General features: G+C 72.2%; 102 protein-coding genes, 2 tRNA genes, 1 pseudogene and 1 riboswitch (1 of these 106 running past the window's edge). Of the genes and pseudogenes, 42 read left to right on the forward strand and 63 right to left on the reverse strand.

Annotation, left to right across the window (positions count from 1 at the left end; genetic code table 11):
• Positions 1-55: 55 nt before the first annotated feature.
• The 5 genes and pseudogenes from fxsA to ACIPPM_RS14215 all read right to left on the reverse strand — a co-directional run.
• On the reverse strand, positions 56-241 hold the full coding sequence (gene fxsA, locus ACIPPM_RS14195) for an FxSxx-COOH cyclophane-containing RiPP peptide (RefSeq protein ID WP_393596178.1): 186 nt from the start codon (positions 239-241) through the stop codon (positions 56-58).
• A gap of 66 nt (positions 242-307) precedes the next feature.
• Positions 308-3,622, reverse strand: coding sequence for an SAV_2336 N-terminal domain-related protein (locus ACIPPM_RS14200; protein ID WP_401447130.1), 3,315 nt, complete (start codon positions 3,620-3,622; stop codon positions 308-310).
• Between the two features lie 7 nt (positions 3,623-3,629).
• Complete coding sequence (locus tag ACIPPM_RS14205) at positions 3,630-4,670, reverse strand: AAA family ATPase (protein WP_401447132.1); 1,041 nt, start codon at positions 4,668-4,670, stop codon at positions 3,630-3,632.
• Between the two features lie 108 nt (positions 4,671-4,778).
• Positions 4,779-6,893, reverse strand: coding sequence for a trypsin-like peptidase domain-containing protein (locus ACIPPM_RS14210; protein WP_401447135.1), 2,115 nt, complete (start codon positions 6,891-6,893; stop codon positions 4,779-4,781).
• 467 nt (positions 6,894-7,360) lie between these two features.
• Positions 7,361-7,789: pseudogene (locus ACIPPM_RS14215) on the reverse strand (CU044_2847 family protein); the annotation flags it as partial.
• A gap of 205 nt (positions 7,790-7,994) precedes the next feature.
• On the opposite strand from ACIPPM_RS14215, the gene ACIPPM_RS14220 reads away from it, so the two are divergent.
• From ACIPPM_RS14220 to ACIPPM_RS14230, 3 genes are all read left to right on the forward strand, one after another.
• A complete protein-coding gene (locus ACIPPM_RS14220; RefSeq protein ID WP_046418474.1) occupies positions 7,995-8,174 on the forward strand; it encodes a DUF6104 family protein in 180 nt (59 codons plus the stop codon).
• A 241-nt stretch (positions 8,175-8,415) separates the two neighbouring features.
• A complete protein-coding gene (locus ACIPPM_RS14225; RefSeq protein WP_401447137.1) occupies positions 8,416-9,306 on the forward strand; it encodes a DUF4097 family beta strand repeat-containing protein in 891 nt (296 codons plus the stop codon).
• 1 nt (position 9,307) lies between these two features.
• Entirely contained in the window at positions 9,308-10,351 is a 1,044-nt protein-coding gene (locus ACIPPM_RS14230; protein ID WP_401447140.1) for a helix-turn-helix transcriptional regulator, read from the forward strand.
• 23 nt (positions 10,352-10,374) lie between these two features.
• On the opposite strand, the gene ACIPPM_RS14235 is transcribed toward ACIPPM_RS14230, so the two are convergent.
• The 4 genes from ACIPPM_RS14235 to ACIPPM_RS14250 form a co-directional block, all read right to left on the reverse strand.
• Positions 10,375-10,938, reverse strand: coding sequence for a Clp protease N-terminal domain-containing protein (locus ACIPPM_RS14235; protein ID WP_401447142.1), 564 nt, complete (start codon positions 10,936-10,938; stop codon positions 10,375-10,377).
• The gene (locus ACIPPM_RS14240; RefSeq protein ID WP_030807538.1) at positions 10,938-11,147 is read right to left on the reverse strand and encodes a helix-turn-helix domain-containing protein; all 210 of its coding nucleotides are present in this window, start codon (positions 11,145-11,147) and stop codon (positions 10,938-10,940) included. Before ACIPPM_RS14240 ends, ACIPPM_RS14235 begins: the two co-directional genes overlap by 1 nt.
• 117 nt (positions 11,148-11,264) lie before the next feature.
• Positions 11,265-12,230, reverse strand: a complete 966-nt coding sequence (locus ACIPPM_RS14245; protein WP_401447145.1) for a zinc-binding dehydrogenase — start codon at positions 12,228-12,230, stop codon at positions 11,265-11,267.
• A gap of 451 nt (positions 12,231-12,681) precedes the next feature.
• A complete protein-coding gene (locus ACIPPM_RS14250; protein ID WP_401447147.1) occupies positions 12,682-13,905 on the reverse strand; it encodes an NADP-dependent malic enzyme in 1,224 nt (407 codons plus the stop codon).
• Positions 13,906-14,502: 597 nt separating this feature from the next.
• Between ACIPPM_RS14250 and ACIPPM_RS14255 the strand changes: the two genes are divergently transcribed.
• From ACIPPM_RS14255 to ACIPPM_RS14265, 3 genes are read left to right on the forward strand one after another with little or no spacing between them, the layout of a single operon-like run.
• Complete coding sequence (locus tag ACIPPM_RS14255; RefSeq protein ID WP_401447149.1) at positions 14,503-15,453, forward strand: ABC transporter substrate-binding protein; 951 nt, start codon at positions 14,503-14,505, stop codon at positions 15,451-15,453.
• A gap of 37 nt (positions 15,454-15,490) precedes the next feature.
• Positions 15,491-16,426, forward strand: coding sequence for an amino acid ABC transporter permease (locus tag ACIPPM_RS14260; RefSeq protein WP_393912623.1), 936 nt, complete (start codon positions 15,491-15,493; stop codon positions 16,424-16,426).
• Positions 16,427-16,473: 47 nt separating this feature from the next.
• Complete coding sequence (locus ACIPPM_RS14265) at positions 16,474-17,226, forward strand: amino acid ABC transporter ATP-binding protein (protein WP_388997328.1); 753 nt, start codon at positions 16,474-16,476, stop codon at positions 17,224-17,226.
• A 58-nt stretch (positions 17,227-17,284) separates the two neighbouring features.
• Here the strand turns inward: ACIPPM_RS14265 and ACIPPM_RS14270 are convergent, their stop codons facing one another.
• On the reverse strand, positions 17,285-18,046 hold the full coding sequence (locus ACIPPM_RS14270; protein ID WP_401447152.1) for a class I SAM-dependent methyltransferase: 762 nt from the start codon (positions 18,044-18,046) through the stop codon (positions 17,285-17,287).
• Positions 18,047-18,147: 101 nt separating this feature from the next.
• Between ACIPPM_RS14270 and ACIPPM_RS14275 the strand changes: the two genes are divergently transcribed.
• Positions 18,148-18,795, forward strand: coding sequence for a CGNR zinc finger domain-containing protein (locus tag ACIPPM_RS14275; RefSeq protein WP_401447155.1), 648 nt, complete (start codon positions 18,148-18,150; stop codon positions 18,793-18,795).
• On the opposite strand, the gene sodX is transcribed toward ACIPPM_RS14275, so the two are convergent.
• A complete protein-coding gene (gene sodX, locus ACIPPM_RS14280; RefSeq protein WP_401447158.1) occupies positions 18,681-19,112 on the reverse strand; it encodes a nickel-type superoxide dismutase maturation protease in 432 nt (143 codons plus the stop codon). The genes ACIPPM_RS14275 and sodX overlap by 115 nt on opposite strands.
• 144 nt (positions 19,113-19,256) lie before the next feature.
• Between sodX and sodN the strand changes: the two genes are divergently transcribed.
• Positions 19,257-19,652, forward strand: coding sequence for a superoxide dismutase, Ni (sodN, locus tag ACIPPM_RS14285; RefSeq protein WP_030807512.1), 396 nt, complete (start codon positions 19,257-19,259; stop codon positions 19,650-19,652).
• Positions 19,653-19,739: 87 nt separating this feature from the next.
• On the forward strand, positions 19,740-20,741 hold the full coding sequence (locus tag ACIPPM_RS14290; protein ID WP_401447161.1) for a HEAT repeat domain-containing protein: 1,002 nt from the start codon (positions 19,740-19,742) through the stop codon (positions 20,739-20,741).
• On the opposite strand, the gene ACIPPM_RS14295 is transcribed toward ACIPPM_RS14290, so the two are convergent.
• Positions 20,736-21,728: a hypothetical protein gene (locus ACIPPM_RS14295; RefSeq protein ID WP_401447164.1), complete on the reverse strand. Its 993-nt coding sequence runs from the start codon at positions 21,726-21,728 to the stop codon at positions 20,736-20,738. The genes ACIPPM_RS14290 and ACIPPM_RS14295 overlap by 6 nt on opposite strands.
• Positions 21,729-21,909: 181 nt before the next feature.
• Here ACIPPM_RS14295 and ACIPPM_RS14300 point away from each other — a divergent pair, with 181 nt between their 5' ends.
• Positions 21,910-22,953: a YihY/virulence factor BrkB family protein gene (locus ACIPPM_RS14300; RefSeq protein WP_401447167.1), complete on the forward strand. Its 1,044-nt coding sequence runs from the start codon at positions 21,910-21,912 to the stop codon at positions 22,951-22,953.
• Positions 22,954-22,963: 10 nt separating this feature from the next.
• Here the strand turns inward: ACIPPM_RS14300 and ACIPPM_RS14305 are convergent, their stop codons facing one another.
• The 3 genes from ACIPPM_RS14305 to ACIPPM_RS14315 all read right to left on the reverse strand — a co-directional run bounded on the left by ACIPPM_RS14305 (position 22,964) and on the right by ACIPPM_RS14315 (position 26,121).
• Complete coding sequence (locus tag ACIPPM_RS14305) at positions 22,964-23,308, reverse strand: DUF952 domain-containing protein (protein ID WP_401447170.1); 345 nt, start codon at positions 23,306-23,308, stop codon at positions 22,964-22,966.
• A gap of 202 nt (positions 23,309-23,510) precedes the next feature.
• A complete protein-coding gene (locus tag ACIPPM_RS14310; RefSeq protein WP_401447173.1) occupies positions 23,511-24,632 on the reverse strand; it encodes a family 2 encapsulin nanocompartment cargo protein polyprenyl transferase in 1,122 nt (373 codons plus the stop codon).
• Between the two features lie 82 nt (positions 24,633-24,714).
• Positions 24,715-26,121, reverse strand: coding sequence for a family 2B encapsulin nanocompartment shell protein (locus ACIPPM_RS14315; RefSeq protein ID WP_401447176.1), 1,407 nt, complete (start codon positions 26,119-26,121; stop codon positions 24,715-24,717).
• Between the two features lie 327 nt (positions 26,122-26,448).
• On the opposite strand from ACIPPM_RS14315, the gene ACIPPM_RS14320 reads away from it, so the two are divergent.
• Entirely contained in the window at positions 26,449-27,042 is a 594-nt protein-coding gene (locus ACIPPM_RS14320) for an N-acetylmuramoyl-L-alanine amidase (RefSeq protein WP_401447179.1), read from the forward strand.
• A gap of 222 nt (positions 27,043-27,264) precedes the next feature.
• On the forward strand, positions 27,265-28,179 hold the full coding sequence (locus tag ACIPPM_RS14325) for a 1-aminocyclopropane-1-carboxylate deaminase/D-cysteine desulfhydrase (RefSeq protein ID WP_401447182.1): 915 nt from the start codon (positions 27,265-27,267) through the stop codon (positions 28,177-28,179).
• Here ACIPPM_RS14325 and ACIPPM_RS14330 read toward each other — a convergent pair.
• Positions 28,176-29,771 (reverse strand): Na+/H+ antiporter, encoded by a 1,596-nt coding sequence (locus ACIPPM_RS14330; RefSeq protein ID WP_401448467.1) that lies wholly within the window; start codon positions 29,769-29,771, stop codon positions 28,176-28,178. The two genes, ACIPPM_RS14325 and ACIPPM_RS14330, sit on opposite strands and share 4 nt — an antisense overlap.
• Positions 29,772-29,831: 60 nt before the next feature.
• Here ACIPPM_RS14330 and ACIPPM_RS14335 point away from each other — a divergent pair, with 60 nt between their 5' ends.
• The 3 genes from ACIPPM_RS14335 to ACIPPM_RS14345 all read left to right on the forward strand — a co-directional run bounded on the left by ACIPPM_RS14335 (position 29,832) and on the right by ACIPPM_RS14345 (position 31,911).
• On the forward strand, positions 29,832-30,092 hold the full coding sequence (locus ACIPPM_RS14335; protein WP_388995616.1) for a UBP-type zinc finger domain-containing protein: 261 nt from the start codon (positions 29,832-29,834) through the stop codon (positions 30,090-30,092).
• A gap of 278 nt (positions 30,093-30,370) precedes the next feature.
• The gene (locus tag ACIPPM_RS14340) at positions 30,371-30,787 is read left to right on the forward strand and encodes an anti-sigma regulatory factor (protein WP_018544439.1); all 417 of its coding nucleotides are present in this window, start codon (positions 30,371-30,373) and stop codon (positions 30,785-30,787) included.
• Positions 30,788-30,804: 17 nt separating this feature from the next.
• Positions 30,805-31,911, forward strand: a complete 1,107-nt coding sequence (locus tag ACIPPM_RS14345; RefSeq protein WP_401447187.1) for an RNA polymerase sigma factor SigF — start codon at positions 30,805-30,807, stop codon at positions 31,909-31,911.
• A gap of 18 nt (positions 31,912-31,929) precedes the next feature.
• Here the strand turns inward: ACIPPM_RS14345 and ACIPPM_RS14350 are convergent, their stop codons facing one another.
• Positions 31,930-32,394: a hypothetical protein gene (locus ACIPPM_RS14350; protein ID WP_401447189.1), complete on the reverse strand. Its 465-nt coding sequence runs from the start codon at positions 32,392-32,394 to the stop codon at positions 31,930-31,932.
• A gap of 139 nt (positions 32,395-32,533) precedes the next feature.
• On the opposite strand from ACIPPM_RS14350, the gene ACIPPM_RS14355 reads away from it, so the two are divergent.
• Entirely contained in the window at positions 32,534-33,502 is a 969-nt protein-coding gene (locus tag ACIPPM_RS14355) for a diacylglycerol/lipid kinase family protein (RefSeq protein ID WP_401447190.1), read from the forward strand.
• Positions 33,503-33,821: 319 nt separating this feature from the next.
• Positions 33,822-34,079 (forward strand): WhiB family transcriptional regulator, encoded by a 258-nt coding sequence (locus tag ACIPPM_RS14360; protein WP_016639615.1) that lies wholly within the window; start codon positions 33,822-33,824, stop codon positions 34,077-34,079.
• Between the two features lie 261 nt (positions 34,080-34,340).
• Here ACIPPM_RS14360 and ACIPPM_RS14365 read toward each other — a convergent pair whose 3' ends face one another.
• On the reverse strand, positions 34,341-35,816 hold the full coding sequence (locus tag ACIPPM_RS14365) for a sensor histidine kinase (RefSeq protein ID WP_401447192.1): 1,476 nt from the start codon (positions 35,814-35,816) through the stop codon (positions 34,341-34,343).
• Positions 35,817-36,303: 487 nt separating this feature from the next.
• Between ACIPPM_RS14365 and nagB the strand changes: the two genes are divergently transcribed.
• Positions 36,304-37,089: a glucosamine-6-phosphate deaminase gene (nagB, locus tag ACIPPM_RS14370; RefSeq protein ID WP_401447193.1), complete on the forward strand. Its 786-nt coding sequence runs from the start codon at positions 36,304-36,306 to the stop codon at positions 37,087-37,089.
• Positions 37,090-37,130: 41 nt separating this feature from the next.
• Positions 37,131-37,472 carry a ferrous iron transport protein A gene (locus ACIPPM_RS14375; protein ID WP_401447196.1) on the forward strand — a complete coding sequence of 114 codons (342 nt, stop codon included), beginning with the start codon at positions 37,131-37,133 and terminating at the stop codon, positions 37,470-37,472.
• A 68-nt stretch (positions 37,473-37,540) separates the two neighbouring features.
• Here ACIPPM_RS14375 and ACIPPM_RS14380 read toward each other — a convergent pair whose 3' ends face one another.
• From ACIPPM_RS14380 to ACIPPM_RS14395, 4 genes are all read right to left on the reverse strand, one after another.
• A complete protein-coding gene (locus ACIPPM_RS14380; protein ID WP_401447198.1) occupies positions 37,541-39,022 on the reverse strand; it encodes a glycoside hydrolase family 3 protein in 1,482 nt (493 codons plus the stop codon).
• A 9-nt stretch (positions 39,023-39,031) separates the two neighbouring features.
• Positions 39,032-39,874: a carbohydrate ABC transporter permease gene (locus ACIPPM_RS14385; protein WP_388995635.1), complete on the reverse strand. Its 843-nt coding sequence runs from the start codon at positions 39,872-39,874 to the stop codon at positions 39,032-39,034.
• Complete coding sequence (locus ACIPPM_RS14390) at positions 39,871-40,860, reverse strand: carbohydrate ABC transporter permease (RefSeq protein WP_401447202.1); 990 nt, start codon at positions 40,858-40,860, stop codon at positions 39,871-39,873. Before ACIPPM_RS14390 ends, ACIPPM_RS14385 begins: the two co-directional genes overlap by 4 nt.
• Positions 40,861-40,950: 90 nt before the next feature.
• Positions 40,951-42,219: an extracellular solute-binding protein gene (locus ACIPPM_RS14395; protein WP_401447204.1), complete on the reverse strand. Its 1,269-nt coding sequence runs from the start codon at positions 42,217-42,219 to the stop codon at positions 40,951-40,953.
• Between the two features lie 407 nt (positions 42,220-42,626).
• Between ACIPPM_RS14395 and ACIPPM_RS14400 the strand changes: the two genes are divergently transcribed.
• From ACIPPM_RS14400 to ACIPPM_RS14435, 8 genes are all read left to right on the forward strand, one after another.
• Positions 42,627-43,391, forward strand: a complete 765-nt coding sequence (locus ACIPPM_RS14400) for a GntR family transcriptional regulator (protein ID WP_401447206.1) — start codon at positions 42,627-42,629, stop codon at positions 43,389-43,391.
• Between the two features lie 134 nt (positions 43,392-43,525).
• On the forward strand, positions 43,526-43,789 hold the full coding sequence (locus tag ACIPPM_RS14405) for a DUF3311 domain-containing protein (RefSeq protein WP_393596209.1): 264 nt from the start codon (positions 43,526-43,528) through the stop codon (positions 43,787-43,789).
• Positions 43,786-45,396, forward strand: coding sequence for a monocarboxylate uptake permease MctP (gene mctP, locus ACIPPM_RS14410; protein WP_401447209.1), 1,611 nt, complete (start codon positions 43,786-43,788; stop codon positions 45,394-45,396). Before ACIPPM_RS14405 ends, mctP begins: the two co-directional genes overlap by 4 nt.
• A gap of 77 nt (positions 45,397-45,473) precedes the next feature.
• A complete protein-coding gene (locus tag ACIPPM_RS14415; protein ID WP_401447211.1) occupies positions 45,474-45,980 on the forward strand; it encodes a GNAT family N-acetyltransferase in 507 nt (168 codons plus the stop codon).
• Between the two features lie 40 nt (positions 45,981-46,020).
• Positions 46,021-46,170: riboswitch (cobalamin riboswitch) on the forward strand.
• Positions 46,171-46,296: 126 nt separating this feature from the next.
• Positions 46,297-48,681, forward strand: coding sequence for a ribonucleoside-diphosphate reductase subunit alpha (locus ACIPPM_RS14420; protein ID WP_401447213.1), 2,385 nt, complete (start codon positions 46,297-46,299; stop codon positions 48,679-48,681).
• Positions 48,681-49,688 (forward strand): ribonucleotide-diphosphate reductase subunit beta, encoded by a 1,008-nt coding sequence (locus ACIPPM_RS14425; protein ID WP_401447215.1) that lies wholly within the window; start codon positions 48,681-48,683, stop codon positions 49,686-49,688. Before ACIPPM_RS14420 ends, ACIPPM_RS14425 begins: the two co-directional genes overlap by 1 nt.
• A gap of 20 nt (positions 49,689-49,708) precedes the next feature.
• Positions 49,709-49,948 (forward strand): hypothetical protein, encoded by a 240-nt coding sequence (locus ACIPPM_RS14430; RefSeq protein WP_401447217.1) that lies wholly within the window; start codon positions 49,709-49,711, stop codon positions 49,946-49,948.
• Complete coding sequence (locus ACIPPM_RS14435) at positions 49,942-50,904, forward strand: GlxA family transcriptional regulator (protein WP_401447219.1); 963 nt, start codon at positions 49,942-49,944, stop codon at positions 50,902-50,904. The genes ACIPPM_RS14430 and ACIPPM_RS14435 overlap by 7 nt, the downstream gene beginning before the upstream one ends.
• Before the next feature lie 28 nt (positions 50,905-50,932).
• Here the strand turns inward: ACIPPM_RS14435 and ACIPPM_RS14440 are convergent, their stop codons facing one another.
• The 10 genes from ACIPPM_RS14440 to ACIPPM_RS14485 form a co-directional block, all read right to left on the reverse strand.
• A complete protein-coding gene (locus ACIPPM_RS14440; RefSeq protein WP_401447221.1) occupies positions 50,933-52,303 on the reverse strand; it encodes a cytochrome P450 in 1,371 nt (456 codons plus the stop codon).
• A complete protein-coding gene (gene cyc1 / locus ACIPPM_RS14445; RefSeq protein ID WP_401447223.1) occupies positions 52,300-53,382 on the reverse strand; it encodes an epi-isozizaene synthase in 1,083 nt (360 codons plus the stop codon). The genes ACIPPM_RS14440 and cyc1 overlap by 4 nt, the downstream gene beginning before the upstream one ends.
• A 255-nt stretch (positions 53,383-53,637) precedes the next feature.
• Positions 53,638-54,288 carry a peptide deformylase gene (gene def, locus ACIPPM_RS14450; protein WP_401447226.1) on the reverse strand — a complete coding sequence of 217 codons (651 nt, stop codon included), beginning with the start codon at positions 54,286-54,288 and terminating at the stop codon, positions 53,638-53,640.
• Positions 54,289-54,415: 127 nt separating this feature from the next.
• On the reverse strand, positions 54,416-55,396 hold the full coding sequence (locus ACIPPM_RS14455; RefSeq protein WP_401447229.1) for a tetratricopeptide repeat protein: 981 nt from the start codon (positions 55,394-55,396) through the stop codon (positions 54,416-54,418).
• 110 nt (positions 55,397-55,506) lie between these two features.
• Positions 55,507-56,748 (reverse strand): metal-dependent phosphohydrolase, encoded by a 1,242-nt coding sequence (locus ACIPPM_RS14460; protein ID WP_401447231.1) that lies wholly within the window; start codon positions 56,746-56,748, stop codon positions 55,507-55,509.
• Positions 56,745-58,067 carry an HD-GYP domain-containing protein gene (locus ACIPPM_RS14465; protein ID WP_401447234.1) on the reverse strand — a complete coding sequence of 441 codons (1,323 nt, stop codon included), beginning with the start codon at positions 58,065-58,067 and terminating at the stop codon, positions 56,745-56,747. The genes ACIPPM_RS14460 and ACIPPM_RS14465 overlap by 4 nt, the downstream gene beginning before the upstream one ends.
• A 107-nt stretch (positions 58,068-58,174) precedes the next feature.
• Complete coding sequence (gene rsrA, locus ACIPPM_RS14470; protein ID WP_161149708.1) at positions 58,175-58,477, reverse strand: mycothiol system anti-sigma-R factor; 303 nt, start codon at positions 58,475-58,477, stop codon at positions 58,175-58,177.
• Entirely contained in the window at positions 58,474-59,169 is a 696-nt protein-coding gene (locus tag ACIPPM_RS14475; protein ID WP_401447237.1) for a sigma-70 family RNA polymerase sigma factor, read from the reverse strand. Before ACIPPM_RS14475 ends, rsrA begins: the two co-directional genes overlap by 4 nt.
• Positions 59,170-59,427: 258 nt before the next feature.
• A complete protein-coding gene (locus ACIPPM_RS14480) occupies positions 59,428-60,075 on the reverse strand; it encodes an alpha/beta family hydrolase (RefSeq protein WP_401447239.1) in 648 nt (215 codons plus the stop codon).
• Position 60,076: 1 nt separating this feature from the next.
• Entirely contained in the window at positions 60,077-60,931 is an 855-nt protein-coding gene (locus ACIPPM_RS14485; RefSeq protein ID WP_401447242.1) for an SOS response-associated peptidase, read from the reverse strand.
• A 50-nt stretch (positions 60,932-60,981) separates the two neighbouring features.
• Between ACIPPM_RS14485 and ACIPPM_RS14490 the strand changes: the two genes are divergently transcribed.
• From ACIPPM_RS14490 to ACIPPM_RS14505, 4 genes are all read left to right on the forward strand, one after another.
• Positions 60,982-61,704, forward strand: coding sequence for a M50 family metallopeptidase (locus ACIPPM_RS14490; protein ID WP_401447244.1), 723 nt, complete (start codon positions 60,982-60,984; stop codon positions 61,702-61,704).
• Between the two features lie 61 nt (positions 61,705-61,765).
• Entirely contained in the window at positions 61,766-63,082 is a 1,317-nt protein-coding gene (aroA, locus tag ACIPPM_RS14495; RefSeq protein ID WP_401447246.1) for a 3-phosphoshikimate 1-carboxyvinyltransferase, read from the forward strand.
• A gap of 17 nt (positions 63,083-63,099) precedes the next feature.
• Complete coding sequence (gene rsgA, locus ACIPPM_RS14500; RefSeq protein ID WP_401447248.1) at positions 63,100-64,110, forward strand: ribosome small subunit-dependent GTPase A; 1,011 nt, start codon at positions 63,100-63,102, stop codon at positions 64,108-64,110.
• Between the two features lie 112 nt (positions 64,111-64,222).
• A complete protein-coding gene (locus ACIPPM_RS14505; RefSeq protein WP_401447251.1) occupies positions 64,223-64,546 on the forward strand; it encodes a DMT family transporter in 324 nt (107 codons plus the stop codon).
• A gap of 21 nt (positions 64,547-64,567) precedes the next feature.
• On the opposite strand, the gene ACIPPM_RS14510 is transcribed toward ACIPPM_RS14505, so the two are convergent.
• Positions 64,568-65,176 carry a TetR/AcrR family transcriptional regulator gene (locus ACIPPM_RS14510; protein WP_401447253.1) on the reverse strand — a complete coding sequence of 203 codons (609 nt, stop codon included), beginning with the start codon at positions 65,174-65,176 and terminating at the stop codon, positions 64,568-64,570.
• A gap of 164 nt (positions 65,177-65,340) precedes the next feature.
• Here ACIPPM_RS14510 and hisN point away from each other — a divergent pair, with 164 nt between their 5' ends.
• The 3 genes from hisN to ACIPPM_RS14525 all read left to right on the forward strand — a co-directional run bounded on the left by hisN (position 65,341) and on the right by ACIPPM_RS14525 (position 67,225).
• Positions 65,341-66,135: a histidinol-phosphatase gene (hisN, locus tag ACIPPM_RS14515; RefSeq protein WP_401447255.1), complete on the forward strand. Its 795-nt coding sequence runs from the start codon at positions 65,341-65,343 to the stop codon at positions 66,133-66,135.
• Positions 66,136-66,285: 150 nt separating this feature from the next.
• Positions 66,286-66,711, forward strand: a complete 426-nt coding sequence (locus tag ACIPPM_RS14520) for a cyclic nucleotide-binding/CBS domain-containing protein (protein ID WP_401447257.1) — start codon at positions 66,286-66,288, stop codon at positions 66,709-66,711.
• A gap of 97 nt (positions 66,712-66,808) precedes the next feature.
• Complete coding sequence (locus tag ACIPPM_RS14525) at positions 66,809-67,225, forward strand: Fur family transcriptional regulator (protein ID WP_393596227.1); 417 nt, start codon at positions 66,809-66,811, stop codon at positions 67,223-67,225.
• A gap of 110 nt (positions 67,226-67,335) precedes the next feature.
• Here the strand turns inward: ACIPPM_RS14525 and ACIPPM_RS14530 are convergent.
• From ACIPPM_RS14530 to ACIPPM_RS14545, 4 genes are all read right to left on the reverse strand, one after another.
• A tRNA-Met gene (locus tag ACIPPM_RS14530) sits at positions 67,336-67,409 on the reverse strand.
• A gap of 72 nt (positions 67,410-67,481) precedes the next feature.
• Positions 67,482-69,314 carry a tetratricopeptide repeat protein gene (locus ACIPPM_RS14535; RefSeq protein ID WP_401447260.1) on the reverse strand — a complete coding sequence of 611 codons (1,833 nt, stop codon included), beginning with the start codon at positions 69,312-69,314 and terminating at the stop codon, positions 67,482-67,484.
• A gap of 205 nt (positions 69,315-69,519) precedes the next feature.
• A tRNA-Met gene (locus ACIPPM_RS14540) sits at positions 69,520-69,593 on the reverse strand.
• 43 nt (positions 69,594-69,636) lie between these two features.
• Positions 69,637-72,513: a UPF0182 family protein gene (locus ACIPPM_RS14545; RefSeq protein ID WP_401448470.1), complete on the reverse strand. Its 2,877-nt coding sequence runs from the start codon at positions 72,511-72,513 to the stop codon at positions 69,637-69,639.
• A 157-nt stretch (positions 72,514-72,670) separates the two neighbouring features.
• On the opposite strand from ACIPPM_RS14545, the gene ACIPPM_RS14550 reads away from it, so the two are divergent.
• Positions 72,671-73,219, forward strand: coding sequence for a PPA1309 family protein (locus ACIPPM_RS14550; protein ID WP_393596229.1), 549 nt, complete (start codon positions 72,671-72,673; stop codon positions 73,217-73,219).
• Between the two features lie 61 nt (positions 73,220-73,280).
• Here the strand turns inward: ACIPPM_RS14550 and ACIPPM_RS14555 are convergent, their stop codons facing one another.
• The 4 genes from ACIPPM_RS14555 to ACIPPM_RS14570 all read right to left on the reverse strand — a co-directional run bounded on the left by ACIPPM_RS14555 (position 73,281) and on the right by ACIPPM_RS14570 (position 76,425).
• Positions 73,281-74,387 (reverse strand): PDZ domain-containing protein, encoded by a 1,107-nt coding sequence (locus tag ACIPPM_RS14555; RefSeq protein WP_401447263.1) that lies wholly within the window; start codon positions 74,385-74,387, stop codon positions 73,281-73,283.
• Positions 74,388-74,437: 50 nt separating this feature from the next.
• Complete coding sequence (locus ACIPPM_RS14560; protein WP_384359706.1) at positions 74,438-74,611, reverse strand: hypothetical protein; 174 nt, start codon at positions 74,609-74,611, stop codon at positions 74,438-74,440.
• A gap of 148 nt (positions 74,612-74,759) precedes the next feature.
• Complete coding sequence (locus tag ACIPPM_RS14565; RefSeq protein ID WP_388995734.1) at positions 74,760-75,221, reverse strand: molybdenum cofactor biosynthesis protein MoaE; 462 nt, start codon at positions 75,219-75,221, stop codon at positions 74,760-74,762.
• 76 nt (positions 75,222-75,297) lie between these two features.
• Positions 75,298-76,425, reverse strand: coding sequence for an SDR family oxidoreductase (locus ACIPPM_RS14570; RefSeq protein WP_393596231.1), 1,128 nt, complete (start codon positions 76,423-76,425; stop codon positions 75,298-75,300).
• Between the two features lie 191 nt (positions 76,426-76,616).
• Between ACIPPM_RS14570 and ACIPPM_RS14575 the strand changes: the two genes are divergently transcribed.
• Positions 76,617-78,089: a zinc-dependent metalloprotease gene (locus ACIPPM_RS14575; protein ID WP_401447267.1), complete on the forward strand. Its 1,473-nt coding sequence runs from the start codon at positions 76,617-76,619 to the stop codon at positions 78,087-78,089.
• The gene (locus ACIPPM_RS14580) at positions 78,086-78,607 is read left to right on the forward strand and encodes an NUDIX hydrolase (RefSeq protein WP_401447269.1); all 522 of its coding nucleotides are present in this window, start codon (positions 78,086-78,088) and stop codon (positions 78,605-78,607) included. The genes ACIPPM_RS14575 and ACIPPM_RS14580 overlap by 4 nt, the downstream gene beginning before the upstream one ends.
• A gap of 99 nt (positions 78,608-78,706) precedes the next feature.
• Here the strand turns inward: ACIPPM_RS14580 and ACIPPM_RS14585 are convergent, their stop codons facing one another.
• The 4 genes from ACIPPM_RS14585 to ACIPPM_RS14600 all read right to left on the reverse strand — a co-directional run bounded on the left by ACIPPM_RS14585 (position 78,707) and on the right by ACIPPM_RS14600 (position 82,552).
• On the reverse strand, positions 78,707-79,462 hold the full coding sequence (locus tag ACIPPM_RS14585) for an AIM24 family protein (protein ID WP_401447271.1): 756 nt from the start codon (positions 79,460-79,462) through the stop codon (positions 78,707-78,709).
• 13 nt (positions 79,463-79,475) lie between these two features.
• Entirely contained in the window at positions 79,476-80,156 is a 681-nt protein-coding gene (locus ACIPPM_RS14590; RefSeq protein ID WP_401447273.1) for an AIM24 family protein, read from the reverse strand.
• An 11-nt stretch (positions 80,157-80,167) separates the two neighbouring features.
• Positions 80,168-81,808, reverse strand: coding sequence for a TerD family protein (locus ACIPPM_RS14595; RefSeq protein WP_401447276.1), 1,641 nt, complete (start codon positions 81,806-81,808; stop codon positions 80,168-80,170).
• Positions 81,809-81,919: 111 nt separating this feature from the next.
• Positions 81,920-82,552: a M48 family metallopeptidase gene (locus ACIPPM_RS14600; RefSeq protein ID WP_401447279.1), complete on the reverse strand. Its 633-nt coding sequence runs from the start codon at positions 82,550-82,552 to the stop codon at positions 81,920-81,922.
• A 249-nt stretch (positions 82,553-82,801) separates the two neighbouring features.
• On the opposite strand from ACIPPM_RS14600, the gene ACIPPM_RS14605 reads away from it, so the two are divergent.
• Both ACIPPM_RS14605 and ACIPPM_RS14610 read left to right on the forward strand, forming a co-directional pair.
• A complete protein-coding gene (locus tag ACIPPM_RS14605; RefSeq protein ID WP_401447282.1) occupies positions 82,802-84,067 on the forward strand; it encodes a TOMM precursor leader peptide-binding protein in 1,266 nt (421 codons plus the stop codon).
• Complete coding sequence (locus tag ACIPPM_RS14610; protein ID WP_401447284.1) at positions 84,060-85,478, forward strand: ABC1 kinase family protein; 1,419 nt, start codon at positions 84,060-84,062, stop codon at positions 85,476-85,478. The genes ACIPPM_RS14605 and ACIPPM_RS14610 overlap by 8 nt, the downstream gene beginning before the upstream one ends.
• Before the next feature lie 239 nt (positions 85,479-85,717).
• Here ACIPPM_RS14610 and ACIPPM_RS14615 read toward each other — a convergent pair whose 3' ends face one another.
• The 4 genes from ACIPPM_RS14615 to ACIPPM_RS14630 all read right to left on the reverse strand — a co-directional run bounded on the left by ACIPPM_RS14615 (position 85,718) and on the right by ACIPPM_RS14630 (position 89,377).
• On the reverse strand, positions 85,718-86,044 hold the full coding sequence (locus ACIPPM_RS14615) for a hypothetical protein (RefSeq protein ID WP_401448472.1): 327 nt from the start codon (positions 86,042-86,044) through the stop codon (positions 85,718-85,720).
• A gap of 11 nt (positions 86,045-86,055) precedes the next feature.
• Entirely contained in the window at positions 86,056-86,424 is a 369-nt protein-coding gene (locus tag ACIPPM_RS14620) for a WhiB family transcriptional regulator (RefSeq protein WP_030807350.1), read from the reverse strand.
• A gap of 176 nt (positions 86,425-86,600) precedes the next feature.
• Positions 86,601-86,924: a hypothetical protein gene (locus ACIPPM_RS14625; protein WP_401447286.1), complete on the reverse strand. Its 324-nt coding sequence runs from the start codon at positions 86,922-86,924 to the stop codon at positions 86,601-86,603.
• A gap of 140 nt (positions 86,925-87,064) precedes the next feature.
• A complete protein-coding gene (locus ACIPPM_RS14630; RefSeq protein ID WP_401448474.1) occupies positions 87,065-89,377 on the reverse strand; it encodes an ATP-dependent DNA helicase UvrD2 in 2,313 nt (770 codons plus the stop codon).
• 172 nt (positions 89,378-89,549) lie between these two features.
• Here ACIPPM_RS14630 and ACIPPM_RS14635 point away from each other — a divergent pair, with 172 nt between their 5' ends.
• Complete coding sequence (locus tag ACIPPM_RS14635) at positions 89,550-89,807, forward strand: mycoredoxin (protein WP_161147073.1); 258 nt, start codon at positions 89,550-89,552, stop codon at positions 89,805-89,807.
• Positions 89,808-89,879: 72 nt separating this feature from the next.
• On the opposite strand, the gene nudC is transcribed toward ACIPPM_RS14635, so the two are convergent.
• The 5 genes from nudC to ACIPPM_RS14660 form a co-directional block, all read right to left on the reverse strand.
• Positions 89,880-90,824, reverse strand: coding sequence for an NAD(+) diphosphatase (gene nudC / locus ACIPPM_RS14640; RefSeq protein WP_388995773.1), 945 nt, complete (start codon positions 90,822-90,824; stop codon positions 89,880-89,882).
• 153 nt (positions 90,825-90,977) lie between these two features.
• Positions 90,978-92,381 carry a dipeptidase gene (locus tag ACIPPM_RS14645; RefSeq protein ID WP_401447289.1) on the reverse strand — a complete coding sequence of 468 codons (1,404 nt, stop codon included), beginning with the start codon at positions 92,379-92,381 and terminating at the stop codon, positions 90,978-90,980.
• Between the two features lie 10 nt (positions 92,382-92,391).
• Complete coding sequence (locus tag ACIPPM_RS14650; protein ID WP_401447291.1) at positions 92,392-95,832, reverse strand: UvrD-helicase domain-containing protein; 3,441 nt, start codon at positions 95,830-95,832, stop codon at positions 92,392-92,394.
• 119 nt (positions 95,833-95,951) lie between these two features.
• Positions 95,952-99,383: an ATP-dependent helicase gene (locus ACIPPM_RS14655; RefSeq protein ID WP_401447293.1), complete on the reverse strand. Its 3,432-nt coding sequence runs from the start codon at positions 99,381-99,383 to the stop codon at positions 95,952-95,954.
• A gap of 159 nt (positions 99,384-99,542) precedes the next feature.
• On the reverse strand, positions 99,543-99,914 hold the full coding sequence (locus tag ACIPPM_RS14660) for an MGMT family protein (protein ID WP_401447296.1): 372 nt from the start codon (positions 99,912-99,914) through the stop codon (positions 99,543-99,545).
• A 183-nt stretch (positions 99,915-100,097) separates the two neighbouring features.
• On the opposite strand from ACIPPM_RS14660, the gene ACIPPM_RS14665 reads away from it, so the two are divergent.
• The gene (locus tag ACIPPM_RS14665; protein ID WP_401447298.1) at positions 100,098-102,869 is read left to right on the forward strand and encodes a YbhN family protein; all 2,772 of its coding nucleotides are present in this window, start codon (positions 100,098-100,100) and stop codon (positions 102,867-102,869) included.
• A 24-nt stretch (positions 102,870-102,893) separates the two neighbouring features.
• Here ACIPPM_RS14665 and ACIPPM_RS14670 read toward each other — a convergent pair whose 3' ends face one another.
• Both ACIPPM_RS14670 and ACIPPM_RS14675 read right to left on the reverse strand, forming a co-directional pair.
• Positions 102,894-104,156 carry an MFS transporter gene (locus tag ACIPPM_RS14670; RefSeq protein ID WP_401448476.1) on the reverse strand — a complete coding sequence of 421 codons (1,263 nt, stop codon included), beginning with the start codon at positions 104,154-104,156 and terminating at the stop codon, positions 102,894-102,896.
• Positions 104,157-104,173: 17 nt separating this feature from the next.
• On the reverse strand, positions 104,174-104,713 hold the full coding sequence (locus ACIPPM_RS14675) for an ArsR/SmtB family transcription factor (RefSeq protein ID WP_401447299.1): 540 nt from the start codon (positions 104,711-104,713) through the stop codon (positions 104,174-104,176).
• Positions 104,714-104,850: 137 nt separating this feature from the next.
• Between ACIPPM_RS14675 and ACIPPM_RS14680 the strand changes: the two genes are divergently transcribed.
• Complete coding sequence (locus ACIPPM_RS14680; RefSeq protein ID WP_401447301.1) at positions 104,851-106,392, forward strand: alpha/beta hydrolase; 1,542 nt, start codon at positions 104,851-104,853, stop codon at positions 106,390-106,392.
• Between the two features lie 6 nt (positions 106,393-106,398).
• Here the strand turns inward: ACIPPM_RS14680 and ACIPPM_RS14685 are convergent, their stop codons facing one another.
• The 7 genes from ACIPPM_RS14685 to ACIPPM_RS14715 form a co-directional block, all read right to left on the reverse strand.
• Positions 106,399-106,908, reverse strand: coding sequence for a hypothetical protein (locus ACIPPM_RS14685; RefSeq protein ID WP_401447303.1), 510 nt, complete (start codon positions 106,906-106,908; stop codon positions 106,399-106,401).
• Positions 106,909-106,979: 71 nt separating this feature from the next.
• Entirely contained in the window at positions 106,980-107,267 is a 288-nt protein-coding gene (locus ACIPPM_RS14690) for an SUKH-3 domain-containing protein (RefSeq protein ID WP_401447305.1), read from the reverse strand.
• Positions 107,264-107,752, reverse strand: a complete 489-nt coding sequence (locus tag ACIPPM_RS14695; RefSeq protein WP_401447307.1) for a hypothetical protein — start codon at positions 107,750-107,752, stop codon at positions 107,264-107,266. Before ACIPPM_RS14695 ends, ACIPPM_RS14690 begins: the two co-directional genes overlap by 4 nt.
• A 19-nt stretch (positions 107,753-107,771) precedes the next feature.
• Positions 107,772-108,800 carry a MerR family transcriptional regulator gene (locus ACIPPM_RS14700; protein WP_401448479.1) on the reverse strand — a complete coding sequence of 343 codons (1,029 nt, stop codon included), beginning with the start codon at positions 108,798-108,800 and terminating at the stop codon, positions 107,772-107,774.
• Positions 108,801-108,939: 139 nt separating this feature from the next.
• Positions 108,940-110,118, reverse strand: a complete 1,179-nt coding sequence (moeZ, locus tag ACIPPM_RS14705; RefSeq protein WP_401447309.1) for an adenylyltransferase/sulfurtransferase MoeZ — start codon at positions 110,116-110,118, stop codon at positions 108,940-108,942.
• Positions 110,119-110,182: 64 nt separating this feature from the next.
• Positions 110,183-110,923: a spherulation-specific family 4 protein gene (locus tag ACIPPM_RS14710; RefSeq protein WP_401447312.1), complete on the reverse strand. Its 741-nt coding sequence runs from the start codon at positions 110,921-110,923 to the stop codon at positions 110,183-110,185.
• Positions 110,911-111,670, reverse strand: the 3' portion of a protein-coding gene (locus ACIPPM_RS14715) for an NAD-dependent epimerase/dehydratase family protein (protein WP_388995810.1). The gene runs 200 nt beyond the window's last position; only the last 760 of its 960 coding nucleotides appear in the window; the start codon falls outside the window, past its right edge; the stop codon is at positions 110,911-110,913. Before ACIPPM_RS14715 ends, ACIPPM_RS14710 begins: the two co-directional genes overlap by 13 nt.

Consider the following 111,670-nt stretch of genomic DNA (forward strand, 5'->3'; position numbering starts at 1 on the left):
CGCAAGGCGGCGGAACTTGCCGGTTTCCGCCGTCGGGTGACCAGTAGCGGTCGGCTCAGAGGCAGTTGTTGAAGCCCCAGAGCATCTCGGTGGGGCGGGTCGCGCGTTCGGTGAGGGTGTCCAGGACCTCGCGCAGGACGGGGTGGTCCATGGTGCGCAGTTCCTCCAGGTCCAGGGTGAGCAGGTCCGGCAGCGGCTCGCCGTGCTCCGGTACGGCCGTCTCGTCGCCCGCGCTCGTCATCGCTGCCTCCCGTGGTGGTCCTTGGTGTGGTGGGCCTTGGTTCTGTGTCGCCGTTCTCGGTGTCGGTCAGCCGAGGCCGGCCAGCCGGTCGGCGGTGTCCTCGGCCGTCGGGGCGCCGGTGCCGAGGCTGTCCTCGGGCAGGCGCGCCCACTCGGCGCGGGCCGCGCGGTACGCCTCGCGGGCCGCGCGCGGCCGGGACGCCGCCTCATAGGACATACCCCGCCAGTGGTGCGCCTGCGCGCCCAGTTCCACGGCGATCCGGCGGTCGCGGTCGGACTCGGCCGCCGCCTCGGCCTCCCGCGCCGACTCGGCTGCCGCCCGGAAGGCGTCCACGGCGTCGTCCAGCCGGGTCGGCCGGGCCAGGCTCCGGTACGCCTCGTACTGCGCCTGCCCCAGCTCCAGGTAGCAGCGCGCGGCGAGCAGGGGGTCGTCCGCCTCGGCCGCCGCGAGCCCGAAAAGATGCTCCGCCTCGCGCAGGTCCACCCGGTCGCCGCGCAGCCGGTAGCGCCGGATCAGGGCGCGGCCCAGCATCAGCAGGCGGTGCGCGGTGTGCGGGCTGCCGGTGTGGGTCTCGCGGCGGCAGTCCCGCAGGACCCGGATCGCGTGTGCGAGGGCCTCCCAGGCCCGCTCCCCGCTCTCGGCGTCCGCCCGGCGCAGCAGCGCCTCGCCCCACTCGGCGAGCACACCGGGGTACTCGGCGGCCTCCCTGGAGGTGTCGGCGGCGGCACGGGCGAACGCGTCGGCGGCGTACCGGAGTTCGCGCAGGTCACCGGTCTCGGCGTACCGGGCGACGCCGATCCGGCCCGCTCTGACGTGGAGCCGGGCGCGCAGGGCTCGCCCGGTGGTGACTGCGAGCGCGGCGTCGACGCGTTCTTGGGCCTCGGCGAGGTCGCCGCCGGAGCGGAGCAGGGCGTCGACCAGGTCCAGTCGGACGAGGACGAGCTCGCGTCCCCCGTCCTCCCCGGCCGCCAGCGCGTCGCGCAGCGAGCCGGCCGCCTGGGCCGCGTAACCCCGCGCCTGTACCGGGTCGTTGGTGGCGTCGGCCAGGCGGAGCAGGAGTCTGCCGTGGGCGAGGGGCAGTTCGGGCGGGCGATGGCCGCGGTCGGGCCAGATGTCGGCGAACGCCTCCAGCATGCCGACCGCGCCCTGGAGCAGCGCGCTGTCCCCGCCGAGCCGCCACTGCGCCTCCAGCGCGCCGACCCGTTCCAACGTCAGCCGCAGCGCCTGCGCGGGCTCCAGGTCGGGGGCGGCGCAGGCCACGGCGTACTCCCGGTCGGCGCGGCGCAGCAGGTCCAGCGCGGCGGGGCGGTCGCCGCGCCGTCTGCGGTCGGTGGCGGCCGCGCGCAGCACCCGGGCCAGCGCGGCCCGTTCCCGCTGGGCGTGCGGGTGGGACACGGCCCGCTCGGCGGCGGCCTGCGCCTCGGCCAGCAGCGCCGGGTCGCCCTGCACCTCCCACAGCCGCAGCACGGCGTACGCGTACTCGGCCCACAGCGCGGGGTCGTCCCCGGCGGGCCGCTCGTTCTCGGTGGCGCCGCGCAGCAGTTGTACGGCGTCGATCACGTCCTGCACCATGCCGTCGGCGTCGAACCGGGCGAGCAGGGTGCGGGCACGGACCACCGCCGGATGCGCGGGCCGGGGTCCGGCGGCGGTACCGGGGCGGGTGCCGTAGAGCCGGAACTGCTCCGGCAGCGGCATGAAGCGCTCCAGCACCCGCGCGGCGACCTCGGCGAAGGGCTGGGGGACGAGGGTGGCGTCGCCGCCGTCCCCGGGGTACGCGCCGAACAGGCGGGCCTCGACCGGGCTTTCCTCCCCGCGCCCCGGCAGGCCGGTGCCGCCGAGCTGGGCGAGGGCGAGGGCCGGGAAGTTGGCGCCGCCCTTGCCGAAGCGCTGCTCGACGTACTCGGAGCAGTGCTTGAGGACGAGCAGGGCCTCGTCCCGGCCGAGGGTGGACAGCAGCGCCTCCCGTACCTCCGGCTCCATCTCGTACCACTGCCCCGCGTCCGGCCCGTGGTCCTCCCCGGCGCGCCGGACGAGGCCGCCGAGCAGCACCTCGGCGAGTTCGGCGGGGCCGGAGCCGGGCAGCATGGTGCGCTGCACCAGCCGCATCACCGGCAGACAGAGCGGGGCGGCGGCCAGGTAGACGGCGAGGCGGCCGGCGGCCGGTGACGCGGTGGAGCGGAACCGGCTGACCCGCTCCACCGGGGTCGGCCCACGCCCGGCAAGGGCCCGCGGCGCGGGCGGCTGGTCGGCGCGCACCCAGCCCACCGCGCCGGGCACCGGCCCGGCACCGGCCCCGGCGAGCAGCCGCGCCCACGCCCCGAGCGCCACTGGTTCGGGCGGCAGCACCGGCACGGGCAGCACGCCCGGCGGCGGTACGAGGGGCGCGCCGTCCGGGGTGCGTACGCGCAGCGCGGTGCCGCCGGGGGTGTCGCCCCGGGTCAGTTCGCCGTAGGTGACCGGCAGCCGGGTGCGGCTCCACAGGCGCTGCGGGAGCGGCTGGAGCACGGCGACCGGGGCGAGCCGGGCCAGCCGGTGCAGCAGCCGGTGTGCGCGGCCGGAACGCCACAGCGGGCCCGCGCAGTCGCTGACCAGGAGGGTGATCCGGCGTCCGGTGGGGTCGCTGAGCCGGTCGACGGTGTGCTGGGGCGCCCCGCGCGGATCGGCGCTGGCGCTGACCGTGGCCTCGCCGTCCGGCCCGGTGTGCAGATGGGCGATCTGGATGTCCCCGAAGGCACCCAACCGGGCGAACACGTCCTGGAGTTCGGCGAAGAGCCGGTCCCACACCCGCATCGAGGGCGCCGCGTCCAGCACGAGCTGGAGCCGGGTGTCCCCGCGCCGCACCTCGCGGTAGACGGGGAGGATCAAACCGCCCGCCTGTGCGCTGAGTTCGGCGGTCGCCGTCTCGTCCAGCGCGCGGCGCAGCGGGGGCGCGGCACTGCGGTACGCCTGCAACGGCCTGAGGGCTCGCTGGAGTTCGAGCGCGGAGGGCAGCGCGGGGGCGGCGGGGACGCCGACCGGGAGTGCGGTGAGCCGGGCGGTGGTCCGGGCGCGGGGGTGGTCGTCGTGGGGTGCCGGGTAGAGGGGGACGTTCCGGTCGGGGCCGGTGGGGAGGGCCTCGGGTTCCCTTTTGGCGGGCGGAAGTTGAGGCTCGGGTGGTGGGGCAGGCGGGGGCGGAGGAGTCTCACGGGTCGTCTCGCGGGTCGTCTCACGGGCCTGCTCGACCGCCCCCGTGGGCTCCTGTTCGCCCGTCCAGCGGGCCAGCCAGAGGGCGTCACTCAGTCCCTCCGCGTCCGGTTCGAGACCGGCTCCGCGCAGGTGGAGCACGAGTTCGGCGAGCGGGTCGGGGGTGTCGGGGCCGTGTCGTGCCGGTGCGTCGGGCATCGGCTCCTCACCTCGGGCGGTCTAGTCGCTGGATGAGCAGGTCGGCCAGGCGCTCCCGGCTCGGCGGGGCGGCCGCGTCGGTGAGGTAGATCGCGTTCAACAGCTGGTCGGTGGCGAGGAGTTCGCTGCCCGAGCGCTCCAGGAAGCGGGCGATCAGATCGTCACCGGCCCGCGCGGCCTCGTCCCCGAGGTGGGCGCGGACGAAGGTGGCGAGCCGGTTGTGGTCGGGGCGGCCCAGTTCCAGGTGGATGCAGCGGCGCATCAGCGGGGCCGGGAAGTCCCGTTCGCCGTTGCTGGTGAGGACCACGAACGGGAAGGAGGTGCAGCGCACCCGGCCGTCGCGCACCCGCACCTTGGTGCCGTCGGCGGTGAGCACCTCGGCCTCGCCGTCGGGCAGCCGGTCGGCGAGGCGGCGCAGCTCGGGTATCTCGAACTCGCCCTCCTCCAGTACGTTCAGCAGGTCGTTGGGCAGGTCGATGTCGCTCTTGTCGAGTTCGTCGATGAGCAATACGCGCGGGGTGTCCGAGGGCAGCAGGGCGGTGCCGAGCGGGCCGAGCCGGATGTACCCGCCGATCGCCTCGACCGAACCGGGGCTTCCGGCCGCGCTGCCGTACCCGCCCCGCTCCGCGATCTGCACGTCCTGGAGCCGGGCGATGGCGTCGTAGTGGTAGAGCCCGTCCTGCAGGGCCGAGCGGCTGACGATCGACCAGCGCAGCACCTCGCCGAGCCCCAGCTCGTACGCCACCGAGTGGGCGAGCGTGCTCTTGCCCGCGCCGGGGCTGCCGGTGACGAGGAGGGGGCGGCGCAGATAGAGCGCCGCGTTGATCATCTCCAGCTCCTCGGCGCCGGGCCGGTGCAGCTCGGCCAGGTGCCGGTGCGCGCCGAGCCTGCGATCGCGGGAGCCGTCGCCGTCCTCGGCCGGGTCGTCGGCGGTGTCCGCGCCGCGCCCGGAGAAGTCCCGCCAGGGCGGCGGCGGGGGCAGCCGGCTCATCCCGTCGTGGGGTTCCCCGGCGCCTCGGTAGATGAGCCACTCACTGGATTCGGTCATGTCCGGTCCTCGTCGTCGCTCGTCGCCGGGGGCAGCCGTGGGGCGTCCTCACGGTATCGATCCGCCGGACGGCTGGTAAGGGGATCAGGGAGGAAGCGGGGCCCCGGATCACGGGGCCTCCAGCAGGTCTCCGGTGCCGGGCAGGGGGCGGTGCGGATCGTCGTACAGCAGCGCCGTCCCGTGCGCCCAGTAGGACTCGGTGTCCCCGGCGCCGAGCCGTCGGCGCAGCGCGTGCACCGCGTCGGGCAGGAACAGGGCGCCGTCGCCGTCGTCCACGGTGGTCTTCACGCCCCGGTGGAACTCCCCGCACACCGCGCCCGGCCGCCGTCGCCACAGCACCACCCCGAACCCGGCCCGCAGCACCCGGCCCAGCGCGGCGGGGTCGTCCGCGAGGCGCGGGTCACCGGGGCGGCACAGCACCGGCACGGTGTGCGGCGCGAGCCCGCGCAGCACCGCCGCGTCCGGTACGGGTCTGCGCACCCCGTCGTCGCAGTCCAGCACCTCGGCGTGCGCCGGACGCCGGTGCAGTCCGCGCCAGCGGCCCCGGCGCTCGGCGTCCGGGTCCTCGTCGTCGTACGTCTCCCAGGGCGCGGAGCGGATGTGCCGCTCCTCCTCGGGCAGTTGGTCGCGGTCCGAGCAGCGGACCAGGACCGGCCGTTCGGCGCCGAGGGGGACGCCGTCGGGGCCGAGCCGCCAGTCGTCGACGGGCAGGCCCAGGTGCAGATGGGGCAGGGCCGCGTACAGGGTGGCGGGGCGGCCGGGTTCGTCGGAGTGCCGGAACGCCTCGGCCAGGGGTGCGGCCACCTGGTCCGCGAGGCCGTCCAGCGGGGCGCGTTCGCCCTCGTACAGCCGGGTCGGCTCCTGGTCGGGGCCGCCGCCCACGGAGACCGACCAGTCGCAGTGGTCCGGCTCCCAGCCCCGGCGCAGCACCACCAGCAGCACGGCGGGGGCGAGGGGGGCGGGAAGCTTGTGCCGGGGCGTGTCGGCGGGGGCGGGCAGTTCTTGACCGGGCACGGAAGGGTGCGTGCCGTCCGCGTCGGCAGGGGTGGGGAGTTCGTGACCGGGCGCGGAAGGGTACGGGGAGCCCGCGTCGAACGCGGCCTGGCGGTGGGCCACTTGGGCGCGGGCGAGCAGCTCGGCGCGCCGCCGGGCGAGGGTGTGCCGGTAGCCGCTGTCCAGCCCGGCCGCCGCGTGGCGCACCCACTCCCACAGGGCGCGTTCGGCGTCGAGCGCGCTGGGGGCGGGCGGGCGGTCGGCGGACAGCACGCCCATCGCGTACTCGAGCACCAGCTTCAGGGCGCCGTCCTGGCGGGCGTGTTCGTAGAGCAGTCCGAGCCCGTCCCGCCAGCCGCGCGGGGCGGGCACGAGGGACGGCACGCGGAAGTCGGGCAGCGAGCGGAGTACGTCGAGCAGTCCGCGGGTGCTGACGGGCGGGGGCAGATCGGCGAGCAGTCCGAGCAGTTCGCCCCGCTGCTGCGGGCTGAGGGTGCGGCCGGGGCGGGCGCCCAGCTCTGCCTGGATGTCGGTCCAGGTGGGGTCGGGCGAGTCGGCGTCCCGCTGGCGGTCGCGGTGGTAGCGGTCGTGGGCGTGGACGACGGACTGGTAGACGTCGTCGCCGTCGACGGGGAGCCGCAGCGTGCGCAGCCGCTCGACGCCGATCGAGGTGCCGCCGCCTCCGTGGTCCGCGCGGGACTTGAGCACGCCGACGACCTCACCGCGTACGGGGTCGACCACCGGGCCACCGGAGACGCCGGAGGGCAGGTCGTTCTGGCCGAGCCGGACCTGCTCCTCGGGCGACCATGCGCTGATGGTGCCCTGCACGGTGAGCAGGCCGTCCAGGATCTGCAGCCTGCCGCGGGGCGCGGTCCAGCCCGCGTAGAACACCCGGGTGCCGCCGAAGTGCGGGTTGGGCCGCTCGGACAGGTACACACAGGTGTGGCCGACGGGCTCGCGCAGCCGGACCAGGGCCAGGTCGGGCGCGGGCCAACTGCCCGGCACGGGACGCCCGGTCTGCTCCGGGAGCATCGCGGCCACCCGTCCGGACACGGGGCGCGGGTCGTCGTAGGGGCTGGTGCGGTACACCACGGTGACCTCGCCCCCCTCCCCGGCGTGAACCACGTGTGCGCAGGTCAGAACCCAGTTCGGCGCGACGAAGAAGCCGCTGCCGAGGAAGCCGTCGGGCTCGTCGAGGGCATACCCGGCCCCCGCGCGATGAATGCGCACGGTCGCCGCCAGAACGAGGTCACGCAGCGCAAGCCCCGCAGCACCGTCCCCCTCCGGTGCGCCCCCGCCGTACCCCACGCTCATCCCGGATGCCCCCACACGCCGAGCAACGCTTCGGGTCGGGGGGTTGGAGCGGGGAGGGGGCGGGGCAGGGGGTGCCGTCCGGCGGGCGGGAGGGGAGGTTGTCCGGCGGGCGATTGAGGGGTGGGGCTCGGCGGGCCTGGTACGGGGGTCGGGTTCGGCGCGGCCGGTCGAGGGTTCGGGTGTGCCGGGCCCGGTCGGGGGTTCGCGTGCGGCGCGCCCGGTACGGGGGCCGGGCTCAGCACGCCCCGTACGGGGGTCCGGTCCGGTGCGCCCGGTACGGGGGTCGGGTCCGCCGTGCCCGGTCGGGGGTCCGGGTCCGCCCTGAGAGCGGGGGCTGCCGGGCCCGGCAGCGGCGTGCCCGGCTCAGGGCCGACCGGCCGAGGACCACCCGGCCCAGGCCCGCCCGGCGAGGGCCCCGCTCCCGGCCCGCCCGTGTCCGGCGCCGCCCCCGGCGCCGAACCCGCCCCCGGCACGGGACCCGGCTCAGGTGGCCCGCCGTTCCAGGTCAGGGTGACCGTGAGCGCCGCCTTGGCCTCGCCGTCCGCGAGGAGGCCGACCACCTTGCCGGCCTTCGCGGTCAGCTCGATGCCGAACTCCACGCTGACCTCGTCCGGCCGCACCGCGCTCAGCGGGCCGGACAACGACCGCGCGACCCCGGTGATCAGCGAGTGCAGGCTCTCTACGCTCGCCTCCACCCGGTCGTGGAAGCCGGTGTCGGTGTACGACAGCTCCTCCGCCCCCGAGATCCGGGCCCACACCGGCGTACCATCCGGCAGCTCGATCCGCGCTACCCGCGTCGATTCCCCGTTCATCCCGTTCATCGGACTCCCCCGTCCTCTCCCCCGCTCGTCCCCCGACGCGTGCCGCACCCGGCGGCTGCCTATGCTTTTCCTGTCCTCTCCCGGCTCCCCAGCCGGAACAGGCGGCGCCCTCTCCCCTCGCGGTCACGTCCGCGAATGAGGGTTCTTCCCGCCCGGGACCGGCCCTACCCCTGCACCGACCGACGGAGCGTCATCCATGTACTTCACCGACCGAGGCATCGAAGAACTGGAGAAGCGGCGCGGCGAGCAAGAGGTCACCTTCGAGTGGCTCGCCGAGCAGCTGCGTACGTTCGTCGACCTGAACCCCGACTTCGAGGTCCCGGTGGAACGCCTGGCCACCTGGCTGGCCCGGCTGGACGACGAGGACGACGAGTAACCCGCCTGCCCGGTTGACCCGCGGGCCCGCCTCCTTTGGGCAGGGTCCGCACAGCCATGCCCGCACATCGCCCGGCAGACCGCGACCGTCGTCCCCCGAAAGGGTGTCTTGACTTCCGACAGGCGCGATATATCGTGATTACCAGGAGACGCGATATGGCGTGACGGGTCGGCATGCTTGCCCACCGCGCACCGTCCCGCTCGCTCCGCCCTCTTGTCCGCGTCACGCCCGAGGAGGACCCGTGTCCGAGTGGACCGTCGCCGAACCCCAGAAGCTGAGCTTCGAAGCCCCCGTGACCGAGCTGAACGTCCGCGTCGTCAACGGCACGGTGAACGTCGTGGGCACCGAGGAGAGCTCCGCCCGCCTGGAGGTCTCGGACATCGAGGGCCCACCCCTGATCGTCACGCACCGGGACGGAGTCCTGACCGTGGCGTACGAGGACCTGCCGTGGAAGGGCTTCCTGAAGTGGCTGGACCGCGAGGGCTGGCGGCGCAGCGCCGTGGTCTCGCTCGCCGTCCCCGCGGGTACCCGGGTGGAGGTGGGGGTGGTCGGCGCCGCCGCGGTCGTCTCCGGGGTGCGCGGCCCCTCCGTGGTCAAGGGCGTCACCGGCGACACCACGCTCGTCGGCGTCTCCGGCCCGGTCCGCGCGGACACCGTCTCGGGCAATGTGGAGGCCCAGGCGGTCAGTGGCGACCTGCGGTTCAAGTCGGTGTCCGGCGATCTGACGGTGGTGGAGGGCGCGGGCCCCTCCGTCCGCGCCGACTCGGTCAGCGGCTCCATGATCATCGACCTGGACCCGGAAGGCCCCACCGACGTACGCCTGACCAGCGTCTCCGGCGAGATCGCCATACGGCTCCCGCACCCGGCCGACACCGACGTGGAGGCGAACACCGCGAGCGGCTCGATCTCCAACGCCTTCGACGGCCTGCGCGTGCAGGGCCAGTGGGGCGCCCACAAGATCACCGGCCGCCTCGGCTCGGGCAGCGGCAAGCTCCGGGCCACCACGGTCTCGGGCTCCATCGCCCTGCTGCGCCGCCCGGCCGAGGAGGACGACGACACCGCCTGGGAGACCGCCCCCGGCACCGCCCCCGCCTCCCCCGCGGACGGCACGACCGACAAGAAGGTGCTCTGACATGCCCCCCGTCTTCGCCCACGGCCGCCTCCGCCTGTACCTCCTCAAGCTGCTCGACGAGGCCCCGCGCCATGGCTACGAGGTGATCAGGCTCCTCGAAGAACGCTTCCAGGGGCTCTACGCCCCCTCGGCGGGCACCGTCTACCCGCGCCTGGCCAAGCTGGAGGCCGAGGGTCTGGTCACCCATACCAGCGAGGGCGGCCGCAAGGTCTACTCGATCACCGACGCGGGCCGCGCCGAGCTGGCGGGCCGCAGCGGTGAACTGGCCGACCTGGAGCTGGAGATCCGCGAGTCGGTCGCGGAACTCGCCGCCGAGATCAAGGCCGATGTGCGGGGCGCGGCGGGCGACCTGCGGCGCGAGATGCGCGCGGCGGCGTCCCGGACCCGCGCCGGCGGGGCGGGCGCCGACCGTCCGGGCGCCTCCGACGAGTCGGCCGGACCGGGTGACTCCGAGGCGTGGCGGACCGCCAAGGAGGAGATGCGCCGCGCCAAGCAGGAGTGGAAGGAGCAGGCCCGGCGCGCCAAGGACGAGAGCCGCCGCGCCCGCGAGGAGGCCCAGCAGGCCCGGCGCCAGGCCCAGGAGGCGCAGTCGCAGGCCAACGCCCGCGCCCAGGAGGAGATGCGCCGCCTCGCGGGCCGGGTCCAAGAGCGGGTGCAGGACCACTTCACCCGCGGCGACTGGCCGACCGGCGTCCGCGAGGGCCTGGCCGAACTGGCGCGGGAGTTCGGCGACTTCGGCAAGGACCACGCCAGGCGGACCGGCACGGCGGACAGCGGCAGCGGCAGCACCAAGGCCGCGCCCGGCCCCGTGTACTCCGACACCCCGCCGGACTTCCCGATGGAGTACGAGCCCGCCTGGACCCACGAGCCCCCCACCGGCGACCCGGCCCGCGACCTGGACCGGCTGCTGGACCGTTTCCGGGACGACGTCCGGGACGCGGCCCGCGACCACGGCGTCACCGAGGACCAGCTGCGCGACGTCCGCCACCGGCTGTCGACGGCGGCGGCCCACATCGGCGCGATACTCAACGGCCCCAAGGTCTGAGCCGCCTCGGAGGGGGCTCGGCGTCAGCCCGCCTGCGCGGCCCCCTCGCCGTACAGGACCCGCCGCAGCGACTCGTCGGTCACCCCGTGGTCGGCGAGCACCTCGGCGGGCACCCCGGGCCGCACCGTCAGGGCGAGCAGGAGGTGTTCGTCGCCGATGCGCCGGTCGCGGTGGCCGACGGCGGCGCGCAGCGCCCCCTCCAGTACGCCCTTGGCGTCCTGGTCGAAGGTCCGGCGGCCGGACCAGCCGCCCGGGTCACGGCGGTCGCCGGACAGCGCCCCGGCGCCGTGCGCCTCCTCGACCCTGGAGACGATCTCCGTGACGTCGATGCCGAGTCCGGCGAGGGCGTCCGTGTCCGCGCGGGTCAGGCCCGCCCGGCGCCGCGCCTCGGCCAGCGCCGCACGCAGGGAGTCCTTGCGTTCGGCGAGGCCGAGCGCGGCGAAGGCGAAGGAGGCCCGGCTGCCCTCGCGGTCGAGGAGGGCGAGCAGCAGCTGCTCGGCGCCGATGGACCGTAGGCCCGCGCGTTCCGCGTGCGCGACCGCACCCAGGACGACTTCACGGGCGTCCTTGGTGAAGCGTTCGAACATCACTGCCTCCCGTATTTCTTGTGCACGGCCTGCCTGCTGACCCCCAGCTCGGCGGCGATCTCCTGCCACGACCAGCCCTGATTGCGCGCGCCGCGCACCTGCACCGCCTCCAGCTGCTCCAGCAGCCTGCGCAGCGCGGCCACGGCCCGCAGTCCGACCCGCGGATCGCGGTCACCGGCCCGCTGGGCGAGATCCGTTGCATCCGTCATGATGTCAACCTAGGTTGACATGAAGTACTTGTCAACCCAAGTTGACATGCGAGCCGCGAAGAAGGCGGGCCCGGCATCCCGGACCCGCCTCCGTATCGGCCCTCTCCCGAAAGGAGTTCAGGAGTTGCTGAGCACGATCTTCCCGAAGTGCTCGCCGGACTCGAGGCGTTCGAAGCCCTCGCGGGCGCGGTCCAGCGGGAGGATCTCGTCGATGACGGGACGTACGCCGGTCGTGGCGCAGAAGGCGAGCAGGTCCTCCAGCTCGTCCTTGGTGCCCATGGTCGAGCCCACGACCTTGAGTTCCAGGAAGAAGATCCGGGTCAGCTCGGCGTGCGAGGGCCGGTCGCCGCTGGTGGCGCCGGAGATCACGACGGTGCCGCCGGGCCGCAGCGACTTGATGGAGTGCGACCAGGTCGCGGCGCCCACGGTCTCGATGACGGCGTCCACCCGCTGCGGCAGCCGCGCCCCCGGCTCCACGGCCTCGACGGCGCCCAGCTCCAGCGCCCGCTTCCGCTTGGCCTCGTCCCGGCTGGTGGCGAAGACCCGCAGCCCCGCCGCCCGGCCGAGCACGATGGCGGCCGTGGCAACACCCCCGCCCGCGCCCTGCACCAGGACCGAGTCACCGGGCCGCACCCCGGCGTTGGTGAACAGCATCCGGTACGCGGTCAGCCAGGCGGTGGGCAGACAGGCGGCCTCGGCGAAGGACAGTTCCCTCGGCTTGGGCAGCACGTTCCAGGTGGGCACGGCGACCTGCTCGGCGAAGGTGCCCTGGTAGCGCTCGGTGAGGATGGAGCGGGGTTCACGGGGTCCGACACCGTGGCCGCTCTGGCCGATGACGGAGTGCAGGACGACCTCGTTGCCGTCCTCGTCGATCCCGGCGGCGTCGCAGCCGAGGATCATCGGCAGCCGCTCCTCGGGAAGCCCGACGCCCCGCAGGGACCAGAGGTCGTGGTGGTTGAGGGAGGCGGCGCGGACGTCGATGGTGCTCCAGCCCGGCCGGGCCTCGGGGGCCGGGCGCTCCCCCAACTCAAGGCCGGAGAGCGGCTGGTCGCGGTCGATCCGGGCGGCATAGGCGGCGAACATGGCCTCGACGATAGATTCCGCCCCGCCCTCGGCGGAACCGGCCGACGGTGTGACACACGCCCTCTTGCGCGAACGCCCTCCGGGCCCGGCGCGCGCCCGTAGGACCGGAACAGCCCCCCGACCGCCCCGTGACAGCGACCAGCACACCGGGCGGACCTGGCGGCACACGACCGAGCCACCGGCCCCGCCCCCGCCCCTCCACGTTGCCGACGCGACGACCCGCGTCGCGAGTCCCCGCCCCGCACCGGCGGCACACCGGAGCGGCGCGCCAGCCCGCCTCGCCACCGCCACACACCCCGCTGAACCAGCGACCCGACCCCACCCCCTGGGGACCGACCCGCGGAACGCGCGCCAAGCCCCCCAGCCCCCGCCAACTCGCCCCCGCCAAACACGAACGGCCCCGCCCCGAAAGGGGCGAGGCCGTTCCCGTAAAACGCTGCGCGCAGCCGCCTCAGCGCCGCGCGACGCCCTCCGCACGAGCCGCGGCCGCGACGGCGGCCGTGACCGCCGGGGCGACCCGCTCGTCGAAGGGCGACGGGATCACGTAGTCGGCGGAGAGGTCGTCACCGACGACGGCGGCGAGCGCCTCGGCCGCGGCGATCTTCATGCCCTCGGTGATCCGGGAGGCCCGCACCTGGAGCGCACCGGCGAAGATGCCGGGGAAGGCGAGCACGTTGTTGATCTGGTTCGGGAAGTCCGAGCGCCCGGTGGCGACGACGGCCGCGTACTTGTGCGCGACCTCCGGGTGCACCTCGGGGTTCGGGTTGGCCATGGCGAAGACGAAGGCGCCCTTCGCCATGGAGGCGACCGCCTCCTCCGCGACCGTGCCACCGGAGACACCGACGAACACGTCGGCGCCGGCCAGCGCGTCCTCCAGCGTGCCGGTGAGCCCGGCCTTGTTGGTGAAGGAGGCCAACTCCCGCTTGACGTCGGTCAGATCGGTCCGGTCGGCGGAGACGACGCCCTTGCGGTCGGCGACCGCCACGTCCCCGATACCGGCCTCGATCAGCATCCGGGCGATGGCGACACCGGCCGCCCCGGCCCCGGAGATGACGACGCGCAGCTGCCCGATCTCACGCCCGCTGAGCCGGGCCGCGTTGCGCAGCGCCGCCAGCGTGACGACGGCGGTGCCGTGCTGGTCGTCGTGGAAGACCGGGATGTCCAGCCGTTCCTGCAGGCGCCGCTCGATCTCGAAGCAGCGCGGCGCCGAGATGTCCTCCAGGTTCACCCCGCCGAAGGACGGGGCGAGCCGGACGACGGTCTCCACGATCTCGTCGACTCCGGTGCAGGCGAGGGCGATCGGCACCGCGTCGACGCCGCCGAACTGCTTGAACAGGATCGCCTTGCCCTCCATCACGGGGAGGGACGCCTCGGGACCGATGTCCCCGAGACCGAGCACGGCCGTACCGTCGGTGACGACGGCGACGACCGAGGACTTCCAGGTGTAGTCGTTGACCAGGTCCGGCTGTTCCGCGATCGCGGTGCACACGCGCGCGACGCCGGGGGTGTACGCGAGGGAAAGGTCTTCCGTGTCCCGGATCGGCACGGTGGCCCGCACGGCCATCTTGCCGCCGCGGTGCAGCGCGAACGCGGGATCGAAGGAGTCCAGGGGCTCGGCCCCGCCCTCCGGTCCGGCACCGCTGTCGCTGCGAGGATTGACGATCTCCGCTGCCACTTTGTCTTACCCCTTAGGTATGCATGGTTGAGGGTCGACCACTCCGGGTGAGGAGTGGGCGGGCACCGCGCAAGGCTCGGTTGACGGATACGTACGAGCACCTGCGCGACGGGCGCGCCGCACACGCGCCCTGAGCCCCGGATGAGGGGTGTAAAGAACCTTCATACCGGACGGACGGGCGGACCACGAGTCCATTAGGCGCAAGGTCACATGTCGCCCCGGAATGCCGCCCGGCCCTCCCGGCCCGCGCCGCTCCCCTCGCGCGGAGGGCCCGTGGGCGCACCTCAGAGGAACCTCAAGCGCCCCGCGAATCCCCCGAAACCCCGCACAACGCCCGTCCGCATCGTGAGACCTGCTGCAGATCTTCCGGTGTGAAAAGTCTATTTCCGCAGATCATCCCGTGTGAATGGAGCGCGGATGTACCGACCTGATGCGGTTCTCGATCACCCGTTATCCGATTTTGACATTGTGACGGGCCTGAATGGCGTAGTCCGAATGGCAAGATGCCGTAAACCCACGAGGTCGCGACACCCGAAGGTGTGTGTTCTCGTCGACCCATCGGTACGTCTTCTCTTCCCATCCGCCGGAGGAACCACGATGACCGCAAGCTCCACCCGTCGTACGACCGCACGGTCCCGCTTCGCAGCGGTCGGTGCGATCGCGGTCGCGGGCTCCCTGCTCCTCACCGGCTGCGGTGACCAGACCAAGAGCAAGGACTCCGGCAGCACCTCCGACAGCAGCGCCCCGCTCGCCGACCTGCTCCCCTCCGGAATCCGGGACAAGGGCGAGATCCACGTCGGCTCCGACATCCACTACGCCCCGGTCGAGTTCAAGGACTCCTCCGGCAAGGTCGTCGGCATCGATCCCGACCTCGCCACCGCCCTCGGCGACCAGCTCGGCGTCAAGTTCACCTTCGACGAAGGCACGTTCGACGGCCTGCTCACCGGTCTGCGCTCCGGCCGCTTCCAGATGGCCATGTCCGCGATGACGGACAACAAGAACCGCCAGGAGGGCGTCGACCCCGACACCGGCAAGAAGGCCGGCGAGGGCGTCGACTTCGTCGACTACCTGACGGCGGGCGTCTCCATCTACACGCGCAAGGGCGACACCAACGGCATCACCGGCTGGTCGGACCTGTGCGGCAAGAAGCTCGCCGTCCAGCGCGGCACGGTCTCGGAGGACCTGGCCAAGCAGGAGACCAAGAAGTGTCCGGGCGGCAAGAAGATCAGCATCGAGCCGTTCGACGACGACCAGCAGTCCCAGACCCGGCTGCGCTCCGGTGGCGTGGACGCGGCCTCCTCCGACTTCCCGGTCGCCGCCTACGCGGTGAAGACCTCCGGCGGCGGCAAGGACTTCGAGGTCGTGGGCGACCAGGTCGAGGCGGCCCCGTACGGCATCGCCGTCGCCAAGAAGGACACGCAGCTGCGTGACGCCCTGAAGGCCGCGCTCGACGCGATCATCAAGAACGGCGAGTACGCCAAGATCCTCAAGAAGTGGGGCGTGCAGGACGGCGCCGTCAAGGAAGCCGTGATCAACGGCGGCAAGTGATCCGCGGACCCTCAGCGGCCACCGAGAGGCAAGACCTGTGACTGAGATCGAGAAGACGGCCGGGGGCAAGGACACACCCCCGGCCGCGCCGGAGGCCATCAGGGCCATCCCGGTCAAGCACTACGGACGCTACGTGTCCGCCGTCGTCGCCATCGCCCTGCTCGCGGCGATCGTGTACGCGTTCAGCCAGGGCAAGATCAACTGGCAAGCCATCCCCGAGTTCTTCTTCGACGACCGCATCCTCACCGGCGTCGGCAAGACCCTGCTGCTCACCGTCCTGTCCATGGTGATCGGCATCGTGGGCGGCATCGTCCTCGCGGTGATGCGGCTCTCGAAGAACCCGGTGACGTCGTCGATCGCCTGGTTCTACATCTGGTTCTTCCGCGGCACCCCGGTGCTGGTGCAGCTGTTCCTGTGGTTCAACCTGGGACTCGTCTTCGAGTACATCAACCTGGGCCCGATCTACAAGAACTACTGGTCGGACTTCATGACGCCGCTGCTGACGGCGCTGCTCGGCCTCGGCCTCAACGAGGCCGCGTACATGGCGGAGATCTGCCGCGCCGGTCTGCTCGCGGTGGACGAGGGCCAGACCGAGGCGTCGCACGCGCTGGGCATGAGCCACGCCAAGACGCTGCGCCGGGTCGTGATCCCGCAGGCGATGCGCGTGATCGTGCCGCCCACGGGCAACGAAGTGATCAACATGCTGAAGACGACCTCGCTCGTGGCGGCCGTCCAGTATCCAGAACTCTTCCGCTACGCCCAGGACATCGGCCAGAACTCCGGCGCCCCGGTGGAGATGTACTTCCTCGCCGCCGCCTGGTACCTGATCATGACCTCGGTCCTGAGCGTGGGCCAGTACTACATCGAGCGCTACTACGCCCGCGGCTCCAGCCGTCAACTGCCTGACACACCATGGCAGAAGGTGCGGGCGAACATGTTCTCCCTGGGCCGTCCGAAGGGAGGCGCGGCATGAGCGACAAGCTCAGCAAGAACGACCCCCCGCCGCAGGCGGTCGTGCCGATGGTGAAGTCCGAGGGCGTGCACAAGTCCTTCGGCGCGGTGCAGGTCCTCAAGGGCATCGACCTGGAGGTGAAGCCGGGCGAGGTGTTCTGCCTCATCGGCCCCTCCGGCTCCGGCAAGTCGACGTTCCTCAGGTGCATCAACCACCTGGAGAAGGTCAACTCCGGCCGCCTGTGGGTCGACGGCGAGCTGGTCGGCTACCGCCAGAAGGGCGACAAGCTGTACGAGCTACGGGACAGCGAGGTCGCGCTGAAGCGCCGGAACATCGGCATGGTCTTCCAGCGCTTCAACCTCTTCCCGCACATGACCGCCGCGGAGAACGTCGCGGAGGCGCCCGTGCAGGTCAAGGGGGTCTCCCGGAAGGCGGCGCGGGAGCAGGCGATGCAGCTCCTGGAGCGGGTGGGCCTCGGCGACAAGGCGGGCAACTACCCCTCCCAGCTCTCCGGCGGCCAGCAGCAGCGCGTGGCGATCGCGCGGGCGCTCGCCATGGAGCCCAAGCTGATGCTGTTCGACGAGCCGACGTCTGCGCTCGACCCGGAGCTGGTCGGTGACGTCCTCGACGTCATGCGCGACCTCGCCGAGTCCGGCATGACGATGGTCGTCGTCACCCACGAGATGGGCTTCGCCCGCGAGGTGGGCGACAGCCTGGTCTTCATGGACGGCGGAGTGGTCGTCGAGTCCGGCCACCCCCGCGACGTCCTGACCAACCCGCAGCACGAACGCACCCAGTCGTTCCTGTCGAAGGTGCTCTAGGCGGTCAGGAAGAGGGGCGGTACGGGGTGTGACCCCCGTACCGCCCCTCTTCCGTGCGTCACCGCAGGGCGAGGAGCAGGGTGTCCGACGGCGAGCACCACACCGGCCGCGCCTCCGCGAACCCCTTCTCGCGCAGGACGGCCGCGTGCGACGCCGCGGAGGGGGTGTCGCCCTCGGCGTGTTCGCCGTAGATCTCGAAGCGGCGGGCGGTGGGACCGGCGAGGACCGGGTCCTGGGCCGCGACCTGCCACCACTGGGCCCAGTCGAGGGCGCCCTCCCGCTTGGCCCGGTCCATCAGGGCATGACGCTGGGCCCGCTCGGCGGCGTTGATCCGGGGTGTGGACTCGTCGGTCATGTGGTCCGCGTTCATGAAGACCCCGCCCTCCCGCACCAGCCCGGCGAGCTGCCCGTAGAGCGCCGCGAGGGGTTCGGTGTGCAGCCAGTGGAGGGCGGTGGCCGTGAGAACGGCGTCGTAATCGGCGTACGGCAGCGCCGCCGTCCACTCCGGGTCCTTCAGGTCGGCCTCGACGAGGGTGACCCGGTCGTCGCCCGCGAAGGTGCCGCGTGCGATGGCGAGCAGGGCCGGGTCGAGGTCGACCCCGGTGCTGGTGGCCTCCGGGAAGCGCGCCAGCAGCCGCGCGGTGATCGTGCCCGTACCGCACGCGAGGTCGAGCACGCGCGGGGCGGTGCCGACGAACGCCTCCACCATGTCGAGCATGACCCGGAACCGCTCCTCGCGGTCGGGCATGTACCACTCCTGCTGCCGGTCCCAGCTCTCCTGCCAGGCGGCCCAGTCCGTTCCCGTCTCCGAGGTCGTCACGATTCCCCATCCCCTCCGGCGCACGCGTAATACCCTGGAAGCACGCCCGGCTGTTACCCGACGGCAGACACGACCATAGAGCGCCCCCGTAAGGACTACAAGTGGAACTGGCCCATTACTCGGACTACGCGGTACGCCTCGTCAACAGCGAGGAGCCGGGCCAGGGCAAGGACTCCCTGACCTCGGTCGAGGCCGTACGCGACCTCTTCGGCGGAAACGCGTCGGCGGCCCGCCGCGCCACCGACGCCGACGTCACCCGCTTCCGCTCGGTCCGCGGCAGGCTGCGCGCGGTGTTCGAGGCGGCGGACGACGGGGACGAGACGCTGGCCGTGGACCTGCTGAACTCCCTGCTGCTGGAGTTCCCGGTCAGCCCGCAGATCTCCGGCCACGACTTCCGCGACGACGACGGCCGCCCGCTGTGGCACATGCACCTGGCCGACCACCCGTCGAACGCGACCGCGGGCTACGCGGCGATCGCCGCGATGGGCCTGGCGTTCCATCTGACCGAGTACGGCGTCGACCGCCTGGGCCTGTGCCAGGCCGCCCCCTGCCGGAACGCCTACCTGGACACCTCCACCAACCGCTCCCGGCGCTACTGCTCCGACCGCTGCGCGACCCGCGCCAACGTCGCCGCCTACCGCGCCCGGAAGCGCCTGGCCGCCGACCGGTCCGACAGCAGCGGCCTGACCGCGGAGAACACCCAGCGCACCACCGCCAGCGGCGAGCGCCGCCCGGCCGGCGGCCGGTAGCGCAGCCACGCCCGCCCGAGGATCAGCTCCTCGGGCACGACCCCGTAGTCGGTGCTGTCCCCACCGGCGTACGGGTTGTCGCCGAGCACCCACCAGCCGCCCTCGCGCCGCTCCACCGCACGCTTGACGACCAGCAGGTCCTGCTGGAAGGGGTGGCGCAGGACGACGATCTCCCCCGGCCGGACGGGAGTCCCGTACCGCAGCAGCAGGCGGTCCCCGTGGTGCAGCGTGGGCACCATGGAGGGGCCCGTGACCTCGGCAAGACCGAAGGGCGGCAGCGCTCTGCCCCGCTCGGTGTCCTGCGACAGCTCAGGCATGCCCGGTACCTCCCCGGTCCGTTCCTCCACAGTCTCAGTCTGACCCCGGACTTTTGTCCTAAGCCCTGGGGGGCACTCGGGAAAACCAGTCCCTCAGGGAGTAATGTCCCACCTGAGAAGACGATCACGAGGAAGGAACGCTCCATGCTTTCCCGCCTGTTTGCCCCCAAGGTCAAGGTCAGCGCCCACTGCGACCTGCCCTGCGGTGTGTACGACCCCGCCCAGGCCCGCATCGAGGCGGAGTCGGTCAAGGCCATCCAGGAGAAGATGGCCGCCAACGACGACCTGCACTTCCAGATCCGTGCCACGGTGATCAAGGAGCAGCGCGCCGAGCTGGCCAAGCACCACCTGGACGTGCTCTGGAGCGACTACTTCAAGCCGCCGCACTTCGAGAGCTACCCCGAGCTGCACACCCTCATCAACGAGGCCGTCAAGTCCCTCTCCGCCGCCAAGGCGTCCACGGACCCGGCGACGGGCCAGAAGGCCCTTGACTACATCGCCCAGATCGACAAGATCTTCTGGGAGACGAAGAAGGCCTGATCCCCCAGGGTTCAGCTTTTCAGTTTTCCGACCGCACCCGGCTCCCCCACGGAGCCGGGTGCGGTCTTCTGTGCCCGGAGGCCGTCGGTGAATCAGTGGGAGGACGACCCGGCCTACCAGGCCGTGGAGCGGGCGTTCGGGGACGGGGACCCGCTCGATCAGGTGGGCGGGCCCCTCGACGTCCGTGCGGTGGTGGCGGGTATCCGGGCGGAGGCCAGGGATCGGTTCCTGATCGAGGAGGTGCCCTGGGGACGCTTCCCGGAGGGCGGCCGGGTCCGGGAGGCCATGGAGTGGCTGCGCTCGGGCGACGCCGCCAGGGCCGACAGCGCCCTTGGCAGGCTCGGCGGTCTGTGTGCCGATGACCGGAGGGCCGCGGTCGCGCCGACGGTTCCGTTCCTGATCCGGATCGGCACCGACCCGGAGGCGAGTCATCGCGTCGCGGCTCTGGCGGTGGCGGCCTCGGCGGCACGTATGCGGTACCACGGTGTGTGCACGCGGGCCGACATGCTGCGGTTCCGCGACGACGCATGGTTCTTCGAGGTCACCGGCTACCCGCAGAACTGGTCCGTGCGGGCCGCCCGCGACGCGATCGCGACGGACGCCGGTCTTCTCCTGCCCCTGCTCGACGACCCCGACCCCGTGGTGCGCCTCGCCGCCGCCTACGCGCTGGCGGCGGCAACCAGCCGGGTGCGGGACATCCGTGCGGCGTTCCACGCCCGTCTGCTCGTCGAACACGACCCGGCGACCCGCGCCGGCCTCGTGCTGGCGCTCGCCGAGCTGGGCCGGGCGCACCCCGATCCGTGGACGGCGCGATGGCTGCGGTCCTGCTGGTCCGACCCCGCACGGCCCCCCGAGGTACGCGTGATCGCCGCACTGGGGTGGATGTGCCTCACCGACCTGCCGGTCCCGGACGAACTGCGCACCATGCTGGACGACCTCGCCACCGACGAGACGGCCCGGCTGACGGCGCCACTGCCCTGGATGCGCGCGGTGGCGAGCATCGGCGGCGACGGCCTGACCCGATGCCTGCGCACCATGCTGCACCCCGACACGGCCGACACCGAGGGCTACGACGCCCCCTGGCTATGAACACCACCGCCGCGTGGACGGCTGGAAGAGGTCGGCCGACAGCCGTGCCAAGGTGTGCCGGAATATTTCCCGGTCGGGTTGGAAGAGGTAGTTGGGCCGCGGAGGGCGCGGGTCGTCGCGAAGCACATCGCGGGGGATGCGGCCCGATGCGGGCACCGGCAGGTACGGCAGCGGCGAGACCAGCCACAGCCACACCCCCAGCGGCAGGGGCACCAGGTACACCGAAGTGGCCGGACCAGCGGGGGTCCAGGTCCGGCCCGTTCGGGGATGGATCGGTACGAGGAGGATGTCGGCGCCCTCGCCGGGGGAAGGCCGTCCCGGTCCGGCCAGGACGGCACGCCGCGCTGGGGCGGCCGCGGGCAACAGGGCGTCGAGCGCGCGTTGGAACACCTCCGCGGCCAGGCCGTCGGGGACCTTCACCGGCTGCCCTTCGGAGGCCGCCAGCAGGTGAGCGAGCGCATGGCCGGCCGCCGCCTCCCACCGCGGACTCCATGACCAGTAGTGGTTCGACCCCAGCCGTCCGCCCCACGTGGCGATCGGCTCGAACGGGGGCGTCGCCTCCCCCTTCTCCGCCAACTCCGCCCAGGACAGGGGTGCGGCGGGGGTACCGTCGACGGGGACGCGGCGCACGGTGTCCGAGGAGAGCCATACCGCCTGCCAGAGCGAGCAGTCGTCGAGCCTGGTCGCCACGGGGAGGTCGCATCCCTCGCAGACCGTGTTGGGCCCGTCGGCCCCGTCCAGGCCACAGCAGGCCCCGTCGCACTTCTCGGGAATCAGCCGGGTTCCACGGATGTCACCGGGCGCGATGACACTCGCCCCGGGAGTGCCATGGCCTGACCCGGGGTCCACGGCGAACGTCCCCGACCGCATGAGCACCGGAAGCTGGACCCCGTTGCCGTACTTCTGATGGGCGTGGACCGGCAGCGCGACCTCGGACAGCGGGACGGTCAACTCGGCACCGCACCCCGCACACACGAAAACGAACAAGCGCCCTCCGTCCGGGAAACCAGCGCATCTTCGCAGCGGGGCCCGAGGTGACCAACATGTTTTTCCCGTCGCCGGGCGGACGAGGGGAAGCCGGGGGCGGTCTTCCGTGCCCGAGCCGCCCCGCCCGCACCCGCACACCCCCCGCCGACATAGCCCGCCGCTCACGGGACACCCGCCAGGCATGGAGAAATCGCTGAAGGGCTTCGGGGACCGCGACGAAGGCGCGTCGGCCGGGCAGGACATGGGCGTCGGCCCGTCGGAGCAGGTGGAGCGGCGGGCGCCGGACGCGCTGACGGATCTGCCCAGGCATTCCTGGGGTGCGGTGCTGAAGGGCACCCTGAAGGAATTCCAGAAGGACGACCTGGTCGACCGGGCGGCGTCGCTGACCTACTACGGCGTGCTGGCGCTGTTCCCGGCGCTGCTGGCCCTGGTCTCCCTGCTGGGACTCGTCGGCCGGTCGACCACCCAGAAGGTGCTGGACAACATCCAGCAGCTCGCCCCCGGTCCCGCCCGCGACGTCCTGCGCGCCGCGGTGCAGCAGATGCAGGGCAAGGGCGGGGTCGGCTCGGTCATGGCGGTCGTGGGGCTGGCGCTCGCGATGTGGTCGGCCTCCGGTTACGTGGCCGCCTTCATCCGCAGCGCGAACGTCGTCTACGACGTGCCCGAGGGCCGTCCGGTGTGGAAGCTGCTGCCCGTGCGGCTCGGGGTGACCGTGGTGCTCATGGTCATCGCCGTGATCAGCGCGCTGATCGTGGTCCTCACCGGCGGCGTGGCCCAGCAGGTCGGCACCACGCTGGGCGTCGGCGACACATTCCTGACGGTGTGGTCGCTCGCCAAGTGGCCCGTGCTCGCCGTCCTGGTCACCCTCATGATCGCGATCCTGTTCTGGGCCACCCCGAACGCAAAGATCCGCAGCATCCGCTGGATCACTCCGGGCAGCTTCCTCGCCCTGTTCGTCTGGCTGATCGCCTCGGCCGGCTTCGCGCTGTACGTGGCCAACTTCTCCTCGTACAACAAGACCTACGGCGCCATCGCGGGCGTGATCGTGTTCCTGGTGTGGCTGTGGCTCACCAACCTGGCGATCCTGCTCGGCCTGGAGTTCGACGCGGAGATGAGCCGCCACCGCGCCATCGCAGGCGGCCACCCGGCCGACGAGGAGCCCTACGTCGAGCCCCGCGACACCCGCACCTGGGACGAGGAGGACCGCAGGCGCCTCGAGTCCTGACCAGAGGCGCCTAGCTGGGCCGCCCCTTCCACGGCTCCACGTCCACCACCGCCGACACCGGCACCGCCCCGTACACGTGCGGGAACTCCTCCCCCGCCGGTGGCATCGCCTCGTACCTCAGCGGGGCGTCCAGCAGGGCCGGGTCGACCACCAGGACCACCAGGTCGTCCCGGTCGGGGTCCTCGCCGTACAGGAAGGCCGCCACGCGCGGGAGTTGGGATCGGGTGGAGAAGTGGATGTAGCCGACCTCCTCAAGGGTGCAGCCTCGGGTGGACACCTCGTAGGTGCCCTGTTCGCGGGCCGTGTCCCAGAGGGCGCGTTCGGTGAGGTGGAGGATCTCGGGGTGCTGAGGCATGGGGGTCACGGTAGAGGCGCAGGCCGGGTTGTGGCACGGTCCCGGTTTCCACACCGGGACCCACGCACCCAGGGTCTTGTGGCGGCCGACGACCGTGTCGACGGACCGGCCGCAGCTGGGGCAGACATGGGCTTCCCTGTCCATAGCCCCAGGGTAGGACGGGTGAGCCCCGCGCACCGTGGGGATGCGCGGGGCCCCGCCTTCAGCTGCTGCGCCGGGTGACGAACTCCGCAAGGGCCAGCAGGCCGCCCGCCGCCTCCGGGGCCGGTACCGCCCGGGCCAGTTCCTGGACCGCCCGTGCCATACGGTCCGCCGCCTCCGCCTGGGCCCAGTCCCGGCCGCCCGCCTGCTCCACGGCGACCGTCGCACGGGCGATCTCGGCGGTGTCCCCCTCCGTGTGCGGGCGGGCGTACAGCGTGGCCAGTTCCGCTGCCGCCGGGGTGCCGGACGTCAGCGCGGCGACCACCGGCAGGGACTTCTTGCGGACGGCCAGGTCGGCGCCCGCCGGCTTGCCCGTGCGCCGGGGGTCGCCCCATATGCCGATCACGTCGTCGATCAGCTGGAACGCCAGCCCCGCCTGGCGGCCGAAGGTGTCCAGCGCCGCCACCACCTCGTCCGCCGCGCCCGCGTACAGCGCACCCAGGGCGCAGGCACAGCCGAGCAGGGCGCCGGTCTTCGCCTCGGCCATGGCGAGCACCTCGTCGAGGGCGACCTCGTCGGGTGCGCGCTGCTCCAGGGCCGTGTCGGTCTGCTGTCCGGCGCACAGTTCGATGACGCACTCCGCGAGCCGGGCCGCCGCCCGGCCGGAGGCCGGATGCGGGTCGTCGGCGAGCAGCCGCAGGGCCAGGGCCTGGAGGGCGTCCCCGGCGAGGATCGCGTCGGGGACGCCGAACACGGTCCAGGCCGTGGGCCGGTGTCTGCGGGTGGCGTCGCGGTCCATCACGTCGTCGTGCAGCAGCGTGAAGTTGTGGATCAGTTCGACCGCCGCCGCGGCCCGCACGGATGCGGCCCGCGCCTCCGCACCGCCCAGCGCGGAGGCGGCCGCGAGGACGAGGGCGGGCCGGATCGCCTTGCCCGCGTTGCCCGCGGCCGGGGTACCGTCCGCGTGGCTCCAACCGAAGTGGTAGAGCGCGATGCGACGCAACTGCCCCGGCAACGAGTGGATGGCGGCGCGCAGTTCGGGGTCCACGACACCCCGGGCGCGCTCCAGCAGGATGACCGCCTCGTGTCCCGGCGTGTCCTCCGCCGCCTGTCGCGGCCTCGGCACTCCGTCGGCCGGGAACGGCGCCGGGCACTGCCCGGTCTCCACGGTGGATTCGCTCATGGCTCCCCCTCCCCGGCGAGCACGGTGAGGCCCCCGCCCCCGCCCCGGCGTCGGCCGCCGGGACGGGAAGCAGGCGATCGCGTCACCGCCACCGGCCGATCTCCACGTTCTCCAGCACACCGAGCGCGTCCGGCACCAGCACGGCGGCCGAGTAGTACGCGGTCACCAGATAGTTGATGACGGCCTGCTCGTTGATGCCCATGAAGCGGACGGACAGGCTGGGCTCGATCTCGTCCGGCAGCCCGGACTGCCGCAAGCCGATCACGCCCTGGTCGGCCTCGCCGGTACGCAGCGCGATGATCGAGGTGGTGCGGGCCTCGCTGACCGGGATCTTGTTGCACGGGTAGATCGGCACCCCGCGCCAGGTGGGAATGCGGTTGCCGCCCACGTCGATGGTCTCCGGGACCAGTCCGCGCTTGTTGAGCTCGCGCCCGATCGCCGCGATGGCGCGCGGGTGGGCGAGCAGGAACTTGGTGCCCCGGCGGCGGCTGAGCAGCTCGTCCAGGTCGTCCGGGCCGGGGACGCCGTCGTGCGGCTGGAGACGCTGGTCGTACTCGCAGGCGTGCAGCAGGCCGAACTCGCGGTTGTTGACCAGCTCGTGCTCCTGGCGCTCCTTCAACGCCTCGACGGTCAGCCGCAGCTGGTGCTCGGTCTGGTTCATCGGCTGGTTGTACAGGTCGGCCACGCGGGAGTGGATGCGCAGCACGGTCTGGGCGATGCTGAGTTCGTACTCGCGCGGACGCGCCTCGTAGTCGACGAAGGTGTGCGGGATGTCGGGCTCGCCGGAGTGACCGGCCGCCAGCTCGACCTCCTTCTCGCCGTACTTGTTGGTGCGCTGGTCCGGGAGCGCGCGCAGCCTGCCCACGTGTTCGCCGAGGGAGTCGGAGCGCTCGGCGACCTGCTCGAAGTCCGAGCGGGTGAGGACGAGCACCGTGCACGCGGTGGCGGCACGGGCGGTGTACTCCCAGATGGCGTCGGGGTCCAGCAGCGCCTGCTCGCCGAAGTAGGCGCCGTCGGCGAGGACTTCGAGGACGGCGTCGTCTCCGTAGGGGCCCGTGCCGATCTTCTCCACGCGGCCGTGGGCGAGCAGGTAGACCTCCTCGGTGCGGGCGCCGAAGGAGCTGATCACCTCGCCCGCGGCGATGTCGCGCTGCCTGCAGCGCCGGGCCAGCTCGGTCAGCACCTCTTCGCCCTCGTACGAGCGCAGGGCGGGCAGTTCGCCCAGCTCGGCCGGGATGACCTCGACCTGGTCCCCGGTCTTCACGAAGGTGACGCGGCCGTCGCCGACGGCGTACGACAGCCGCCGGTTCACCCGGTACGTGCCGCCCTGGACGTCCACCCAGGGCAGGTTGCGCAGCAGCCAGCGGGAGCTGATCTCCTGCATCTGGGGTGCGGACTTGGTCGTGGTGGCCAGGTTCCGCGCGGCCGCCGTACCGAGGGACTGCTGCGGCTTGCCCTGCTCCGTGCGGACCTCTTCGCCTACCGACATAAGGAATTGCCCTCCCGTGTATGCCCGGCGCCGAATCTCCCCGGGCGCCGGTCTCACCGCCGAGCTTTCCATCACGGAGCGTGCCCGCACCATTACACGAAAGGAGGGGAATGGATCATCGGACCACTGGGCAGACTGGGGGACTTCGTCGACCGCCGGGAAGACCGCCCGAAGCGACCGCCGGGAATGGCCGGATCGGCTCGCACACCGGGCGAACGATGTGTCCCGGACCACTCCGCACCGGTACAAGCAGCGTGACGGGTGCGCCGCCACGGGCGGCCGGCCCGCACGGTACAAGACTTCCCGAACGGTACGAAGGAGGCGGTCATGTCCCCACCCATGTCCGCGAGCGGTTTTCTGAGCGCGCTGAAGGCGGAGGGCCTCAAGGTCGTGGAGGTCGCCGGCTGGCGGGTCCACAACCGCAACCACAAGGGCCCCTGGGGCCCGGTGCACGGCGTGATGATCCACCACACGGTGACCAGCGGCAGCGCCCGCACCGTGGAGCTGTGCCGCGAGGGCTACGAGGAGCTGCCCGGCCCGCTCTGCCACGGTGTGATCACCAAGGACGGCAGGGTGCATCTGGTCGGCTACGGCCGCGCCAACCACGCCGGTCTCGGCGACGACGAGGTGCTGCGCGCGGTCATCGCGGAGAAAGGCCTGCCGACCGACAACGAGGCCAACACCGACGGCAACCGGTACTTCTACGGCTTCGAGTGCGAGAACCTCGGCGACGGCGAGGACCCGTGGCCCGATGCCCAGATGGAGGCGATCGTGCGGGTGTCCGCCGCGATCTGCCGCCACCACGGCTGGACGGAACGTTCGGTCATCGGCCACCGCGAATGGCAGCCGGGCAAGGTGGACCCGCGCGGCTTCACCATGGCCTCGCTGCGATCCCGCGTGAAGGAGCGCCTGAAGGACTAGGGCCTGTCTTCCGGATCTTGCCGGTTTCGCGGGGTCTGGCACGCACATCTGCGGCGTTGTCGTCGGTCGCCGACGCTCCGCGTCGACTCCCTCCTCCGCCTTGCAGCTGCACGCACCAGACCCCGCTCGGGTCGGCCTCAAGGCGCCCTCGGCCCGAGCCGGCCTGATCCGGAAGAAGGGCCCTAGCCCGTCCACGCGCGGGGGCGAGGGGACAATGGGCCCATGACCAGCACCGCAGGCGCCGGCCCCCTCGCCCCGGCCCTCCCCTCGCCCCTCGTGGAAGTGCGGGACAACCGTTTCTCCCGGCACGGCGTGCGGCTGCTGCTCAAGCGGGACGACCTGATCCACCCGGAGCTGATCGGCAACAAGTGGCGCAAGCTCATGCCGAACATCGAGGTGGCGCGAGGCCGGGCGCTGGTCACCTTCGGCGGCGCGTACTCCAACCATCTGCGCGCCACCGCGGCCGCCGGGCGGCTGCTGGGCCTGCCCACGGTCGGCGTGGTGCGCGGCGACGAACTGGCCGGGCGCCCGCTGAACCCCTCGCTGGCCCGGTGCGCGGCCGACGGCATGCGGCTGCACTTCACGGACCGGGCCGCGTACCGGCGCAAGGCCGAGCCGGAGACCCTGGCCGCGATCCTGCGCGCGGCCCGCGCGGAGGGCGCGTACGTCGTCCCGGAGGGTGGCAGCAACGCCGAGGCGGTGCGCGGCTGCGTGGCGCTGGGCGAGGAGCTGCGGGACCGCGCGGAGGTCGTCGCGGTGGCCTGCGGCACCGGTGGCACGCTGGCCGGACTGGCCGCCGGGCTCGCGCCCGGACAGCGCGCGCTCGGCGTGTCCGTGCTCAAGGGCGGCTTCCTGACGGCCGAGGTACGCGCCCTCCAGGAGCGGGCCTTCGGCGCGCGCACCGGCGACTGGTCGCTGGAGGACCGTTTCCACTTCGGCGGCTACGCCCGTACGACTCCGGAGCTGGACGGCTTCGCGGCGGACTTCGAGGACCGGCACGGGGTGCCCGTGGAGCGGCTGTATGTCGCCAAGTCGCTGTTCGCGCTCGCCGCGCTGGCCGAGGAGGGCGCCTTCCCGCGCGGGACAACCGTGGCCGCGGTGATCACCGGACGCCCCTTCCCGGACAGTACGTTTTAGGCCACTTCCCGGAACGCGGCCGCCTCCTCCAGGTCGAGTCGGCGCAGCAGGGCGCGGAGCATCTCGTCGTCGATGTAGCGGTGGTCGCGCAGCCGGACGAAGACATCGCGTTCGGCGCTGATCATCTTGCGGGACAGCCGCCGGTAGGTGTCGTCCACGGACTCGCCGGTGACCGGGTTGGCCTGGCCGAGACGCTCCCAGACGGAGTCGCGGCGGCGCTCCATGACCGCGCGGAGCCGGTCGGCGAGCGGTGCGGGCAGGGCGTTGCGCTCGTCGGTGAGGAGTTCGGCGAGGCGATTCTCGGCCGCGCGGGACGCCTGGGCCTGCGCGTTGGCCTCGGCGAGGGTGTCCGCGCGCGGGTCGCGGGCCGGGAAGCGGAGGGTGCGGATCAGCGGGGGCAGGCTCAGGCCCTGGATGACCAGGGTGCCGATGACGGTGGTGAAGGTCAGGAAGAGGATCAGGTTGCGCTGCGGGAAGGGGTGGCCGCCGTGCACGGTGAGCGGGACGGAGAAGGCGATGGCGAGGGAGACCACGCCGCGCATCCCGGCCCAGCCGGTGACCAGCGCGCCCTTCCAGGTGGGGTTCTCCTCCCGCTCCCGGACGCGGGCGGAGAGCAGCCGGGGCAGGAAGGCGGCGGGGTAGACCCAGGCGACCCGGGCGATGACGACGACCAGGAAGAGGATCGCGGCGTACCCGACGGCCCGCGCGCCCTCGTTCGCGCCGAGCCCCTCGACGACGACGCGCAGCTGGAGGCCGATCAGGGCGAAGACGGCGGACTCCAGGATGAAGGCGACCATCTTCCACACCGCCTCCTCCTGGAGCCGGGTGGCGAAGTCGACCTCCCACGCGCGGTGCCCGAGGTACAGCGCGACGACCACGACCGCGAGCACCCCGGAGGCGTGGAACTGCTCGGCGACGCCGTAGGCGACGAACGGGATGAGCAGGGACAGGGTGTTCTGGAGCAGGGGCTCGCGCAGCCGGGTGCGCAGCCAGTGCAGGGGCAGCATCAGGACGAGGCCGACCCCGACACCGCCGACCGCGGCGATCAGGAACTCGAGCAGCCCACCCGCCCAGGTCGCGCCCTCCCCGATGGCGGCGGCGAGAGCGACCTTGTACGCGGTGATGGCGGTGGCGTCGTTCAACAGGGACTCGCCCTGGAGGATCGTGGTGATCCGGGACGGCAGTCCGAGCCTGCGGGCGACCGCGGTGGCGGCGACCGCGTCCGGCGGCGCCACCACCGCGCCCAGCACCAGGGCGGCGGTCAGCGGCAGTCCGGGCACGAGCAGATGGGCGACCCAGCCGACGGCGACGGTGGCGAAGAGGACGTATCCGACCGACAGCAGGGCCACCGGCCGCACCTGGGCGCGCAGGTCGAGGTAGGAGCTGTCGCTGGCCGAGGTGTACAGCAGTGGGGGCAGCAGCAGCGGGAGGACCACCTCGGGGTCGAGGGTGTAGTCCGGCACGCCCGGCACGTAGGACGCGGCCAGGCCGACGCCGACCAGCAGCAGCGGCGCGGGTACGGGCCCGCGCCGGGCCACGCCCGCGACGGCGGCGCTCCCCGCGATCAGCAGCAGGAGCGGCATCACGTCCATGTCCTCGCCCACCCTCGTTCTCCGCGCGGGTCCCCGCGCTCCCGACGTAATCTGGCAATCATGAAACAGTGCACGCACCTCGACGCGCTGCCGCTCCCGGAACCCGGCCCGCTGAGCGAGACGTGCCTGGAGTGTCTCGCGGACGGCACCGATCCGGTGCAGCTTCGCCTCTGCCTCACCTGCGGCCATGTCGCGTGCTGCGACTCCTCGCCGAACCGGCACGCGACGAAGCACCACACGGACTCGGGTCACCCGGTGATGCGGACGTTCGAACCCGGAGACGACTGGCGATGGTGTTTCGTGGACCACGTACTCGTGTGAGAGTGGACGGCACAACCGCGGGCGGCACCGCCGCGAATCCGGCGGTTCGAGCGCCCGAAGCCTGGGTACGTCAACCCGGCGCGCGCTCTTCCCATTTGAATCCGCCCAACCCCCTAGACACGGAGCGTATACGGAGCTTTACTGTGAGTAACGCCAGGGGGCCGGGGGCGCGGGGACAGGAACGTTCCGAGCGCGATAGCGTCACCGCGGAACCACATACGCGTTACGCCGGGGGCGACCCCCGGCCCCGTGAAGCTTGTACCACCATGGAGGTGAGGGTGTCCCAGATCGCAGGCGAGCCCACGGCGAACCAGGACTTCGTGGAAGTCCGGCTTCCGGCCGCGGGTGCCTACCTGTCGGTGCTGCGGACGGCCACGGCCGGTCTGGCGGCCCGCTTGGACTTCACCTTGGACGAGATCGAGGATCTGCGCATCGCGGTCGACGAGGCCTGCGCGATCCTGCTCCAGCAGGCCGTGCCGGGCTCCGTGCTCAGCTGCGTCTTCCGGCTCGTCGACGACTCGCTGGAGGTCACGGTGTCGGCTCCGACCACCGACGGCCACGCCCCGTCGCGCGACACGTTCGCCTGGACCGTGCTGTCGGCCCTGGCGGGCAAGGTGTCGTCCGCCGTCGACGAGGACCGGACCGTGTCGATCAGCCTCTACAAACAGCGCGGCGCGGGCCCCGGCCCGGCGTGAGGAACGGGGACGGTCCGGTGCGGGACGAAGAGCGCGGCGCGCGAGAACTGCCGACCGGGAAGGCCGAGAGCCTGCGGGCGGCCTCCCAGGACGGCTCCCGGCACAAGGCCGACGGCCTGGACGGCATCGCCGGCATCGACGGCATCCCCGAGCAGGCCAGACCCCACCCGGAGGACGACTCCGCACCGGGCGGCGGCGAGGGTGCCGTACGGAGCGTGCCCCAGGGGGAGCGCGGCGGGGACGCGACCGCCGACCGCGCGGGGGCGAGGGCTCGGGGAAGGGCTACGGGCGGGACGATGAGCGAGCACGAGCGATACGCCGAGGGCACCGCGCCGGGCGCGGAGGCCGTGCGGGCGGCACAGCACGACCCTCATGACCGCAGCGGGGCGCGGGCGCTCTTCGTGGAGCTGCGCGGCCTCGAGAACGGCAGCCCGGAGTACGCGGAGCTGCGCAACCGGCTGGTCCGCATGCATCTGCCGCTCGTCGAGCATCTGGCGCGCCGCTTCCGCAACCGCGGCGAGCCGCTGGACGACCTCACCCAGGTCGCCACGATCGGGCTGATCAAGTCCGTGGACCGGTTCGATCCGGAGCGCGGCGTGGAGTTCTCCACGTACGCCACTCCCACGGTCGTCGGCGAGATCAAGCGGCACTTCCGGGACAAGGGCTGGGCGGTCCGGGTGCCGCGTCGGCTCCAGGAGCTGCGGCTCTCGCTGACCACGGCGACGGCCGAGCTGTCCCAGCTGCACGGCCGCTCCCCCACGGTGCACGAGCTGGCGGAGAAGCTGGCCATCTCCGAGGAGGAGGTGCTGGAGGGGCTGGAGTCGGCGAACGCGTACTCCACCCTGTCGCTGGACGTCCCCGACACCGACGACGAGTCCCCGGCGGTCGCCGACACCCTCGGCTCGGAGGACGAGGCGCTGGAGGGGGTGGAGTACCGGGAGTCGCTCAAGCCGCTGCTGGAGGATCTCCCGCCGCGCGAGAAGCGCATCCTGCTGCTGCGGTTCTTCGGGAACATGACCCAGTCGCAGATCGCGCAGGAGGTCGGCATCTCGCAGATGCACGTCTCCCGGCTGCTGGCCCGCACGCTGGCCCAGCTGCGGGAGAAGCTCCTCGTGGAGGAGTAGGAGCGCCCTGGTGGGGCGTTATTCGGCGCGGCCCGGCCCGGTGATCCCGAGGGCGCGGGTCGTGGCCGGGTTGACCAGCAGGACCAGCGCGGCGACCGAGACGACCGCGAGGGCGATGCCCGCCCCGATGGCGATGCTCTCGGCCTGGAGCAGGTTGTAGGCGACCGGCAGGGCGAGGATCTGGGTGATCACGGCCGGACCCCGGCTCCAGCGGCGCCTCAGCCACAGCCCGCGCGCGGCGAGCAGCGGCAGCAGCGCGAGCACCAGCAGGGTGATCCCACCGGTGACGGCCTGCTGCCGGTCGTCACCGGCGCCGGTGAGACCGAGTACGAGAACGTACCCGCCCGCCACGACGAGGGCGATCCCCTCCAGCGCGGCCAGGGCGGCGGCGTACACGAGGCGGCGCGGGCGCTCACCGGCCGCGGCGGCGTCGGTGGTCTCCGGGGTGGGGGTCTCCGGGGCGGGGGTCTGCTCACTGCTCACCCGAGAAGGGTAGCCCCGCGCCCGGCACGGCCCGGAGGGTGCGGGCCGGGAGGGTGCGTGGCGAGGCTCACGCCGTCCGCGCCCATCGATCTCCGGCTCTCCCTGGGCCGGATACCCCCCAGTAGGTACGCTGCCATGCATGCGTGCACTTCTCGTGGTCAATCCGGCGGCAACCACCACAAGCGCCCGCAGACGGGACGTACTGATCCACGCCCTCGCCAGCGAGATGAAGCTGGAGGTCGTCCACACCGAGTACCGGGGTCACGCGCGTGATCTGGGGCGGTCGGCTGCGGAGAGTGACGACGTCGACATGGTGGTGGCCCTCGGCGGCGACGGCACCGTGAACGAGGTGGTCAACGGCCTGCTGTACGCCGGCCCCGACCTGGAGCGGCTGCCCGGCCTCGCGGTGGTCCCCGGCGGTTCGACCAATGTCTTCGCCCGTGCGCTGGGTCTGCCCAACGATCCCGTCGAGGCCACCGGCGCCCTGCTGGACGCGCTGCGCGAGCGCCGGGAACGCGTGGTCGGCCTCGGACTCACCTCGGGCACGCCGGGCACGGCCGACGAGGCGGTGCCGGAGCGCTGGTTCACTTTCAACGCCGGACTGGGCTTCGATGCCGGAGTTGTGGGCAGGGTCGAAAGGGAACGGGAGCGCGGCAAGAAATCGACGCACGCGCTCTATGTCCGCCAAGTAGCAAGGCAGTTCATGGGTGAACCCAATCGCAGACACGGCGCGATCACCTTGGAACGACCCGGTTCGGAACCGGTGACCGATCTCGCCGTCGCCATAGTCTCGAACACGTCGCCCTGGACGTATCTCGGCAATCGCCCGATGTACACGTCACCTAAGGCGTCGTTCGATAAAGGCATCGACGTGCTCGGTCTGAAGCGGCTCTCCACGGCCGCTGTTGCCCGGTATGCGACCCAGTTGCTCACTTCGTCCCCCGAGCGTGGACCCCATGGGAGACACGCGATTTCGCTGCACGACCTGGACCGGTTCACCTTGCATTCGAAGGTCCCTCTGCCCCTTCAGATGGACGGTGACCACCTAGGGCTGCGGACGAGCGTGACGTTCACAGGCGTTCGCCGTGCACTGCGTGTGATTGTGTGAGCGGAACGGGCCAAAGTCCTTTCACTCGAACGTTTAGGCCACTGTCCACCCCATGGAAGTACGGCTGTGACCTAGTCGACACCGAGGAATCAAAAAAAATCTTCCTGAAGGGGTTGTATCCGCCGCCGAGGTTTGCGAGTCTCTACATGGCGATCGGGACGGCCCGCAACACCGGCTTCCATTGATCGCCAGATCCCTCTTCAAAACACAGGTCCACGCCGGGGAGACCCGGTGATCGGCCCTTCACTTGTTGAGGGACTCGTGAAAGCGTTCACATTCACAAGCAATCTGCATGTAATACCAAGGAGAGGTAGCAGCCATGGACTGGCGTCACAACGCCGTTTGCCGCGAGGAAGACCCCGAGCTGTTCTTCCCCATCGGCAACACCGGTCCCGCGCTGCTGCAGATCGAGGAAGCCAAGGCCGTCTGCCGTCGCTGCCCCGTCATGGAGCAGTGCTTGCAGTGGGCGCTCGAGTCCGGTCAGGACTCCGGCGTCTGGGGTGGTCTGAGCGAGGACGAGCGTCGCGCGATGAAGCGCCGCGCCGCCCGCAACCGTGCTCGCCAGGCTTCTGCCTGACGAGTCACCCCTGCTGACAGCCTGAGCTTGGCGGCGCGTGGGCCCGGATTCACGGGCACCACGCTTCTCCCGCCCCCGAGCCGCAGCGCGCAGTACCCACGATGCTTTCCCCAGGTCCCGGCCCCGCCGGACCCGGGGGGCTCCGCCCCGGCGGAGCAGCTCAGCAACGAGCACCAGCCTCGGACCGTCACCGGTCCGGGGCTTTTCGCTTGCCCGCGCCGATCGCGCCCCGGTCCCGGCCCCGTCCCGGTCCCGCTCGCGTCACTTCTGCGGGCGCACCGGGATGTCGAGGATGACCTGGGTGCCGCGCTCCGGCGCCGGGACCATGTCGAAGGTGCCGCCCAACTCGCCCTCGACGAGGGTGCGGACGATCTGGAGGCCGAGGTTGCCCGCGGTGTGCGGGTCGAAGCCCTCGGGCAGACCGACCCCGTCGTCCTGGACGGTGACGAGCAGACGGCCTTCCTTGGTGGTGCCGCCCCGGACCGCCGAGACCTCGACCGTGCCGGTGTCGCCCTCGCGGAAGCCGTGTTCCAGGGCGTTCTGCAGCACTTCGGTCAGCACCATCGACAGCGGGGTGGCGACCTCGGCGTCCAGCCAGCCGAAGCGACCGGTGCGTCGGCCCGTCACCTTGCCCGGCGAGATCTCCGCGACCATCGCCAGCACCCGGTCGGCGATGTCGTCGAACTCCACCCGCTCGTCCAGGTTCTGAGACAGCGTCTCGTGCACGATGGCGATCGAGCCGACCCGGCGCACCGCCTCCTCCAGCGCCTCCCGGCCGCGCTCGGAGTCGATGCGGCGGGCCTGGAGCCTGAGCAGGGCGGCCACGGTCTGGAGGTTGTTCTTCACCCGGTGGTGGATCTCCCGGATGGTGGCGTCCTTGGTGATCAACTCACGTTCGCGGCGCCGGAGTTCGGTGACGTCCCGGCAGAGCACCAGTGAACCGATGCGGGTGCCCTTGGGCTTGAGCGGGATGGACCGGAACTGGATGACCCCGTCGTTGGCCTCGATCTCGAACTCGCGGGGCGCGTAGCCGCTGGCCGCCTTGGCGAGGGCCTCGTCCACCGGGCCGCGGGTCGGGGCGAGTTCGGCGGTGGTGCGGCCGAGGTGCTGGCCGACCAGGTCGGACGCGAGGCCGAGCCGGTGGTAGGCGGAGAGCGCGTTCGGGGAGGCGTACTGGACGATGCCGTCGGCGTCCACCCGGATCAAACCGTCGCCCGCACGCGGGGAGGCGTCCATGTCGACCTGCTGGTCGGGGAAGGGGAAGGAACCGGCCGCGATCATCTGCGCGAGGTCCGAGGCGCTCTGCAGATAGGTGAGTTCCAGCCGGCTCGGGGTGCGCACGGTCAGCAGGTTGGTGTTGCGGGCGATCACCCCGAGGACGCGGCCCTCCCGCCGTACCGGGATGGACTCGACCCGTACGGGGACCTCTTCGCGCCATTCCGGGTCGCCCTCGCGCACGATCCGGCCCTCGTCCAGCGCCGCGTCCAGCATGGGGCGGCGCCCGCGCGGGACGAGGTGGCCGACCATGTCGTCCTGGTAGGAGGTCGGGCCGGTGTTCGGGCGCATCTGGGCGACCGAGACGTACCGGGTGCCGTCGCTGGTGGGGACCCACAGGACGAGGTCGGCGAAGGAGAGGTCGGAGAGCAGCTGCCACTCCGAGACCAGCAGATGGAGCCACTCGAGGTCGGTGTCCCCGAGGGCGGTGTGCTGGCGGACGAGTTCGTTCATGGAGGGCACGCTGCGAGCGTACCGGGGGCGCGTCACCGGCCGAAAAGACACCCGCGGGCCGCGGCGCCTGAGAGGGACCCTCAGCCCTCCCCGCGCCGCAGCCCGGAGCATCATCGGCCGTGGGGTGTGCGGTCCCGGTCGGCCGAAGGCCGAGGAGCCGGAGCAGTCAGGGCAGAGAGCGCCGGTTCCTCGATCCGCCTTCCTGTGCGGGGAAGACGGAGGTTTTTCAGCTTGTCGTCCTGCGTATGTCTCCCTCGCATTCTGGACTAGACCACGAGGGCGTGTCCATGGCCGGAGAGCACCCGGACCCGACGAGCGGCCAGGCTGCACCGCAGAGGCAGCCTAGTCGGGCCGGGGTGGCCGTGGGGCGGCGTCGGCCTGGCGATTTCCGCCCCCGTACGGCCGGGGCCGCTCTGCTAGATTGGTCTAAACCACATACCGACGCTCCCCCGGTCCCCAGCGACCGTCGGCCCTCTTCCAGATCGGCAGGCCCAGCGTGGAAGTTGTCATCGTCCCGGACGCCGCGGCGGGCGGCGAGCTGGTCGCCGAGGCCATGGCCCGGCTGCTGCGACGCAAGCCCGACGCCCTGCTCGGGGTGGCCACCGGCTCCACCCCGCTGCCCGTCTACCAGGCCCTGGCGGCCCAGGTGCGCTCCGGCGCCGCGGACACCCGCCGGGCCAGGATCGCCCAGCTCGACGAGTACGTGGGGCTGCCCGCCGACCACCCCGAGTCCTACCGCTCCGTGCTGCGCCGCGAGGTGCTGGAGCCGCTCGGCATCCCCATGGACGCGTTCATCGGCCCGGACGGCACGGCCGCCGACGTCCAGGCGGCGTGCGCGGAGTACGACCGGGCGCTCGCCGCGGCCGGGGGCGTGGATCTCCAGCTCCTCGGCATCGGCACCGACGGGCACATCGGATTCAACGAACCGTGCTCCTCGCTCGCCTCGCGCACCCGGATCAAGACGCTGACCGAGCAGACCCGGATCGACAACGCCCGCTTCTTCGACGGCGACATCGAGCAGGTCCCGCACCACGTCATCACCCAGGGCATCGGCACCATCCTGGAGGCCCGGCACCTGGTGCTGCTCGCCACCGGCGAGGGCAAGGCGGACGCGCTCGCGGCGACGGTCGAGGGTCCGGTGGCGGCCATCTGCCCCGCCTCCGCCCTCCAGCTCCACCCGCACGCCACCGTGGTCGCCGACGAGGCCGCCGCCTCCAAGCTCAAACTGGCGGACTACTTCCGCCACGCCTACGCCCACAAGCCGGAGTGGCAGGGCCTGTAACTCCGTGGCGCTCGTCGCGTGACGCGGGCAGGGTGGGCGGTATGACAGACACTTCCGACCCTGCCTCCGCGAACGCGGCCGACCGCCGGGCCGTGGAGCACCTGCTCGGTCGTCCGTTGAGCCAGACCTGGCCGACGGGCGCCCTGGCACCGGGCAGCCGGGTCAGGGTCGTCCGCGACCCGGACTGGGACGGCCCCTGGCAGGTCGAGTTCACCGGGACGATCGATGCCATGGGCGCGCCCGAACCCGACCAGCACGCCCGGGCGCTCAGTGGTGAGCTGCTGTACTGGGTGACCTTCGACGCCCCGCAGTACGACTGCGACGGGTGCGGCCCCTATCGCAAGGCCCGGATCAGCGGCCGGTACCTGCGGGCCGAGCCGTAGCCCGAGGCGCTTGTCCCCATGACCCACGGGGACAAGCGATGACCTACGGGGACAAGCGCAAGGAGCACCTACACCCCCGCGATGACCTCCGCCGCCGCCCGGCCGCAGACGCGGGCCGCGCCGTGGGTGGCGAGGTGGAGCTGCCCGCGGGGCGGGGCCTGCGGGACGCCCATCTCGACGACCACCGTGTCCGGGCGGGCCGCGAGGAGCGTGGTCAGGGCCTTCGCCATCCAGGGGTGCCGGTGTTCGTCCCGGACCACCGCGACCACCCGGCGCTCCCCCGCCGCCGCGAGGACGTCGGTGCCGGCCGAGTCGCCGGTGAAGCTTCCGGTGAGCGTGCCCGGCAGCAGCGCGGCCAGCTCGGCGGCCACTCCCCAGGGCGTCTCGTCGCCGACCGCGATGTTGGCGACCGGGGTGAAGGCGGCGACGTAGGGCGCCTCGGTGAGCGGGGTGAAGGACTCGCCGCCGGTCACCGTCAGGGCCCGGCGGGCGGCGCGCAGTCCGGCCTCGGGGTCGGGGGCGGTGTCGCTGGTGGTCCCGTTCGCCGTCCAGGCGGCGAGTTCGCGCACCCGGCGGGCGGCGTCCGCGAGGCGTTCCTCGGGGAGTTCGCCGGAGCGCACGGCGGCCACCAGGGCGTCGCGCAGCCGCCGTACCGTCTCGTCGTCGGCCAGGCCGCCGCCCACGCAGATCGCGTCGGCACCGGCCGCGACGGCGAGGACGCTGCCGTGCTCGATGCCGTAGGTGCCGGAGACCGCGCGCATCTCCATGCCGTCGGTGACGATCAGGCCCTGGTAGCCGAGTTCGCCGCGCAGCAGGTCGGTGAGGACCGGCCGGGAGAGGGTCGCTGGGCGGTCCGGGTCCAGGGCGGGGACCAGGATGTGGGCGCTCATCACCGCGCGGGTGCCCGCCGCGAGGGCGGCGCGGAAGGGCGCGAGTTCACGGGCGTGCAGCACGTCGGCGGGTACGTCGATGCGGGGCAGCGCGTGGTGGGAGTCGACGGCGGTGTCGCCGTGGCCGGGGAAGTGCTTGGTGCAGGCCGCGACCCCGGCGGACTGCAGGCCGGTGACGTAGGCGGCGGTGTGCCGGGCGACCAGGGAGGTGTCGGCGCCGAAGGAGCGGACGCCGATGACCGGGTTGTCGGGGTTGGAGTTGACGTCGGCGGAGGGCGCCCAGTTGAGGTGGACGCCGCAGGCGGCGAGGCGGCGGCCGAGTTCGCGGGCGACCGCGTGGGTCAGCTCCAGGTCGTCCACCGCGCCGAGGGCGTGGTTGCCGGGGAACGAGGAGCCGGTACGGGCCTCCAGGCGGGTGACGTCGCCGCCCTCCTCATCTATGGCCACCAGTACGTCGGGGCGTTCGGCGCGCAACTGGGCGGTGAGCGCGGACAGTTGCTCGGGCGAGACGATGTTGCGGCCGAACAGGCCGACCGACGCGAGCCCCTCGCCGAGGCGGCGCAGCAGCCAGTCGGGGGCGGTGGTGCCGGTGAAGCCGGGCTGGAGGACGGTGAGCGCGTCGCGCGTCAGGGTGTCGGTACCGCGGGCGATTGTCGTCATCGGGTGGCGTTATCCCTTCACGGCGCCCGCGGTCAGCCCCGCGGCCATCTTGCGCTGGACGAGGAGGAACAGCACGACGATCGGCACGGCCATCATGGTGGCTCCGGCCATCATCGGGGCGTACTCGGTGCCGTGCTTGGTGGTGAAGTTGCCGAGCCAGACGGTGGCCGTCTGGTTCTCCTGGCTGAGCAGCATGAGGGCGTAGAGGTACTCGTTCCACGCCTGGATGAAGCCGTAGACCGAGGTGGCGACCATGCCGGGGGCGAGCAGCGGGAAGACCACGCGGATGAAGGCGCCGGTGCGGGAGCAGCCGTCGACCATGGCCGCCTCCTCCAGTTCGCGCGGGATGTTGACGATGAAGCCGCGCAGGGTCCACACCGTGAACGGCAGGATGAAGGTCAGATAGGTGATGATCAGGCCGGTGAGCTTGTCGTACTGATGCAGGTCGTTCAGCAGCAGGAAGACCGGGATGATCATGGCGACGAGCGGGACCATCTGGACCGCGAGGATGCCGACGATCACGATCTTCCGGCCCCGGAAGGCGAACCGGGAGATGGCGAGCGCGGCGAGCATGCCGACGACGACGCCGATGAGGACGACGGACAGCGAGACGACCAGGCTGCGGCCGACCGGCCCCCAGAAGTCGGCGATGTCGAAGGCCCGGCTGAAGTTGTCCAGGGTGAACCCGGTGGGCAGCAGGCTCGGGTCGGGGTCGATGGCGTCCTTGGCCGGTTTGATCGCGGTGTCGAGCATCCAGTAGACGGGGAAGCCCGCGGTGGCGAAGACGAGGAGGCCGAGGATGTTCCAGCCGGCCTTGGAGGTCCGGCGGGCGGGGGAAGCCGTGCTGGTCACTCGACCTCTCCGATCTTGAGCATCTGGCGCATGTAGACGGCGACGACGCCGAGCAGCAGCACCACGGTGATGAGGGCGATGGCGGAGCCCTGGGCGTAGTCGTTGACCACGAAGGCGCGGTCGTAGGAGTAGGTGGTCAGCAGCTGGAACTGGGCCTCGGGGTGGCCGTTGCGCATCACGAAGACCTGCGGGAAGACGCCCATGTCCCAGATGACGGAGAGGGTCGTCAGCATGACGACCACCGGCTTGAGCACCGGCAGCGTGACGTACCGGAAGACGCCCCAGGAGCCCGCGCCGTCCAGCCGGGCGGCCTCCTCCAGCTCGGCGGGGACCTGGGTGAGTCCGGCGCTGAGGGTGATGACCACGAAGGGCACCGCGCCCCAGACCACCAGCAGCATGATCACCGCGAGACCCTCGGGGCCGCTGGCGAACCAGTTGTGGCCGATCAGGTCGACGCCGGGCAGCTTGCTGATGAGGGCGTTGAGGATGCCGTAGTCGGCGTCGAAGAGCCACTTGAAGACGGTGGTGGCGACGATGACGGGCATGCCCCAGCTGGCCACCAGCGCGACGTTGATCAGGGTCTTCACCCAGCCGGAGACCCGCTGGAGCAGCAGGGCGATCAGCATGCCGAGGACCATCGTGAGGAGGACGGCGCCGGCGGTGAAGACGACGGTGCGCAGCACGACCTGCCAGAAGTCGCCGTCGCCGAGCACCTTGGAGAAGTTGTCGAAGCCGACCGACTCGGGGTCCTTGAAACCCCAGAGCTGGGACTGGCCGAACTTCTGGAACGACAGGGTGACCAGCCGGACCAGGGGGTAGCCCATGACACCGGCGAGGATCAGCAGACAGGGCGCGAGGAGCAGCCAGGGAGTGGTGGCGCCGCCCTTGGCGGAGGCCGGGCGGCGGGGCCGGGGCGGCGGTCCGGGCGGGGGTGCCTGCCGCCGCGGCGGCACCTTTGCAGGCGTGGTCGTGTCTGCGGCACTCATCGCGCTCCTCGGCGATCCCTGAAGTCCTGTGCAGGCGGTACGGCGGTCGCCGCGCGGGCCCCTGGGGGGTGCCCGCGCGGCGTACCCGGGTCACTTGGTGTTGATGACCTTGTCGATCGCGGCGTCCGCCTCCTTGGCGGCGTCCTGGACCGACTTCTTGCCGGTGCCGATCTGCTGCAGCATGGTCTGCAGGACCTGCGCCTTCTCCACCTGGCCCCAGCCCGGCGCCATCGGCACGAACCAGTTGGACTCGGCCGCGGTGGCCGGCACGACGGTCGCCGGGTCGTTCTTCAGGGTGGCGAGGTCGGTCTTGTTGTTGGGCAGGTTGCCCTTGGCCATCAGGGCCTTCTGGCCCGCGGGACCGGTGAAGGCGTTGATCCACTCGGCCGCGACGTCCTGGTTGCGCGACTTCACCGGGACGGCGAGGTCGGAACCGCCCAGGAACACCGGCATGTTCTTGCCGGACGGACCGGGCATCACGAAGTTCTCGAGGTTGTCCTTGAGCTTCCCGGTCTTGTCGTTCTTCGGGTCGGCGGAGGTCGCGCCCTCCCAGGCCGCCGCGAAGATCATGGCGGACTTGCCCTGGCCGTAGACGAGGTAACGGTCGGACTCGTCCTTGGTCTTGTCGCCGTGCATGTACTTGTCGACGACCTGCTTGAACGCGGTGAGGCCCTTGACGGACTCCGGCGAGGACAGCGACGCCTTCCACTGGCCGCCGTTCTCCTTGGCGATGGCGCCGCCCGCGTCGTAGACGAAGGACATCGCCGCGTACCAGTCACGGGTGGGCTGGTACCAGGCGTTGAACTTGTCGCCCTCCTTCTTCTGGATCTTGTCCAGTGCGGAGGTCAGCTCGGCGTAGGTCTTCGGCGGGGTCTTGACGCCGACCGAAGCGGCCACGTCCTTGCGCCAGTTGGCGACGCGGCCACCGGCGTAGTACGGCACGCCGTAGGTCTTGCCGTCGTAGGTGACCGAGGTCTTCAGACCGTCGAGCCAGGCGTCGGAGGCCGCGAACTTGGCGGGCTCGACCGGGGCGAAGGCGCCCTTGACCATGTAGCCGAGCATCTCGCTGTTGCCCATCTCGACCACGTCGGGGGCCTTGTCGGTGGCGAGGACGGCGTCCAGCTTGGCGTTCTTGTCCGGCCAGCCGTAGTACTCGTGCTTGATCGTGAGGTCCGGGTGCTTCTTCATCACGGCGGAGTCGGCGGCCTGGACCAGGTCCGGCCAGTTGTTCTGCGCGTCGACGGTGAGCCAGACGGTCAGCTGGTCGCTGTCGCCCCCCTTGCTGTCGTCGCTGCCGCACGCGGCGACGGAGACGATCATGCCCGCGACACCGATCGCGGCTATCAGTCTGCGCTTCACGCCATCCTCCTCAGGGATGCCCACAACCCCCCTGCCTCCCCGCGGTGTCACACTTGCGCGTCGTACCGCCCTCGGAGCCGGGACTGGACCAATGGTGTAGACCAGCACCGGGAGCTTGGCCCAGACCAAAAGGGCTGTCAAGGGTGTTCAGGTGGGGTCCGGGCGTCCGTGACGCGACCGAGATATGCAGGGACCTTTCATTGCGCAACCGACAGATCGGACGGACCAGTTCCGGTGGACCACTGGCCCGTCCCACACGGGTGGACTAGACCAACCGGGGGTGCGGCGGTATACAGGGAGATCACGGAGCGTGCGGGTGAACCGGCCGCGCGCGGCCGTGCCACGATGTGAGCCGTGACCGATGGCGATGTCGGTCGCCATCGGCATCCGGAGCCGGGAAGGCAGCCATGAGCACCGACGTCAGCAGGGCGGAGAACGAGGCCGGCGCGACCGTCCGTGCCGCGCGCGTGCCCAAGTACTACCGTCTGAAGAAGCACCTCCAGGAGATGACGGAGACGCTTCCGCCGGGCACGCCCGTCCCGCCCGAGCGGACACTGGCCGCCGAGTTCGACACCTCCCGCACCACCGTCCGCCAGGCGCTCCAGGAGCTGGTGGTCGAGGGGCGGCTCGAACGCATCCAGGGCAAGGGCACCTTCGTCGCCAAGCCCAAGGTCGCCCAGGCGCTGCAACTCACCTCCTACACCGAGGACATGCGCGCCCAGGGTCTCGAACCCACCTCGCAGCTGCTGGACATCGGCTACATCACGGCCGACGACCGGCTCGCCGGGCTGCTGGACATAAGCGCCGGGGGCCGGGTGCTGCGCATCGAGCGGCTGCGCATGGCCAACGGCGAGCCGATGGCCATAGAGACCACCCACCTCTCCGCCAAGCGCTTTCCCGCGCTGCGCCGTTCGCTGGTGAAGTACACCTCGCTCTACACCGCGCTCGCCGAGGTCTACGACGTCCACCTCGCCGAGGCCGAGGAGACCATCGAGACCTCGCTCGCCACCCCGCGCGAGGCGAGCCTGCTCGGCACCGACGTGGGTCTGCCGATGCTGCTGCTGTCCCGGCATTCCGTGGACCGCGAGGGCCAGCCGGTGGAGTGGGTGCGCTCGGTCTACCGGGGCGACCGCTACAAGTTCGTGGCGCGGCTCAGGCGTCCGCAGGACTGACGGGTTCCGCTCACACCGCCCCCACCAGCTCACATCGTCGTATCGATACCCGGACGAGGGGTTCCGCTCCGCCGTGCCGTCACCTAGATTGCGTGCGCATTACGCAGTGATCAACGAGGGGACGGAGCCGCAGCATGCCCGAAGATTCCGAAGTGAGGCCACCGGTGGTGACACCGGTCCGTGTGGTCATCGGCCTGTGCCTCGTGGCGCCGTTCGTGGCGATGCTGTGGGTCGGTTCGTTCTCCAAGGTGGACCCGACGCTCATCGGCATCCCGTTCTTCTACTGGTACCAGATGCTGTGGGTTCTGGTCTCCACCTCGCTCACCGTGACCGCCTACCAGCTCTGGCAGCGTGACCAGCGCTCCCGCAAGGCCAAGTTCGGGGGTGCGTCGAAGTGAAGGACGGCGTCAACGGCGTGGCGCTCGGCGTCTTCGTCTTCTTCTTCCTGGCCGTCACGGTCCTCGGCTTCCTGGCCTCACGCTGGCGCAAGGCCGAGAACGAGCACTCGCTGGACGAATGGGGCCTGGGCGGCCGCTCGTTCGGCACCTGGATCACCTGGTTCCTGCTCGGCGGCGACCTGTACACGGCGTACACCTTCGTCGCGGTGCCCGCGGCGATCTACGCGGCCGGAGCGGCCGGGTTCTTCGCGGTGCCGTACACGATCCTGGTGTACCCGCTGATCTTCACGTTCCTGCCCCGGCTGTGGTCGGTCTCGCACCGGCACGGCTATGTCACCACCTCCGACTTCGTGCGCGGCCGGTTCGGTTCCAAGGGGCTGTCGCTGGCGGTGGCGGTCACCGGCATCCTGGCGACCATGCCGTACATCGCGCTCCAGCTCGTCGGCATCCAGGCGGTGCTGGACGTGATGGGCGTGGGCGGCGGTGAGGACACCAACTGGTTCGTGAAGGACCTGCCGCTGCTGATCGCCTTCGGTGTGCTGGCGGCCTACACCTACTCCTCGGGTCTGCGCGCCCCGGCGATGATCGCGTTCGTGAAGGACACGCTGATCTACATCGTCATCGCGGTGGCGATCATCTACATCCCGATCAAGCTGGGCGGCTTCGACGAGATCTTCGCCAAGGCGGGCGAGAAGTATGCGGCGGCCGGTGCGGGCGGCATCGTCCCGGCCCCGGCGGGCCAGTGGACCTACGCCACGCTGGCGTTGGGCTCGGCGCTCGCGCTGTTCATGTACCCGCACTCGATCACCGCGACGCTCTCCTCCAAGAGCCGCGACGTGATCCGGCGCAACACCACGATCCTGCCGCTGTACTCCCTGATGCTGGGCCTGCTGGCCCTGCTGGGTTTCATGGCGATCGCGGCCGGGGTGAAGGTCACCAACGGCCAGCTCGCGATCCCGCAGCTGTTCGAGAACATGTTCCCGGACTGGTTCGCGGGCGTGGCCTTCGCGGCGATCGGCATCGGCGCCCTGGTCCCGGCGGCGATCATGTCGATCGCGGCCGCGAACCTGTTCACCCGCAACATCTACAAGGACTTCATCAAGCCCGACGCGACGCCCGAGCAGGAGACCAAGGTCTCCAAGCTGGTCTCGCTGCTGGTGAAGGTGGGCGCCCTGGTCTTCGTCCTCACCATGGACAAGACGGTGGCGATCAACTTCCAGCTGCTGGGCGGCATCTGGATTCTGCAGACCTTCCCGGCCCTGGTCGGCGGCCTGTTCACCCGCTGGTTCCACCGCTGGGCGCTGCTCGCGGGCTGGGCGGTCGGCATGCTCTACGGCACGCTCGCCGCCTACGGCGTCGCCTCGCCGACCCAGAAGCACTTCGGCGGCTCGGCCAAGGAGGTCCCCGGCATCGGTGAGATCGGCTACATCGGCCTCACCGCGTTCGTGCTGAACGTGGTGGTCACCGTGGTCCTGACGTTCGTCCTGAAGGCCGTGAAGGCCCCCGACGGCATCGACGAGACCAAGCCCGAGGACTACACGGCCGACGCGGGCGACCCCGGCGTCGAGGTCGAGCTGCCCCCGGCGACGGCGGGCAGCACCCACTGACCCACCGACACCCCACCTGGCACGGGCCGCCGTGATGCGAGAGCATCGGCGGCCCGTCGTCGTACACACTCACGGCCATGGACTTCCTCATCAGACCCGCCGCACCCGCCGAATACACCGCCCTGGGCGAGATCACCGCCCGGGCGTACCTCGAGGACGGGCTGCTGGACTTCGGCGCGGACGACGCGTACCTCGGCGAGCTGCGGGACGTGCCCCGGCGGGCGGCCGCCGCGGAGATCCTGGTGGCTGTGCGCGGGGGCGTCCTGCTCGGCGGGGTCACCTTCGTCCCGGCGGGCGGACCCATGGCCGACATCGCGGGTCCGGGCGAGGCCGAGATCCGGATGCTGGCGGTCGCGCACGCCGGCCGGGGCCAGGGGGCCGGGGAGGCGCTCGTACGGGCCTGCGTGGCCCGGGCACGGGCCGTCGAGGGCTGCCGGAGCCTCGTGCTGTCCACCCAGCCGACGATGCACGCGGCCCACCGGATCTACGAACGCCTCGGTTTCCGGCGCACCCCGCACCGCGACTGGAACCCCCTCCCGGGCGTGCTGGACCTCGCCCTGCTCACTTACGAGTTGACCCTCTGAAGCCGCCGGGACACACAACAGACACAACATCTGGGGGTGACACGACAGCCCAGCACTAGATGTATGCTCGTGCTCGCTGTCGTCGCAGGGGAATCCGGTGCGAATCCGGAACTGTCCCGCAACGGTGTACTTGCGTGCTTCGTGCACGCCAGCGTCAGTCCGAGGACCTGTCGACAGCGGCGCGCCCGGCCGTCCGGCCCGGGTGCTCAAAGACGTCCGGGCCTCGTGGAGTGGGCCGGTGGACGCGACGCCGTGCGCGCTCGTGCCTCCTCACACCCTCCGCCAGGTCCCCGTGCCCAGCGAGGGAGAGCCCCACGTGACCATCGCGCCTGCCGACCCGGCTTCAGCCACCCCGGCGACCGAGGCCCCTGTGGAGAACGACGGCCCCGGGGTCGCGCTGCTGCGGACCCTGACCGAGCTGACCGCCGACCTCCCCGACGCGGACCCCGGCCGGGTCGCGGCCGCCGCGCTGCGCGGCCGGTCGGCGCGTGCCGACGAGGCGGAACTGCGCGAGCTGGCCACCGAGTCCGCCGCCGGTCTGATCTCGGAGGACCCCGCCTACTCCCGGCTGGCCGCCCGGCTGCTCACCCTCTCCATCCGCGCCGAGGCCGCCTCGCAGGGCGTGACGTGCTTCACCGAGTCGGTGACCGTGGGCCACCGCGAGGGCCTGGTCGCCGACCGCACCGCCGACTTCGTGGCGCTGCACGCCGCCCGGCTGGACGCCCTGATCGACACCGGCGCCGACGACCGGTTCGGCTACTTCGGCCTGCGCACCCTGCACAGCCGCTACCTGCTGCGCCACCCCATCACCCGCAAGGTGATCGAGACCCCCCAGCACTTCATGCTGCGCGTGGCGAGCGGTCTCGCGGAGAACGACAGCGCCCCGGCCGTGGACGAGGTCGCCGCGCTGTACGGCCTGATGAGCCGCCTGGACTACCTGCCGTCCTCCCCCACCCTGTTCAACTCCGGTACGCGCCACCCCCAGATGTCGTCCTGCTACCTGCTGGACTCCCCGCTGGACGAGCTGGACTCGATCTACGACCGCTACCACCAGGTCGCCCGTCTCTCCAAGCACGCCGGTGGCATCGGCCTGTCCTACTCCCGCATCCGCAGCCGGGGTTCGCTGATCCGCGGCACCAACGGGCACTCCAACGGCATCGTGCCGTTCCTGAAGACGCTGGACGCCTCGGTGGCCGCGGTGAACCAGGGCGGACGGCGCAAGGGCGCGGCCGCGGTGTACCTGGAGACCTGGCACTCCGACATCGAGGAGTTCCTGGAGCTGCGCGACAACACCGGTGAGGACGCGCGCCGCACGCACAATCTGAACCTCGCGCACTGGATTCCGGACGAGTTCATGCGCCGGGTCAACGCCGACGAGCCCTGGTCGCTGTTCTCCCCGGCGGACGTGCCCGAGCTGGTCGACCTGTGGGGCCCGGAGTTCGACGCGGCCTACCGCAAGGCCGAGCAGGCGGGCCTGGCGAAGAAGTCCATGCCCGCACGTGAGCTGTACGGCCGCATGATGCGCACCCTCGCGCAGACCGGCAACGGCTGGATGACCTTCAAGGACGCCGCCAACCGCACCGCCAACCAGACGGCGCTGCCGGGCAACGTGGTGCACTCCTCCAACCTGTGCACGGAGATCCTCGAGGTCACCGACGACGGGGAGACCGCGGTCTGCAACCTCGGCTCGGTGAACCTGGGCGCCTTCGTGGCCGACGGTGACATCGACTGGGCGCGGCTGGACGAGACCGTCCGCACGGCCGTGACCTTCCTCGACCGGGTCGTGGACATCAACTTCTACCCGACCGAGCAGGCGGGCCGCTCCAACGCCAAGTGGCGCCCGGTGGGCCTCGGCGCGATGGGCCTCCAGGACGTCTTCTTCAAGCTGCGCATCCCCTTCGACTCCCCCGAGGCGAAGGCGCTGTCCACGAAGATCGCCGAGCGCATCATGCTGGCCTCCTACGAGGCGTCCGCCGACCTCGCCGAGCGCAACGGCCCGCTCCCGGCCTGGGAGCAGACCCGTACCGCCCAGGGCGTGCTGCACCCCGACCACTACGGCGTCGAGCTGACCTGGCCCGAGCGCTGGGCCGCGCTGCGCGCCCGGATCTCCCAGGTCGGCATGCGCAACTCGCTGCTGCTGGCCATCGCGCCGACGGCCACCATCGCGTCCATCGCGGGTGTGTACGAGTGCATCGAGCCGCAGGTGTCCAACCTGTTCAAGCGCGAGACGCTGTCGGGCGAGTTCCTCCAGGTCAACGCGTACCTGGTGCAGGAGCTGAAGAACCTCGGCGTGTGGGACGCCCGCACCCGTGAGGAGCTGCGCGAGGCCAACGGCTCGGTGCAGGGCTTCGCGTGGATTCCCGAGGACGTGCGGGCGCTGTACCGCACGGCGTGGGAGATCCCGCAGCGCGGCCTGATCGACATGGCCGCCGCCCGTACCCCGTTCCTCGACCAGGCGCAGTCGCTGAACCTGTTCCTGGAGACGCCGACCATCGGCAAGCTCTCCTCGATGTACTCCTACGCCTGGAAGTCGGGTCTGAAGACCACGTACTACCTGCGTTCGCGCCCGGCGACCCGGATCGCCCGTGCCGCCGGGGGCCGCGCCCAGGAGACCAAGACCATCCCCGTCCAGCAGGCGGCCGACCCCGACGCCGTCGCCTGCTCCCTGGAAAACCCCGAGTCCTGCGAGGCCTGCCAGTAATGACCGAGAAGAATCTGCTCGACCCCGGCTTCGAGCTCACCCTCCGCCCGATGCGCTACCCGGACTTCTACGAGCGCTACCGGGACGCGATCAAGAACACCTGGACCGTCGAGGAGGTCGACCTCCACTCGGACGTCGCCGACCTGGCGAAGCTCTCCCCCGAGGAGCAGCACCTGATCGGCCGCCTGGTGGCGTTCTTCGCCACGGGTGACTCGATCGTGGCGAACAACCTGGTGCTGACGCTGTACAAGCACATCAACTCCCCCGAGGCGCGGCTCTACCTGAGCCGTCAGCTCTTCGAGGAGGCCGTGCACGTCCAGTTCTATCTGACGCTGCTCGACACCTACCTGCCCAACCCCGAGGACCGCGCGGACGCGTTCGCGGCGGTGGAGAACATCCCCTCCATCCGGGAGAAGGCCGAGTTCTGCTTCAAGTGGATCGACTCGGTCGACAAGCTGGACCGGCTGGAGACCAAGGCGGACCGCCGCAAGTTCCTGCTGAACTTGATCTGCTTCGCCGCGTGCATCGAGGGCCTGTTCTTCTACGGCGCCTTCGCGTACGTCTACTGGTTCCGGAGCCGGGGTCTGCTGCACGGCCTGGCCACCGGCACCAACTGGGTGTTCCGCGACGAGACGATGCACATGTCGTTCGCCTTCGACGTGGTCGACACCGTCCGCAAGGAGGAGCCGGAGCTGTTCGACGACCAGCTGGAGCAGCAGGTCAAGGACATGCTCCGGGAGGCCGTCGACTCCGAGCTGCAGTTCGCTCGTGACCTGTGCGGTGACGGCCTGCCCGGCATGAACACCGAGTCGATGCGGCAGTACCTGGAGTGCGTCGCCGACCAGCGCCTGACGCGGCTCGGCTTCGCCCCGGTGTACGGCTCGGAGAACCCGTTCTCCTTCATGGAGCTGCAGGGTGTTCAGGAGCTGACGAACTTCTTCGAGCGCCGCCCGTCGGCGTACCAGGTCGCGGTGGAGGGCACCGTGGACCTGGACGAGGACTTCTGAGTCTTCTGAACCTCCCTTCCGTGGTCCTTCTGGGCCTGCCTGAGCTGTCGGTCGACGCGCCGGTCGCGCACGATGCCGATCACCGAGGGCAGGACCAGGAGGGCCAGGATGCCGAGGGTGGCGACCATTCCGATGAGACCTTGGATCTGGTTTCCGTTCATGTCATCAGCCTCGCGCTGAACGCTGCTGTCCAACACTGGCAGGACTGCCGCAAGCCCTCGAATTCCTGCCAGTGCCGAGGCACACTGGCAGCATGCTGAAGAACGTGGTCGCGGTCCTGCTGGACGGAGTGCACCCCTTCGAGCTGGGGGTGGTGTGCGAGGTGTTCGGCATCGACCGCAGCGAGGACGGACTGCCGGTCTACGACTTCGCGGTGGCCTCCGCCGAGGGTCCCACCCTGGGCACCCACTGCGGCTTCACCGTCTCCACCCCGCACGGTCTGGAGCGGCTGGAGGAGGCCGATCTGATCGCCGTCCCGGCCGGGGAGTCCTACGCCTCCCGCGACTATCCCCCCGCACTGCTGGACGCCCTGCGCCGGGCCGTGGCCCGCGGCGCGCGGGTGCTCAGCGTGTGCACGGGGGTGTTCGTGCTGGCGGAGGCCGGGCTGCTGGACGGACGCCGGGCCGCGGTGCACTGGCACAACGCCGACGAACTGCGCAGGCGCCACCCGCGCGTCACCGTCGAGCCGGACGTCCTCTACATCGACGAGGACCCGGTGATCACCTCCGCCGGCACGGCGGCCGGTATCGACGCCTGTCTGCACCTGGTCCGCAAGGAGCAGGGCACCGAGGTCGCCAACAAGATCGCCCGCCGGATGGTGGTGCCCCCGCACCGGGACGGCGGCCAGGCCCAGTTCATCGAGCGCCCGCTGCCCAAGGGCCCCTGCGACACCGTGGGCGAGGTGCTGGTGTGGATGGCGGAGCACCTCGACGACGAGGTCACCGTCGAGCAGCTCGCCGCCCGCGCCCACATGTCCCCGCGCACCTTCGCCCGCCGCTTCCAGCAGGAGACCGGCACCACCCCGTACCGCTGGGTCCTGCGCCAACGGGTGCTGCTGGCGCAGCGGTTGCTGGAGGGGACGGACGAGACGGTGGACTCGATCGCCTGGCGGGCCGGGTTCGGCAACGCGGCCGCGCTGCGCCACCAGTTCGTGCGGGCGCTGGGCACCACCCCGAACGCCTACCGGCGCGCGTTCCGGGGCCCCGAGGCCGCCTGAACGCACGCCGGTCCGGGCGTATGGCTCCTCACCACTCCACGGGCTCGACCAGCAGCCGGTGCGGGCGCAGGGTGATGCCCACGCGGGTGCTGGCGTCCGAGTCCTCGACCTGACGGAACCGGTACTTCGCCGATATCGCCGCGACGATCAGGCTCAGCTGGGCCATGGAGAAGTGGTCGCTGGGGCACTTGCGGTTGCCGACGCTGAAGGGGCTCATGGCGTACTTCGGCACCTCCTCGGCACGCTCCGGCAGCCACCGGTCGGGGTCGAAGTCGAGGTGGCGGGCGTAGGAACGCACATCGCGCTGAATCGCGTAGGGGCTGTAGATGATGTCCGCCCCGGCCGGAATGCGATAGTCACCCAGTGCCGTGTCGGTGAGCGCGCGACGCGTCAATATCCATACGGCGGGCCGCAGTCGGAGGGCCTCGACGACGACATTGTTGGTATGGCTGAGCTTGCGTACGTGCTCGAATCCGACCGGTGCGCCACCGGTCACCGATTCAACTTCCGCGCGCACCTTCTCGGCGTGCTCCGGATGGTCCGCGAGGATCTCCAGGAGCCACATGATCGTGGAGGCGATTGTCTCGCTTCCGGGGGTGAGTATGGCGACGACCTGGTCGTGGATCTCCTGTTCGCCGATGGGATCGCCATTGTCGTCCTTCGCCTCCAGCAAAGCCGTCAGCAAATCGTCCGGCTTTTGACCGGATGCCCTCCGCTCGGTGACGATCTCGTCCACCAGCAGATGCAGATCGGCCAGTGCCCGGTTGAATGCGCGGTTGGACGGGAACGGCAGCCGGTACAGCGGACCGAGCGGCAGCACCATGCGCCGGTACATGCCCCGGAAGACGGCGCCGAGGTCGTTGCTCAGGCGTTCCGCGCGCTCGTCCATGTACTGGCCGCGCAGCAGGCAGCGGGCCGCGACGCGCACGGCGACCCGGAAGGACTCGGAGGTGGCGTCGATCGGCACGCCGGGCCGCCAGCGCTCGGTGAGGGCGTGCGCCTCCTCCTCCATGATCGGCCCGTAGGCGGGGATCGCGGCGAGCCGGAACGCGGGCTGGATGGTGCGCCGCTGCCGCCGGTGCAGCGGGCCGTTGGCGGTGGCCACGCCCTGCTTGCCGAGCAGCCCCTCCAGGGACTCCCACACCGGTCCGTCGATCTTGTAGTCGGGGCTCAGCGCGAGTGCGCCGGTGAGCGCCGGCGCGGTGACGGCGTACACCGTCTTGGGGCCGAGCTTCAGGCGCACCACCTCGCCGTGGTCGCGCAGTTGGGACATGAACGCGAGCGGGTCGCGGGCCAGTTTCAGGCCGTGCCCGAACACCGGGACGGCGCCCCCGGCGAGGGGCGGGTCCTTCAGTTCGGCCACTTCCCGCGTCTCGGGATCGATGGCGTCGACGGTCATTTCTCACCTGCCGCTTCGTTGTTGACGTACGGGGGTGTGGACCGGTCCTCCCAGCTGTCGACCATGTAGCGGCCGGACTCGTGGTGGAACCAGTAGACGGTGCTGAACCAGTTCCGCATATTGCCGACACAGGTCCGCACGGCGGCGCTCAGTTCCTTTCCGCGCACGGTGCCGTCGTCGAGTTCGCCAGCGAACTCCATTGCCTCGCGCTCGGCTTCGGTGAATTCGGCGATGCAGTTCTCGATGCGCCGCCGCATTTCCTCGACGGCTTCTTCGAGAGTGAGCCCGGAATGGGTGATGAGGCTTATTCCGAGATTGTGCACCTCGTCGCCCGCTATCTCCTTCGGCAGCGAGCACAGGTCGTTGTACCAGGCGGCGAATTCCTGGCTCAGCAGGGCAGCGCGCCGGAATGCCGGGTTCTTCCGCACCGGGTCCGGGAGTTGGCGTCCGGCGCTCGGTTCCAGGAGGTCGGTCCATATCCAGTGCGCGAAGGTGAGCCGCCGCAGCGCGAGGTACTCCTCGACGCCGGGGACGCGGCCCTCGACGCGGTTGTGGAACTCGCGGTCGTACGCCTCGATCACCTCGTGGAAGTGCCGGGCGAACCGCTGGTTCCAGGTGGGCGGCAGGAACGCGTAGAGCCGCAGCACGCTGTCCGCGAAAGCGGCGACCAGCGCGTCCTGGTGGTGCAGATGGTCCCCGGGTGCGTCGAGCGCCGCGTGGAGACGCTGCCGCAGCCGCCGCCAGTCCTCGGGCCTGCCGTGCACGATGTCACGGTCGTGCCGGTCGTCCCAGACGAAGAACCAGGCGCTGTAGTCGGCTATGGCCTGGAGGACGTCGTCGGGGGCGCCCAGGTAGTACCCGGCCATCAGGTCCGTGTAGCACAGGTCGTCGGCGTACTCGCGGACCTTGTCCGGGGACATGAGCCGTTTTTCCAGCAGCCACTGCCGGGTGTTCTCCTGGAGCTTCGGCCAATACGGGTGCAGCTGCCGGGGAAAGGCGTCCTCGATCACCGGGAGTGCGAGGGACGGTGGTACCGCGACCGCTGTCGCCGATGTGGTGCCGCGTGAGAAAGCATGCACGAACAGTCCCCTCTCGACCGCCAGGACCACACGCCCCTCCCTGCCGTGCCGGGCGTGCGCCGTTGCGTATCCCCGCACCCCTATTCAGCACTACAACTGACCGTTAGGGGAACGGATTTGCTCCTTTCACTACCCCAAGTCGCCGGGATTCTTTCGGCGAACAGATGAACGAACAGCCACGACGCCCGGCCGGGATGGTCCCCGGCCGGGCGTCGTGGCTGTTCGGTGCGGTGGCGCTGGTTCCGCGCGCTCCCGTCAGTCGTTGGCGACCACGTCGTAGCGTGGTTCGTTCTCGGCCATCTGCCGCAGCGCGTCCTTGCGGTCCCGCTTGGAGAGGCGGTCGATGTACAGGTAGCCGTACAGGTGGTCGGTCTCGTGCTGGAGGCAGCGGGCGAAGTACCCGGTGCCGCGCACCTTGACCGGGTTGCCCTTCTCGTCCTGCCCGGTCACCTCGGCGTAATCGGGGCGCGCGAGCGGCGCGTACGCCGTGGGCACCGACAGGCAGCCCTCGTTGCTGTCGTCCAACCGGCGGGCCGCGGCGGGCAGTTCGACCAGCTTCGGGTTGACGACCACACCGGTGTGGCGCACGCCGTCGTCGTCCGGGCAGTCGTAGACGAAGACCTTCTGGCTCACGCCGATCTGGTTGGCGGCCAGGCCCACGCCCTCGGCGGTGCGCTGGCTGGCGAACATATCCGCGACCAGCTGCTCCAGCTCGGGGCCGAACTCGGTGACGTCCGCGCACTCCTTGTGCAGCACCGGGTTGCCGACGACCGTGATCGGCCGCGAGGTCCCGCGCTCACGCCAGGCGGCCTCGCGCTCCTCGCACTCCTCCGTGTCGACGACATAGCCCTCGTCGTCGACGGGGAGCACGCCCGCGTGCTGCTGATCGGTGTCCTGCTGAGCCATGACCGAGTGACGCCTTCCTCAAAATAAACATGGGGGGACTAGCGGATACAGGGTACGGGTAGCGCCCTGTCAGGGGCGCGGGGAACTGCGCGACCAGCCACGACGGACCGCAACCGGGCAGCGCCGATCAGCAGACCTCTTCCAGATCCCGCCAGTCCCGGGAGTCCGGGCTGTCCGCGACCCACCCGTCCAGCAGCCCCCGGACCAGCGAAGGCGGCGCGGCGATCCCGCACTCCCGCTCCGGCACCCACAGCTGCCCGTCCGTCCGGTGCCCCAGCGGGCCGGGGTGACCGGGCTCGCTGTGGTCGTGGGGGTCGAGATGCACGCCCTCCCCCTCGTCGGACGGCATCCGCGACTCCGAGCACATCCGGCACAGCAGCCGCACGGAGGACGACCAGTCCTCCGCCGCGAACCCGGCGTCGGCGGCCAGTTGCTCCAGCGCGTCCCGGTCCGCCTCGGTGGCCGCTTCCAGCAGCACCACCCAGGTCGGCACGGGCGAGGGCGCCCACAGCTCGATCTCGTCGAAGACCGGGTACGAGTGCCCGGTGGAGGTGGTGCGCTCACCGTGCGGGACGCCGTCGTGCAGCACGACCTCGCCCCAGCGCCGCCCCGAGGAGGGCAGCGGGATGGACAGCACCTCGATCCGCGCCGGGTCCAGCCTGCGTCCCCAGACCACCTCGGCCTCGCCCTCGGGGGAGAGCCGTACGGCCGCGCTGCCCAGCTCCATGCCGAGCGGCTCACCGAGCGCGGTGGCGCCGCCGGGCACCTTCAGCCCGTACGCCTGCCAGGCGCGGCGGGCCAGCGGCCAGTCCTGGAGGGCGGTGGCGGCGATGCCGACGTTCCACCAGTCGGGCGCGCCGGTCTCCCGGTCCAGCAGGGCCACGGCGCGCAGTCCGGCGGCGCGGGCCTGTTCCCAGTCGTGCCGGAACTTGTGCAGCAGGGCCAGGTTGAACCAGGACTCGGCGAGCCAGGGCTCCAGATCGGCGGCGCGGGTCAGCAGCTCGCCCGCGTCCTCGTACCGGCCGTCGCCGATGAGTGTGAACGCCCGGTCGGTGGCCTGCCGCCAGGAGGCGGAGGGCCGGTTCCGTACCTTGCCGAAGATCCTCACGATTCCCGCCTGCCAGTTCCGTTCCGCTCAGTGGGCTGGCTGTTGCCCCCGGTCTGCCTCTCACTCGCATCCAACCACGTCACGTGGGAGAGGCGCTCATTACCCATCGGTTACCCAGCGACCGGCAGGGTCAGACAGTCGCGGGACAGGACCCGCGCCAGTGATTCCACCACCTCGGGGGCGTAGTCCCCGGCGGTGGCGAGCCGCAGTTCCTCCAGCGCGCGCAAGGGACCCTCCACCCCGGCGTCGCGGGACTTCTCCTCATAGGCGTTGACCGCGCGGACGATGCGGGCGGCGACCGGCTGGTCCCGGTAGGGGTCGGCCTGCCGCTCCACGACCACGGCGACGGCCGCGGCCACCCCGGTCTGCCGGACCACGGCCCCGCCGAGCAGGGCGATGCGGCGCTGCTCCGCGCCGGGCAGTGCCGCGGTGGCGCCCGCGTGGACCGGGTCGACCAGGCTGAGCTGGCCGATGTCGTGCATGAGGGCCGCGTGCTCCAGCACGGTCAGCTCGGTCCCGGTGAGCCCGAGGTCCCGGCCCACCGCGAGGCTGAGCGCGGCGACCCGGCGGGCGTGGCCGGGCGGGGTGTACCCGGCGATCTCGGTGGCGCGGGCCAGCGAGGTGATGGTCTGCCGGTAGGTGGCGCGCACGGCCGCGTACCGGCGCAGCGACAGCTGGGTCAGCAGCAGCGGGAGGCAGAACAGCGGCAGCGCCCACAGTCCGGCGACGGCCACCGCGAGCGCCATCACCGCGCCGGTGGCGCAGACGGCGGAGCCGATGCCGAGCAGGCCGCGCAGTTCCTCGCGCAGCAGCGCACCGAAGGGCCAGCGGGTGCGGGAGTGGGCGAGCGCGGCGGCCAGTACCGCGTCGCACAGGGCGGTGAGGACGAGCAGCGCGACGAGCAGCAGGGCGTAGGCGGAGCCGTCCCAGTGGTCGAACACGCCCCGGCTGTACAGGGGTTGGAAGCAGACGGCGGCGAAGCCGACCTTGAGGACCCGGCGGGCGAGGTGGTCCAGGGTGGGGGTGCGGCCGCGCCAGATGTGCGGGACACCACCGAGCAGGGTGGCGACGAGCACCACGGTGACGATCTGGGCGGGGCCGTGCTGGGCGGGGTGCCCGGCGTCGGCGCCGAGCAGGGCGTAGGAGAGGGAGCCCGCGGTGCCGAGGGGCGCGGCGCGACGGGAGCCGCCGCCCTTCCAGCGGGTGAGTTCGCCGACGGCTATGAGGACGCCGAAGGCGAGGGCGGTGCCCCGGTCGTCGACGCCGGTCCACAGGGTGGCGCCGAACGCGAGGGCGGCGACGAGGGCGGCGGCGCCGTGGATCAGACGGCGGACGCTCGGGCGGGCGGTCACCGGTGGGCCCCGGTGGTCCGGCCGTGGGTGCGCTGGCGCGGCGGGACACCGGAGGCGGGTTCGTCGGCGGTGACCTCGGGGCGCCAGCCGTGGCGGCGCAGGGCGGCGGCGAGCGCGCCGACCATCCGGGGGTCGAACTGGGCGCCCGCGCACCGCTCCAGCTCGGCGACGGCGACCTCGACGGGGCGGGCCCGGCTGTAGGAGCGGGTGGAGGTCATGGCGTCGAAGGCGTCGGCGACGGCGACCACGCGGGCGCACTCGGGGATCTGGGTGCCCTCCAGCCCGTAGGGGTAGCCGCTGCCGTCGAGGCGTTCGTGGTGGTGCAGGATCGCCGCGCGGGCCTCCCCGAGGAAGGAGATGCCGCGGGTCATCTCGTGGCCGTACTCGGGGTGGAGTTCGATGATCCGGCGTTCCTCGGGGGTGAGCGGGCCGTCCTTGCGCAGCAGCCGGGTGGGGACGCCGAGCTTGCCGACGTCGTGCAGGATGCCCGCGAAGCGGAGTACTTCTACGCGGGCGTCGTCCATCCCGAGCTGGCGGGCGATCATCACGGACGCCTGGCCGACGCGTTCGCTGTGGCCCCGGGTGTAGCCGTCCTTGATGTCGACGGCCTGGACGAGGGCGCGGATGGTGGCCTGGTGGGCGGCGCGTTCACGGTGGTACTGGGCGAACACCCAGCAGGAGACGCCCATCGGCAGCAGGACGAGCAGGGCGGCGACGGGCCCGTAGGGGCTGCGCCACAGTACGGCGGTCATCAGTCCGGCCAGGCCGTGCACGGCGACGGGGGCGAGGGAGCGGGTGAACAGTCCGCGCCAGGCCCGGCGGAGCGGGACCCGGTCGGCGGCGGCGTGCATGGCGCCGTCGAGCAGGGTGAGGACCAGGCAGAAGGCGAGCACGGCGGCCCCGGCGGGCAGCAGCGCGTAGGGGAAGACGGAGCCGTCGACGGCGGCGCCGCCGTCCAGCGCGTGGTGTGTCTGCGCGGCGGCCCAGACGGCGAGCGCGGGCCGGGCGGCGCGCCAGACGCGGCGCGGCAGCGTCGGCGGGTGCTCGACCGGGGAGAGCAGGGCGGCGGGCAGCGGGACCAGGGCGGCGGCGGCCGGGGGGAGCAGGAAGGCTCCGGCGAGCAGCACGGGGTAGAAGGTGCCGCCGAAGCGGCGGCGGACGACCTGGTCGCAGAGCGCGTACAGCGCGGCGAGCAGGGCGAGGGTTCCCCAGGGGGTGGGGGTGGCCGGTGCGGGCAGCGCGCAGAGCGCGGCGAGCAGGGCGGCGCCGGCCACACAGGCCCGCGCCCTTGCCGGAACCCTTGCCGGAACCGCCTCCATGACGCCCTCCCCGCCCGTGCCCCGTCCGGGTGGAGCGTAGGACGGGACACGGGGAAGGCGGGGGCTAGTCCGGTGGGATTAGCACGTTCGGGTGACGCAGGCGGCGGTCAGCTCTCGCGGGCGACCGCGGTCACGTCATGCTCGGGCACGGTGCCGCCGGAGCGGATCAGCTCGATCCGGCCCATGACCTTGGCGCGCAGGTCGGCGGGGACGTCGTCATGTCCGCAGCACCGCTTGACCAGCTTCTTGACGGCCTGCTCCAGACCGTACTTCTCCAGGCACGGGTGGCATTCCTCGAAGTGGTGCTGGAACTTGTCGCGGTCGACGTCCGGCATCTCGCTGTCGAGGAACTCGTACAGATGGTCGAGGACCTCACTGCAGTCCGTCTCGTGCGGCTCTCCGCAGCTCATGAGCCCGAGCCTTTCGCTTCGTGCGACTCTCCGGCGCCGGCCGGGACCAGTCCGCGCTCGCGCGCGTAGTCCTCCAGCATGCCGCGCAGTTGACGGCGGCCCCGGTGCAGCCGGGACATCACCGTACCGATGGGGGTCCCCATGATGTCCGCGATCTCCTTGTACGCAAAGCCCTCTACGTCCGCGAGATAGACCGCGATGCGGAACTCCTCGGGGATCGCCTGGAGCGCGGACTTCACGTCCGAGTCCGGCAGGTGGTCGAGCGCCTGGGACTCGGCGGAGCGCAGCCCCGTCGACATGTGCGACTCGGCGCGGGCGAGCTGCCAGTCCTCGATCTCCTCGGCCGCGCTGCGCTGGGGTTCGCGCTGCTTCTTGCGGTACGAGTTGATGAACGTGTTGGTCAGGATCCGGTACAGCCACGCCTTGAGGTTGGTGCCTTCGCGGAACTGGTGGAACGACGCGTACGCCTTGGCGTACGTCTCCTGCACCAGGTCCTCCGCGTCGGCCGGGTTGCGCGTCATGCGCAGCGCGGCGGAATACATCTGGTCGAGGAATTCGAGCGCGTCCCGCTCGAAGCGCGCGCTGCGCTCCGTGCTGGTCTCGGCGCCCGCCTCCGCGTCCACGCCCTGGCCCTCGGGCAGCTCCGCCTGGCCGCTGCCGGCCCCTGCGTCGGTCCCAGTGACCGGACCCACCTCCTCAAGTTCCCGCGCGGGACCGAGACCGGCCCCACTCGTTTCGGAGGATAGAACACGACCCGTACCCGCCGCCGCTCGAATCGGAGCGGTCTTGGCCGCGTGCAGCACCGTCCAGTCCAGGTCAGTACGGCTGCTGCGACTCGGACATGCGGTCGAACCCATGCGGCTGACTTCCTCTCCCGCGACGACGCCTCACCGGCGCTCCAGCACTTCTGTCCGGCACAACAGCGGTGCCCCGGCGGGCATTCCCGAGGGTCACCCGAGTGACGCGGCCCACCTGACGACGGCGTCCGTCACGGTCTCCAGCGTGGCCTCCTGGGTCACGGGGGCCCGTTTGGGCACGGCGAAGGAGTGGTCGCCGTAGGGCACCTCGGCGAGTTCGAATCCGCCCTCGGGGAATTCCTCGGGTCGGCCGAAGGGGTCGTTCCCGCCCTGGACGACGAGGGTGGGCACCCCGGCGCCGAGCAGTTCGGCGGCGCGGGACTTCTCCGGCTTGCCCGGGGGGTGCAGCGGGAAGCTCAGCGCGAGCACCGCGCGGGCGTCCAGCTCGGTGGCGGTACGGCAGGCGACGCGGGCGCCCGCGCTGCGGCCGCCGGAGATCACCGGCAGGCCGGGCCGGGTCAGCGCGGGCCACAGGCCCCGCCAGCCGGTGTCCAGCGTCTTCGGGGCGGGGGCGACCTTGCGTCCGGCGACCCGCCAGGGCTGCTCGACCAGGGCGACGCTCACCCCGTGCGCGGGCAGCGCGGCGGCGAGCGCCTGGAGGTCGCGGGCCTCGATGCCGCCCCCGGCGCCATGGCTGACGGCCAGGACGAGGCGAGGCTCGGGCGCGTGGTGCCAGGTGACGCGGGCCGTCCCGGCCTCGGTCTCGACGGTCTCGGTCGCAGCGGCGGAAGTGGGGCTCACATCAGAAGAGTGTGCCCTCCTCGGGCCCCTCCAGTTCCTTCAGCAGCTCCGGGCCGTTGTTGCGGACGTTGCTGACGGCCGTGGACACCGGGTAGGCCCGCATCAGGCCCTCGGGCGGCGGGGCCAGCAGCTCCCGCAGCTGGTCGGGGTCGTTGCGCGTGGGGTCCAGCCAGGCGTCCCAGCGGTCCGGGGTCAGCATCAGGGGCATCCGGGGGTGGATGTCGGCGAGCGAGCCGGGGCCCTCGGCGGGGGCGACGGCGAGCGGGCTCCGCTCGGCCTCGGTGGTGATCACCGAGCAGGTCGCCCACCAGGCGCCGGGGTGGTCGTCGGGCAGGGTCGCGTCGCGCCAGAACTCGTACAGCCCGGCCATGGCGAACACCGAGCCGTCGGCGGGGAGCACGAAGTACGGCTGCTTGCGGGCCCGCTTCTTCTTCCCCTCCACCTCCAGGTCGCGCTCCTGCTCACCGGTGACCCACTCGTAGTAGCCGTCGGCGGGCAGGATGCAGCGGCGGGCGGCGAAGGCGCGGCGGTAGGCGGGCTTCTCGTGCACGGTCTCCGCGCGGGCGTTGATCATCCGGGCGGCGCCCTCCGGGGTCTTCGCCCAGGACGGCACCAGGCCCCACTTCAGCCGGCGCAGCTGGCGAACCGGACGGCGGTCGGCGGCGTCTTTCAGCGGACGGTCCAGGACCGCGTAGACCTCCTTGGTCGGGGCCACGTTCCAGTCCGGCGCCAGGGTCTCCTCGGGTTCCGGGGTACGGTCGCCCCCTTGCGCCGGGGCAGGGGGGACCCCCACCTCGATGTCGAAGACTCCCGCGAGATCCTCTGGGCCACGACTGGCCGCATACCGTCCGCACATACCAGCCACAGTGCCAGAGTCCGTCCGACGACAGGGAGCCACCCGTAGACATGGACAGCAAAACGACCACCGCGCTGCCCGACCTCTGGGACCGGCTCAGCGGCACCCAGCCCGGTCCCGACCTGTGGGTGGTCCTCGCCACCCTGGCCGCCGCGCTCGCCGTGGTCGCCCCGCACCCGGTGTGGCGGGTGGCCCGCAACGCGATCACCATCGCGCACGAGGGCGGCCACGGGCTGATCGCTCTCGTGACCGGCCGCAAGCTGACCGGGATACGGCTGCACTCCGACACCAGCGGCCTCGCGGTCAGCCGGGGCAAGCCGTACGGGCTCGGCATGATCCTGACGGCCGCCGCCGGCTACACCGCGCCCTCGCTGCTCGGGCTCGGCGGGGCCGCGCTGCTGGCCGCCGGGCGCATCACCCTGCTGCTGTGGGTGGCGACCGCCCTGCTGCTGGCGATGCTGGTGATGATCCGCAACGCCTACGGGGTGCTGACCGTGGTGCTGACCGGCGGAGCCTTCCTGCTGGTGTCGTGGCTGGCTGGGCCGCAGGTACAGGCGGCATTCGCGTACGCCGTGGTGTGGTTCCTGCTGCTGGGCGGGGTGCGTCCGCCCTTCGAGCTGCAGGCCAAGCGCAGGCGGGGCGGCGCCGGGGACTCGGACGCGGACCAGTTGTCCCGGCTCACCCATGTCCCGGCGTGGCTGTGGCTGTTCCTGTTCCACGCGGTGTCGCTGTGCTCGCTGATCGGGGGCGGGCAGTGGCTGCTGCGGCTGTGAGCCGCCGCCGTGCGGGTTCGATCAAGATCTGGGTGCGTTCCCAGCCACTAAAGTGGAGCGCATGACCGCGAACCCCGCTGATACCGCCCTCTGGCCCGCCCCGCACGCGACCGGGGCCGTCGACGCGACGGTCCACGTGCCCGGTTCCAAATCGGTCACCAACCGGGCCCTGGTGCTGGCCGCCCTCGCCTCCGAGCCGGGCTGGCTGCGCCGTCCGCTGCGGTCGCGGGACACCCTGCTGATGGCCGGGGCGCTGCGCGCGATGGGCGTGGAGATCGAGGAGGGCGTCGGCCCGGACGGCTCCGGCGAGGCGTGGCGGGTGCTGCCGACGGGGCTGCGCGGTCCGGCCACGGTGGACGTCGGCAACGCGGGCACGGTCATGCGTTTCCTGCCGCCGGTCGCCGCGCTGGCCGACGGCCCGGTCCGCTTCGACGGCGACCCCCGTTCGTACGAGCGCCCGCTGCACGGCGTGATCGACGCGCTGCGGGTGCTGGGCGCCCGGATCGACGACGACGGCCGGGGCGCGCTGCCGCTGACCGTGCACGGCGGCGGGGCGCTGGAGGGCGGCCCGGTGTCGGTCGACGCGTCCTCGTCCTCCCAGTTCGTCTCGGCGCTGCTGCTGTCCGCGCCGCGCTTCAACCAGGGCGTGGAGGTCCGCCACACCGGCGCGACGCTGCCCTCGCTCCCGCACATCCGGATGACGGTGGATATGCTGCGCGCGGTCGGCGCCCAGGTGGACACCCCGGAGTCGGGCGGCGAGCCGAACGTGTGGCGGGTGACGCCGGGCGCCCTGCTGGGCCGGGACCTCACCGTCGAGCCAGACCTGTCCAACGCCCAGCCGTTCCTGGCGGCGGCTCTGATCACCGGCGGCAAGGTGACGATCCCGGACTGGCCGGAGCGCACCACCCAGCCGGGTGACCGGCTGCGGGAGATCTTCACCGAGATGGGTGGCTCCTGCGAGCTGACCGAGTACGGGCTGGTGTTCTCCGGTTCCGGCGCGGTGCACGGCATCGACGTGGACCTGGGCGACGTGGGCGAGCTGACCCCCGGCATCGCCGCGGTCGCCGCCCTCGCCGACTCCCCCTCGACCCTGCGCGGGGTGGCCCACCTCCGGCTGCACGAGACGGACCGGCTGGCCGCGCTCACCAAGGAGATCAACGAGCTCGGCGGCGACGTCACCGAGACCGCCGACGGCCTGCACATCCGCCCCCGCCCGCTGCACGGCGGGGTGTTCCACACCTACGACGACCACCGGATGGCGACGGCGGGCGCGATCATCGGCCTGGCCGTGCCCGGGGTGCGGATCGAGAACGTGGCGACGACGGCGAAGACCCTCCCGGACTTCCCCGAGCTGTGGGCCGGGATGCTCGGTAACTGACGGGCGGACTGACGATCATGCGCCGCTACGGCAAGCACACCGACGAGGACGACATCCGCACGCGTCCCAACCGCAAGGGCAACCGCCCGCGGACCAACATCCGGCCCAAGCACGAGGACGCGGCGGAGGGCATGGTCCTCACCGTCGACCGGGGGCGGCTGACCTGTCTGGTCGAGGGGCGGACGGTCACCGCGATGAAGGCCCGCGAGCTGGGCCGCAAGGCGGCCGTGGTGGGCGACCTGGTGTCGCTCGTCGGGGACCTGTCCGGCCAGAAGGACACCCTGGCGCGGATCGTGCGCATCGGGGAGCGCACCTCGCTGCTGCGCCGCACCGCCGACGACGACGACCCCTACGAGCGGGTCGTGGTGGCCAACGCCGACCAGCTCGCCATCGTCACCGCCCTCGCGGACCCCGAGCCCCGCCCCCGGCTGATCGACCGCTGTCTGGTCGCGGCCTTCGACGGCGGCCTGGAACCCCTGCTGGTCATGACCAAGTCGGACCTGGCCTCCCCGGACAAGCTGCTGGAGCTGTACGGCGACCTGGACATCCCCTACGTGGTCACCAGCCGCGAGGAGCTGGAGAACGGCGACGCCGCCGACCGGGTCCGCGAGCAGCTGGACGGGAAGATCACGGCGTTCGTCGGCCACTCCGGCGTCGGCAAGACGACCCTGGTCAACGCGCTGGTGCCGGAGGACCTGCGGCGTACGACGGGCCATGTCAACGCGGTGACCGGCCGGGGCCGTCACACCACGACCTCCGCGCTCGCGCTGCCGCTCGGCGACGGCACGGGCTGGGTGGTCGACACTCCGGGCGTCCGGTCCTTCGGGCTGGCGCACATCGAGCCCTCGCGGGTGATCAACGCCTTCCCCGACCTGGTGCCGGGCACGGCGGACTGCCCGCGCGCGTGCAGCCACGACGAGCCGGACTGCGCGCTGGACGCCTGGGTGGCCGAGGGACACGCCCGGCAGGCCCGGCTGTACTCGCTGCGCCGGCTGCTGGCCACGCGGGAGCGCCGCGAGGGCGACTGAGGCTCGCGTGGTTTGCCGGGGCGCGGGTTCGGTAAGTGCATAATCGCGTCGAGCCGGAGATCCGGACCAAGGGTCTTTCATCCGGAAGGCAGACCCTACGGGAGGACAGCACATGGCGTGGCTGCTGGTCATCGTCGCCGGGCTTCTGGAGACCGGTTTCGCCGTGTGCCTGAAGCTGTCCCACGGCTTCACCCGGCTCTGGCCGACGATCGCCTTCGCCGCCTTTGCCCTCGGCAGCTTCGGCCTGCTGACCCTGGCCCTGAAGAAGCTGGACGTCGGTCCCGCCTACGCGGTGTGGACCGGCATCGGCGCGGCCGGTACGGCCATCTACGGCATGGTCTTCCTCGGTGACCTGGTGTCCACCCTGAAGATCGTCTCGATCTCCCTGGTGATCGCCGGGGTGATCGGCCTCCAGTTGTCGGGGTCGGCGCACTAGCCGTCTGCCGGGGTCGGCGCACTAGTCGTCGAGGTCCCGGTGCAGGGCGTGGTGGACCAGGGCCGCGGTGCCGCCCTCGCCCGCCGGTGCCGACACGCAGGACAGGCCGAGGCGGAGGGCGAGTTCGCAGGCGAAGGCGAGCCGTGCGGTGTCGGCCGCGGGGGTACCGGGTGCGGTGAGGACGGCCACGGCGCGGTCGCGCACCATCCGCAGGAAGTCTCCGGGGGTGGGCAGCGGCCCGTCGGCCCGGCGCTGCGCGGGCACGGTGGAGGTGGAGGGCAGGCCGGGCCGGGCGGGCTCGGGCAGCCGTTCGTGCCAGCTGCCGGTGAGCATGGCCCGTACCAGCGCGTTGCCGCGGGCGGCGGTGGCGGTCCATTCGGCGGTGGCGGCGAGCCGGTCGCGGGGGTCGGCGTGGGTGGCGAGGGCGCGTTCCACCCCGGCGAGGTAGCCGTCGGCCTCGCGCCGCATCAGGGCCCTGGCCAGGCCGTCCTTGCTGCCGAACTCGTTGTAGAGCGTCTGCCGGGACACTCCGGCGGCCGCGGCGACGTCCACCATCCGCACCGTCGACCACGGCCGGTTGGCGAGCGCTCTGCCTGCGGCGTCCAGCAGCGATTCGCGGGCTGCGGGCATCTTCGCCTCCCTGGGGCGAGCTGTGGCGCTTAGATTTGACTCGCCCACCGGCGCTGTCAAGGGTCCGGGGGCGGCCGGAGGGCGCGGTTCGGCCAGGGCGCCGTACGCCGCGCCCGCGCTCCCCCTGGTGGCTTCCGGACACCCCCGGCCGATACGGTCGTCACATGCCGGACTATCTCGACGATCTGCGCCTCGCCCATGTCCTCGCGGACGCCGCCGACGCGACGACCATGGAGCGCTTCAAGGCCCTCGACCTGAAGGTCGAGACGAAACCGGACATGACGCCGGTCAGCGAGGCCGACAAGGCCGCCGAGGAGCTGATCCGCAACCACCTCCAGCGCGCCCGCCCCCGTGACTCGGTGCTCGGCGAGGAGTACGGCGCCGAGGGCTCGGGCCCCCGCCGCTGGGTGATCGACCCGATCGACGGCACCAAGAACTACGTGCGCGGGGTCCCGGTGTGGGCGACCCTGATCTCGCTGATGGAGGCGGGCCAGGGCGGGTTCCACCCGGTCGTGGGCCTGGTCTCCGCGCCCGCGCTGGGCCGCCGCTGGTGGGCCGCGAAGGGCCACGGCGCCTTCACCGGGCGCAGCCTGACCTCGGCGAGCCGTATCCATGTCTCCGGCGTGAGCGACCTGGCGGACGCCTCCTTCGCCTACTCCTCGCTCACCGGCTGGGAGGATCGGGGCCGGCTGGAAGGCTTCCTGGGGCTGTCCCGCGACGTGTGGCGCACGCGCGCGTACGGCGACTTCTGGCCGTACATGATGGTGGCGGAGGGCGCGGTGGACATGTGCGCGGAGCCGGAGCTGTCGCTGTGGGACATGGCGGCCAATGCGGTCATCGTCACCGAGGCGGGCGGCACCTTCACCGGTCTCGACGGCCGCCCGGGGCCGCACAGCGGTGACGCGGCGGCCTCCAACGGCCTGCTGCACGACGAGTTGCTGGGGCGGCTCGGCGAGTAGGCGCGCCCGCCTGGACCGCGCGCCCCCAACTGGCCGCGTCCGCCCCCTTGTTGACCTCCCTTTTACCTGTCACGCTGAAGCCTCCCTCACTTGTGAATTCGTGAATCCGCGCTTGTGCGGCGCGGGTTCCACAGGAGGTGGCTGACGCCCATGCTCGTTCCCGCGCCCGCACCGACCCCCGCCCTCGTCCGAGACGCCATGAGCACGGTGGTCCTCACCATCGGCCCCGCCCACACCCTCCGCCAGGCCGCCGCCCTGATGTCCGCCCGCCGGGTCGGCGCCGCCGTGGTGCTCGACCCGGACGCGGGCGGCATCGGCATCCTCACCGAACGGGACATCCTGAACTCCGTCGGCCTCGGCCAGGACCCGGACGCGGAGTCCGCGCACGCCCACACCACCACGTCCGTGGTCTTCGCCGCCCCGGCCTGGACCCTGCACGAGGCCGCGAGCGCCATGACCCATGGCGGCTTCCGGCATCTGGTCGTGCTGGACGGCGGCGAGCCCGCGGGCATCGTCTCGGTCCGCGACATCATCCGCTGCTGGGCCCCGGCCCGCGCCCCGGAACCGGCTCTCTGAACCCCGCTCCGGCAGGGTTGGACTGAGTCCAACCCTGCCCTGATTCCAAAACCACACCTGTTCGGGATCTGTTCGGCCTGCTGTTACGCTGGCTGCCATGAGTGACCTTCTGGACCGGCTGCGTGGGCGCGGATGGCGGCTCACCTCGCAGCGCCGCGTGGTGGCCGAGGTGCTGGACGGCGAACACGTCCACCTCACGGCCGACGAGGTCCACGCGCGCGCCGCCGCGAAACTGCCGGAGATCTCCCGCGCGACCGTCTACAACACCCTGGGCGAGCTGGTCTCACTCGGCGAGGTGCTGGAAGTCAGCACGGACCACCGCGCCAAGCGGTACGACCCGAACGCGCACCGCCCGCACCATCACCTGGTCTGCTCGCGCTGCGGCGCCATCCGTGACGTGCACCCGGTCGGCGACCCGCTCTCCGACCTCCCGGACACCGAGCGCTTCGGCTTCGCGGTCTCGGACGTCGAGATGACCTACCGCGGCCTGTGCCCGGAGTGCGCGACCGCCTGACCCACACGAAATGCCGCCCCGCACCGGGGCGGCATTTTTCGCGCCCGCGTTCTGCACGCACATACGACTAAGGGCCGGAACCCTTTCGGATTCCGGCCCTCGGCCTTCAGTAGCGGGGACAGGATTTGAACCTGCGACCTCTGGGTTATGAGCCCAGCGAGCTACCGAGCTGCTCCACCCCGCGTCGATGAACAAGACACTACGGGACCCATGGCCGCCGAGGCAAATCCATTCCCACGGGCCCCTTCCGCCCAGGTCAGGCGGACAGCTCCTCGCGCAGCGCGTCCCGCAGCCGCGCCGCCCGCTCGGCCACCTCCACCGGGCCCAGCTCCACCGCGCGGGCCGCCCAGCGCTGCCCCTCGGCCAGCTCGCCCCGGCGCGCGTACACCAGGGCCAGGCGCAGCGCGGCCCGGCCGTGCCCGGCGTCGGCGGCGCGGGTCCACCACACGGCGGCCTCGGGCTCGCTGCCCTCACGGGCCAGCAGCAGCCCCAGGTTGAAGGCGCCGTTGCGGGAGCCCGCCTCGGCCGCCGCCCGGTACCAGCGGGCCGCCTCGACCACGTCACCGCGCGCCGCCGCGAGCATGCCGACCCGCACCTGCGCGCGCCGGTGGCCCTGGCCGGCCGCCCGCTCGTACCACTCCTCGCACTCCGTCTTGTCGTGCACGCTCTCGCCCAGCTCGTGCGCGGGCTCCGGCGGACGGCGCGCGTCCAGCACGGTGGCCAGCCGGTACGCGGCCTCCGCGCTGCCGCCACCGGCCGCGCAGCGCAGATGGCGCTCGGCGGTCTGCTCGTCGCCCTCGCGCAGCCGGGCGATGCCGACCTGGAGGGCGGCCTCGGTGTGCCCGGCGGCGGCCGCGCGCTCGTACCAGCGCACCGCGGCCTCGGTGTCCCATTCGGTGTCGCGTCCGGCGTACAGGATGCCGAGGTTGAACGCGGCGTCCACGCTGCCCGCCTCGGCGGCCTTGGAGAACCAGGGCTCGGCGCCGCTGGTGTCGCCGCCCCTCAGCAGCAGGATGGCCAGCGCGTTCGCCGCCTCCCGGTGACCGGCGTAGGCGGCGCGCCGGTACCACTGCTCGGCCTGGGCGGTGCGGCCCTGCTCGGCGCAGAGCAGCCCGAGGTTGTAGGCGCCGTTGTCGTCCCCGGCGTCCAGCGCGGCCCGGTACCAGCGCTCGGCGGTCTGGGTCTCGCCGCGTTCGGCGTGCAGGGCGCCCAGCGCGTTGGCCGCGTTGCCGTCGCCGTCCTGGGCGGCGCGCAGCCACCACACGGCGGCGCTCTCGGTGTCCCCAGCGTCGCGCAGCAGGAAGCCGAGGGCGCAGGCGGCGCGGGCCTCGCCGTCCTTGGCCGAGGTCAGGTACCAGCGCCCGGCCTCCTTCAGCTCGCCGCGCTTCTCCAGGATGGCGCCGAGGTGCAGCGCGGCGCGGCGGTGGCCGCGCGCGGCGGCCTGGCGGTACCACTGCTCGGCCTCGGCGGACGCCTCGCCGCTGCCGGGCTCCTCCTCGCGCCCGGTGCGGGGCTCGGCGTCGCCGCCGTCCAGGGAGCGGGCGAGCCGGTAGGCGGCCTCGCGGTGGCCGCGTTCGGCGGCGGCGCGCATCCAGTACGCGGAGCGCGAGTCGCCCCGGTGCTCCAAGAGGTCGGCGAGGGCGTAGGCGCCGAGCACATGGCCCTGCTCGGCGGACTGGCGCAGCCAGTACTCGGCGGCGGGTTCGTCACCGCGCTCGCGGTGATGGCGGCCGAGCGCGTGCGCGGCGGCGGCCGATCCGGCGACGGCGGCGATCCGCCACCAGTCGGCGGCCTCGTCGGCGTACCCGCGCTGGTGCAGCAGGACACCCAGGTTGTTGGCGGCGGGCCGGTCACCGGCGGACGCGGCGGCACGGAGCTGGGGTTCGGCCGCGTCCAGGTCGCCGCGGCGCAGCAGCATGGCGCCGAGGACACTGGCGGCCTCGGCGTCGCCGGTGCGCGCCGCCATCCCGAGGCGCACCTCCTCGGCGTCCTCCCCCACCTCGTCCACGTCGCGGGACGGTTCCTCACCCGAAGGCTGCACAAATCGCCCTGTCTCGAACAGAGTTGCCTTGTCCCCCATAACGTCCATCGTCGCACCACCTGCAACCTGGGTACACCCGGTGTACCGCAGCCCGTGAGGTCACTACAGCGTTTTGTCGACATGCCCACAGAGAGACAAGTCAAACACAGTTGGCCCAACTCCGGGCGGCGGCGCGGCCGATGAAACACGCAGCACATGAGTTCGCACATCACGAAGGCCCGGATCTCGATGAGATCCGGGCCTTCGTTTTCAGTAGCGGGGACAGGATTTGAACCTGCGACCTCTGGGTTATGAGCCCAGCGAGCTACCGAGCTGCTCCACCCCGCGCCGTTGTGTGCACAACTCTAGCACGGCGCGGAGCGGGCTCGGGTCAGTCGCCGCTGGTCCGGGGCTTCTCCGCCGCGGACTGGGCGTCCTCGGCCCGCCGCAGCGCGTCCTGGAGGTCCTTCTGCGCCTTGGCGTAGGCGTCCCAGTCCGGACCGGACTTCAGCGCCTCCTGACCCGCGTCGTACGCCTTCTGGGCGTCCTGGAGGGCCTGGCGGACCGTCGGGTTGGTGGACGTCGGCGGTTCGGTGGTGCCGGACTCCGGCGGTTCGGAACCCTTGACCCCGAAGACGTTGTCCAGCGCCTCGTCCAGGGTGTTCTCGAAGGCGGTCCGGCCCTCGTAGGTCACCAGCACCTTGCGCAGCAGCGGGTACTTCAGTGTGCCGCCGCGCACATAGACCGGCTCCGCGTACAGCAGGCCGCCGTCCAGCGGGACGGTCAGCAGGTTGCCGTACTCGACCTGGGAGTGGCCGCGGCTCAGCAGGCTGATCGTCTCCGCGATGGACGGTTCGGAGTTGAACTGGCTCTGCACCTGTTTGGGGCCGTCGACCGTGGTGCTCGTCGGCAGCTTCAGGATTCTGATCTTGCCGTAGTCGCTGGCGCGCGGATCGGAGTCGACGGCCATGAACGCGCTCAGGTTGTCCCGGCCGTTCGGGGTGAAGGTCGTCGTCAGCGAGAAGACCTGCTGCTTCTGGTCCGGCATCTTCATGCTCAGGTAGTACGGCGGGACCGAGTCGCGCGAGTCGTTGGACGGGTCGTCCGGGACCTGCCACACCTCGCTGCCGCTGAGGAAGGTCTGCGCGTTGGTCACGTGGTAGCGGGTGAGCAGCTCGCGCTGGACCTTGAACAGGTCCTGCGGGTACCGCAGATGGGCCATCAGCGCGGGGCTGATGTCCGCGCGGGGCTTCACCGTGTCCGGGAACGCCTTCATCCACGTCTTGAGCACCGGGTCGGCCGCGTCCCACTGGTAGAGCTTGACGTCACCGGTGTACGCGTCGACGGTCGCCTTGACCGAGTTGCGGATGTAGTTGACCTGGTTCTGCTGGGCCACCACCGCGCGGGAGTTGTTGGTCGCGGTCAGCGAGTCGGCCGTGGTGTCCCCGAGCGTGGTGCGCGAGGCGTACGGGTAGCCGTTGCTGGTCGTGTAGGCGTCGACGATCCACTGGATGCGTCCGTCCACCACGGCCGGGTAGGCGTCGCCGTCGATGGTCAGCCAGGGCGCGACGGACTCGACGCGGTCCTTGGGCGTGCGGTTGTACAGGATGCGCGAACCGTCGCCGATCGCCCCGGAGTAGAGGATCTGCGGCTCGTTGAACGCCACCGCGTACGCCGCCCGGTTGAGCGGGTTGTCGAGGTTGACGCCGCTCTTGCCCGTGTAGCTGGTGGTCTTCTCGCCCTCGTCGTCGGAGTAGTCGATCTCCTTCTGGGGACCGCCGACGATGGAGTACGTGGTGGTCTTCTCGCCGTAGTAGACCTGCTGCTGGTACTCGCCGAGGTCGCCCTTGGAGGGCAGGTTCTTCTCGGTGAAGACCGGGCGGCCCTTGTCGTCGGACTCGGTGCCCTTGGCGGCGACCACGCCGTAGCCGTGGGTGTAGCGGAAGTGGTCGTTGATCCAGTTGTTCTTCGGGATGCCGCCCAGGTTCAGCTCCCGCAGGCCGAGGACGGTGTCCTGCTCCTTGCCGTCCTTGGTGGGGTACCGGTCGACGTCCAGGTTGGTCGGGAAGCCGTAGTAGTTCCGGATCTGCTGGAGCTGCTGGAACGTGGGCGAGACCACGTTCGGGTCCATGATGCGGATGCTGGCGGTCTTGCCGACCTGGTCGCGCAGCGTCGTCTTGTCGTCGGTCGCCGCCCGGCCGGGGTACTCGCTGACCTTCGTGTGGTCGATGCCGTACGCCTCGCGGGTCGCCTTGAGGTTCTTCTGGACGTACGGGGCTTCCTTGGCCTGCTCGTTGGGCTGGACCTGGAACTTCTGCACGATGGCCGGGTAGAGGCCGCCGATCAGGACCGCGGAGAGCACCATCAGGCCGAAGCCGATGACGGGGAGCTGCCAGGTCCGCCGCCACAGGGTGGCGAAGAACAGCAGCGCGCAGATGACGGCGATGAAGAACAGGATCGTCTTCGCGGGCAGATAGGCGTTGGCGTCCACGTAGCGCAGACCGGTCCAGTTGCCCGTCGCCTTGAAGTCGCTGGACTTCACCGCGAGGCCGTACCGGTCGAGCCAGTAGGCGACGGCCTTCAGGGACACGAAGAGGCCGAGCAGCACCGACAGATGGCCGGTCGCGGCGGACGAGGCGCGCGAACCGGGGCTGGTGACGCGCAGTCCGCCGTACAGGTAGTGGGTGAGCGCGGCGGCGATCAGCGACAGGATGGCCGTGGCGAAGCCGAAGGCCAGCAGGAAGCGGTACCAGGGCAGGTCGAAGGCGTAGAAGGACACGTCCCGGTGGAACTGGGGGTCCTTCTCGTTGAAGGACACGCCGTTGACCCACATCAGCCAGGTCCGCCACTGCCCGGCCGCCGAGGCACCGGCGATCAGGCCGACCAGCGCGGTGACGGCGAGCAGCAGCCAGGTCTTGTACGGCGCGATCCCCATCCGGTACCGGTCGAGGCTCTGCTGTTCCATCGACATGGCGCTCAGCGGGGGCCGCAGGCGGTGCGCGAGCCAGATGTTGAAGCCCACCGCGAGGGCCATCAGCACACCGAAGACGAAGAACAGCCCGATCTTCGTCCACAGGGTGGTGGTGAACACCGACGAGTAGTGCACCGACCGGTACCAGAGCCAGTCCGTCCAGAAACCGGCGAACATGGTGAAGGCCATGCCGAGGGCGGCCAGCACGCCCAGGGTCACGAGCAGGGTCCTCACCCGCCGGGACGGACGGCCCGCCCTGATCCGTGGCCCCGTCGGGCCTCCGCCGCGGTCCGGCATCTGGAAAGCCAAGGTGCGCACCTCGAAGTCGCTGTCGATCCGTCAGGCCCTCGTGTTCGCGGACCCTTGGTGGCCCCCTGTGATCGCGGGCCCCCACCTATGCAACTTACTCACGGTTTACTCGGTTCCCGATTTCGGCCGGGAACGAGGCAGGATTGTGACCATGTCCAACACTCCCATGGCGGCGAGCCCGCTCACCCGGGCCGTACTCGAGATCGACGAGTACGCGTCCGGCCTCGGCTGGGACCAGCCGGCCCGCCTCTTCGCCCTCGTCGACACCGCGCGTCTGCGCACCCAGGAACCCTCCCTCGCGGCCCAGCTGGGTCTGGACGAGGAGACCGGTGACACCGGCTTCACCCCGATCGAGCAGGACGAGGTCCCGGCGGGCAAGCCGCTCGACGAGTTCCTCGCCACCATCGCCTGGCCGGACGCGGTGGTCGGCTGCGCGCTCACCGTGGAACGCCTGATGCTGCCCTCGTCCGTCGACACGCAGGTCCCGCAGGGGCTCAGCGACGCCGAGCTGGCCAAGTGGGTGGCCGCGCGTCCGGAGCGCCAGGAGGTGCGGATGACGGTGGCGGTGCTGCGCGACGGCAACCGCGAGTCGGCGATCCGGCTGCGGGAGAAGGACTCGGCGACCGAGGTGCTGACCGGTCCGGACCTGGTGCCGGGTCTGGCGGAGGCGCTGGCGGCGACGTTCTCCGACTGAGCGCTCTCTCAGTAGTACTACGTACGCGCGCGGGGGCCGCCCGCGCGCGTACGGCCGTTTCTCAGCCCTTGGTGGTGCACTTCGGCAGGTCGGCGGTGCGGCCCTCGCGGATGTCCTTGAGGGCGTCCAGGGCGTCGCCGATCTTCTTCACCTTGACCAGGGTGAGGCCGCTCGGGGTGTCCTTGGCGGCGGAGGCGCAGTTGTCGGCGGGGGTCAGGAAGTACTGGGCGCCCTTGTCGCGCGCGCCGACCGTCTTCATCTCGATGCCGCCGATGGGGCCGACCGTGCCCTCGTCGTCGATGGTGCCGGTGCCCGCGATGAACTTGCCGCCGGTGAGGTCGCCGGGGGTGAGCTTGTCGTAGATGCCGAGCGCGAACATCAGTCCGGCGCTGGGGCCGCCCACGTCGGCGAGCTTGATGTCGACGGTGAACGGGAAGGTGTGGTCGGTCCCCGCCGAGATCCCGACGATGGCCCGCTGGGCGCCCTTGTCGGCGGAGTCCGCGGAGTCGGCGGTCGTGATCGTCACGTCCTGGGTCTTCGTCGCCGTCCGGTGCGCCTTCTCGGCGGCCGCCTGCTCCTTGGCGGGGACGACGGTGAAGACGACCTTCTGCCCCGGCTTGTGCTTGGTCACCAGCTTGGCCACGTCGGCGGGCTGCTTGACCTGCGTGCCGTCCACGGCCTTGATCACGTCACCGGCGTGCAGCCTGCCCTCGGCCGGGGAGTCCTTGATCACGGTGGAGACGATCACCCAGGACGTCACCGGGATGTGCAGCTCCTTCAGGGCGGCGACCTTGGCGCTCTCCTGGGACTGGCTGAACTCCTCGGCGTTCTCCTGGGTGGACTGCTCCTCGGTCTTGCCGTCCGGGTAGAGCGTGTCGTGCGGGACGACCTTGGTGTCGTGGGCCAGCCAGCCGTAGACCGCCTCGACCAGGTTCATCCGGAAGTCCGCGCTGGTCACCCGGACGGTGGTCATGTTCAGGTGACCGTCGGCCGGATAGGTGCGGTGGCCGGAGACCTGGAGCACCGGCTCGCCGTCGTGGTCCCCGAGCGTGTTCACGGTCGGCCCCGGCGACATCTCCGCGTACGGCACGGGGATGAGCACTCCCGCGCAGAGCAGCGCGATCAGCATCAGGGTGGACGCGAGCATCGTCGCGGTACGGCGTGGCATGGCACGACAGTACGGGACAGGTGTGTCAGCGCCCCGTCAGGGCACCCCCGTCAGGCTCCGGGGGCGCCCGTGTGGGACTTCTCCATGGCCTCGCGGAACCGCGCGTAGCCGTCGAGTTCGGGGCCGTCGCCGCGGGTTCTGCGGGTCCGGTTGGCCCAGCTTCCCCACAGACCGGCCGCGACAGCGGCGATAAGCGGAATCAGCAACCAGGCGAGCACCGCCATGCCGACCTCCCAACCCCATGAGTGTCCGCGAACTGAGTGATCAGCAGATTAACCATTCGCATGGATAACGCTCACGCGCGGGGTGCGGTTACGCAACCGGAGCACCCGATGGGCCGAACGTCACCGGCCCGCCCAGGTCAGCAGCGCGTCAGCAGGCGCCGACCCATTCCTCGGTGCCGTCGGAGAACCGCTGGTGCTTCCAGACCGGCACCTCGTGCTTGATGTCGTCGATCAGCTTGCGGCAGGCGTCGAACGCGTCGCCCCGGTGCGGGCACGACACCCCGACGACCACGGCGAGATCACCGACGGCCAGATCGCCCACCCGGTGGACGGCCGCCAGGGCCCGCACCGGGTACTCCGCGACGACCTTCTCCGCGACCCGCCGCATCTCGTCCACGGCGGAGGGGTGGCAGGAGTAGCCGAGGGCGTCGACGTCCGCGCCCCCGTCGTGATTGCGCACGGTGCCCACGAACAGCGAGATGCCGCCCGCCGCGTCGTCCCCGAGGGCGGCGAACACCTCGTCCACCGAGAGGGGCGTGTCCCGGATGCCGATCAGCTTGATGGGGCTGGGAGCCGCCTGCTCACCGGGGTGTTCGTTCGTGAGTGCCATGTCTCCATGGTGCCGCACGTCGCGGGGCAGGCGGAATGCGACGTTCGGCCGGGTGGAGGTGCGGGGCGCGGGCGTCTCAGATGCGGCGGCGTGCCTTGCGGGCCCGGCGTACCACCGCCGCCGCGCCGAGCAGGGCCACGGTCGCGCCCGCCGCACCGGCAGCGGTGGCGTCCTTGCGGCCGAGCCTGCGTCCGGCGACCGTGTGCCGCCCGGAGACCTCCGCCAGCAGCTCCGCGAGCACGTCCTCGTTGGTCCAGCGCGGCCGCCATCCGGCCGAGTGCAGCCTGCTCCCGCTGACCACCCAGGGGTACATCGTGTACGCCAGGTCGCCCGCCGGGGACGGGGTGAGCCCGATCCGGTGCAGCCGGGCGGCGGCGCCGAGAGCGACCGCGGAGGGCAGCTCCATGCGCCGGATGCCGCTCAGCTCCTCGACCTCCTCCTGCTCCAGCCAGCCGTCGCAGCCGACGGCGAGTTCCCCGTCGACCTTCTCCAGCACGGCGTACTCCAGCGCGGAGCACAGGTCGTCGACGTGGCAGAACTGCCAGGCGGGCCGGGAATCGGCGACCACGAGCAGCCGGGGCGACTCGAAGTACCGGGTCAGCGCGGTGTCCGTGCCGCCGACCAGCAGCGCGGGGCGGACCACGGTGACATTCAGGCCGGGGTGCGCGCGGGGCGCCCGGCGGGCCAGGCGTTCGATCTCCAGCAGGTCGGCGACCCCGGTGGCGTCGGCGGTCGCGCGCAGCTCGGCGTCCTCCGACAGCGGCAGCTCGTTGTCCTCCAGCGCGCCGTAGACCATGGCGGAGGTGCACAGCACGACCCGGTGCACCCCGGCGGCGGCCGCGGCGGTCAGCACGGTCTGGGTGCCGCGCACGTTGTAGGCGGTGCGGGCGGCCGCGTCGCTGCCCAGGTCCAGGTCGAGCGCCAGGTGGACGACCACGTCGGCGCCGCGCAGCTTCTCCGCGATCGCCGGGTCCCGCACGTCGAGGATGTGCCACTGCGCCTCGGCGCACTCCCCCCGCCGCTCGTCGATGGCGACGACCTGTCTGATCTCCTCGGACGCCGCGAGCCGCTCGGTGAGCAGCGCGCCGATCCCGGTGGCAGCGCCGGTCACCGCGACGACGGGCCCGCGCACGGCGGGCGAGGGCGATGCGGGCGGAGATGAGGGGTTTCGCGCTGCGCGAACCTGCGGATCTGGGGAACTCACCGGGCGTCTCCAGCGGTTGTCTTCAGTACGAGCGCGGACGACGCGCCCGTACCAGGTGCATCCATCCTGCCGCAGCCCATCTGTGGGCGAAGCACCGAGGCCCTATCCGGTCCGGGTGTCTACGCTGGGTGGTGAAGTCGGGCAGCCGCGCCGCCGGAGAGAACCGGTGGCCTTACCAGCCGAGGAACCCCGTGAGTGACACCCCATTCGGATTCGGCCTTCCGCCGGAGGAGCCGGACGACGGCGACGAGGGCAAGAAGAAGGACCAGCAGAGCGGTGGTGGGCAGGGACCGGCCGACCCGTTCGGGTTCGGCTCCCTGCCGGGCGCCGGTGGCTTCGGTGCCCCCGGTGCCGACAATCCGCTCGCCGCGATGTTCGGGTCCCTGAACCCCAACGACCTGGGCGCGGCGTTCCAGCAGCTGGGCCAGATGCTCTCGTACGAGGGCGGCCCGGTGAACTGGGACATGGCCAAGCAGATCGCCCGCCAGACGGTCGCCCAGGGCACCCAGGACGGCGTCAAGGACGCGAGCGTCGGCCCCGCCGACACTTCCGCGGTCCAGGAGGCCGTGCGCCTGGCCGACCTGTGGCTGGACGACGCGACCTCGCTGCCCTCCGGCGCGAACACGGCCGTGGCCTGGTCGCGCGCGGAGTGGGTCGAGGCGACGCTCCCGGCCTGGAAGGAACTGGTCGACCCGGTCGCCGAGCGGGTCGGCGCGGCCATGGGCGATGTCCTGCCGGAGGAGATGCAGGCCATGGCGGGCCCGCTGATCGGCATGATGCGCTCGATGGGCGGCGCCATGTTCGGCACCCAGATCGGGCAGGCCGTGGGCGTGCTCGCGGGCGAGGTCGTCGGCTCCACCGACATCGGGCTGCCGCTGGGCCCGGCGGGCAAGGCGGCGCTGCTGCCGGTCAACATGGAGGCGTTCGGCAAGGACCTGGGCGTCCCCCAGGAGGAGGTGCGGCTCTACCTCGCCCTGCGTGAGGCGGCCCACCAGCGCCTCTTCGCCCACGTGCCGTGGCTGCGCTCGCACCTGTTCGGCGCGGTCGAGGGGTACGCGCGCGGCATCAAGGTCGACACCGCCAAGCTGGAGGACGTGGTCGGCCAGTTCGACCCGCAGAACCCCGAGCAGCTGCAGGACGCGCTCCAGCAGGGCATGTTCCAGCCCGAGGACACGCCCGAGCAGAAGGCGGCGCTGGCCCGGCTGGAGACGGCGCTCGCGCTGGTCGAGGGCTGGGTCGACGCGGTGGTCCACACGGCCGCCAAGCCGCGCCTGTCCTCCGCCGACGCGCTGCGCGAGACGCTGCGCCGCCGTCGCGCGAGCGGTGGTCCGGCGGAGCAGACGTTCGCCACGCTGATCGGTCTGGAGCTGCGCCCGCGCCGGCTGCGCGACGCCTCCCGCCTGTGGGCCTCGCTCACGGACGCGCGCGGGGTCGACGGCCGTGACGATCTGTGGCACCACCCGGACATGCTGCCGACGGCCACCGACCTGGACGACCCGGACGGCTTCGTCCACCGCGAGCAGCTCGACTTCTCCGAGCTGGACAAGATGCTCGGCGAGGCGGCGGGCGGCGACGCCCCGAAGCCCGACCTCAAGAAGGACGGAAGCCCCGAGAACGCTGAGAACGCCGAGGGCGACGAGGGCAAGGGCGACAAGAGCGAGTGAGCCTGTACGACGACGCGGTCCTCGTGCTCAAGGGCTACGAGGACCAGCCCGAGCTGCGTGACGCCTACCTGGCCCACCTGGCCGGCCGGCCGGACGGCATGTGGAAGTCCTGCGAAGCGGGGCACCTCACCGCCAGCGCCCTGGTGATCGACCCGGAGCACGACCGTGTGCTGCTCACCCTGCACAGGAAGCTGCGGATGTGGCTCCAGATGGGCGGCCACTGCGAGCCGGGCGACATCTCCGTGGCGGGCGCGGCCCTGCGTGAGGCGACGGAGGAGTCCGGCATCGCCGGTCTGACCCTGCTGCCCGGCGGCCCGGTCCGCCTGGACCGGCACCCGATCCCGGCCCCGTGCCACTGGCACTACGACGTGCAGTACGCGGTGCTGGCCCCGCGCGGCGCCGAGCACGCGATCAGCGACGAGTCGCTGGATCTGCGCTGGTTCGGCTACGACGAGGTCGCGGGCGTGGCGGACGAGTCCGTGGTCCGGCTGCTGGAGGCGACGCGGGCACGGCTGTGAAGGTGGTCCGGCCCTGAAGGCGGTCGGGTTGTGAACGTGTAAGGGGCGCCCGGTCTGGTGGGCGCCCCTTACGTTCGCTGTGCCTGGCTCGTCGCCTCGTCAGCTCCAGACGTTGCCCTGGTTCTGCCCCCGGGCGCCCTGCTGGCCCATGCCGAACTGGGCCGCGACACCGCCGCCTATCTGCGCGTGCTGCGGCGGCAGCAGTTCGCTGGGCTGCACCAGGGCGAAGCCGGAGCCCATGAAGCTCAGCTCCCAGCCCTCGCCGGTGCTGCCGCGCCGCCGCCACACCCCGGAGGAGTGCGTCTGGGCCTGCATCTGCACCCGCAGCGAGGTGGACCAGGCGACGATGGCGTCCGCGTCGCAGTTGACGTACTGGTCCGGGGTGACCCGCATCAGCAGGGGCGCGCCGGAGGTCATCAGGGCGACCTTGCCGCGTCCGGTGATGTTGAGCTGGTACTTCCCGGAGCCGGAGATGCCGTAGAGGCTGTCCACGGCGATGACCTCGTGGTGCAGCGAGGAGTCCATGGCGAGGACGTAGGAGCTGTCGACGGTGAGGCCGTCCTGCTCCACGTCCAGGAGGTGGACGTGCTGGGCGAGGTTGGCGAGGTAGACGGTGCCCTGGCCGTGACAGCGCATCAGGTCCAGGCCCTCACCGGTGTGGGCCCGCGCCCGGCGCTGGCCCTGGCCGCGGTACTCGGCGTCGAACTCGACCATGCCCTGGTAGGCGACCATGGTGCCCTTACGGGCCAGCAGGTCGTCGTGGCCCTCCAGGGTGACGCGGAGCAGCTGCGCGTTCTGCAGGCTCCAACGCTCCTGGGTCTGGGAGTCGTTGTGCGCGAAAAGCGGACTCTGCATGGTGTGCTCCCCCTCAGCCCCGGAACCGGAGACGGTCGGTGCTGTCCTCGCTGGGCTGGACGACGACGATGCCCTGCCCGGAGAAGGCCATCTGGTACGCCTCGCCGCTGCCCCGGCCGATCAGCGACTGCGCCTTGAAGCTGCGCTTGCCCTTCACCTTGAGGTTCGGGGACCAGGCCACAAGGGCGTCGGGGTCGACGTAGGTCTCGTCCTCGCCGCCGCCGCAGTCCACGACGATCGGGGTGCCGCGCGAGGTCAGCGCGACCCAGCCCTGCCCGGAGATCCGGGTGTTCCACAGGCCCTGCCCGGCGAACTTGGCGAGTCCCTTGACCCGCTCCACGCTCCAGGTCAGCTGGGCGTCGAAGGCGAGCAGGTTGGTGGCGTTGACGGAGATGCCGTCGCCGCCGAGGTTGATCACGACGACGTCGGCGCCGTAGTCGGCGAGGTAGACCAGGCCGTCGCCGGAGCACTTCATCAGCGGGGCGCCCTCGCCGGTCATCCAGTCGCGGGCGATCTGGCGGACGGCGGGCGGGTTGGGCTCGTACTGGATGAAGCCCTCGTAGGCGATCATCGAGCCCACGCGCGCGAGGAGGTCGTTGCCGGTCTGCATGGCGACCTTCAGCATGTGGCTGCCGTGGTTCTCCATGCGGGCGGTGACGGGTGCGGGGGCGAAGCCCGCGAGCGGCTGGTTCATGACGGGCTCCCTCAGACCTCGTACGGCTGGACGACGATGAAGTTGCCGGGCGCGCCCCGGAACTGGAGGTTGACGCTCTCCCCGGTGTCGCCCGCGTAGGCGTTGCGGCGCATCCGGACCTGACTGGAGACGATCACCTGCGAGGCGGCCGACCAGGCCACCACCGCGTTGCAGTCGGCGAAGGTCGTGGGCGTCACGGGCAGCACCACGGGGGTGCCGTGCGTCTTGACGACGAGCGTGCCGGTGCCCTGGAACTGCATGGTGAACAGCGCGCCGCCGGGGATGCCGTGGCCCTCGATCCGGCGGACCTCGTACTGGAGGCTCTCGTCGAAGGCGAGGACGTTCTCGGCGGAGACGCAGATCGCGTCGCCCTGGAGCTCGATCGGGTGGAGGTGGGTGGAGTTGTCGGCGAGGAACACCTGTCCCTGGCCGGTGCAGCGCATCAACTGCATCTCCTGGCCGGTGGCGTTGCCGACCAGCCGTCCGGCGAATCCGGCGCCCTTGTAGTTGAAGTCGACCTTGCCCTGGTAGAGCACCATGCTGCCCTGCCGGGCCAGCACCGGCTGGCCTCCGGCGCCGAGGTCGACACGGACCAGCTTGTGGTTCTGCTGGGTCCAGCGCTGGCCGGTGGGCGCCTCCTTGAACTTCTGGAGTGCGGCGCCCACTCCGGCCGCCTGCTGGGGCGTGCCCTGCGGGACGCCGTAGGAGGGGGTGCCCTGGCCGGGGACCTGGGCGTAGCCGGGGGGCATGGGGGCGCCGCCGTGGGAGGGCGGACCGTGGTGGCCGGGGGCGGCCGGAGGGGCGCCGGGGGGCTGGCCGTGGCCGGGCGGTGTCGGCGCGGCCGGGGGGCCGCCGTAGCCCGGGGGCAGGGGTGCGCTCGGCGGGGCCGGGTGACCGTAGGCGGCGGGGGCCGGGCCGGGCGGCGGGACGGTGCCCGCGGTCGGGGTCAGGGGTTCGACCAGGGTGGGAGCCGCGTGCACGTCGGGCCGGGGCGCCGGGGGCGGGGTGAACGCCTGGGGCGCGGGGGGCGTGGCCGGTCCTCCGGGGACGGCGAAGGCGGGCGGCGCGAAGCCGGGGGCGGCCGGGGTCGCGGGCTCCGGCTGGGCCGGCGCGGGCGTCTCCTCCTCCGCGACCTCGCCGCCGAAGTTCTTCAGCAGCGCCTCCAGCCCGCCGTCGAAGCCCTGTCCGACCGCGGCGAACCGCCAGACGTCCTTGAGGTAGAGGTCGCCGAGCATCACGGCGCGCTCGGTGGAGAACTCGGCGCCGGTGAAGGAGTACCGCGCGACCTCCTCACCGCCCGCGACGATGCGCAGATAGCCGGGCGCGATCCGGGACATCTGCCCGTCGCCGTCGATGGTCGCGGTGAACGACAGTTTGTGGATGCCGGCCGGAATCCGGTCCAGCGTGATCCGGAACGACTCGGTGTCGCCCGCCTGGGCGCCCAGCAGCTGGATGGACTCCTCGGGCGACTTCGGCTGGTTGAAGAAGACGAAGTACCGGTCGTCGGAGAGGCGTTCGTCGGCGTCGAGGCCGAAGCAGCTGATGTCGAAGGTCAGTCCGGGAGCGGAGATCTGCACACCCACGTACAGATCCGTACCCGCGGTGAGGTCACTGATCCTGGCCTTGTGGCCGCGTTGGAATTCCCTGGACATACGTTACGTCCGTCCCCCGTCCCGAAAGCTAGTACGTCGCGTCAGGCTAACCGCAAACACCGACATCGGCCTCAGCCGGTACACACCCGGTACAGAACCGCGTCCCGGACCTCACATCTCCTCGTCGTCCGACACGTCCGGCGGTACGTCCGGCAGCCCCGCGGTGGCGGCCACGCCCTCCAGATAGCCGCGGGCCCGCTCGGTGCGCGGGTACGACTCCAACAGCCGCCAGAAGTCCGGGCCGTGACCGGGCACCAGGAGATGCGCCAGCTCGTGGCAGAGCACGTAGTCGATGACGTACTCGGGCATCCCCCGCAGCCGGTGCGAGAGCCGGATGGTGCCCTCCGCCGGGGTGCATGAACCCCAGCGGGTGTTCTGGTTGGTCACCCAGCGCACCGAACCCGGCCGTGCCCGGCCCTCGAAGTACCGCTCCGACAGCCGCCCGGCGCGCTCGGTCAGTTCGGCGTCACCGCCGCGCACGGTCCGCCGGGCCTCCTTCGCGGCGAGCCGGTCGAGCATGGCGGTGACCCAGCGCCGCTCCTCCGCCTTCGACATGCGGGCGGGGATCAGCACGATGGTGCGGTCACCCTCGCGGTACGCGGAGACGGTCCGGCGGCGCCGGTCGCTGCGCCGGACCTCGACGGGGCCGTGCGCGGCGAGCGGCTGCTGTTCGGTGGGTTCGACGGGTCCGGTGGGTTTGGTGGGTCGGGTGGGCTCGGTGGGTTTGGTGGGTTCGATGGGCACGTCTCGAAGGTACTCGCCGGTGCCGACAGCGGGCCGGGCCTGTGGACAGCCGAAAGCGAGCGGCGACGACGCAGGCAGCTTGTACGACGATCACGCTGTGCCTGTGGACAACTTTCGGCACGCATTCCGCAACCCGGCCATGCTGGCAGTCGTCGGAGCGAGCAGGACCGGCTCGGCCGACGTACGAAAGGCGGAACGACGCGCGCCCGGCCGGGGTGTGCGCGAGATCTGGGGACACGGGGGTCCGACATGCATCCGATGGTGAAACCGGCGCTGCGGCGCGGCTGGCGCGATCTCGGCACCGTGCAGTTCGGCATGACGCCGGCGCACGCGATCACTCTGGGTCCGGTGGACCTGGCGACGGGCAGTTTCCTGGAGCTGCTCGACGGCACTCGTGACGTACCGCTGCTGCGGGAGGAGGCCCGGCGTCTGGACCTCCCGGACGGTCATGCCGAACGGCTGGTGGCGCGACTGGGCCGGGCGGGGCTGCTCGACGACACACGGGAGTGCTCTCCTGCCGCGACCGCGCTGCGGGAGAGAGGAGGGGAGGCGCTGGAGCGGCTGCGCCCCGATCTCGCCTCGCTGTCGCTGACCACGGCGGAGCCGGGCGGCGCGCTCACCCGCCTCGCCGCCCGGCGCGCCCTGCGAGTGCGGGTCCTGGGTGCGGGCCGGGTGGGGTCCGTGCTGGCGGCGCTGCTGTCCGGGGCGGGGGTGGGAGAGGTCGATGTGCGCGATGCGGGCCGGGTGCAGCCGTGGGACGTGGCGCCGGGCGGGCTGCCGTCGGAGGCGGTGGGCGAGCGGCGGGAGGACGCGGCGCGGGCGGCCGTGCGCCGTGCGGCCCCGGACCGTCCGCCAGGCCGGACCCGGCACGGCAGGCCCCCCGATCCCGTCCCGGACGCGGAGCCGGGTCTGTCCCTGGTGCTCGTCGCCCCGCGCGACGAGGTCGCGGTGCATGCCCCGGACCCGTTCCTCGCCGAGCCGTTCATGATCTCCGGGACTCCGCATCTCTACGCGGGTGTGGTGGAGGGCACCGGTGTCGTCGGGCCGCTGGTGCTGCCCGGCCGGACGGGGTGCGCGGGCTGCCTCCAGCAGCACCGCACCGACGAGGACCCGGCGTGGCCCCGGCTGATCACCCAGTGGCGTTCGGGCAGGGCGCACCGGGTGGGCGCCTGCGATCTGACCCTGGCCACGGCGGTGGCGGGACTCGCCGCCGCCCACGCCCTGAGTTTTCTCGACGGGGCCGAACCGGCTGCCACCGGCACCCGCTGGGAGGCAGCCCTACCCGCTCTGACCTGGGACGCTCGCCCTGTCGCCCCGCATCCGGCATGCGGCTGCGGGGCGAAGGAGAGGAGGAGAGGGAGCACCCCGGCACGGGCCGGGGAGAAAGCCGAGGGGGAGCACTCCTCAACGCGAGGGCTGCCGCGCGCGACAATGGCGGTGCAACGGCCGTCGGCCGGGCGGCGACGCGAGACCGGCGTCGCGCGGCCGACAGGGACTTGGAGGGCGCATGTCTGATCTTCCCCGGAAGGCGGTCACCCGGACCGCGAAGCTCGCCGCGCTCCCGCTCGGCTTCGCCGGCCGGGCCACCTGGGGGCTGGGCAAGCGGATCGTGGGCGAGTCGGCGGAGCTCGTCGGCCGGGAGCTTCAGCAGCGGACGGCCGAGCAGCTCTTCAAGGTCCTCGGTGAGCTGAAGGGGGGTGCGATGAAGTTCGGGCAGGCGCTGTCCGTCTTCGAGTCCGCGCTGCCCGAGGAGATCGCCGGGCCCTACCGCGCCGCGCTGACCAAGCTCCAGGAAGCGGCGCCCCCGATGCCGACCCGCACGGTGCACGCCGTGCTGGCGGAGCGGATGGGCGAGGAGTGGCGGGAGATGTTCCTGGAGTTCGAGGACAAGCCGTCGGCCGCGGCCTCGATCGGTCAGGTGCACCGGGCGGTGTGGCACGACGGCCGGGAGGTGGCGGTCAAGGTCCAGTATCCGGGCGCCGGTGAGGCACTGCTGTCGGACCTGAATCAACTGAGCCGGTTCGTCCGGCTGTTGGGGCCGCTCATCCCCGGCATGGACATCAAGCCGCTGATCGCGGAGCTGAAGGACCGGGTCTCCGAGGAGCTGGACTACGAGCTGGAGGCGCAGGCGCAGGCCGCTCACGCGGCGGAGTTCGCGGACGACCCGGACGTGCTGGTCCCGGCGGTGGTGCAGCAGTACGACCAGGTGCTGGTGACCGAGTGGATCGACGGCGTCCCGCTGTCCGAGATCATCTCCGACGGCACCGAGGAGCAGCGGGACCGGGCCGGGCAGCTGCTGGCGCGTTTCCTCTTCTCCGGCCCGGCCCGCACCGGCCTGCTGCACGCCGATCCGCATCCGGGCAACTTCCGGCTGCTGCCCGCGGGGCCGGACGGCGAGGACGGCTGGCGTCTCGGCGTGCTGGACTTCGGGACGGTCGACCGGCTCCCCGGCGGTCTGCCGTCCACCATCGGGTTGGCGCTGCGGATGACGCTGGAGGGCGACGCCGAGCCGGTCTACGAGATGCTGTGCGAGGAAGGGTTCATCAAGGAGTCCATGGACCTGGACCCCGACGCGGTCCTCGACTATCTGCTGCCGATCATCGAGCCCGCGCAGGTGGACACCTTCACCTTCACCCGCTCGTGGATGCGCGGTCAGGCGGCCCGGGTCGCCGACCCCCGCTCCCCCGCGTACCAGCTCGGCAAGCAGCTGAACCTGCCGCCGTCCTATCTGCTGATCCACCGGGTGACGCTGAGCACCATCGGTGTGCTGTGCCAGCTAGGCGCGACGGTGCGGCTCCGGGAGGAGCTGGAGGAGTGGCTGCCGGGGTTCGGGCCGGAGGCGGACCTGCTGGAGGCGGACGCGGAGGGACCGGAGTCCGAGGAGCAGCAGGAGGAAGCGCCGGAGGCACCTGCGGCACAGGCATAGGCGGCGCACAGGCGTGCGGGCGTGAGCGGCGTGAGCGGCGTGAGCGGCGTGAGCGGCGTGAGCGGCGTGAGCGGCGTGAGCGGCGTGAGCGGCGTGCGGGGGTAGCCCGTCCGGCCGAGCGGACATGCCTCGGGGGCCGGTCCTTCGGCCGGACCGGCCCCCGAGGGTAAGACTTCGCCTCCCGTGCCGGGAGGCCACCGCTTCGGGTGGGTGCGCTCAGCGCACTGCGAGGGCGGCGCCTACTGCATGAGGGCGATGGCGAGCGCACGGCGGGCACGCAGCGACGCGCGCTCCGCGCGGCGCTGCATCCGCCGGGCGGTGACCAGGCTCATGGCCCGGCGCTCCCGCTGGGCGTCGTGCAGGCGCTCGTGCATATGCGCACGAGCCAGGGCTTCTGGGATGAGTTGCATTTCGCGGGTCCTGTTCGTCTGGCGCGCGCCTGTCACGCCACGGTTGTCGAGGTCTGGGGTCGCCGAGCCGGTGGGCTCGCTGGTGGACGGCTTCATCGGGGCCTGCTTCTTGGGGTCGTGCGTGAGGGGGCGGTCGATCGTTCCTGCGGTGTGCATCCGTGCGATGTTCATGCCGTGACCGGGTTCTTGCGCGGGCGGCCGCGGGGCCGCTTCCGGGCGACGACGACACCCTGGACGAACAGCTCCCCGCCCCAGACGCCCCAGGGCTCGCGGCGCTCTTTGGCCCCGGCGAGGCAGGCTTCGACCAGCGGGCAGGTGCGGCAGAGCGACTTGGCGTACTCGACATCGGCCGGCGACTCGGCGAAGAACACCTCCGGGTCGTAGGAACGGCAGGGGACGGGCACGCCGAGGTTCTCGATGGCGTCGTCGAGCGCGGTGAGCGCGGTGAGGGGGAGCAAGGCGGGGTCCTCCGTGGAGCCGAGCTGAGTGATCGCTTGTGAAGGCGGTACTGACGGGGCGTGCGCTTCGAGTTGCACGGGTGTTTTCCTCGTCTGGGTCGTTCCGGCCGGTGGACCGGGTGTCGGCTGGGTACCGGGTTCTCTTTTGTTGTCCCGAGGCGTCTTCGGGGTGTTCTCCCCGTTCGGGGAAAACAGAAGGGCCGCGGTTCCCGGGTGGGGTTCCGCGGCCCTGAAGGCGCCTGCCTGATCGGCGATCAGGCTGGATCACTCCAGGGTTCTGGCCCACGGAAGGCCCACATCTGGTGGTGCTGCGTCGTCTGCTTCCGGAATCCGGCACCGGCCGCCGCGAAGGCATAGGCGCCCCGCGCCTGTGCCTCTACCGCTGCCAGTGCCTTGGTCGGTCGCTCATTGCGCTCGCGGACAGGGAGGTCCGCGGAGAGCAGCGAGGACGCCGGACGGGCGGCACGGATGCCGGACAGACCGGTGCCCTCGGAGGGCGCGCCGAGAATGCACAGGGAGACGGCCGGACGATCGGTCAGTTTGACCGGGCTGGTGAAGATGGTCTCGATGCTGATCATTGGGCTCGCCTCCTCTCGGCGTCTTGGGGACCGGGTCGAATCGGTCCTCGGATAAAGAAGTACAGCACGGAATCACAGCCTTCGAGAAGGCCGCCGTTTCCGTGCCTAGAACCTATGGGGATTCCTGGCGCGGGCGCAAACTATTTTTCCGACGAGTTCCGATCAGTCGTGGAAACCGCGTTCAGGGGGTCCGCGCCGACCTCGTGGCCTGCGCAGATGGCCAGCACGTCGGTGCCGTAGCGGCGCAGCTTGCGGTCCAGGACGCCGGGGATGCGGGAGAGTTCGGCGGCGCAGTCGGGACGGGTCTCGGCGATGGCCATCAGGGTGCGGTCGGTGAAGACGCAGAAGTCCGGCTGTCCGCTCTGGCCCGCTTCCACGGACCGCCACTGCCGCAGCCGCTCGTACAGGCCCTCGTCCATGTCGGAGGGGCAGTCCTCGCAGCGCATCAGCTTCATCTCGCCCGCGTCGGTGAGGGTGCGGCCGCAGACCCGGCAGCGGGCCGGGGTGCGCTGGGCGCGCCGGGGTGCCGCCGGCAGGCCGCCGGGGGTGCCGCGCTCGACACCGCCGGTGCCGGTCGCGGCGCGGCCCACGGTGGCGGTGGAGCCGGGGCGCAGGCCGTCGAGGAAGCGGCTCGGCCTGCGGCCCGCCCGGCCGCCGGGCGAGCGGGCGAGCGACCAGGACAGGTGGAGCCGTTCCCGCGCGCGGGTGACGCCGACGTAGAGGAGGCGGCGCTCCTCCTCGATCTGTTCGTCGGTTTTGGCGTAGGTGATCGGCAGCATGCCCTCGGCGACGCCGACCAGGAAGACGGCGTCCCACTCCAGGCCCTTGGCGGCGTGCAGGGAGGCGAGGGTGACGCCCTGCACGGTCGGGGCGTGCTGGGCACTGGCCCGCTCGTCGAGCTCCGCGACCAGGTCGCTCAGGGTGGCCCCCGGGTGGGCGGCGGCGAAGTCGTGGGCGAGGGCGACCAGGGCGGCCAGTGACTCCCAGCGTTCGCGGGCGGCGCCGGAGCCCGCCGGGGGTTCGCTGCTCCAGCCCTCGCCGGAGAGCACGGCGCGCACCTGGGAGGGCAGGTCGACCGCCTCGTCCAGCAGGGAGTCGTTGCCGCCGAAGCGGGCGGCGGCGCGCAGGGCGACGCCGGCCTTGCGCACCTCGGGCCGGTCGAAGAAGCGCTCGGCGCCGCGCAGCTGATAGGGGACGCCCGCGTCGGCGAGGGCCTGTTCGTAGGTCTCGGACTGGGAGTTGGTGCGGAACAGGATGGCGATCTCGGCGGCCGGGGTTCCGGCGGCGATCAGCTCGCGGATGCGGCGAGCGGCGCCCTCGGCCTCGGCGGGCTCGTCGGTGTACTCGGTGTGGACGGGTTCGGGGCCGGAGGAGCGCTGGGAGATCAGTTCCAGCCGGTGGTCGGCGGCGCGGCCGTGGGCCTGGGCGAGCAGGCCGTTGGCGAGGCGGACCACCTGGGGGGTGGAGCGGTAGTCGCGGACCAGCTTGACGACGGTGGCGCCGGGATGGCGGTGCCGGAAGTCGAGGAGATGGTCGGGAGTTGCACCCGTGAACGAATAGATGGTCTGGCTGGCGTCACCGACGACGCACAGGCTGTCGCGCTCGCCGAGCCAGAGGTCGAGCAGGCGCTGCTGGAGCGGGCTGACGTCCTGGTACTCGTCGACGACGAAGTGCTGGTACTGGGCGCGTACCTGGTCGGCGATGTCGTGGCGGTCCTGGAGGACGGCGACGGTGAGCAGCAGCACGTCCTCGAAGTCGATGACGGCGCGGTCGCGCTTGAGGTTCTCGTAGGCCGCGTAGAGGTGGGCGATCTCGGCCGGGTCGCGCGGGGTCTCGCGGCCCGCCTTCACAGCCGCGTACGGATAGTCGGCCGGGACGGTCTGGGTGACCTTGCACCACTCGATCTCGGCGGTGGCGTCCCGCAGCTCGCCCCGGTCCAGGCGGAGCCCGCAGGCGGCGGCCGCGTCGGCGACCAGTTGGATCTTGCGGTCGACCAGCCGGGGCATGCCGCCGCCGATCGCTTTCGGCCAGAAGTACTGGAGCTGGCGGAGCGCGGCGGAGTGGAAGGTGCGGGCCTGCACGCCCTGGGCGCCGAGCTGGCGGAGCCGGCCGCGCATCTCGCCCGCGGCCCGGTTGGTGAAGGTGACGGCGAGCACGCTGGAGGGCGCCAGGAGGCCGGAGCGCACTCCGTACGCGATGCGGTGGGTGATCGCGCGGGTCTTGCCCGTGCCCGCTCCGGCCAGGACGCACACCGGCCCGTGCAGGGCGGTGGCGACCTCGCGCTGCTCGGGGTCGAGCCCTTCGAGCACCGCGTCGGCCGATTCCGGGGTCCGCGGGAAGAGGGGGGAGGGCGTTGCTGCTGTCACACAGCCATGCTGCCAGGTTGTCCGGGACCACCGCGTCGGTTGTCCACAGGCGGGCCCCGATAGTCGTTTTAATGCGGCGGGTGTCACAGCGGCGGGTGCGGCGGGGGTCACACCGGCCGACCCCGGCGCACCGGCGAAGTACCGGCCCACACCGGGGTCGTACCGGCGTCGCACCGGCGGGAATTCATGCCGGGTCCCGCACGTTTGCCCTGTGCACGACGTACGACGTACCCCCCGGCCGCCTGAGGAGCGCGAAGACATGCAGGGCACTGTGACGATGTACAGCACCACGTGGTGCGGTTACTGCCGCCGGCTGAAGGGCCAGCTGGACCGGGAGGGCATCCCCTTCACCGAGATCAACATCGAGCACGACCCGGAGTCCGCCGCGTTCGTGGAGAAGGCCAACGACGGCAACCAGACGGTGCCGACCGTGCGGGTCGTGCCGTCCGGTGGCGGTTCCGAGGTCGTCATGACCAACCCGAGCCTCGCCCAGGTGAAGCAGGCCCTCGGCGCCTGACCGCCGAAAGACGTGAGAAACCCCGGCCGCCCGTGCACAGGGCGGCCGGGGTTTCTCACGTCCGGAGGGCGGCTAGAAGGCGCTCCGGGTCGGCAGCGGCTTGCCGTACCACAGCTCGATCAGCCGGGCGGCGATGGAGATGCCGTAGGGCGGCAGCACCTCGCCGGACTCGAAGGCGGCGCCCAGCTCGTCGCGGGAGAACCAGCGGGCCTCCTCGATCTCCTCGCCGTCGGCGTCGATCTCGGTGGAGGTGGCGTGGGCGAAGAAGCCCAGCATCAGGCTGGACGGGAACGGCCAGGGCTGGCTGGCGACGTACTCGACCTCACCGACCGTGATACCCGCCTCCTCGAAGACCTCGCGGCGCACCGACTGCTCGATGGACTCGCCGGGCTCGACGAATCCGGCGAGCGTGGAGAAGCGGCCCTCGGGCCAGTGCACCTGGCGGCCGAGCAGGATGCGGTCCTGTTCGTCGGTGACCGCCATGATCACCGCCGGGTCGGTGCGCGGGTAGTGCTCGGCACCGCACGCCTGGCACCGGCGGATGTGCCCGGCGGCGGCGATGACGGTGCGCTCGCCGCAGCGGGAGCAGAAACGGTGGGTGCGCTGCCAGTTCTCCAGGCCGACGGCGTGCACCATCAGCCCGGCATCGCGCGGGGAGAGCAGCAGGCCCGCCTCGCGCAGTCCGGCGGGGCGCGCGGACTGGTCGATGCGGCCGGGCAGCGAGTCCTTCTGGAGCGCGAAGTAGCTGACGCCGTCCTCGTCCTCGCCCAGGAAGTAGCGGTGGGCCTCGGTGAGGGGCGCCTCGAAGGAGGGGGTCATGACGAGTTCGGTACGCCCGTCGGACGTCTCGTCGATGAGTACCTGGCCGCCGGAGACCACGAAGCAGCGGGTCGTGGGGTGGCTCCACGCCGCCGCGAGCCAGGCTTCGTCGAGCCGGTGGTGGGCGGCTCGGTCGATGCCGCTCGGGGCGGTGAGCGAGATGGGTCGGTCAGCGGTGTGGTCGGTCCGGGTGGTCACGGGTGCTTCCAACTCCCCCAATGGAACGGTCGGTTCGGCGGGCGGTTCTACGGGACACGGGTCAGGGGCGCCGCGGCCGGGCGGGGGCGGCCGGGCCGGGCGGCCCTTCCAGTGTGCCCGGCGTACGGTGCCGTGCCCGAACGGCGGGGTTCCTCAGGGGGCGGGGCGCCAGTTCTCGGCGAGGTCGCTCCACAGGTGGGCGCCGGCCTCGACGCCCTTGAACAGCAGGTCCAGCTCGACCTTCTCGTTCGGGGCGTGCCAGCCGTCGGAGGGGACGGAGATCCCGAGGAAGAGGACCGGGGCGCCGAGCACCTCCTGGAGGTCGGCGGCGGGGCCGGAACCTCCTTCCCGGGTGAAGCGCACCGGCTTGGCGAAGGCACGGCCCATCGCGCGGGCCACGGATTGCAACGCGGGATGGTCGAGCGGGGTGAGGCACGGGCGCGTACCCGGGCTGAAGTCGATCTCCAGCCGGATTCCGGCGGGCGTCTGCCGCTCGGCCCAGTCCTGTACGGCCTTCTCCACCGCGCCGAGGTCCTGGCCCGCGACCAGCCGGAAGGACAGCTTCACCAAGGCCGAGGCGGGGATGATCGTCTTGCTGCCCGCGCCCTGGTAACCGCCGCCGATGCCGTTGACCTCGGCGGTCGGGCGGGCCCAGACGCGCTCCAGGGTGCTGTACCCGGCCTCGCCGTGCGCCGCGTGCGACTTGGCGGTGCGCAGCCACTCGGCCTCGTCGAAGGGCAGCTCGGCGAAGAGTTCACGCTCGCGCTCGGTCAGCTCCACGACGCCGTCGTAGAAGCCGGGGACGGCCACGCGCCCGTGCTCGTCGTGCAGGGCGGCGACCAGGCGGGCGGCGGCGGTGGCCGGGTTGGGCACGGCGCCGCCGAAGGAGCCGGAGTGGATGTCCTGGTCGGGGCCGTACAGCCGGATCTCGCACTCGGCGAGGCCCCGCATGCCGGTGCACACGGTCGGGGTGTCCTCGGACCACATGCCGGTGTCGGAGACGATCACCGCGTCGGCGGCGAGCCGGTCGGCGCGCTCCTCGACGAGGGCGCGGAAGTGCGGCGAGCCGGACTCCTCCTCGCCCTCGATCAGCAGCTTGAGGTGGACGGCCGGCGCGGTACGGCCGGTCGCGGCGAGGTGGGCGCGGACCCCGAGTGTGTGGAAGAACACCTGGCCCTTGTCGTCGGCGGCACCCCGCGCGAAGAGCCGGTCGCCGCGAACGACGGGCTCGAAGGGGTCGGTGTCCCAGCCGTCCTCGCGGGCGGCGGGCTGGACGTCGTGGTGGCCGTAGACCAGCACGGTGGGGGCCTCGGGGTCGTCCGAGGGCCATTCGGCGTAGACGGCCGGGGCGCCCTCGGTGGGCCAGACCTCGGCCACCGGGAAGCCCGTCTCGGTGAGTTTCGCGGCGAGCCAGTCGGCGCTGCGCCGGACATCGGGGGCGTGTTCCGGCTGGGCGGACACGGACGGGATGCGCAGCCACGCGGCGAGGTCGTCGAGGAAGGCGGCGCGGTGTCGTTCGATGTACGCGCGGACGGCGTTGTCCGGGGTCGGGCTCATGCTCACGAGCCTATCGGCCCGCACGGACATCCTCGGCGGGCGGTTCGTCACACCCGGGCATCCCGGTCGTCCCGGTTCGTTCCCCTTCGAGCAGCCGCGCCAGCTCCTCGCGGCCGGGCAGCCCGGCCGGCCGGTCGACCTCGCCGGTGCGCACGTACAGGAACGCGGCCGTGACCGATTCGGGCGGGATGCCCTGCTGTTCGGCCCAGGCCAGCCGGTAGACGGCGAGCTGGAGCGGGTCGGCGCTGCGGGTGCGGCCGGTCTTCCAGTCGAGGATCTCGTACGTGGCGTCCTCGCCGTCGCCGTCCTTGTAGACGGCGTCGATCCGGCCGCGTACGACCCGTCCGGCGAGGGTGAGCTGTACGGGGACCTCGACGCGGTAGGGCGTGCGCCGGGCGTATTCGGTGCGCTCGAAGGCTTCCTTGAGGGCTTCGAGGTCGGCCTCGTCGGCGATCTCGGCGTCGGTGCCGGGCAGGTCGTCCGGCTCCAGCAAGGGCAGCGTCAGCTCCTCGTAACGGGACTCGACCCAGGCGTGGAAGCGGGTGCCCCGGCGCGCGGCGGGCTGCGGGGGGCGCGGCATGGGGCGCGCGAGTTCCTGCGCGAGCCCGTCCGGGTCCTCGGCGAGCCGGAGCATCTGGGTGGCGGTGAGGACGGCGGGCAGCGGTACGTCGGTGACGCCGCGCCGGGCGCGCATGAGTTCCCCGGCGAGGGCGTCGAGGTCCCGGTCCCAGGACGCGACCGCGCGGGCCTCCTCGGGGGTCAGCCGGGGCTGCGGCTCGGGGGCGGACGCCTGGTGCGGGACGGCCTGGTGCGGGACGGGGAGCGCGGGGCGGTCGGCGCTCAGGGAGTCCCAGTCGCCGGGCTCGTCCAGGGCGTCGTCGTACGGGTCCTCGTCGTCCGGGGGCGCGGTGGGCCACTCGGGGTCGTCGTACGGGACGGGGGCCACCGTGGGCGGGGTGTGGAGGTGGGCGCGGACGGTGTGGGCGGCCCGCTGACGGCGTTCGAAGGCGGTGGCGTCCAGGGGCAGCGGCCAGGCCTGGTCGGCGGTGTCGGTGTGCAGGGCGGGGTTCTCGTCGCCCTCCTCGGGGGCGTCCGCCCACACCTCGGTCTCGCCGTACCCGGCGGCGCAGTGGTCGTGCAGGGCCGTCAGGAAGTCGGAGGGGCCGCGCGGCTTCTTCTGGCTGGGGCCCCACCAGTGGCCGGAGCCAAGGAGGAGCGAGCGGGGGCGGGTGAAGGTGACGTACCCGAGGCGGAGTTCCTCGGTGTGCTGGTGCTCCTTCATCGCCTCGTGGAAGCCCTTGATGCCACGCGCGTCCCAGGTGTCGACGTCGGGCAGCGTGGTGGTGTCGCCGCGCAGGGCGTGCGGGAGCACCTTGGCCTGCGCGGTCCACTTCTCGCGCCCCTGGGCGCTGGGGAAGGTGCCCTTGACCAGTCCGGGGACGGCGACCACGTCCCACTCCAGCCCCTTGGACTTGTGCGCGGTGAGCACCTTGACGGTGTTCTCGCCGCCGGGCAGCGCGTTGTCGAGGCCCTTCTCGTACTGGGCGGCGGTGCGCAGGAAGGCGAGGAACGCGAGCAGGGTGGCCTCGCCGTCGCCCGCGGCGAAGGAGGCGGCGACGTCGAGGAAGTTGGACAGGGTCTCGCGGCGGCGGGCGGCCAGCGCGTGCGGGGACGCCGACAGTTCGACCTCCAGGCCGGTGACGGCGAGCACCCGGTGCAGCACGTCCATCAGCGGGTCGGAGAGGCTGCGGCGCAGGTCGCGCAGTTCGGCGGCGAGGCGGGCGAAGCGCACGCGCGCGTCCGGGGAGAACGGCAGGTCGTCGTCGTACCCCTCGGTGCCGAAGGAGGTCTCCAGGAAGGTGTCCAGGGCGTCCGCGAGCGAGGTGACCTCGGAGGGGTCGACGCCCTCGACGGCCTCGGCGAGCCTGCGGTCGGGGTCGTCGGCGCCGTCCACGCGCGCGTGGACGACGAGCAGCCGGGCGCGGCGGCCGAGCAGGGCCAGGTCGCGGGGGCCGATGCGCCAGCGCGGGCCGGTGAGCAGCCGGACCAGGGCCGCGTTGGCGCCGGGGTCCTGGAGCACCTCGCAGACGGCGACCAGGTCGGCGACCTCGGGCAGGTGCAGCAGCCCGGACAGCCCGACGACCTCCACGGGCACGTCGCGGGCGACCAGCGCGCCCTGGATCTCCGCGAAGTCGGTCGCGGTGCGGCACAGGACGGCGATCTCGCCGGGCGGGGTGCCGGTGCGCACCAGGTGGGCGAGGGAGTCGGCGAGCCAGTCGATCTCCTCGGCGTGGGTGGGCAGCAGGGCGCAGCGGACCAGGCCGTCGCGTTCGGCGCCGGGGGCGGGGCGCAGCGCCTCCACGCCCGCGTGCATGGCGCGCAGGGGCTCCGCGAGGCCGTTGGCGAGGTGGAGGAGGCGGCCGCCGCTGCGCCGGTTCTCGCTGAGCGCCTGCCGGGTGGCGGGGCTGCCGTCGGCGCGGGCGAAGTGCTCGGGGAAGTCGTCCAGGTTGGCGACGGAGGCGCCGCGCCAGCCGTAGATGGCCTGGCAGGGGTCGCCGACGGCGGTGACGGGGTGGCCGGTGCCGTGCCCGAAGAGGCCCGCGAGCAGGACGCGCTGGGCGACGGAGGTGTCCTGGTACTCGTCCAGCAGGACGACCCGGAACTCCTCGCGCAGCACGCGGCCCACCTCGGGGACGCGGGCGAGGCGGGCCGACAGGGCGATCTGGTCGCCGAAGTCGAGCAGGTCACGGGCGCGTTTGGCGGCCCGGTAGCGCTGCACCAGCCCGGCGAGTTCCGCGCGCGCGGCCAGCGTCTCCGGGACCTTGCGCAGGTCGGCGTTGCTGAGCTTCACGCCGTCCAGTGTGGTCAGCAGGTCGGCGTCCCAGACACGCAGTTCCTCGGGGTCGACCAGGTGCTCGGACAGCTCGGAGTCGAGCGCCAGCAGGTCGGTGACGAGGTCCGCGAAGGAGCGGGTCAGCGCCGGGTAGTGGCCCGGCGCCTCGCGCAGCACACGGGCGGCGAGCTGGTACCGGGTGGCGTCGGCGAGCAGCCGGGAGCTGGGCTCCAGGCCGAGACGCAGGCCATGGTCGGTGAGGAGCCGTCCGGCGAAGGCGTGGTACGTCGAGATGACCGGCTCGCCGGGCGGGTTGTCCGGGTCGATCGCGTCCGGGTCGGTGATCCCGGCCTTGATCAGCGCCTTGCGGACGCGTTCGGCGAGTTCACCGGCCGCCTTGTTGGTGAAGGTCAGGCCGAGCACCTGCTCGGGGGCGACCTGGCCGGTGCCGACCAGCCAGACCACGCGGGCGGCCATCACGGTGGTCTTGCCCGAACCGGCTCCGGCCACGATCACCTGCGGGGCGGGCGGCGCGATGATGCAGGCCGTCTGCTCCGGGGTGAACGGGATGCCGAGCAGCTCTTTGAGCTGCTCGGGGTCGGTGAGGTGCGCGGGCATGCGGGGAAGGCTAGCGGCGACCGCCGACAAGCGGACGCCGAGGCTGTGGAAAGCGCAGGTCAGCGGGGTACCGCGGTGCCGCACATCACTCCACGGCGTACGTCACTCCGCGGCGTACATCACTCCACGACCTGCCGTCCCTCGGGGCGGGCGCTGCACGAGGCGCGGAAGGAGCAGTGCGCGCAGTGCTGGCCGGTGCTGGGGGTGAACCGCTCGTCCAGCACCTTTCCGGCGGCGGTGGCCAGCAGGTCCCCGACCCACTCCCCCTCCAGCGGCTGCTGGGCCTGCACCTTGGGCAGCGTCTCCCCGCCGTCCTTCTTCGCCGCGCCCTGTCTGAGCTGGACGAGTTCCGCGCCGCCGGGCTCCGGGCGGGCGCCGTCGAAGGCGTCGTCCACCGCGCCCTCGGCCACCGCGAGCTGGTAGACGGCGAGCTGGGGATGGCGGTCCACCTCGGCGGCGGTGGGGGCGTTCTTGCCGGTCTTGAAGTCCACGACGTAGGCCCGGCCGTCGCCGTCGGTCTCGACGCGGTCCATCTGGCCCCGGATGCGGACCTGGTACTCGCCCGCCTCCAGGGTCACGTCGAAGTCTCGCTCGCTGGCTATGGGCGTGCGGGTGGTGCGGTCCAGGACGTGCCAGTTCAGGAAGCGTTCGAGCGCCGCGCGGGCGGTCTCCTTCTCCTGGACGGACTTCCAGGGCGCGTCGAAGGCGAGCGCGTTCCACACCGAGTCGAGGCGCTCCATCAGCACGTCGAGATCGGCGGGGGTACGTCCGGAGGCGACCTCGTCGGCCAGGACGTGGACGACGTTGCCGAAGCCCTGGGCGGCCGTGGCGGGCGCGTCGGCCTTCACCTCGCGGCCCAGGAACCACTGGAGGGCGCAGGTGTTGGCGAGCTGGTCGAGCGCGCTGCCGGAGAGCACCACGGGCTGGTCGCGGTCGCGCAGCGGCACCTTGCTCGCGGTCGGCTCGTACATCCCCCACCAGCGGTCGGGGTGGGCGGCGGGCACCAGCGGGCGGCCGTCCTCGTCGGCGAGCGCGGCGAGCCGGGCCAGCCGCCGCGCGGCCGCGTCCCGCAGGGCGTCCGAGACGTCCGGGTCGACGGTGGTGGCGCGCAGCTCGGCGACGAGCGCGGCGACCGCCAGCGGGCGGCGCGGGCGGCCGGTGACGTCGCGGGGTTCGACGCCCAGCTCGGTCAGGAAGCGGGACGGCTGGTCGCCGTCGTCGGCCGGGGCCTTCACGGCGGTGACGACGAGACGGTCCCGCGCGCGCGTGGCGGCCACGTAGAACAGCCTGCGCTCCTCCGCGAGCAGGGCGCCCGGGGTGAGCGGCTCGGCGAGGCCGTCCCGGCCGATCCGGTCGGCCTCCAGCAGGGAGCCCCGGCGGCGCAGGTCGGGCCAGAGCCCCTCCTGTACGCCCGCGACGACCACCAGCCGCCACTCCAGCCCCTTGGAGCGGTGCGCGGTCATCAGGCGTACGGCGTCGGGTCGCACCGCGCGGCGGGTGAGGGTGTCGGCGGCGATGTCCTCGGCGTCGATCTCCTCCAGGAAGTTCAGCGCGCCGCGTCCGCCGGTGCGCTCCTCCGCGCGGGCGGCGGTGGCGAACAGCGCGCACATGGCGTCCAGGTCCCGGTCGGCGTTACGGCCCGCCGCGCCCCCGCGCCGCGCGGCCCGCTCCAGCCTGCTGGGCCACGGCGTGCCGTTCCACAGCGCCCACAGCGCCTCCTCCGCGGTGCCGCCCTCGGCCAGACACACCCGCGCCTTCCGCAGCAGCGCGCCCAGCCGCTGCGCCCCGCGCGCGTACGCCGGGTCGTGCGCGACCAGCCGCTCCGGCTCCGCGAGCGCCTGCGCGAGGAGCACGTCGGAGGGGGCGGGCAGCGCCTCTCCGGCGGCCCGCTCCTCCTCGCGCAGGGCCCGGCCGAGCCTGCGCAGGTCGGCGGCGTCCATGCCGCCGAGGGGGGAGGAGAGGAGGGTGATCGCGGTTTCAGGGTCCAGCCAGGGGGCGGAGGTGGTTTGCGGGGCGGGCTCGGCGTAAGGGCCCGCGGGGGCCTCCGGCCCGGATGCGGAGAGCTCGTCCGAGGCGGGGACCTCAAGCCGATCGGCGTCGACGGCCTCCGGCCCAGGCGCGGGTACGCCCTCCGCGGGCCCGCCGCCGGAGGCCCCCGCCTCCGCCATCGCCACCGCCCGCAGTGCCGTCAGCAGCGGGGCGACCGCCGGTTCGTGGCGCAGGGGGAGGTCGTCGCCGTCGATGTCCAGGGGGACGCCCGCCGCCGTCAGGGCGCGGCGCAGGGTCGGGATGCTGTGGGAGCCCGCGCGGACGAGGACCGCCATGTCGTTCCACGGGATGCCGTCCTCGAGGTGGGCGCGGCGCAGGATGTCGGCGATGTTGTCCAGCTCGGTGCCGGGCGTCGGGTAGGTGTACGCCTCCACCTGGCCGCCGTCGCGGACGGCCGTGGGTTCGCGGTGGACGCGCAGCTTCTCGGCGGGGAGCTGGGACAGCGGCATGCGCTGGGTGATGCGGCGGGTCGCGGCCAGCAGGTCGGCCCCGGAGCGGCGGGAGGTGCGCAGCACCTCGACGGGGGCGGGGCGGCCGTCCGCGCGCGGGAAGGCGGCCGGGAAGTCGAGGATGCCGTTCACGTCGGCGCCCCGGAAGGTGTAGATCGACTGGTCGGGGTCGCCGAGCGCGACCAGGGTGCGGCCGCCTCCGGCCAGCGCGTGCAGCAGCCGTACCTGCGCGGGGTCGGTGTCCTGGTACTCGTCGACGTACACGGCGTCGTAGGACGCGGCAAGGCGCTCGGCGACCTCGGGGCGGTGGGCGAGGAGCACCGCGCGGTGGACGAGTTCGGCGTAGTCGATGACGCCCTGGAGGTCGATCACGTCCAGGTACTCGGCGAGGAACGCGGCCGCCGCGCGCCAGTCGGGGCGGCCGATACGGCGCGCGAACGCGTCCAGCGCGCCGGGCGCGAGTCCCAGCTCGCGGCTGCGCGCGAGGACCGCGCGGACCTCGTCGGCGAAGCCGCGCGTGGTCAGGCAGGCGCGCAGGTCGTCGGGCCAGCGCACATGCGTGAGCCCGAGCCGCTCCAGCTCGGGCTGCCCGGCGAGCAGCTCGCGCACGGTGACGTCCTGCTCGGGGCCGGAGAGCAGGCGCAGCGGCTGGGCGAAGCGGTCGCTGTCCTGGTGGGCGCGGACCAGGGCGTAGCAGTAGGAGTGGAAGGTGGTGGCGCGCGGCGCGCGGGCGGCGCCCATGCGCCGGGCCATCCGGTCGCGCAGCTCGACGGCGGCCTTGCGGCTGAAGGTGAGCACCAGGACGCGCTCGGGGTCGGCGCCCCGGGCGACGCGCGCGGCGACGGACTCCACCAGGGTGGTCGTCTTGCCGGTGCCGGGCCCGGCGAGGACCAGCAGCGGGCCGCTCTCGTGCTCGATCACCGCGCGCTGGGCGGCGTCCGGCCGGGGCCGGGGGGTCTGCGCGGGCGGGGTGCGGAGCAGCCGGTAGGCACCACGAGGCGCCTGCCGACCCTGGGGGTACGGCAGGCGTCCGGTGGAGGAGGTGGTGCTCACGTAGTTCGCCGGTCCTGGTGGTGGTGCGGGGTGGTCGTGGGGGCGTGGAGAGGCGGGCGCCTCGTGGGCTCCCGCCCCAACGAACGTACGTCATGTCGCGGACGTGCCCGGTGTCCCCCGTACGAGCGGACCCCGAGCCTCGGCCCTTGCCGGGAGCCGTCAGCCGTGGTGGGCCGGGGTCCCGTCCCAGCGGGCCCGTCTCATGTCCAGGCGCGGCAGATGCCCCTCGGCGGCGCGGGACGCCTGCTTCAGCGGGGTGCCCTCGGCGCGGTAGTGGTCCAGGGCGCGCAGCTCATGGCCGGGCAGCAGCGCCCCGTCGGCCCGCACCACGCGCCACCACGGCACCGCGCCCCCGTACAGCGCCATCACCCGGCCCACCTGGCGCGGCCCGCCCTCCTCCAGCCACTCCGCGACGTCCCCGTAGGTCATCACCCGGCCCGGCGGAATCCGCTCGGCCACGTCGAGCACGCGCTCGGCGTACGCCGGAAGTTCGTCCGGGTGCCCCTCCCCGGCAGGGCTCTGCTCGCTCATCCGTCCCATCCTGCCGTATGCCTACGACAATGGGACGAGGCCGGCCAGGGGCGTCCGGACGGGTCCACGGCCCGCCCAAACGCACTTTTCGCACCCCATCCGCACCCTGATGCCCCCTCGCGCCCCTCAGTCGTGCCACCATCGTGCGGGCGGTGACCGGTGATACGAGACCAAGAAGAGACCATGAAGCAGCAGGGTGTGCACCCCGACGACGCGGAGGGCACCTCTGGCGCGTCCGCGCGCCCCGGCACCTCCCGCGAAGCCATCGACGGCCCCACCGAGGACACGGGTCCGCGCGCGCGTGAAGGCGACGCCCCGGGCGTCCCCGCGCGGGCGTACGCCCCCAGGCGGCCCGGCGACGACGTCCTGGAGGAGGTCGAGGGCGACGAACCGCTGCTCCCCGCGCGCGTCCACCGCCCCTCCGACCTCATGCGGCTGCTGGTGGGCGTGCTGGCGATCGCCCTGCTGCTCGCCATCGCCGCGTTCGCGCACGGCACCACCTCGGGGCTCGAACAGGACATCAACAAGGGCACCGGCCAGGCGCCCGACCTGCTGATCAAGATCGCGGGGCTGGTGTCCAGCATCGCGATCCTGCTGGTCCCGGTGGCCTTCGCCATCGAGCGGCTGATCAAACGCGACGGGCTGCGGATCGCGGACGGTGTGCTCGCGGCGGTCCTCGCGCACGGCGTCACCCTCGCCACGGACCTCTGGGTCGCCCGCGCGGCGCCCGGCTCCATCCAGGAGGCGCTGACCCAGCCCGCGCCCGGCGACGTGCACGCGCTGACCGACCCGGTGCACGGCTATCTCGCGCCCGTCATCGCCTATATGACGGCCGTCGGCATGTCCCGCAGACCCCGCTGGCGCGCGGTGCTGTGGATCGTGCTGCTGCTCGACGCGTTCTCCATGCTGGTCACCGGCTACACCACGCCGTTCGCCATCATCCTGACGGTGCTGATCGGCTGGACCATCGCCTACGGCACCCTCTACGCCGTCGGCTCCCCCAACGTCCGCCCCACCGGCCGCACCCTGATGGCGGGGCTGCGCCACGTCGGCTTCCACCCGGTCAGCGCGGTCCGCGAGGAGGGCCCGGAGGCGGAGAACGGCGACCGGGGGCGGCGCTACTTCGTCACCCTGGAGGACGGCCCACCGCTCGACGTGACCGTCGTCGACCGGGAACAGCAGGCGCAGGGCTTCTTCTACCGGGCCTGGCGCAACCTCACCCTGCGCGGCTTCGCCACCCGCTCCAGCCTCCAGTCCCTCAGACAGGCCCTGGAGCAGGAGGCGCTCCTCGCGTACGCGGCCATCGCCGCCGGAGCCAACGCCCCCAAGCTGATCGCCACCTCCGAGCTGGGCCCCGACGCGGTCATCCTCGTCTACGAGCACACCGGTGGCCGCACCCTGGACTCGCTGGCCGACGACGAGATCACCGACGAGCTGCTGCACAAGGTCTGGCACCAGGTGCGCGCGCTGCAGTCCCGGCGCATCGCGCACCGCAGGCTCGCGGGTGATGCCGTGCTGGTGGATCGTTCCGGCAAGGTGATCCTCGCCGAGCTGCGCGGCGGGGAGATCGCGGCGGGCGATCTGCTGCTGCGCATGGACGTGGCCCAGATGCTCACCACCCTCGGCCTCCGGGTGGGCGCCGAGCGGGCCGTGGCGTCGGCGGTCGCGGTCCTCGGCCCGGACGCGGTGGCCGACTGCCTGCCGATGCTCCAGCCGATCGCGCTGACCCGCTCCACCCGCGCCACCCTGCGCAAGCTGAACCGGGAGCGCGCGGAGCGGGAGCGGGAGGCGGTGCTGGAGTCGTCCCGGCTGGCCAAGCAGGCCCGGCTGGAGGCCGCCTCCGAGGAGGGCGCGGCCCTGCCGGAGAAGCCCGACAAGAAGACCGTCCGCGCCGAGCAGCGGGCCGAGAAGCGGGCCATCGACGAGGCGATCGACGAAGCTCGCGAGGAGGACCTGCTCACCCAGATCCGGCACCAGGTGCTGCGGATCAGGCCGCAGGCCCCGGTCGAGCCCGCCCGGCTGGAACGCATCCGGCCGCGCACCCTGATCAGCTTCATCGCGGGCGCGATCGGCGCGTACTTCCTGCTCACCCAGCTCACCCACATCGAGTTCGGCAAGCTGTTCGCGCAGGCCCAGTGGGGCTGGGTGGCGGCCGCGGTGGCGTTCTCCGCGCTCAGTTATGTGGCCGCCGCGATGGCGCTGCTCGGGTTCGTGCCGGAGCGGGTGCCGTTCGTGCGGACGGTGGCGGCGCAGGTCGCCGGGTCCTTCGTGAAGATCGTCGCTCCGGCGGCGGTCGGCGGTGTCGCGCTGAACACGCGGTTCCTCCAGCGGCAGGGGGTGCGGCCGGGGCTCGCGGTGGCGAGTGTGGGCGCGTCCCAGCTCTTCGGGCTGGGCTGCCACATCCTGATGCTGCTGTCCTTCGGCTATCTCACCGGCACCGAGAAGACGCCGTCGCTGTCGCCGTCCCGGACGGTCATCGCCGGTCTCCTGACGGTCGCGGTGCTGGTGCTGGTGGTGACGTCGGTGCCGCTGCTGCGGAAGTTCGTCGTCACGCGGGTGCGGTCGCTGTTCGCCGGGGTGGTGCCGCGCATGCTGGACGTGCTCCAGCGGCCGCAGAAGCTGGTCACCGGCATCGGCGGCATGCTGCTGCTCACCGGCTGCTTCGTGATGTGCCTGGACGCGTCGATCCGGGCGTTCGGCGACGAGTCGGCGCACATCAGCATCGCCGGCGTCGCGGTCGTCTTCCTCGCAGGCAACGCGCTCGGCTCCGCCGCGCCGACCCCCGGCGGCGTGGGCGCTGTCGAGGCGACGCTCACCGTGGGCCTGATCGCGGTCGGGCTGCCCAAGGAGGTGGCGGCTCCGGCGGTGCTGCTGTTCCGGCTGCTGACGCTGTGGCTGCCGGTGCTGCCGGGATGGCTGGCGTTCAATCATCTGACCCGTAAGGGAGCCCTGTAGGGCGGGGCGCCCGCGCGGCAAAGGTCACGACGTCTCGGGGACAGGCACCCGCGATGTCTCGGGGTCCGGGTCGGGGTCCGGGGCGGCGGCACGCAGCGCCGCTTCGACCCGACGGTCGCTGGTCATGGATGCCGTGATGGCCGTCATCGCCAGCAGGAGACCGGCGGCGGCGTAGAGCGGGGTGCGGACGTCGTAGGTGGTGGCGAGCCAGCCGCCGAGGAACGCTCCGACGGGGGCGGCGCACATGGCCAGCATGCGGGAGGTGGAGGCGACCCGGCCCATGAGGTGGGCCGGGACGATCGCCTGCCGGAGGGAGGGCGCGAGCACCATGGTGGCGCCCATCCCGGCCCCGCAGACGGCGAGTGCCAGCCCGGCCACGTACGGGTTCGGGGCGGCGGCCAGGCCCAGGACGGCCAGCCCCTCGATCGCGGCCGTGCAGGTCAGCGCGGTGCCGGTGCCGAGTCGTCGGCCGAGCTGGGAGGCGATGCCCGCGCCGAGCAGGCCGCCGGTGGCCTCCGCCGTGAGGAGCAGGCCGAAGCCGTAGGTGTCGATGCCGAGGCGGTCGTGCGCGAAGAGGGCGAGGACGGTCTCCACCGCGAGGAAGGCGATGTTGCCGACCGCGGGGCGGAGCGCGAGCCCGAGCAGCAGCCGGTCCCGGAAGACGTACGAGGCCCCGGCCCGCGCCTGCCGGAGCAGCGACTCGCGGGCCTCCGGCACGGGACGGGGCAGGGCGGGCAGCGTACGGACGAGCAGCGCCGAGAGCAGGAACGACACCGCGTCGGCCAGCAGCGGGACCGCCCGCCCCACCGCGAGCAGCGCGCTGCCCGCGGGTGGCCCCGCGAAGCCGGACATGGCGGTCTGGGAGCCGCGCAGCCGGGAGTTGGCGCGCTCCAGCAGCGCGGGGTCGCGGCGGAGCAGATCGGGCAGGAAGGCCGTGGCGGCCGTGTCGAAGAAGAGCCCGCCGAGGCCGAGCAAGAAAGCGACGGCCGCGAGCAGCGGAATGCTCAGGGCGTCGAGCAGGGCCGCCGCCCCCGTTACGGCGAGCAGCAACGCACGCGCCGCGTCCGCGACCCACATCGTGCGGCGGCGGTCCCAGCGGTCCACCAGCGCGCCGCCGAGCACCCCGAACAGCAGCCAGGGCAGCGTCCCGGCGGCCGTGACGACGGCGAGTGCCATCGGGTCCCGCGTCAGCGTCAGCGCGAGCAGCGGCAGCGCCGCGTGCGTCACTCCGTCACCGAGCGAGGAGACCGTCTGCGCGGTCCACAGCCGACCGAACCCGGTCGGCAACTTCTTCGCGTCTGCGGTCACTTGGCGTCCCCCTCGGCCTGGTCGCGGCGCGCCGGGTGGAACAGCGCGAAGACGAGGGACGTGTCCGGCAGCGAGGGATCGGACAGCTTCCGGTACTCGTCCGCCAGCGCCTCCAGCCGCGCCCCCAGCTCCGCGAACTGCTCGTCGGTGAGACGCAGATGTGCCATCCGTACGTGCCGCTCGCTCTCCGCCGACGACGCCTCCAGGTCCGCCACGGCGTGCCGCATCAGCACGTCCGGGCCCCCCTCGCCCGGGTCGGGCAGCACGATCGACCGCGCCGCCATCGCGTAGTACCGCTCGGTGACCCCGCGGACCTTCCGGGTCCGCACCACCTTCACCAGCCCGGCCCGCTCGAGCAGCCGCACGTGGTAGCTGGAACTTCCCTTGGCCAGGCCGACCCGCTCGGCGATCTGGGTGATCGTCGCGGGCTCGAAGCGGAGCACGGCCATGATCCGGTGCCGGGTGAGGTTGGAGACCGCCCGTAGCTGGTCGTCCGTGGTGACGTGAAAGGTCTCTGGCAGATCGTCGGTAGGCATGCGCCCAATGGTCAACGTTTCTTGACCATTGGGCAAGGGAATTCACGCAGACTCCTGGAATCCGCCGTCCGGCGCCGCCGTACTCCTTACGGACCGCGCCCCGCGCGGAGTCGCGGGCGCGCCGTGAGGATGGCTGTATGCCGAACCCTTCCCGGCCGCGTGCCGCCGCCCTGACGACCGGTGCCGTGCTCGTGGCCGCCCTGCTGGCGGGCTGCGGCGGGTCGGGACACGGGGACCTGACGAAGCAGAAGCTGGAGTGGAAGGACTGTCCGGCCCCGTCCGAGGCGGAGGGCGGCGGCCCGGCCCCCTCACCGCTGCCCGGGGGCACGAAGTGGCAGTGCGCGACCATGAAGGCGCCGCTGGACTGGGGCGAGCCCAAGGGCGACACGATCGGCATCGCCCTGATCCGGGCCAGGGCGGACGGCCCGGCGAAGGACCGGATCGGCTCGCTGGTGTTCAACTTCGGCGGCCCCGGCGGCAGCGGCGTCACCACGCTGCCCGCGTTCGGCGAGGACTACGCGGCGCTGCGCACCCGGTACGACCTGGTCAGCTTCGACCCACGCGGGGTCGGCCGCAGCGCGCCGGTGCTCTGCGAGAGCGACTCCCAGCTCGACACGTACTTCCAGCAGGACGCGACCCCCGAGGACACCGCCGAGCAGAAGCAACTCTTCGCCCGCACCGAGAAGTTCAACGACGCGTGCGAGCAGCGGTCGAAGAAGATCCTGCCCCATGTGCGCACCACGGACGCGGCCCGCGACATGGACCTGATGCGCCAGGTGCTCGGCGACGACAGGCTGCACTACTTCGGCATCTCCTACGGCACCGAACTCGGCGGCGTCTACGCGCACTTGTTCCCGGGGCGGGTGGGCAGGGCCGTCTTCGACGCGGTCGTGGACCCCACCCAGACGCCGGAGCAGGGGGCGCTCAGCCAGGCGCGCGGGTTCCAGCTCGCGCTGGACAACTTCGCCGAGGACTGCACGTCCAAGGTGGAGGAATGCCCCCTGGGGGATACCCCGGACGACGTGAAGAACCGTATCGCCAAGCTGCTGAGGGACCTGGAGAAGAAGCCCATCCCCGGCATCCCCCCGCGTCGGCTGACCCAGACGGCGGCGACCAACGGCATCGCGCAGTCGCTGTACTCCAAGGACTTCTGGGAGTACCTCACCGAGGGTCTTGAGCAGGCGTACGACGGGGACGGCAGGGTGCTGATGCTGCTGTCCGACTCGATGAACGGGCGGTCGGAGAACGGCGAGTACAGCAACATCACCGCGGCCAACATCGCCATCAACTGCTCGGACGAGAAGCCCCGTTACGACGCGGCCTACATCCAGGGCAAGCTGTCCGACTTCCGCGCCGCCTCCCCCGTCTTCGGCGACTACCTCGCCTGGGGCATGGCCGGCTGCGCCGACTGGGCCGTCCCCGGCGCCGCCGACCACCCCGACGTCCACGCCCCCGGCTCCGCCCCGATCCTGGTCGTCGGCAACACCGGCGACCCGGCGACCCCGTACGAGGGCGCCCGCGCGATGGTCGACGCCCTCGGCAAGGGGGTCGCCGTCGAACTCACCTACAAGGGCCAGGGCCACGGCGCGTACGACAGCAAGAACCCCTGCGTCCAGAAGGCGGTCGACGACTACCTCCTGACGGGCCGCACCCCGAAGCCGAACACGGTGTGCTCCTGACGCGCCCTACGAAGGACCGCTGCGGCTCTCCGGCACGGACGGCGCGGGCCCGGTGAGCCGGGCGACATCGACACCCCGCCCCCGCAGATACGCCTCCGCCCGGTCGGCCAGGCTCCGGTAGCGCGGCCAGGTGGGAATCCCCGCCACCTGCGCGTCCCGGTACTCGAGGAACGTCCTGCCCGCGTACTTCATCCTGACCAGCGGGACCGCCCACAGCTCGAGGACGTCCCTCTCGCTCACGTATCCCTTGTGGCAGTAGAGCCCGACGACGTCGAAGGCCGCGAACGCCCGGTTGACGACGGCGTAGTCCTCCGCGCTCAGCTCCTCCACCCCGACGCCCCGCTCGCGCATCCGGAACAGCGCGCGTCTGCCCTCCTGCAGCTCAGGACTGATCAGCGACTCGTGCAGCTTGAGGAGGGCGTCCCGGCGGTCCTTGCGACGGGCCACGTAGAGCGAGAGCACACTGATGACGACGGCGACGACCGAGATGACGACCGACGTGCCCTGACCATCCACCCGTGGTTCCCCCACTCCCCCGACAGCCCCGTCCTGGCTGCCCATCCACGGCGAGGCGCAAACAGCCGCTCCTACCCCACCTCGATCCGGCGCGGAGCCACACCGCGCACGAGGTTCTCCAGGGCCCGGGGCGCGAGGCCGAAGGAGGCGAGCCACGCCTCGACGAGGTAGATCTCGGCGGCCTCGTCGATGGCCAGGAAGAACCGGCCGTGATCGAGCTCCCCGAGCGGGAAGAGGCGGCGCCCGAGGGACTCGCCCCAGTCACACATGGCTCGCCAGCGGTCCGTGTCCACTCTCCGTCCGGGCTCCCACCCCGACGCCTCCAGCGCCTCGACGACCTCGGGAGTCCACTCGCTCATCCCGGGACCACCCTCCGTGTGCGGTCCCGGTCCGCGATGGCCTCGGCGACCCCCTCGATGGCGCCGCGTACGAGGTCGCCGTACGGGCCCGGGGGGAGGTTCGGGGCGTGGGAGCGGGCCGTGTCGATGTGTTCGGTGGCCGCCTCGAAGGAGCCCAGGCGGCGGTAGTTGTCGGCGAGGTTGAGGTGGAGGGAGGGGTGGAAGCCCGCGGTGTGCAGGTCGGCGTGGTGCTCCTGGACGCGCTCCTCGGTCAGGGCGTCGGCGGCGTCCAGGGCCCGGATGTCCCAGGCCAGGGCCTGGGCGGGGTCGTCGTAGAGGTCGGCCAGGTAGTGGGCGAGGGAGCAGCGGTGCAGCGGGTCGCCGGTGACACCGATGGTGGACCACAGGCGCAGCAGTTCTACGCGGGCGGCGGCGGTCTCACCGGCTCGGCCGACTTCGACGGCTTTGCCGATGGCTTCCATGGTCGGATCGGGATTCGTCGTCATGGGATGTCCTCGTCGTCGCTCAGTCGGTCTTGACCGGCATGATCAGGGTGGTGAGGTCGCCTCGGTCGGCGGAGCGGACCGTGACCGGCTGGTCGTCGCCGCGCAGGTCGAGCATCACGTCGGGGCCGATCGCGGTGCTCACGGCGGGATAGAGCGTGGTCAGCTCGAAGCAGATCCGGAGGGGCCTGCCGGTGGCCGTCGCGGGGACAGGGGCGCGGTCGCCGACCTCCACGCGCTCCGGGGCGATGTGCAACGCGACGCGATCGCCGGGTTGCTCTTCCAGGGCCCGTAGGAACAGGTCCTTGGGGACCGTCGCACGGGTGGTGACCTCGCCCAGCGAGGCGAGCAGCAGCCGGTGGTCGGGGAACTCCTCGGTCAGCAGCCGACAGTAGCGGTCCTCCCGGCCGGTCACCCGGAGCCAGATCCCGTGCGGCACCGTTTCGAGCCGTACCGCCGGGCCGCGGCGAACCTCGGCGGCGGCAGCCCGCAGTTCGTCGCCGTCGACCGTGCCGGACCAGACCCGGCGCGGCCGTTCGGCGGGTACCAGGGTCCGGGTGGCGAGCCGGTAGCGGTCCGTCGCGGTCAGGGTGACCGCCTCCTGGCTCACCTCGACCCGCACCCCGGCGAGCACCGGCATCGTGGGCTCCCGCGCGGTCGCCGTCAGCACCTGTTCGACGGCATCCGCGAACACCGGCCCCTTCAGCACCGCGATCGTCGGACCCGGCACATCGCCACCGAGCGCGGACCTGATGACAGCGGCCTTGCGCCACGCCTCGGCCGCGTTCCCGACGACCCCCGCCACATGCTCGTCCAGCAGCCGCACCGCGTCCTGGCCCTCGGCCCCGAGCACCGCCTCGACACCGGCGAGCGGCATCGCGATCTCCCGGAGCTGCCGCAGCACGGTCGCCCGCGCCACCTGGCCGGTGCTGTAGTAGCGGTAGCCCGACACCGGGTCGACCTCGGCAGGGGGCAACAGCCCGGAGTCGGCGTAGAAGCGCAGCGCACTGGGCGTCAGGCCACTGCGCTGGGCGAAGACACCGATCGGCATCAACTCGGAATTCGGCACCGCGCCATCATCAGGCTTCGACCAACTCGAAGGTCAACACACCTCGACACACGGCGAAGGCCCACGGCCCCCGTGATTCAGGGGGGCCGTGGGCCTCGAAGGCCGGGAAGGCCGGGAAGGCTCAGTACACCGGCTTGCTGGGTTCGATCTGGTTGACCCAGCCGATGACGCCGCCGCCCACGTGGACCGCGTCCGCGAAGCCCGCGGACTTCAGGACGGCGAGGACCTCCGCACTGCGGACGCCCGTCTTGCAGTGCAGGACGATGCGCCGGTCGTGCGGGAGGGACTCCAGGGCGGTGCCCATGAGGAACTCGTTCTTCGGGATCAGCTTGGCGCCGGGGATGGAGACGATCTCGTACTCGTTCGGCTCGCGGACGTCGATGATCTCGATGTTCTCGCCGTCGTCGATCCACTCCTTGAGTTGCTTGGGAGTGATCGTGGAACCGGCGGCGGCCTCCTGGGCCTCCTCGGAGACGACGCCGCAGAACGCCTCGTAGTCGATGAGTTCCGTGACCGTGGGGTTCTCGCCGCACACCGCGCAGTCGGGGTCCTTGCGGACCTTGACCTGGCGGTACTGCATCTCCAGGGCGTCGTAGATCATCAGGCGGCCGACCAGCGGGTCACCGATGCCCGCGAGCAGCTTGATCGCCTCGTTGACCTGGATCGAGCCGATCGACGCGCACAGCACGCCGAGCACGCCGCCCTCGGCGCAGGAGGGGACCATGCCGGGCGGCGGAGGCTCCGGGTAGAGGCAGCGGTAGCAGGGGCCGTGCTCGGACCAGAAGACGGACGCCTGGCCGTCGAAGCGGTAGATCGAGCCCCAGACGTACGGCTTGTTCAGCAGCACGCACGCGTCGTTGACCAGGTAGCGCGTGGCGAAGTTGTCCGTGCCGTCGACGATCAGGTCGTACTGGCCGAAGATCTCCAGCACGTTCTCGGCCTCGAGCCGCTCCCCGTGCAGAACCACGTCCACGTACGGGTTGATGCCCTTGACCGTGTCCCGCGCGGACTCGGCCTTGGAGCGGCCGATGTCGGCCTGGCTGTGGATGATCTGCCGCTGGAGGTTGGACTCGTCGACCTCGTCGAACTCCACGATGCCGAGCGTGCCGACACCGGCCGCCGCGAGGTACATCAGGGCGGGCGAACCCAGGCCGCCGGCGCCCACACAGAGCACCTTGGCGTTCTTCAGCCGCTTCTGCCCTTCCATCCCCACGTCCGGGATGATCAGGTGGCGGGAGTACCGGCGGACCTCGTCTACGGTGAGCTCGGAAGCGGGCTCGACCAGGGGTGGCAGCGACACGGGGACTCCGTTGGTCGGTCGATCACTACGGGTTGTTCTCCCCGTAACACTGCCACGGCCTTCTTCATTCCGAGACACCCGTTCCGACCCGCGAGACGAAATCGTCCCAGTGGCCGGGCATCGTCTCCCAGGGGTTGGCCCGGCCGCCGTGGTCCGTGCGGTCGGTGAGGTAGACCGTCCCGGCGCCCTGCCAGCGCGCGATGCGCAGCGCCTCCTCCAGATGACCGCGCGGCACCCCGTGCACGAAGTGGCAGAAACGGCTCTCCGGGTAGTCGGCGGTCCACTCGGCCACCTGCGACCAGCGGTAGTCGGCCCAGGAACCCCGGAAGGTCACCAACTGGTCGGCGTTCTCCGCGTACCCCGGACAGGGGTGGGTGCCGTGGCCGAGGACGATGTGGGTGTCCCCGGCGAGCGCGCGGAGCATGCCGATCACGCGGCGGACCTCGGGGAGCGCCGTCCGGTCACCGGGACACCGCTCCAGCAGGAAGCCGTCGACGCGGTACCAGTCGAGGTGGCGGTGCGCGTCGGACACCAGGTCGGCGAAGGGGCGCATGCCGTGGGCGAGGTCCAGGTGGCCCAGGACGCGGACGCCGCCGTTGCGCAGCCTGCCCGCCGCCTCCAGGCAGTGCGGGTCCGGGCAGGTGCCTGGCCCGGCGGCGACGTTGAGCACCACCCAGTCCAACGGCGTTCCGGGGCGCGCCAGTTGGGCCCACTGGGCGGGCGCGGTCAGCGGGTGCGCGTAGTCGGGGACGCCGATCGCGGTGCGTACGCCGGTGACTGCGGGCGCGCTGGTCAGATGCGGCATGCCGCCTCCATCCAGATGTCCGCGAGGGACTCCTCCAGGTTGATCCGGGGCCGCCAGCCGAGCCGGTCGCGGGCGGTGCGCACATCGGCCTGCTGCCAGCTGCCGCAGCCGTCCGGGTACGGGTACGCGACCGGCACCGCGTGGTCCAGGTCGCCGCGCGGATGCCCGATCTGGCCGCGCAACGGGCCGGGCGGGGCGTCGAGTTCGTTGAGCGCACCGCCGTACCCGGCGACCCGGGCGAGGACGGTGGCGGCGTCGCGCAGGCGTACGGCGCGGCCGGAGCCGATGTTGATGACGCCCTGCGCGGCGGAGAGCGAGGCGGCGTGCACGGCGCGGGCGACGTCGCGTACGTCGACGAAGTCGCGCTGGACGCCGAGCCCGGCGAGCTTGAGTTCGCCGTCGCCCGCCTGCATGGCGCGGCGCATGGCCTCCGCGAGTCTCCCCAGGGGTGACCCTGCCGGGGTGCCGGGTCCGGCGGGCGAGAAGACCCTGAGCACGACGGCGTCCAGGCCGGAGCCGAGGACCAGTTCGGTCGCGGCGAGCTTGCTGACCCCGTAGGGGCCGCCCGGCCGGGGTACGGCGTCCTCGGCCGTGGAGGAGCCGGGCTGGCTGGGCCCGTACTCGGAGCCGCAGCCGATCTGCACCAGCCGGGCCCCGCAGCCGCTGCGGCGCAGCGCCTCGCAGACGGTGGCCACGGCGACGGTGTTGTGCCGGGTGAGGTCGCGGGCGCCGCCCCGGGTGGCACCG

It is taken from the genome of Streptomyces sp. NPDC090119 (assembly GCF_044747085.1).
In the GTDB taxonomy this organism is placed as follows: Bacteria; Actinomycetota; Actinomycetes; order Streptomycetales; family Streptomycetaceae; genus Streptomyces.

What these genes read in the sequence shown, in the direction of transcription:
- fxsA (WP_393596178.1), bottom strand. Translation starts at nt 241, where the DNA reads ATGACGAGCGCGGGCGACGAGACGGCCGTACCGGAGCACGGCGAGCCG.
- ACIPPM_RS14200 (WP_401447130.1), bottom strand. Translation starts at nt 3,622, where the DNA reads ATGCCCGACGCACCGGCACGACACGGCCCCGACACCCCCGACCCGCTC.
- ACIPPM_RS14205 (WP_401447132.1), bottom strand. Translation starts at nt 4,670, where the DNA reads ATGACCGAATCCAGTGAGTGGCTCATCTACCGAGGCGCCGGGGAACCC.
- ACIPPM_RS14220 (WP_046418474.1), top strand. Translation starts at nt 7,995, where the DNA reads ATGTACTTCACCGACCGAGGCATCGAAGAACTGGAGAAGCGGCGCGGC.
- ACIPPM_RS14230 (WP_401447140.1), top strand. Translation starts at nt 9,308, where the DNA reads ATGCCCCCCGTCTTCGCCCACGGCCGCCTCCGCCTGTACCTCCTCAAG.
- ACIPPM_RS14235 (WP_401447142.1), bottom strand. Translation starts at nt 10,938, where the DNA reads ATGTTCGAACGCTTCACCAAGGACGCCCGTGAAGTCGTCCTGGGTGCG.
- ACIPPM_RS14240 (WP_030807538.1), bottom strand. Translation starts at nt 11,147, where the DNA reads ATGACGGATGCAACGGATCTCGCCCAGCGGGCCGGTGACCGCGATCCG.
- ACIPPM_RS14245 (WP_401447145.1), bottom strand. Translation starts at nt 12,230, where the DNA reads ATGTTCGCCGCCTATGCCGCCCGGATCGACCGCGACCAGCCGCTCTCC.
- ACIPPM_RS14255 (WP_401447149.1), top strand. Translation starts at nt 14,503, where the DNA reads ATGACCGCAAGCTCCACCCGTCGTACGACCGCACGGTCCCGCTTCGCA.
- ACIPPM_RS14265 (WP_388997328.1), top strand. Translation starts at nt 16,474, where the DNA reads ATGGTGAAGTCCGAGGGCGTGCACAAGTCCTTCGGCGCGGTGCAGGTC.
- sodX (WP_401447158.1), bottom strand. Translation starts at nt 19,112, where the DNA reads ATGCCTGAGCTGTCGCAGGACACCGAGCGGGGCAGAGCGCTGCCGCCC.
- sodN (WP_030807512.1), top strand. Translation starts at nt 19,257, where the DNA reads ATGCTTTCCCGCCTGTTTGCCCCCAAGGTCAAGGTCAGCGCCCACTGC.
- ACIPPM_RS14300 (WP_401447167.1), top strand. Translation starts at nt 21,910, where the DNA reads ATGGAGAAATCGCTGAAGGGCTTCGGGGACCGCGACGAAGGCGCGTCG.
- ACIPPM_RS14305 (WP_401447170.1), bottom strand. Translation starts at nt 23,308, where the DNA reads ATGCCTCAGCACCCCGAGATCCTCCACCTCACCGAACGCGCCCTCTGG.
- ACIPPM_RS14310 (WP_401447173.1), bottom strand. Translation starts at nt 24,632, where the DNA reads ATGAGCGAATCCACCGTGGAGACCGGGCAGTGCCCGGCGCCGTTCCCG.
- ACIPPM_RS14315 (WP_401447176.1), bottom strand. Translation starts at nt 26,121, where the DNA reads ATGTCGGTAGGCGAAGAGGTCCGCACGGAGCAGGGCAAGCCGCAGCAG.
- ACIPPM_RS14320 (WP_401447179.1), top strand. Translation starts at nt 26,449, where the DNA reads ATGTCCCCACCCATGTCCGCGAGCGGTTTTCTGAGCGCGCTGAAGGCG.
- ACIPPM_RS14325 (WP_401447182.1), top strand. Translation starts at nt 27,265, where the DNA reads ATGACCAGCACCGCAGGCGCCGGCCCCCTCGCCCCGGCCCTCCCCTCG.
- ACIPPM_RS14330 (WP_401448467.1), bottom strand. Translation starts at nt 29,771, where the DNA reads ATGGACGTGATGCCGCTCCTGCTGCTGATCGCGGGGAGCGCCGCCGTC.
- ACIPPM_RS14335 (WP_388995616.1), top strand. Translation starts at nt 29,832, where the DNA reads ATGAAACAGTGCACGCACCTCGACGCGCTGCCGCTCCCGGAACCCGGC.
- ACIPPM_RS14355 (WP_401447190.1), top strand. Translation starts at nt 32,534, where the DNA reads ATGCGTGCACTTCTCGTGGTCAATCCGGCGGCAACCACCACAAGCGCC.
- ACIPPM_RS14360 (WP_016639615.1), top strand. Translation starts at nt 33,822, where the DNA reads ATGGACTGGCGTCACAACGCCGTTTGCCGCGAGGAAGACCCCGAGCTG.
- ACIPPM_RS14375 (WP_401447196.1), top strand. Translation starts at nt 37,131, where the DNA reads ATGACAGACACTTCCGACCCTGCCTCCGCGAACGCGGCCGACCGCCGG.
- ACIPPM_RS14380 (WP_401447198.1), bottom strand. Translation starts at nt 39,022, where the DNA reads ATGACGACAATCGCCCGCGGTACCGACACCCTGACGCGCGACGCGCTC.
- ACIPPM_RS14390 (WP_401447202.1), bottom strand. Translation starts at nt 40,860, where the DNA reads ATGAGTGCCGCAGACACGACCACGCCTGCAAAGGTGCCGCCGCGGCGG.
- ACIPPM_RS14400 (WP_401447206.1), top strand. Translation starts at nt 42,627, where the DNA reads ATGAGCACCGACGTCAGCAGGGCGGAGAACGAGGCCGGCGCGACCGTC.
- ACIPPM_RS14405 (WP_393596209.1), top strand. Translation starts at nt 43,526, where the DNA reads ATGCCCGAAGATTCCGAAGTGAGGCCACCGGTGGTGACACCGGTCCGT.
- ACIPPM_RS14415 (WP_401447211.1), top strand. Translation starts at nt 45,474, where the DNA reads ATGGACTTCCTCATCAGACCCGCCGCACCCGCCGAATACACCGCCCTG.
- ACIPPM_RS14425 (WP_401447215.1), top strand. Translation starts at nt 48,681, where the DNA reads ATGACCGAGAAGAATCTGCTCGACCCCGGCTTCGAGCTCACCCTCCGC.
- ACIPPM_RS14435 (WP_401447219.1), top strand. Translation starts at nt 49,942, where the DNA reads ATGCTGAAGAACGTGGTCGCGGTCCTGCTGGACGGAGTGCACCCCTTC.
- ACIPPM_RS14440 (WP_401447221.1), bottom strand. Translation starts at nt 52,303, where the DNA reads ATGACCGTCGACGCCATCGATCCCGAGACGCGGGAAGTGGCCGAACTG.
- def (WP_401447226.1), bottom strand. Translation starts at nt 54,288, where the DNA reads ATGGCTCAGCAGGACACCGATCAGCAGCACGCGGGCGTGCTCCCCGTC.
- ACIPPM_RS14465 (WP_401447234.1), bottom strand. Translation starts at nt 58,067, where the DNA reads ATGGAGGCGGTTCCGGCAAGGGTTCCGGCAAGGGCGCGGGCCTGTGTG.
- rsrA (WP_161149708.1), bottom strand. Translation starts at nt 58,477, where the DNA reads ATGAGCTGCGGAGAGCCGCACGAGACGGACTGCAGTGAGGTCCTCGAC.
- ACIPPM_RS14485 (WP_401447242.1), bottom strand. Translation starts at nt 60,931, where the DNA reads ATGTGCGGACGGTATGCGGCCAGTCGTGGCCCAGAGGATCTCGCGGGA.
- ACIPPM_RS14490 (WP_401447244.1), top strand. Translation starts at nt 60,982, where the DNA reads ATGGACAGCAAAACGACCACCGCGCTGCCCGACCTCTGGGACCGGCTC.
- aroA (WP_401447246.1), top strand. Translation starts at nt 61,766, where the DNA reads ATGACCGCGAACCCCGCTGATACCGCCCTCTGGCCCGCCCCGCACGCG.
- rsgA (WP_401447248.1), top strand. Translation starts at nt 63,100, where the DNA reads ATGCGCCGCTACGGCAAGCACACCGACGAGGACGACATCCGCACGCGT.
- ACIPPM_RS14505 (WP_401447251.1), top strand. Translation starts at nt 64,223, where the DNA reads ATGGCGTGGCTGCTGGTCATCGTCGCCGGGCTTCTGGAGACCGGTTTC.
- ACIPPM_RS14510 (WP_401447253.1), bottom strand. Translation starts at nt 65,176, where the DNA reads ATGCCCGCAGCCCGCGAATCGCTGCTGGACGCCGCAGGCAGAGCGCTC.
- hisN (WP_401447255.1), top strand. Translation starts at nt 65,341, where the DNA reads ATGCCGGACTATCTCGACGATCTGCGCCTCGCCCATGTCCTCGCGGAC.
- ACIPPM_RS14520 (WP_401447257.1), top strand. Translation starts at nt 66,286, where the DNA reads ATGCTCGTTCCCGCGCCCGCACCGACCCCCGCCCTCGTCCGAGACGCC.
- ACIPPM_RS14525 (WP_393596227.1), top strand. Translation starts at nt 66,809, where the DNA reads ATGAGTGACCTTCTGGACCGGCTGCGTGGGCGCGGATGGCGGCTCACC.
- ACIPPM_RS14535 (WP_401447260.1), bottom strand. Translation starts at nt 69,314, where the DNA reads ATGGACGTTATGGGGGACAAGGCAACTCTGTTCGAGACAGGGCGATTT.
- ACIPPM_RS14545 (WP_401448470.1), bottom strand. Translation starts at nt 72,513, where the DNA reads ATGCCGGACCGCGGCGGAGGCCCGACGGGGCCACGGATCAGGGCGGGC.
- ACIPPM_RS14555 (WP_401447263.1), bottom strand. Translation starts at nt 74,387, where the DNA reads ATGCCACGCCGTACCGCGACGATGCTCGCGTCCACCCTGATGCTGATC.
- ACIPPM_RS14560 (WP_384359706.1), bottom strand. Translation starts at nt 74,611, where the DNA reads ATGGCGGTGCTCGCCTGGTTGCTGATTCCGCTTATCGCCGCTGTCGCG.
- ACIPPM_RS14565 (WP_388995734.1), bottom strand. Translation starts at nt 75,221, where the DNA reads ATGGCACTCACGAACGAACACCCCGGTGAGCAGGCGGCTCCCAGCCCC.
- ACIPPM_RS14585 (WP_401447271.1), bottom strand. Translation starts at nt 79,462, where the DNA reads ATGCAGAGTCCGCTTTTCGCGCACAACGACTCCCAGACCCAGGAGCGT.
- ACIPPM_RS14590 (WP_401447273.1), bottom strand. Translation starts at nt 80,156, where the DNA reads ATGAACCAGCCGCTCGCGGGCTTCGCCCCCGCACCCGTCACCGCCCGC.
- ACIPPM_RS14595 (WP_401447276.1), bottom strand. Translation starts at nt 81,808, where the DNA reads ATGTCCAGGGAATTCCAACGCGGCCACAAGGCCAGGATCAGTGACCTC.
- ACIPPM_RS14605 (WP_401447282.1), top strand. Translation starts at nt 82,802, where the DNA reads ATGCATCCGATGGTGAAACCGGCGCTGCGGCGCGGCTGGCGCGATCTC.
- ACIPPM_RS14610 (WP_401447284.1), top strand. Translation starts at nt 84,060, where the DNA reads ATGTCTGATCTTCCCCGGAAGGCGGTCACCCGGACCGCGAAGCTCGCC.
- ACIPPM_RS14615 (WP_401448472.1), bottom strand. Translation starts at nt 86,044, where the DNA reads ATGCACACCGCAGGAACGATCGACCGCCCCCTCACGCACGACCCCAAG.
- ACIPPM_RS14625 (WP_401447286.1), bottom strand. Translation starts at nt 86,924, where the DNA reads ATGATCAGCATCGAGACCATCTTCACCAGCCCGGTCAAACTGACCGAT.
- ACIPPM_RS14635 (WP_161147073.1), top strand. Translation starts at nt 89,550, where the DNA reads ATGCAGGGCACTGTGACGATGTACAGCACCACGTGGTGCGGTTACTGC.
- ACIPPM_RS14645 (WP_401447289.1), bottom strand. Translation starts at nt 92,381, where the DNA reads ATGAGCCCGACCCCGGACAACGCCGTCCGCGCGTACATCGAACGACAC.
- ACIPPM_RS14650 (WP_401447291.1), bottom strand. Translation starts at nt 95,832, where the DNA reads ATGCCCGCGCACCTCACCGACCCCGAGCAGCTCAAAGAGCTGCTCGGC.
- ACIPPM_RS14660 (WP_401447296.1), bottom strand. Translation starts at nt 99,914, where the DNA reads ATGAGCGAGCAGAGCCCTGCCGGGGAGGGGCACCCGGACGAACTTCCG.
- ACIPPM_RS14665 (WP_401447298.1), top strand. Translation starts at nt 100,098, where the DNA reads ATGAAGCAGCAGGGTGTGCACCCCGACGACGCGGAGGGCACCTCTGGC.
- ACIPPM_RS14675 (WP_401447299.1), bottom strand. Translation starts at nt 104,713, where the DNA reads ATGCCTACCGACGATCTGCCAGAGACCTTTCACGTCACCACGGACGAC.
- ACIPPM_RS14680 (WP_401447301.1), top strand. Translation starts at nt 104,851, where the DNA reads ATGCCGAACCCTTCCCGGCCGCGTGCCGCCGCCCTGACGACCGGTGCC.
- ACIPPM_RS14690 (WP_401447305.1), bottom strand. Translation starts at nt 107,267, where the DNA reads ATGAGCGAGTGGACTCCCGAGGTCGTCGAGGCGCTGGAGGCGTCGGGG.
- ACIPPM_RS14695 (WP_401447307.1), bottom strand. Translation starts at nt 107,752, where the DNA reads ATGACGACGAATCCCGATCCGACCATGGAAGCCATCGGCAAAGCCGTC.
- ACIPPM_RS14700 (WP_401448479.1), bottom strand. Translation starts at nt 108,800, where the DNA reads ATGCCGATCGGTGTCTTCGCCCAGCGCAGTGGCCTGACGCCCAGTGCG.
- ACIPPM_RS14710 (WP_401447312.1), bottom strand. Translation starts at nt 110,923, where the DNA reads ATGCCGCATCTGACCAGCGCGCCCGCAGTCACCGGCGTACGCACCGCG.